The organism is Leptospira montravelensis (genome assembly GCF_004770045.1).
GTDB classification, from domain to species: Bacteria; Spirochaetota; Leptospiria; order Leptospirales; family Leptospiraceae; genus Leptospira_A; species Leptospira_A montravelensis.
On sequence record NZ_RQFO01000004.1, the window covers coordinates 114440 to 229782 of the forward strand.

Genomic DNA, 115343 nt, shown 5'->3' on the forward strand with positions numbered 1-115343 from the left:
GAGAAAACTTCGAAGTCACGGAACAAAAATTTTTTGAACTCACTCACAAAGATGATTTGGAGTTATTGGGGAAAGAAACTTCACTTCTTATGGAAGATTTGAGTCGTACTGCTTATCGTTTGCGAAACAGAATTAATCATCCTGATGGTAAACTACATTGGATTGAAGCCCTTGGAAAAATTACTAGATCTAAAGATGGTAAACCTATTAATATGCGGGGGACAGTACTCGACATAACCGAAATCAAATTGAGCGAAGAAGCACTTAGAATTTCTGATGAAAGATTTGAAGCTTTTTATCAATTTTCGACGGAAGCATTTTTGATTTTTGATGAAAACGGGTTAACTGCTAAAGATTCCAATTTTGCATTTCAAAAATTATTTGGATATGATTTGGATGATACTTCTAAATTAAAAATACGGAATTTATTGTCCACATCTTCTCTTCGTAAAATTCGCGAAATGATTGCAGCCAATCAAACCGGATCGATTGAAATTGTTTGTCGAAAAAAAAATGGTGATTTTTTCCCAGCTCTAGTTTCTATCAAACGTTTCATATATAAAAATAGTAATTCAATTGCATATAGTATTTTTGATTTAAGTCCACTGAAAGAGGTGGAGGAACTGCGCCTCATCAATTCAGAAATACGTGATAAAAACAAACTAATCGAAAAACAAAAACTAGAATTAGAATCTGCTTTTGAAAATTTAAAAAGAACTCAAGAACAACTCATCCAATCAGAAAAATTGGCTGCTCTAGGCCAGCTCATTGCAGGTATTGCTCATGAGATCAACAATCCCATAGGAGCGGTAAAAGCATCTAACCAGAGTATGTTGGATTGGCAAAAACGTTACGGAATTGCCTCACAACTGTTTCGTGAAGCCATTCTATCGGTTCCAGTTCCAGAGCAAAAAATTGTAAAAACCATTTTAGGAAATTTAGACCAACCCATTGAGTTTTATACGGGAAAAGAAGACCGATTACGCAAAAAACGAAACAAAGAGATATTTTTGGCTGATGGTTTTGATTTGGGATGTGCCGAAGAATTTGCTGAGGTTTGGGTAGACCTTGGAATTGGTGAAATTGATCCAAGTTATTTACCTTTGTTTCGATCTCATTATATAAAAGTATTTTTAGATTATTTATCTTTAGAAATTCAATTTCGAAGGAACACTCGGTCCATCCAATTGGCAGTGGATCGAATTTCCAAAATTATGTATGCTTTAAAGAATTTTTCACATTTTGATGCGACGGGAAAAAAGAATTTAGCATCGATACCGGATACTATTGAAACCGTACTCACCATATACCAAAACCAGTTAAAACGTGGGATCAATTTAGTGAAAGATTTTGATCCAGTAGGACCTATCGATTGTTATCCGGATGATTTGTTGCATGTTTGGACCAATTTGATTTATAATGCCTTACAAGCCATGTCCTTTACTGGTAATTTAGAGATTGCTGTGAAAGACCTTGGGTCGGAAATTCTTGTATCATTAAAGGATTCGGGACCAGGAATTCCAAAAGAAATCCAATCAAAAATTTTTGAACCGTTTTTTACTACGAAAGCACCTGGAGAAGGAAGTGGACTTGGACTTGATATCGTAAATAAAATTGTAAAACGACATGGAGGTAGGATTGAACTAAGTTCTATCCCTGGTGAAACAATTTTTTATATTTATCTTCCTAAACAGAGTTAGTTTTGCATAGCTTTCGAAATGATCGAAATTAACTCTACTTCATCCCAAGGTTTTTTTAAACAAGAAATAGGACCTATTTCCTGATTCAGTTCTTCAAGGGACTTTTGGTCTGCAAATCCAGTAATGATTACTTTTTGAATTTGCGGATAGGATTTGTGTACTTTTCTTAAAAACTCATCACCATTCATCCCAGGCATGGACCAGTCTGAAATAATAATGGAAACTGAATTACCTTCACCTTCTAATTCTTGAAGAATGTCCCAACCTTCTTTGGCATTGTCCGCGGTAAGATATTTGTATTTTTCTCCAAAATGTTGTTTTACTTGTGATTTCATACTCAGCAATATTATTGATTCGTCATCTACAAAAAGAATCGTATTTTTTTTGCTTTTAGTTTCAGTCTCAATCACCACAGGGGATTGTTATACCGGTTCTTCTTTGAATTGCAAGTAAATCTTGCCAAAATCTTCCATTTTCTATTTTTGTAGGATATGACATCTTATCCTAATCTTTTGTCCCCTCTCTCCCTTGGATTTACTACCTTACGCAATAGAACCATTATGGGCTCTATGCACACGGGCCTTGAAGAAGCTCCCAATGGTTACGAACGAATGGCTGCTTTTTATGGTGAAAGAGCAAAGGGAGGAGTGGCTTTGATTGTCACTGGTGGGATTGCACCCAATGCAGCAGGCCGAGTTTCCCGTGCCGGCGGGGTCATGGATACAGAAGAAGAAGCAAAACACCATAAAGTAGTGACTGAGGCAGTGCACAAAGAAGGTGGCAAAATTGCCATGCAGATCCTCCACACCGGTCGCTACGGATACCATGATAAAATTGTAGGTGCCTCTAATCTGAGAGCTCCCATCAATATGTTCAAACCTCACCCTTTGACAGAAGAGGAAATTTTTCAAACCATAGAGGATTTTGCTCGATGTTCCGAATTAGCGAAGTTAGCTGGTTATGATGGAGTTGAGATAATGGGTAGCGAGGGATATCTCATCAACCAATTCATAGCTAAACGTACCAATAACCGTACTGATGAATGGGGAGGAAGTTTTGAAAACCGGATCAAATTTCCCATCGAAATCATTAAAGCAGTCCGTAAACGTGTAGGGACAGATTTTATCATCATTTATCGTTTGTCTATGTTAGATTTGGTGGAAGAGGGCGGAAATATAGACGAAGTTTTAATTTTAGCTAAGGAAATCGAAAAAGCTGGAGCAACGATTATTAACACAGGTATTGGTTGGCATGAAGCCCGAATTCCTACAATAGCGATGATGGTTCCAAGAGCTGCCTTTACCTGGGTGACGGCTAAAGTAAAAGGTCATGTGAACATTCCTTTGGTAACTTCAAACCGTATCAATACACCAGACATTGCGGAATCTGTTCTTTCTCGTGGTGACGCGGATTTGGTTTCTATGGCAAGACCATTCCTTGCAGATTCATTTTTTGTGAATAAAGCTGCGGCTGGAAAAGCGGCAGAAATTAATACTTGTATAGCATGTAACCAAGCCTGTCTCGATCATATTTTCCAAGGAAAAATTTGCAGTTGTTTGGTGAACCCGAGAGCTTGTCATGAAACAGAGCTTGTTATTGGGAAAACCAATTCCCCAAAAAAAGTTGCGGTAGTGGGAGCAGGGCCTGGTGGAATGGCTTGTTCTACAACTTTGGCAGAACGTGGACATTCTGTAACTTTGTTTGATGCAGGTGAGGAACTTGGTGGTCAATTGAACATTGCACGCCGCATTCCTGGCAAAGAAGAATTCAAAGAAACCATTCGATATTTCGGTGAAATGGTAAAAAAACATGGTGTCCAACTAAAACTAAACACCTATGTTTCTGCTGAAGATCTCATCAAACAAGGATTTGACGAGGTAGTGCTTGCGACAGGTGTGATTCCTCGAACTCCTGAAATTCCGGGAATTAAAGGTGAAAATGTTTTAAGTTACGTTGATGTTGTTCTTAAAGGAAAATCAGTTGGAAAACGAGCAGTCGTTATGGGTGCTGGAGGTATTGGTTACGATGTTAGTTTATTACTGACAGATGCAGGACATGCATTCACCAAAGAAAATTATTTAAAAGAATGGGGCATTAACCAAGAGATTACAAAGGATGGTGGATTAGGAATCAAAAACACACCTAGTTCTGACAGAGAAGTGACTATGTTGAAAAGGTCTAATAGTAAATTTGGAGCCACTCTTGGAAAAACTACCGGTTGGATTCATAAAACTACATTAGAAGATCGTAAAGTAACTCAAATATCTGGTGTCAGTTATAAATCAATAGAAGCGGATGGAATTGTTATCGAAGTGAAGGGTGAAACCAAAAAAATTCCATGTGATACTGTTGTGGTTTGTGCCGGTCAAGATCCAAATCGTACCCTTTTGGAACCATTACAAAAGGCAAATATACCTGTGCATTTAATTGGCGGCGCGGATTTAGCTTCCGAACTCGATGCAAAACGTTCGATCGACCAAGGAACAAGGCTTGCCGTAACGATTTAACGATAGTGATGAAAGGTAAACGGCCTTACAAAATCAGTGTCAAAAATGCTGAATTTCAAGTTCTATCAGCTTTACGAACCAATCGTTCCAAACGTAGCCAAGAAAAGGAAGTATTCGTTGAGGGAACGGAAGGCATTAAGCAGCTGATAGAGGCCGGTTGGGAGATCACTCGAATTTTATTTAGAGAGGAGGGGAATTTATCTCATTGGGGGGAATCTGTTTTACATAAATTTCCCACTGCCAAACAATTCGAAATTTCACCTAATTTGTATGGTGAACTTTCGGAAAAAGAAAACCCGTCTGAGTTAATGGTGACGGCAAAAATTCGCCAATATGATTTTTCGGATTTAGAATTAACAAAAAAAGAGAAACCATTTTACTTACTTTTTGATAGGCCGAGTGATTTAGGAAATTTTGGTTCTATACTACGTTCTGCAGATGCCTTCGGTGTAGATACTGTTTTTGTTTTAGGACATTCTATCGATGTTTATGATCCTAAGGTAATCCGAGCAAGTTTAGGAAGTGTGTTTCATACAAAATTGATTTTTATAGAATCGCACTCTCAGTGGGAAACCTTCCTTAAATCGGAAAAAGAAAGATGTGGCATTCAAATTGTTGGTACAGATTCCTTGGGTTCGCAGCCTTTAAGGAACCTAAAATTGAAACCACCGATTTTAATCATCCTTGGTAATGAAGCCAAAGGGATGAGTGTTCATTTAAAATCTTTATGTGACAGAATAGTCAACATACCTATGTTTGGTGTTGTAAATTCATTGAATGTATCTTGCGCTGGATCGATTTTACTTTGGGAAGTCGTAAAAAATATAACCGACCCTGATTGAGCATTCGGAAAGTAAATTTATAAATTTATCGGCAAGTGGCAATCGTTCCATCGGGATTGTATTTTACGCTGGCACCCGAAGTAAATTGGATATATTTGACGCCATCTACGCAAACTTCGTCATACCCGAAATATTTGGCGCAGCCTCGCGAAATTGTCCCACATCCAACAAAAAACAAACTAAAAAATAAAACAATACGTATAGGTTTAATTGATTTCACTTGTGGCTCCTTGGTTAGCAAAAATTCCATTCCATACCTGTTCTAAATGATTTAAATGGGCAGTCAGTTGGTTTCTGTGATACATTACAATATTTGATTTTTTTAAATTATGTATGGATTTTGGAAGGTGATATAAAATTTCTTTTGTTAGCACCGTATCTTCTTCCGATTCGATTAGTTTGAATTGTTTTAGTTTGTTAAATAAAGATTCAAGTTGTGAATGGAAATTTTCTTTTTTTAATTCCGAAGCAACGGTTATCTCTGGAAACCTAGATTCGATCTGTTTTTTAATTTTAATTAGTATTTCGATCAATTGATCTTTTCTGATTTTTGTTTCTTTGCCGAATTTAAGTAATACAAATGAAGTTAGGTTTCCCAATGTAACTGTATAGTTATTCCCAAGTTTTTCTCCCACAAGCCGAATCACTTGGTCTGGTGTCTGGTCGGATTCAATATAAAAGGGTTTCCCATATTTAATGTATAATTTTGTTTTTTGGTAGGAAAGGTGGTCATAAGTCAGCGTAAAACTATTAAAATGCAAACTACCAATTTTGGATTTAATATAGTATGCTCCCCGTTTGATTTGGTTTAGAAAACCATCGTGACTAAACGTTCCTTCAGGAAACATAAACAAATTGCGGCCCCTTTTGATATTGGCAACAAGGTCAGTCCATTCGCTGTCTACTTTATCCCTTAGTTCACCGGCTTTTAAAAGTGCTCTGGCGTTGTCACGAAACGGACGTTTGATGGGGGATGCTCCAATGTAACGTAGTAAAATAGGTATGATCCTGGTCGCATCAATGAAACGAAAGAACCATTTAATTATACCTTTTGATCGGAACTCTTTTTGTAAAAACCTGGGTTGCAACATGTCTTCTCTGATTGGAATGATCATTTTGATTTTTGGTTGGAGTCTGCGATAAACCATTGCAAGGGACACAACATCTGCTTCAGAAACGTGATTAGAGAGTAAGGCAGAAGGATAGGGGGTTTCAAAATAGTCTACTTTGTCTGAAAAATTTTCTTCCACGGAATGGAAAACCACTCCTTTGCCCAAACTAACTAATCTGATTAGTAAGTCATAAGCTACCGTATGTTTTTTTGGTTTCATTGCAAATGGTTTCTCTTTTCCAGACCGGGAAGTCAATAGCAAACTGAAGGTGAAGCCATGAATTATCAATGCAAGCTCACTGTGTTTTCTTTAGTTTTTTGTTCCTGGGGTTTGATATTTTGTTTGGTTCCTTTTTGTTGGAAAAATAAATTTCTTGGGAATTTTGCCTGGTGGGGAAGGGAAATCATTTTTTTTGTTCAAATTCTGAACTAAAAATTTCTTTACTTTGTTCAAATACTGAACACATTTTGACAAAGTATGGGACTCAGGGGGCGAAGCTATGCCTAGGGTTTCCATTTCGTAAGTGCTCAACAATCCTTAGGGAACCACAAAGGCACAAAGCAACTTCCATGAAAGAAAATTACGAATACAGTGACCACCATCTCAAGTTACTCCAGTTGCTTGAGGAAAACCCTCATTTGTCCCAAAGGGATGCATCAGATGAGTTAGGTCTTAGTTTAGGTAAGGTGAACTATATTCTAAAGGCCTTTTTAGATAAGGGCCTAATTAAAATGAATAATTTCCGGAATAATAAAAATAAACTTTCTTATACTTACTTACTCACTCCGCGAGGAATTGAAGAAAAAGCTCGTATGACTCTTCATTTTTATGAAATTAAAAAAAGAGAGTATGAAGCACTTCGAACCGAAGTGGAAAAGTTAGGTGATACTTTGGAAAGTTTGGAAGCTTAAATGAAAATTAGAGCTATTGTTTTTTAGGTAGGAGCCAATTGAATCAGGATTCAAAAATATATATAGCTGGGCATAAAGGTTTAGTCGGATCAGCACTGGTTCGACTTCTCAATCAACAGGGTTTTACAAATATCATTGGTAGGACCCATGCTGAGATGGATCTTGCAGACCAAAAGCAAGTTTACGATTTTTTTGAAAAAGAAAAACCGGAATATGTTTTTTTAGCAGCTGCTAAAGTGGGAGGAATACACGCTAATAACACCTATCCTGCCGAATTCATATTTTCAAACCTACAAATTCAGAATAATATTATTGATGCCGCCTATAGAAACGGTGTGAAAAAATTATGTTTTTTAGGTTCTTCCTGTATTTATCCTAAATTTGCAAAACAACCTATGGACGAAGGGCAATTATTGGAAGGAAAATTAGAGTCGACTAATGAACCTTATGCGGTTGCAAAAATTGCCGGTATTGTTATGTGCCAATCCTACAATCGTCAATATGGCACAAATTATATTTCTGTGATGCCCACTAATTTATACGGCCCTGGGGATAATTACCATCCAGAAAATTCCCATGTTTTACCGGCACTTCTCAGACGTTTTCACGAAGCAAAGATGCAAAACTTGCCGGAAGTGGTAATTTGGGGAACTGGCAAACCATTACGTGAGTTTTTGTATTCGGATGATATGGCCCGTGCCTGTATTTTTCTTATGCAATCATACGATGTTACGACAGATCCGAAAGGTGGCGAACATGTAAATGTTGGATCGGGAATTGAGGTCAGTATTAAGGAATTAGCCGAAACCGTTAAGGACGTTGTTGGGTTTGCTGGTAACCTTACCTTTGACCTAACAAAACCAGATGGAACTCCTAGAAAACTTTTAGATGTTTCCAAACTTCACAAAATGGGTTGGAAACATGAAGTGGAATTAAAGGACGGAGTCCGTGCCGCCTACAATGATTTTCTAGAAAACGGGAAATATAACATTGGCTAAAGTTTTTGTATCAACATTTCCTTTTTGTCGCACAAGTAAAGTGGCTCTTGATATTTTAGTATCCAAAGGTCATGAGGTTCTGATAAACCCGCTTGGCAGAAAGATGAAACCCATAGAAGTATCTGAGTCGGCCCGTGACTTTGATGCATTGATTGCTGGAACAGAAGACCTTACTGATCTAGTTAAAAACTCAAAATCATTAAAATTGATTTCTAGGGTCGGTGTAGGTCTCGATAGTGTCCCTCTTGATCTTTGTAAAGAAAAGGGAGTTTCCGTTGCATATACACCTGATGCAGTTTCTCCAGCAGTTTCGGAACTTGCCGTTTGTCTGATCGTTGATGCCATGCGGAAGGTTACGTATGCCGATCGGGAAATCCGAAGAGGTGAGTGGACAAGACCATATGGCGAGCGAATTGGTGGAGCCACTATTGGAATTTTAGGATTTGGTAGGATCGGCAAACGAGTCGCTTCTCATCTTTTAGGTTATTTACCAAAAGAAATCCTAGTTTGTGATTTAATCGAAAAGAAAGATTCGATTCGTATGCTTAGTGAAGTCGCTTCTAACCTTTATCAGGTGAACCGAGAATTAGGAAAAAATTGGGGCGCCACTACTATCAAACAAGTTGATCTAGATAGTTTGTTAAAATTGTCTGATGTGGTTACCATTCATGTGCCTTTGACTGCAGAAACAAAAAACCTAATCAATGAAAAGAATATGTCACTCATGAAGTCGAGTGCCGTTTTAATCAACACCGCAAGAGGTGGAATCGTAAATGAAGACGATTTATACAAGGTTTTAAAAGAGAACTTAATTTCAGCTGCGGCTATGGATGTATTTGAAGAAGAACCTTATAAAGGACCTTTATCTAATTTAGAAAATGTGATTTTGACAGAACATATGGGTTCTTGTTCAAACGATTGCAGAGAAGATATGGAAAGGGAAGCAGCGGAAAATGTAGTTGGGTTTTTTAATGGTGGGAAGTGGGAGAAGGTTGTTTAAGGGATGGTGATTGTTGTTGGTTCTGGAATCATTGGATCATGGATCGCTTATCTTTTTGCAAAAGCTGGTTTTGAAGTCTATGTATTCGAAAAATCGGAAAACGCAGGTGATGGCATAAGTGGTCGCAATTCTGGTGTTTTGCATTCTGGAATTTATTATGATGAGTCTTCATTAAAATCAAAATTATGTTTTCGGGGATATGAACTAGCGATTCCTTTTTTTGAAAAAAATAAAATACCTTTTTCCGTTTGTGGGAAAGTCATTACCACTGGAATATCAGATACAATCACAGAAGAGAAAGACAAACAAAATGAGATTGAAAAACTCTTTGCCAATGGAAAACACTTAGGAATTTCTGGGATCGAATTATTTTCAAATCCAGGAGAACACTGGAAACATGTGCTTGGTAATTCTGCACTTTGGATTCCGAAAACGGGCATTGTGGATGTTTCGTCTTACCTAAAAGTATTATGGCAATTGGGTGAAGAGGCCGGCGTTAAAATCCTGAAGAACAAGAAGGTGGTTCGGGAAAACGGTGGCGTATTTGCTTTGGACTTACAATCAAAAGTGAAAGAAGAGCTTGAGGCAGATGTATTTATTAATGCATGCGGCTTATATTCTGATGAATTATTTGTATCAGATGCAAAGGGTAACAACTTTGAAATTCGTCCCAATAAGGGTGAATACTTTCGACTTAACAAACAACTTCCTTATGAAACTTTAGTTTATCCACTACCTTTAAAAACATCCACGGCATTGGGAGTACATTATACTTTCCATTTGGGGGGAGATGCCTACGCAGGTCCTAATTCGAATTGGGCTTCTTCAAAAGAAGATTATTCGATCAATACGCAAAGAAGTGTTTATTATGAGTCTTTGCGAAAGATCATAGATTTTTATAAGGAAGAAGATCTGAGTGAGGGATATGTAGGTTTACGGCCTCGTTTGTTTTTGAATGGAGAAGCAGTCAAAGATTTTGTGATTCATAAAGAATCCAATTGGATCCATTTGTTAGGGATTGAAAGCCCTGGGCTTACCTCTTCTCCTGCGATTGCCGAGGAAGTAGTAAGGATGGCAGGTTAGGATAAATTAGTGAAATTCTCGATAATGGTTTTAGACGAACTATATCATAGTTTTTGGAATTCAATCAAGCCGCGAAGAAAACAACAATTGTTTTTGTTGTTTGTTTTAATCATATTCACATCCTTTGCAGAAATTTTTAGTATAGGGGCAGTCTTTCCATTTTTAGCGGCTCTTACCAATCCTATACAGATTTTTAAATGGGAAGAACTACAGTTTTTGTGGAAGATATTAGGAGTCAACGATCCTACTTCAGTATTAGTCTATGTGACTGCTGGGTTTATACTTGCTTCATTGGTTTCTGGCGCGATGAGGCTTTTGTTAATTTATGCCACCACTAGATTGTCTTTTGGGACCGGTGCGGACATCAGTTACGAAATATACAAAAGAACTCTTTTTCAACCTTATTATGTGCATATTAACCGGAATAGTGCAGAGGTGATCACAGGAATTACTTCAAAGGCCAGTAGCGTTGTCACTCAGATTGTCACTCCCATATTGACACTACTTTCTTCAGTAGTGATTTTAATATTTATCATTGTTGGATTGTTGCTTATTGATACAAAGACAACTTTGATTTCTTTTTCGTTTTTTATAATGCTTTATATTTTTGTTGCATTGTATTCAAAAACAAAACTCCAGAAAAATGGAGAAATTTTAACAAAAAATTTAACCACTGTTCAAAAATCTCTCCAAGAAGGTATGGGTGGGATTCGCGATATTTTGTTAGATGGAACTCAAAATTATTTTTTAAATACTTACCGTGTTTCTGATTCACTTTATAGAAAGGCTTCTGCAGAAAATTATTATTATGGAGCGAGTCCTCGGTATGTAGTGGAATCGCTGGGTATGGCATTGATTGGAATCTTTGCCTATCATTTCGGAAGATCAAATGATTCGCTAATGTCTGCACTTCCGATTTTGGGATCACTCGCGATTGCTGCGCAAAGAGTTTTGCCAATTTTACAACAAAGTTACTATTCTTGGTCAAATCTCAGAGCTGGTCGGGAAAATTTGTCGAATGTTGTAGAACTATTGAATCAACCGATTCATATAGAGAATGCAAATCGACCACTTGGAAAATTAACGTTTAACCATGATATAAAAATAGATAATCTATGTTTTAAGTATGAAGAATCCAAAAAAGAAGTAGTTTCAAGTGTGAGTTTAACAATTCCTAAAGGAAGTAGGGTTGGAATTGTTGGGCAGACAGGAAGTGGAAAAAGTACACTTATGGATTTACTGATGGGGCTTCTAACACCTACTAAAGGTATGATTTGTGTAGACGGAATTCGGTTGGATGAAGAAAATCTAAGACTTTGGCAAAACAACCTAGCACATGTTCCACAAAATATCTTTTTGTCAGATTCTTCCATTGCTGAAAACATCGCCTTTGGTTACAGAAAGGAAGAAATCGATTTTCAAAAATTAAAAATTGCAGCAAAGAAAGCGCAAATATCTGAACATATCGAGCAGTTACCAGATGGTTATGATACACTTGTCGGAGAGAGAGGTGTAAAACTATCCGGTGGACAGAGGCAACGAATCGGTATTGCACGGGCCTTATACAAAGATGCGGAAGTTATTTTTTTAGATGAAGCAACAAGTGCATTAGATAATGAAACTGAAAAAGCAGTAATGGAATCGATTGATTCTTTAGATAAATCGATTACGATATTCATAATAGCACATAGGTTGTCTACGATCGATGGATGCGACCAAAAAATTGAATTATCCGAAGGGAAAGTGATCCAACAAACATGAAAAACCAAATACCTTATGGAAGACATAGTATTGATCAGTCAGATATCGATGCAGTAGTATCGGTTCTAAAATCTGATTTTCTTACACAAGGACCACTTGTGCCGTTGTTTGAAAAGATGGTATGCGAATACGTAGGTGTAAAAAATGGAATTGCCGTTAATAGTGCCACCTCAGCCCTTCATCTAGCTTGTTTAGCCCTGAATGTTGGCCCTGGTGATATTGTATGGACTAGTCCCATTTCCTTTGTTGCCAGTTCCAACTGTGCCTTGTATTGCGGCGCAGATGTTGATTTTGTGGATATAGATCCTGTTTCTTATAATATGTCGGTAGATGCACTTTTATTGAAATTAGAAAGAGCAAAGTTAGAAAACAAACTACCTAAAGTGGTAATCCCTGTACATTTTTCTGGTCAGAGTTGTGACATGGAAAAAATCTTCGCATTAGGTAAAGAGTTCGGGTTTCGAATTATAGAAGATGCTTCCCATGCAATAGGTAGTACTTATAAAAATGATAAAGTAGGTTCCTGCAAGTATAGCGATATTACTGTGTTTAGTTTTCATCCTGTGAAAATTATTACCACTGGGGAAGGTGGAATGTGTACAACAAGTGATGACGAATTGGCAAATACCATTTACCGACTTAGAAGTCATGGAATCACAAGAAACCCGAAAGAAATGACTGAACCACCCGATGGTCCTTGGTATTACCAACAAATTGATTTGGGTTATAATTACCGAATGAATGACCTGCAAGCAGCTTTAGGTGTTTCGCAATTAAAAAGGTTAGATTCAATTGTTCAGAGAAGACAAGAGATCAAAAACTATTATGATAAGATATTAATTGATCTTCCTTTGATTCTACCAAAACAAATGGAATACAATCATTCCTCCTTACATTTATACGTGATTCAGGTAAAAGAAAAAGAAATGTTGGCTGATCGCAAAGTGGTGTTTGAACGATTGAGAGAAGGGGGAATCCTTGTAAACGTACATTACATTCCAATTTATCGCCAACCTTACTATCAGAAAAAATATTCGTTTTTGCCTTCTTCTTTCCCTAATGCAGAATCATATTATAATCAATGCATCAGTCTTCCCATATATCCGGAGTTAACGAATGAGGATATGGACCGAGTAAAAGAAACTTTGATTACTCCCATCGGACACCAGGTACTATTTTAATGAATACATGTATCATCCCTGCGCGTGGCGGTAGTAAAAGAATCCCTCGCAAAAATATCAAATTGTTTCATGGAAAACCCATGATTGCCTATTCGATAGAAACAGCCATTCAATCGAAGTTATTTGACCATGTGATTGTATCAACAGATGATTTGGAAATTGCAGAAGTATCTAGGCACTATGGTGCTGAAGTTCCATTTATGAGACCGAGTGAGTTGTCTGACGATCAGACAGCAACGATTCCTGTGATTGCTCATGGCATTCAATGGATGATAAGGGAAGGTATAGCCACCGATTGTGTAGCGTGTATTTATGCCACGGCTCCTTTTATTTTGAAAAATGATTTAATCAGTGCAGAAAAGAGTTTCCGCGAAGGGGGATGGGAGTATGTATTTTCTGCCACCTCCTTTGGATTTCCTATCTTTCGCGGATTTAAAAAAGATACCGATGGAAAAATAGAAATGTTTTTTCCAGAACATTTTGCTACTCGTTCCCAGGATTTGCCAGAAGCCTTCCATGATGCAGGTCAGTTTTATTTTGGAAAACCAAGTGCTTGGCTTGAAAGTAAGAGGATATTTGACAAGTGGTCGTCCATCATTGAACTTCCCAGATGGAGAGTTCAAGACATTGACACAGGGGACGACTGGGACAGGGCCGAAGTTCTATATAAGATGATTAGTACTATGAACTAACTTTTGCATTGATCATTCAAAATATACTACAATGTCAACATTGATTTTTACGGAAGCACTCCTTACCACTGGACTTGGACATTTGGGAAGATGCACAGCTCTTGCAGAAAAACTTTTGGAAGAGGGTGAGACTACCGTTCAAATGGTTCTTCATAGCGATCCTACCTCTTCACATTGGAGTTTTCCATGCCAGGTTCAGGCCATCAATTGGAAAGAAAAAAATCAGTTAAAAGAGTTCCTGGATGAGTATAACCAAACAACAGACCTAAGTGATTTCACCTTTTACGTGGATTCTTATTTAGCGGAATTAGAAATTTATAATACTTTAAAGCATTATTGCTCTGAACTGATTTGCATTGATGACGACAACCGTATTGAGTATCCCGCTTTTTCCACAATTTTAAATCCGGGTTATCCTGGCCTTTATTTAGAATACAATACTGAAAAATATAAAATTTTAACGGGTAAAGAAAGAGTTTTACTGAGAAAACCATTTCGAGAAAACTTTGAAATCCCCAAAAAAAACAATCCTCCCCTGAAGATTTTGGTGACACTTGGTGGGAGCGACCCGCATTTATTTTCCGAAGCGATTCTTTCTCTGTTAGTAAAAAACTTTCCCACAATAGAGAAACATTTGGTTGTTGGTCCTGGGTTTACGAACGAAGTTAAACTAAAAGAGTTATCTGATAAAAATACATTCTTTCATAAAAATCTTTCTGCCATTCAAATGCGAGACTTAATGATTCAAATGGATTTTGCGATCACTGCAGGTGGGCAAACCACTTATGAATTGGATCGATGTAAAGTTCCGATGGTGATGATTAAAACCGCAGAGAATCAAGAAGGTAATATTCGTGGTTTTGTGGAGTATCAAAAAGGCCAAGTCGTACGGGAACCAAAAGAACTCGTAGACATTTTGGAAAACAACTTCTTTCGCACAGCGGATCTCGATTAGGTATAAAAATTGGACCTTCACCTCCGACCTGTTTCCATTGCTGACTGCGAACTTCTGTTTGGTTGGGTAAATGAACCTGAAGTTAGAAAAAATTCGTTTGATTCGAAGCCGATCGAATGGAAGAATCATCTAGTTTGGTTTGAAAATAAAATTAGAGATAAAAATTCAATAATACTTATTTTAGAATTTGAAAATAAGCCAATCGGTCAGATCCGATTTGATAAAGAGAATGAAACAAAAACTTATAGAATTGACTTTTCAGTAGATGCAAGATACCGGGGCAAAGGATTGGGAAATCATATAATTAAATTAGGATGCGAGTATTTAGAAAACCAGTTATTGAAGAACAAAATCTCTTTAGTTGGAGAGGTTAAAACAGAGAATATTGCATCTCAAAAGAGCTTCCTTTCAAATGGTTTTAAAATTAACTCTAAAGGCTCGAATATGATAGTATTTGAAAAAAATATTTAAAGCGGAAGAATACAGATATGAAGAAGACTATACTTACAATAGCCGCACACCCTGATGATGAGATTTTGGGCTGCGGTGGTACAATGGCTAGGCTTTCGGAGGAAGGTCACAACGTTCATATTTTAATTTTGGCAGAAGGATTGACTAGTAGGCAAGTAATTCGTGATAGAAATTCCAAAGTTACGGAGTTAGGTGATTTAGCTATTTCAGCAAAAAAATCTGCGGAATTCGTAGGAGCAAAATCAATTGAATTGTTGGATTTTCCCGATAATCGAATGGATTCAATTGATAGATTGGATGTTATAAAGGTTATCGAAGAAAAATTAGATGAATTGAATCCATCGCTCATTTTCACCCACTTTGGAAATGACTTAAATATTGATCATAGAGTTGTTAACGAAGCTGTCGTTACAGCCTGCAGACCAATTCCAGGTCATTCGGTAAAAGAACTCTATTTTTTTGAAGTTCCTTCTAGTACTGAGTGGCAAATTCAGAATGGTATATATTTTCAACCTAATGTATTTTTTGAGCTAGGAAATTCACATATCAAAAAGAAAAAAGAGGCACTTTTGTCTTACGATTCCGAAATGCGGAATTTTCCACATGCTCGTTCAATTGAAGCTGTTGAGGCTCTTGCAAAGTGGCGAGGAGCTTCAATTGGAGCTAATTTTGCTGAAGCGTTTATTGCCGGAAGAGTTATTAGGTAAACTATGTCATCATATTTGGTAGCAAGCGTTGGGAGCTGGAACAGGGAGCTTTACGAAAAATATTCCTCTAACATAGATGGAAATTGGCGATTTGTAGACACACCAGATAAATTAGTAACCGAACTTAAGGATTTCAGTCCAAAATTCATTTTCTTTCCCCATTGGCGCTGGATTGTCCCTGAGGATATTATAAATAATTATGAATGTGTTTGTTTCCATATGACTGATGTTCCATACGGTAGAGGAGGTTCTCCTCTTCAAAATTTGATCTTAGCAGGAAATCAAAATACTGTTTTAACAGCATTGAGGATGGAGAAAGGCTTAGATTCAGGACCAGTGTATCTCAAACTGCCACTGAATCTAGATGGTTCTGCTCGGCAAATATACTTAAGAGCATCAGAGTTAAGTTGGGAAATTATTAAAAAGTTAGTGACAGAATCACATCAACCTTTTCCGCAAAAAGGTGAACCTACGTTTTTTAAGAGAAGAAAGCCAGAAGAAAGCGAGTTACCAAGTGACTTAGATATTGGTAGACTTTATAACTTTATCAGAATGCTCGATGCAGATGATTATCCTTATGCATTTATTAATTATGGTAATTATAAGTTGTGCTTTAATGAAGCCGACTTTTCGAATGGTAAACTAACCGCAAAAGTAGAATTTGTTTTAAAAGGTAGTAACGATAAATGAGTCAAATTTCAATAGGGAATCATATCATTGGAAGTAACGTAAAACCATTCGTCATTGCAGAAATGTCGGGAAACCATAATCATTCAATTGAACGAGCATTTGAAATCGTTGATGCTGCCGCAGATGCTGGTGCCCATGCATTAAAAATTCAAACTTATACATCTGATACTATGACGATCGAGAAATCGGATGGAGAATTTTTTATTTCTGATCCAAAGAGCTTATGGAGGGGAAGTTCGCTATATGATTTATATAAAATAGCATATACTCCGTGGGAATGGCACAAGCCGATTATGGATAGATGTAAAGAGAAAGGAATTCTCTGTTTTAGTAGTCCCTTTGATTTTACTGCAGTTGATTTTTTGGAAGATTTAAATGTGCCTGCTTACAAAATTGCTTCTTTCGAAAACGTAGATCTTCCTCTCATTAAAAAGGTAGCAAACACTGGTAAACCGATTATCGTTTCTACTGGAATGGCAACTGTGCAGGAAATTGCTGATGCAGTGGAAACTATTAGAAGCACTGGGAACGAACAAATTATTCTTTTAAAGTGTACGAGTACGTATCCTGCAACACCTGAGACTACGAATATACTTACAATTCCACATATGCGTGAACTATTCGGATGTGAAGTTGGTCTTTCGGATCATACAATGGGGATAGGAGTTTCTGTGGCAAGTGTTGCCTTAGGTGCGGTTGTGATCGAAAAACATTTCACTCTGAATCGGGAAGATGGAGGAGTCGATTCTACATTTTCAATGGAACCAAAAGAAATGAAAGCTCTAGTCATTGAGACAGAAAGAGCATGGCAGGCAATGGGTAAAATTAATTACGGACCTACCGAAAAAGAGAAAGCATCGTTAGTGTTTCGAAGGTCTTTGTATGTCGTGGAAGATATGAAAGTTGGCGATATGATCACTGAAAAAAATGTGAGGAGAATACGTCCAGGATATGGATTGCCACCGAAATTTTTTGATGTCGTGATGGGTAAGAGAGTGAACCAAGATGTGAAGAGGGGAACTGGTTTAAGTTGGGAGATGTTGGGGTGACAAGAATTTTATTGAATGCGAGCTTAAACTAATATGAAGAAAAAGATTCTAAATTTTATAGATAACTACTTTCGAAATAAGGATCTAAACCTTTTTTATGGAGATTTTTTAGCGGGTGCTGGAAATAAACTGGAAATCTTTCTTTTGGATTTACTAAAGAAAGAATTCTATAAAATCCATCTAAAATATTCCAGAAGAAAAGCCTTTAAGAAAGTTGCACCAAATTCTAAACTTTCTAGGAAAGAATACGATTCCTATTTAAATGAATTTAAAGCTAACGGTATTGTCGTTATAAATTCATATTTTTCACAGGAGGCCGAAGAAATCCTGAAAAACTATGATTATTTCTTCAAAAAGATTGAAAAAGACGATAAGGACTATAAAAGGATCTTTTCACTTTCAATTAAGGAACCTTTATTTCAAAGTGTGCTTGATTCAAATATTTTGCAAATGTTATGTGAATATACTGGCACCCAACAGTATCTTAGGGCATCACCAGCATTAAATATTACTTATCCAGGGTTTTCTGACATTACATCTAAAAATATTGGAGAAACTAAATATAAAGATGGAGGTTTTGCAAACTTTTATCATCTAGATACTCCAAACTTAAGACAGTATCATATTTTGCTAAAAGATGTGGGTATGGATGATCCACACATGTTATTTGCAAGAAAGTCCAACAAAAAATATTTTGGACTTCACTACCGAATTGCTAGTGAAGAGTATGTGAATGCAAATTATGAGATAACACATTGTATCGGTCCCAAGGGAACTGTTTATGTTTTTGATGGTGGAAGTGGGCTTCATCGAATGTATGCAACTGAAAAGAACTATAGAATGACTATGGATATAATGTTTACACCAGGTAATTCTATATTAAAGGAATCCTGCCCGATTGTCAATCTTGGTGAAATGAAGTTTGAAGGCTTCGATGATTTACAGAAAGAATCTCTTAGGTATCTAAAATAAGTTTTGTGAAATTAGTTTTTTTTGATACAGAATTTACCGGGGAGAGAGCCGATACTACTTTGGTTTCTATTGGATTGGTCACTCTTTCGGGAGAAAGTGCATACTTTACTCTGAATGATTATGACCAATCCCAGGTTAGTGATTGGCTAAAAGAAAATGTCCTCTCGATGATCGATAGTTCCAAAAGCGTATCAAGTAAAGAGGCGGCGGAAGGGATTCGTGTATGGTTAGAGAAACAAGCTGGCGATGATAAAATCTCCCTAGTTTCTTTCGGTAAAACAAACGATATTATTTTATTGTTTAATCTTTGGAAAAATTTCAAAGAGGATCCTTCTCAATTTCATTTCCTTTATGATCTCCCGCCTTATCTAAATCATGCTGAACATATCGATTTTTGTACTCTACTTGTGACAGCCGGAGTATCTTTGTCATCCTTTGATAAGGAAAAATATGCAATGTTAGATAAAGTAGGGAAAAAGCATAATGCGTTATATGACGCAGAATTGTTGAGAAGTTGTTTTTTAAGATTAGTTTTAGAGAGCGATATTCTTTATCAATTTAGAAAACGAATCGGATTTGCGTTGTTTGATGGAATTGTTTTTTCTGAAGAAACTAACTTAAATTTCACTACAAGTCACGTTGAGAATGGATCGCAGTTTTCAAATGCCATAGAAAACTTTTTATCGAATGATCTATTTTCTGTTAAACAAATTTCCAAACAGAATCAACAAAGCTCAATTTATATTGTAGAGCAGAAAAATAAAAAATACATTCTTAGGTCATTTCCTTTAGCTGAATCAAGAATAGTAGAAGATCAATCGGAATTGTTGAATTTACTTCCAGAAGATGTAATGATTCGGCCAATGTATGTAGCAGATAAGAATCATTATGTATTTAATACTTCTGATCTTAGTTTTATAATGTATCCATATCTGGACGGTGAGCCATTTAATGGAAGGCCTGAAAAATTAACAAATATAATCGATTCAGCGATGAATCTATTTGAGTTACTAAATAGTAAGCAAGTGAATTCCAAATTAGTTTCCTTAGACTATTCGGTATGGAATGTAGATGTTCTTAAGCTCTGGAAAGATAAGGACTTTTTTCTAGATAAGATTGTAAATGAAGTATCAGCTCCCATCGGAAATTATATAAAAACCTATTATGATGAAATCATTCAAGATTTGGAAAATGTAATTGAAAATAGAGATAAATTCTTTTCGAACGCATTTGTTCATGCTGACTTAAACCATTCTAATGTGGTCGTTGATGATGAAAAAGTTAGATTTATTGATCTTGAAGATCTTTGTTTTTCGAATTTAGGGATTTCTGTAATTCACTGTGTTTTTAAAATTAGTCGTCACAGTATTTTTACAAAACAAATGAAATTAAGTGAATTTAAGCGAAAGTTTGAAATTGAGATTCGACCAATATTAGAAAAAAGGAAAATATCGCAAGATACTCTGCTTGATTTTAATCTCTATGGTATAGCTAGAATATATTTTGATTTATTTACAATTACCGAATATTTTTTCCTTAGAAAAGATAGAAGATATATGTATGATTTGAATAAAAAATTTTCGAATCTAATTGAGTTTAAAAGGATGTTTAATTAATGGATCTCGGTTTGAAAAATAAAAAGTGTTTTGTAATGTCCTCAAGTAAGGGAATTGGGAAGGGGATTGCAACCGCTTTAGCAGCGGAAGGTGCTATTGTTACAATTTCTTCTTCCAATAAGGCAAATTTAGAAATTGCATCTAGTGAAATTTATTCCAAAACAAATATAAGACCAAATCTTCTGGAAGCTGATGCTAAAAATATAAATGAATATTTAAAGAAAGTATCTGAGTTGTTTAATTCCTTAGACGGAGTAGATATCCTGATCACCAATTCACCGGGTCCTTCTCCGATTCCTTGTGAACTAATGACTGAGGCAAACTTGCAAGGCTCGTTGGATGTAAATTTGAAGGTACAGATTTTGACTTCTCAATTGGCCTTACCCTTTATGGTAAAAAGAAAATGGGGTAGGTTGATACACTTAACTTCTACTACCGCGAGAGAACCAGAAGAAGGTATGATTCTTTCCAATTTAACTAGGGCTGCTGTTGGTGCGTATAGTAAGACAGTTTCTCGGGAGTATGGAAAACACGGAATCACCAGTAATTCTATACTAACTGGTGGAGTTTTAACTGATCGCACATATGAATTATCAAAGAAGGAAGCAATTGAAAAGAATGTATCAGTTGAAGAAATTATCAATAATTCAAATCAGCTTTTCCCAACGGGTTATTTCCCAAAGCCACTAGAGTTTGGAGAAATTATTGCATTTTTATGTTCACCGAATGCCGGCTTTTTGAATGGTTTAAGTCTTCCAGTTGATGGAGGGCTTTTGAGAAGCCACTGATGATGTCTATGTTCGATCAAAGAAATAGCTTTTTCCAATTTCGTCCTTTTGATGAAGAAATCGAATATAAATTTCATTCTGCTGGTTTTGATACGCAAGAGTATTTTGGGACACTGAAAAACGAAATAGCTCGCTTCGGGTTAACACAAGTAGTTTCTTTAGATGAATTGATTCTTTCCATTGAAAGCAAGCTAACCAACGAACCATACCAGAATTATATGAATCATCCGATTCGTGTTACAATGTCTTATGTTTCTCTAATATCAGAGCCTACGATTCAAGACGTCTTGTTTGGGTTAAGTCATAATGTCATTGAGTTACAAATCCAAGATGGCCTAAACATTAATTCAGAAAATTTGAAAAAAATTCAAACTATTTCAATAGATAGGAAAAGGGAAAAAGATAAAGTATATCGAAAAGAATTCTACGATCAAATTGAGTTTTATTCCCCTGAACTACTATTATTTAAAGCACTCGATAAATTAGATAACACATTGAGTTGGGTTTTCCTCGATCTTGAGCAATATCATATAGATGTAGTGATAGAAGAAGTCTGTCCAAGGTTACGTAAGTATAATGAAAATGTTTCAAGTTACTTAGAAAATCTTGTGTATTATACAATTGATGAGAAAATTAAAAAAAGGTTTAGATTGAAGTATGATAAATAATAAATCAGTTGTTTGTATCATCACCGCTAGAGGTGGGTCGAAGGAAGTTCCAGGTAAAAATATAAAATCGATACAAGGAAAACCTTTAATTGCTTGGACAATACAGGCCGCTAAAAAATCGAAATACATTGATAGAGTGGTTGTAACTACGGATTCTGAAGAAATTATTAATGTTTCTCGGGAGTTTGGTGCTGATGTACCTTTTAAACGTCCTGATAATATTTCCGGTGATAAAGCAAAGCAAGAAGATGCAATTTTCCATGCAATGGAATATTTCGAAAAAAAAGAGGGGATTAAATACGATTATATAGTTATTCTCACACCTACCCATCCATTACGTGATGAAATCGAAATTGATTTAGTGATAGAGGCATTAGTTAATGATCCTAATGCAAAAGCCTATGTAACAATGATAGAAGCAAAAGCAAATCCCCTTCATTGCAACACGATTCCTGAGAATAATTCTTTGGCTGATTTTTTATCCGAGGACGTAAAGTTAAAAAACCGTCAAGAATTGCCGACATATTATCAACCTAGTGGGTCAACGTCGGTGATTGAATGGGATTGTTTTGCAAAGAATGGATCTATTTTTACAGATGATTCCTATGCTTATCTTACAGATTCTATTTCGGGACATGATATTAATTCGGTAATTGATTTCAAAGTTGCTGAAGTTCTTATGAAAGAAAAATTTCACACATTATGAAATTTTGTAAATCTTGCCTACAACCTGATACAAGACCAAATTCTGTCTTTCATAGTGACGGGATTTGTCCTGCTTGTAAATACCACGACTCGTTAAAGAACGTAGATTGGGAAGATCGAAAAAGTGAGCTGGAAGCGATTGTCAGTTTTGGTAAGGCAAATAATCATTCTGGATATGATTGTATCATTGGTGTTAGTGGTGGGAAAGATAGTCTAAGACAAGCACTCTTTGTTAAAGAAACCTTAAAAATGAAGCCACTTCTAGTTTCGCTTGGTTATCCTCCGGAACAGGTCACACAGCGAGGTGTCGAAAATATTTCCAATATGATTTCTCATGGTTTTGATTGTGTTACGATTAATCCTGCACCAGGAATTTGGCGAGATTTAAAACGAAAAGGGTTCAGGCAATATACGAATAGTTTTCGTTCCACTGAGTTGGCTTTATTTAGCAGTGTTCCCAAATTTGCGATAGCTTACCAGATCCCACTTATCTGGTGGGGGGAAAATTCTGCCTTACAATTGGGCGAAACAGCAATCTTAGGAAAAAGCGGAAGTGATGGTAACAACCTTCGGAAAATGAATACATTGAATGGCGGTGATATAACTTGGATTATTTCAGAGGAAATTAAAAAAAATCAAATCCTCCAGTATTGTTATCCGAGTCCAGAAGAAATGGAACAAGCAAACTTACGAATTACTTTTCTAGGTTATTTTTGGAAGGATTGGTCACTTGTCAATAACGGTATATTTTCAATGTTACGTGGTTTAGAAATTAGAGATGATAAACCGTGGGAAATTGGAGATCCGTATGGAGTGACCGCTTTAGATGACGATTTTGTGACTTTTAACCAAATGATTAAATATCTAAAATATGGTTTTGGTAGAGTGACTGATTACGTGAACGAAGAAGTACGAAATGGTCTAATGACTCGTGAAGAAGGGATACAATTGGTCCAAAAATATGACGGAACCTGTTCTCCCTATTATATTGAAAAATTTGCAAATTACATTGGTATTACTGTTAGGGAATTTTGGGAACAGGTGGATCAATCAGTGAATACGGATTTATTTGAAAAAGTATCACTGGGTGAATATAAACCTAAATTTACAGTAGGAGTTGGACTTTGAATACCAAAATTAAAATTGGTATCATTGACTACGGAGTAGGCAATACTTACTCCATTTTCAATGCACTTTCTTACTTAAGTTATTCGAAAGTATCAATCACAGACAAGGAAAGAGAAATTGAGACAATGGATGCGCTCATCTTTCCTGGAGTCGGTGCTTTTGATGAAGCATGTAAGCAGCTTGCAAAAAGACAATTAGCACCGGTTTTAAATGAACAAGTTCTAGTGAAGAAAAAACCAATCCTTGGAATTTGTCTCGGTATGCAACTCTTTGCAACAAGTTCAGAAGAAAATGGACATCATGAGGGGCTAAACTGGATTCCTGGACAAGTGAAAAAAATTGAGACAAACAATCAATTTCCCGTACCACATGTAGGTTGGAACGATATAAATATAGAAAAGGACGAACCATTATTTAAAAAAAATTCCGATCATGTTCACTTTTATTTTGATCACAGTTATCATTTCGAATGCGATTCAAAATTTATCTCTTCTTGGTGTGATTATGGAACCAAGATCACTGCCTCTGTCCAGAAGGATAATATATTTGGTGTTCAATTCCATCCTGAAAAAAGCCATATTAGTGGTTTAAAACTTTTTAGAAGTTTCTTATCTTCCATATAGAACATGCTTAAAAAAAGAATCATTGCAGTCGTCATCGTAAAAGATGATATCGTTGTACAAAGTATTGGTTTTCGTAGGTATTTACCAATTGGCAAACCAGAAATCACATTAGAATTTCTTACCTCATGGGGAATTGATGAAATTGTCTATTTAGATATTTCTGCAACAAAGAATCAAAAACAACCTAACTACGATTTGATTCGAAAGGCAGCAAAAAAATGTTACGTTCCCCTTACTGTTGGCGGTGGGATCAGGCGAATGGACCAAGTCCATGAATTGATGAGTGCTGGTGCCGATAAAGTTTCCTTAAATCATATTGCTTACAATGAATTCTCCTTCGTTAAAGAAGTTGCTTTAGCTTACGGGAATCAATGCGTTGTTACTTCCATTGATGTTATTAAAACCGCAAGTGGTTATCAGGTTTACGATTACATAAAAAAACAAGGAATTGAACTGAATCCTGCTGATTATGCAAAGAGACTTGCAGACAGTGGTGCTGGTGAGATTTTTTTGAACTCTGTGGATCGAGATGGATCATATTTAGGATATGATTTGGATTTGATTCAGTCAGTAACTAATTCAGTGTCTATACCTGTGATTTGTTGCGGTGGTGCGAAGAATGCATCGGATATGGTTCACGTTTTTTCGAATACTAAAGTTTCTGCAGCAGCTGCTTCAAACTTTTTCCAATTTACCGAGCACAGTGTTAATGTTTCAAAATCCTTTGTTCGCAAAACGGAAAATATTCGTTTAGAAACTCATGCAAATTATAATGAAAATGAATTTGATTCTGAAATGAGACTCACTAAAAAAGATGATAAGATTCTCGAAGAAATGCTCTTTCTTCGCATTGAAAAAGAGACTATATGAAGATTTGCAATCGTTGTTTATATTCTGAACTTCATCCACTCAATATTACATTTGATGAAGAAGGAGTCTGCAGTGGATGTCGAATCCATGAAGAAAAAGATTTAATTGATTGGAATTCGAGATTTCAAAAATTAAAGCAGATAACAGAAAATTACCGTAACCAATCTGGAAATAACTACGATTGTATTGTGCCAGTTAGTGGGGCAAGGGATTCTTATTTTATCGTTCACACGGTAAAAAATGTATTAGGTCTTAATCCTTTATTAGTCACTTACAACAAACACTACAATACGGATCTGGGAATTCGCAATTTAGCCAACCTTCGAATCAAATTTAACATTGATATCATGACACTGACTGTAAGTCCAGATACGGTAAAAAAAATTACTCGTGGCACGTTTCGAAAAATGGGTAGTATCTACTGGCATTGTATTGCAGGACAAACCGTATATCCAGTGCAAGTGGCGGTAAAATTTAAAATACCATTAATCATTTGGGGTGCTCACCAAGGTGTTGATCAAGTCGGAATGTTTTCTCATCTTAATGAAGTAGAGATGACTCGAAAATACCGAAAAGAGCATGATTTGATGGGTTTCGAAGCAGAAGATCTAATTGATGAATTTGATGGAATTGAAGAAACTGATATTGTACAGTTTAGATATCCACATGATAAAGAAATAGAGCGAATTGGGGTTCGTGGAATTTATCTAAACAATTATATCCGATGGGATAGCAAAGCACAACATGAGAAAATGCTTGCGCTTTATGATTATGAAACCGGCGAACAAACACGAACCTTCGATACGTACAATGATGTTGATTGTTTTAATTATTCTGATGTTCACGATTATATAAAGTTTATCAAACATGGATATGGAAAGGTGACAGACCATGTTTGCCGTGAAATACGACTTCGCAGGCTAAGCAGGGAAGACGGAATTCAGTTAATAAAAGATTACTCAATGAAAGAACCTAAAAATCTGAACCAATTTTTAAATTGGATTGGAATGACTAAAAACGGTTTTAAATTCATTTTAGACCAACACCGAAATCCAAAAATATGGTTTAGAAATGAAAATTGGGAATGGGAACTAAAGAATCCAGATCCGTTTCAAAATGAAAGTGTTCAAAAATCTGAAGTAGATCGGGTTAGGTTGTCTCTCGTTGAAAACGAATGTAAGTTCCGGTATACTCCTAATAAAAGACCAGATTTACAAGATGAAAATTACATTCTTATTGGAAAAGGATTCTATCAGTAATTGTTCCATTTTTCACTAGATATTATTTTTTCAGAACTGACCTATGTTAGTTCTTTCTTTGCAATACTAATCAGATTTTTTTTTCGAAAGGTCTACTATGTAAAACTTACTAGTGGAAAAAGTGAAACCTTTGCAATTTTTTTAGGAAATCTTGGAATAAATCCCTTACCCATCGCAGATTTAAAAACGATTTCAACTTTCGCAGATGCAGATAGTGACCCCAAAGGATACTCCTGGACCTGGTTAGATAAAAAAATAAAACACTTTCAATTTGATAAGTTAGGAAATTTATTTCCAAATGTCACGAATCTAGATAAAAAAATATCCATATATCTTTTGGATTTTGTTGCATTAAAACTAACTTCTTTAGGTAGTAAGTTGATTTTTTGGCATGAAAACTTTCCCGATAGAAAAATTCTTTTTGTTAGTTTCTCTTTTGATGACCTATCGATTCCAAAACTACCTAATAACTGTTTGAGGATAGTGATACCAATACCAGGTATTCTCGATTTTTTTCGTTTTGTTTTTAAAGTTGTCTTTCGTATTTTTTTAAAAGTGCGCAGTTTGGTTTCTTTTAAACCAAACTTACAAGAAGAATTTCGTTCGAAACCTCATTTCGACTGGGGAAAATATCAACATGCTTATGTAACTCATTCAGGCTTAAAATATGGAAGTTTGTATGAAAAGAGTTTGTATTATAGTGAAACAGATTCCTTTTTTGAACCAAAGAACTTAGTTCATTTTGACTATTCTGGATATAATTCACCTTCGGAAGAACTTCCTTGGTTTTCGCTGACACCTGCAAAGAAGTTAGGTATAAAAGATGTGCTTTCTATCAGTATTCAGTTAGTATTCGCACTAAATTTTATATCAATAAAATTTTCTTCTCTTCCTTTAAAGATTCGAATATTGATCCTTACTTTAAAATTTCATGCGCATAGAAAAGATCTCTCCCGTTTTAAACAACTAAAAAGAGCTTATATTGATTATGATATTATTTGTCCGAAATCATTGATTTTGGCTTTTGAGTCGTATGGTGTTCTTACGATCGGAGTACAGGAAAGGTTTGTTTATACATATTATAAGTCAGCGACTGTTGTTTTAGACCATTATCTCGTATCCTCTAACGAGAGTCGAATGGTCATGGAACAATCAAGGAATTATTGGTTCACAAACTCCATTCCGGTTGGGCAATACAGAACTGATGAGTTTTTTAGAAAATTTCCTAAAATTGAGAGCGAAGATTCTGTAGGTGTTTATAATAAAAGAATTTTAGTGTTAGGTTATCATAGCGACATGTCTTGGGTAGAAAGCCAAGTTAACCCACTTTTGAACTGGCAAGCCCAGGAGCATTTTTTAAATGAAATTATGGAACTTGCAAAGGAATTTAAGGATTCGCTTTTTACTTTAAGATATAAAATGATAGATTGGTTGGAGTTGCCATATTTTTTTCAGGTAAAACATCGACTAAAGGAATTTAAAAATATTATATTTTCCTATGAATATGGAATCTCATTCTATAGTTACTACTTAGCGCAGAATTCAGATATTATCATAGGGAAACACACTTCACTTATGGATGAAGCGATTTCTATTGGAAAACCCGTATTAGTTCATGACTATACTCATAATATCAAATCGATTATTGGTGATACCTTTGATTATTTCGGATCGCGAGTAATTTGTAAAAACTTTGATAGTTTTAAAGAGCGGTTTAAGCTTTTGGTAGAAGGTGACTTGGATCTAAAACGAGAGATCAAGGAAGTATCCACAAAACTTTACGGTGACTTATCTGACGGTAAAGTGAAAGAGCGGGTTCATTCCGCCATCAAATCTATAAATTAACCAAACTATGAATATTTTAGCTTTTATACCAGCAAGAGGTGGATCCAAGGGGATACCTGGAAAGAACTTATACCCAATAGCAGGGAATCCATTACTTTTTTATACCATTGATTTGGCAAAAAAATTAGATAAAAATGTCATTCCGTTTTTATCAACGGATGATATTGATATCAAAGCTTACGGAATATCCTTAGGTTTGAACGACGATTATCTAAGACCAAAGGAATTAGCAAGTGATTCCTCGGCTACGATTGATGCAGTAATGCATGCTTTAGAGTGGTTTCAGAAGTCGAACGATGTGCAAATTGACTCTGTCTTACTATTGCAGCCTACCTCACCCATTCGAATTATATCAGAAGTACAGAACGCTATCCATAGTTTCAAAGAAAAAAAAATGGAAAGTCTTGTGAGTGTGACTCACATGAGAGAACATCCATTTGAGTGTATTAAGTCTGTTGAGGATTCCTGGTCTTTTTTAGAGAAACCTAGTGAAAAAGTTACAGGAAGACAGGGCTATACAGGAAATTATTACTTTCTGGATGGATCTTTTTACTTAGCTACCGTTAAGTTTTTAAAAAACAATAGAGCTTTTGTTGTCGAAGGAAAAACGCATTTGTTCGAATCAAAGTTACGTTATTCGATTGATATTGATGAATTAGAAGATATGGAAATTGCCGAAAGCATTTTAGAAAGGAAACTAAAAATATGAAAAATATACTGTTAATTGGTGGAGCAGGGTACGTTGGATCAGTGATTACTGATTTTTTACTTAGAAATGGCTATAAGGTTACTTGCTTAGATGGTTTTCTGTATGAGAACCAACGAACTGTACTTCCTTACATATTGAATGAAAACTACAAATTTATTTGCGGCGATCTTTGTGACGAAGATGCAGTGAAAAAAGCATTAGTTGGTATCGATTCTGTTGTATTACTTGCTGGATTAGTTGGTGATCCAATAACAAAAAAATACCCCGATTTATCTAAAAAGATAAATGATGATGGAATCTTAAATCTGTTTCAAATTATGAATGGAAAGGGAATTGAAAGACTTATTTTCATTTCAACTTGTTCTAATTATGGACTGATTAAAAACGATGAGCTTGCAGATGAAAATTTTGAACTTTCGCCACTTTCTTTGTATGCAAAAGCTAAAGTTGCGGCTGAGAAAGAACTATTGAGTGAAAAAAATAATTTTGATTTCTCTACTGTAGTTTTGCGATTTGCAACTGCCTTTGGATTATCTCCAAGAATGAGATTTGATCTTACTGTTAGTGAATTTACAAAGGATTTAATTTTAGGAAAAGAATTACTTGTATATGATGCTCATACTTGGAGACCTTATTGCCACGTAAAAGATTTCGCAAGATTAATTGACATCGTTCTGAAATCCCCTAAAGAAAAAACACATAAAGAGGTTTTTAATGCAGGTGGTGAAATCAATAATTTTACAAAACAAGGAATTTTGGATATAATCTTAAAATATCTTCCCCATTCAAAAGTTAGTTTTAAAGAACATGGAACTGATCCGCGTAATTATAAAGTTAATTTTTCAAAAGTGAAGTCAGTACTCGGTTTTGAACCTAAATACACAGTGGAAGATGGTGTAAAAGAATTAATTGAAGCATTTCAATTGAACCTTTTTAAAAATTTAGAACAAGATATCAACTTTCATGGGAATTATACAATAAACTATCCATGATAAAATCGTTTTTAGATCTAGTCAGAGATCATTACAATTCAGCTGATGAATTCATTCCCCTCCATGCTCCTGTATTCCGTGGGAATGAAATCCATTATGTGACTGAAACTATTAAGTCCACCTTTGTTTCCTCTGTTGGGGCCTATGTAGATCAGTTTGAAGTAATGATGAAATCGATCACTGGTGCGAAATATGCCATTGCAACTGTAAATGGAACAGCCGCACTTCATATCGCGCTTCATAGTATAGGAGTCAGTTCGGGGGATGAGGTCATTACGCAAGCTTTGAGTTTTGTTGCGACTGCCAATGCCATCAGGTATACAGGAGCAGACCCTGTTTTTCTCGATGTGGATTTAGATTCGATGAGCCTATCACCAGTGGCTTTGTTAGCTTTTTTAGAATCAGAATGTGAATTTAAAAACCAAATTGTTACAAACAAACGAACAGGAAAACGAATCAAAGCCATTGTTCCTATGCACACATTTGGAAATCCTGGTAGGATCGAAGAGATATGTAAGGTGGCAAATCAGTTTCGATTAGATGTGGTTGAAGACTCTGCTGAATCTCTGGGAAGTTATGTGAATGGTAAACATACTGGATCTTTTGGTCGTTTAGGTGTTTTCAGTTTTAATGGCAATAAAACCGTTACTTGTGGTGGTGGTGGTGCTGTGGTTACGGATGACGATAATTTAGGAAAAAGATTAAAACATATTACCACAACAGCAAAAGTTCCGCATCCTTGGGAATATTCTCATGATGAATTGGGATTCAATTATAGGATGCCCAATCTAAATGCTGCACTTGCTTGTGCGCAGTTGGAGCAACTGGATGATTTTTTAAAAGAAAAAAGAGAACTTTCTATAAAGTACATTCAGTTTTTTGAAAATACAAAGGTTACTTTCAAAAAAGAAATTAAAAATTCTGTTTCAAACTACTGGTTAAATACAATTGAATTTCCATCAAAATCAGATAGAGACAAGTTCCTGGCAGAAACCAATGGGGCTAAAGTGATGACACGTCCTTCTTGGAATCCACTAAATACATTACCTATGTATCAAAATTGTTTTTCTGATTCATTAAAAAATACGAATCACATTGCTGATCGTTTAGTGAATATTCCCAGTGGAGTGAAATGGAAGGAATCATACTAATCGGAGGAGGCGGTCACTGCAAATCAGTGATTGATGTCATTCGAAAAGAAACTAAGTTTGAAATTTTAGGAATTATCGATTCCAATTTACCAGTAGGTCACTTGGTTTTGGATGTGATGGTATTGGGTAATGATTCCGATTTTAGTGCATTATCTAAAAAATGCAAAAACTTCCATATAACTGTGGGCCAAATCCAATCAAACATAGTCAGGAAAAAAATAGCCAATGAATTAATGGCATTGGGCGCAGAACTCCCTAATATTATCTCTCCCAGTGCTATCGTTTCCTCCTATTCAAAGTTAGGTCAAGGAATTACTGTTATGCACCAGGCGACGATCCAAGCAGATGCAATGATAGGAGATTTCTGTATTATCAATGATCATGCACTCATTGAACATGATGTTCATATCGGAAAGTTTTCGCATATTGCCACTGGGGCCATTGTCAACGGTAATGTTGAGATCGGTGAGAACGTCTTTATCGGAAGTGGGGCAGTCATTGTTCAAGGTTCGAAAATCCCGGATGGAACTTTTATAAAAGCAAACCAATTAGTCAAATGAAACAAAAAACGATAATTATAGCTGAAGCTGGTGTAAATCACAATGGTGATCTTAAAATTGCCGAAGAACTCATTCAAGTGGCCGCAAAAGCCGGTGCCGATTTTGTAAAATTTCAAACCTTCCAGTCAAATTCGATTTCTTCGAAACTTGCAGGCAGAGCGGAATACCAAAAGGCAAACATGAAAGAAGATGGATCACAAATCTCTATGTTAAAGAAACTAGAGTTGAATTTTGAGATGCACCAACATTTAATTCAAGTTTGCAAACAAAATAAGATTCAATTTTTATCGACTGCGTTTGATTTACCTAGCATAGATTTACTCATCCAACTAGGAATCAAACTTTGGAAAATTCCCAGTGGAGAAATCACAAATTATCCCTATTTAAAAAAAATCGGCTCACTTAACGGGGAAGTGATACTATCTACAGGAATGTCTAATCTCGGTGAAATTGAAGCGGCTCTATCGGTTTTAGAAAATGCAGGAACTAAAAGAGAAAACATTACTGTGTTACATTGTACCACCGAATATCCTGCTCCGATGCATGAGGTCAATTTACGTGCGATGCTTGCGATTCAAAACGCATTTGGAGTTAAGGTTGGATATTCAGATCACACAGTAGGAATTGAAATATCTTTAGCAGCAGTGGCTCTTGGGGCAAATATGATTGAAAAACATTTTACCCTCGATCGAAATTTACCAGGTCCAGACCACAAGGCAAGTTTAGAACCAAATGAATTGAATGCATTGGTTAGCGGTATCAGAAATATTGAGCTAGCGTTAGGTGACGGTGTGAAAAAACCTTTCCCTTCCGAAATAAGAAATATGACAATTGCCCGTAAATCACTCATTGCTAAAGAGAACATTCGGAAAGGTGAGATTTTTACTGAACAAAATGTAACAACCAAAAGACCTGGAAATGGAATTTCTCCCATGAGGTGGGATGAAGTAATGGGAAAAACAGCATCCAAAGATTTTTTAGAAGATGAATTGATTGAGATCTAAACTAAAGATTTTTTCCCATTTTAAAGTCTTCAATTTAAAGAGTCATCTGCAATGAATAAAAAAATTTGCTTTATCACTGGAACTAGAGCAGAGTACGGCTTACTCAAAAGATTAATGAAATTGGTTTATGATGCGCCGAATATTGAAATTCAAATCATTGCTACAGGTATGCATTTATCTCCGGAATTTGGACTTACCTTTAAGGAAATAGAAGGTGATGGTTTTCGAATTGATAGAAAGGTCGAAATTTTATTAAGCTCTGATTCTTCTGTAGCTATAGGAAAATCTATAGGTCTTGCTTTGATTTCTATAACGGAAGCATTAGAACAAATGAATCCAGACTTGGTATTTTTAGTTGGCGATAGATATGAAACCTTGGCATGTGCGATAGCAGCAATGGTAACAAGGATTCCAATTGCGCATATACATGGTGGCGAAAGAACGGAAGGTTTGATTGATGAGGCAATTCGTCATTCAGTGACGAAAATGTCCTATTTGCATTTTGTAGCAAATGAAGAATATCGTAGACGAGTCATTCAGCTTGGTGAAAGTCCGGAGCGAGTGTATGTATGCGGTGGTTTAGGTGTCGATATAATACAAAACACAAAATTATTCTCTCTTCAAGAGCTGGAAAATTCTCTAAAGTTTCAATTTAAAGATAAGAATTTGATGGTTACCTTTCATCCTACCACATTGGAACATGATACGTCTGAGGTTCAATTTAAAGAGCTTTTGGAAGTGTTAAAGGAGTATGTTGGAAAAGGACATGGGCTTATTTTTACAAAAGCTAACTCTGATACCAATGGTCGAATCATCAATCAACTGATAGATGATTTTGTAAGAGAGTATCCAGACCATGCGATTGCCCATGCTTCACTTGGCATTCAAAGGTATTTATCAGTTCTAAAATTTGTAGATGGTGTGATTGGAAATTCTTCGAGTGGTTTATTGGAAGTGCCAAGTTTTAAAATAGGCACTATCAACCTTGGTGATCGTCAAAGAGGAAGAATTATGGCGACAAGCGTAATCCAAGCAGATTGTGATTCTACATCGATTCGGTCAGCTTTGGAAAAATTGTATAGTAACGAATTTCAAGAAAGTTTAAAAAATACAATTAATCCATATGGAGAAGGTGGTGCTTCAGAAAAAATATTCGAATATCTCAAGGATTTAGATTTCGACAATTTAGATGTTAAAAAACCATTTTTTGATGTTAGTTACCAATTATGAGAATTCTTTTCATAGGCTGTGTCATTTTTTCTAAGAACATCTTGGAATTGTTAGTCGAAAGTAAATTTAACGTTGTTGGAGTGATTTCCAAGGATGATACAGGTTTCAATTCTGATTATTATGATACTTCTATTATTGCAAAGCAGTACAATATACCTTTTATTAAAACTAAAAATGTAAATGAATTACATATTCTCGAATGGGTTAGGGAACTGAAACCGGATATCGTCTATTGTTTTGGTTGGAATAGTTTGCTTGGGAATGAATTTCTTCAAATCCCTAAAAAAGGGGTTATTGGATATCATCCAGCTTCTCTTCCACAAAACAGAGGAAGGCATCCCGTTATCTGGGCATTAATATTAGGACTTACAGAAACTGCTTCAACATTCTTCTTTATGGGTGAGGGTGCAGATGATGGGGATATAGTTTCACAGAAAAAGATAATAATAGAGAAAGAAGATACTGCGAGCACGTTATATGATAAGTTGATCCAGGAATCTCGGACACAAGTGATTGAATTTACGAATCAACTAAACAATAACCAATTAATCGCAAAAAAACAAGATCATGAACTGGCAAATTCCTGGAGAAAACGTTCCAAAGTTGATGGGGTTATTGATTTTAGAATGTCCAGCGAAAGTATTTATAATTTAGTTAGAGCATTAACTAAACCTTACCCTGGTGCCTTAATCCTTTATAAAGGTGAGGAGTATCCTGTTTGGCAAACAAAGATAGCAGAAACTCCTTATTCTAATTTTGAACCAGGGAAAGTTTTAAAAATTTCTGAATCTTCTATTTTAGTAAAATGTGGTTTATCAACAGAAGCTATATTACTTGAAAAACATGAATTGCCAGAGACAATTCAAGAAGGTGATTATCTTTGAATAAAAAATCAATTATTGTTTTTACACCACATCCCGACGATGAAACGTTAGGTGCAGGTGGGTTCTTATTAGCGAAGAAAAAAGCTGGATATGATCTTATTTGGCTAATAATGACTCATATGAAAGAGGAGTTTGGTTGGACCAAAGACCAGATCAATCGACGTGAAGCGGAAATTCAAAAGGTATCACGAATGTACCCATTTGACTATGTGTATAACTTAGGTTTTGAGCCGACCGGGCTTGATAAGTATTCGTTTTCAGAATTAATTGGTCCAGTTGTAGATATTATTAAAAGACACCAGCCGGAAATCATATTATTACCATCAGCGCAGGATCCGCATACTGATCATAAAATTACTCATCAAATCGGAATTTCTGTTACCAAGAAATTTAGAAACTTAAATATAAAATCTATCCTTGAGATGGAGATACTTTCTGAAACAAATTTTGGTGAAATTGATTCTATCTCGGCAAATTTATATGTGGATATATCTGATTTTTTCGAAAGAAAAGTGGAGATTTTAAAAGAGTATGAAGGTGAACTCGGTGACCATCCCTTTCCTAGAAGTTTAGATTCTGTGAAAGCATTAGCAATCTTGCGAGGATCGCAGAGAGGCACAATGTATGCAGAAGCATTTCGAATTGTTAAATCTTACGAGTAAGAGTAATAAATAAATGTCCAACCCTTGGCAAAAAGCACTTCTGCGATCAAGCGATTCAATTGAAAAAGCGATACAGAATCTTGAGTTAACAGCACTACAGGTTGTATTGGTTGTTGATGAAGGAAATCATTTACTTGGAACCATCACCGATGGTGACATTCGCCGAGGCCTCTTAAAAGGAATGGATATGAATGCCACTGCTCATGGTATTTTAAATCCAAATTCTTTTGTCGTCACTCCTTCCATGAGCCGAGAATTGGTTTTGCAACTAATGAAAGCCAATAAAATTCATCAGATTCCCATAGTTGATGAAAATCGGAAAGTTTTAGGATTACATGTGTTAGATGAAATTCTTCTTCCTGAAAAGAAGGAGAATTTGTTTGTGATTATGGCTGGTGGGAAAGGTGTCAGACTACGCCCTTATACCGAAAATTGTCCCAAACCTTTATTGCCTGTAGCCGGGAAACCAATTTTGGAGCATATCATTGAAAGAGCAAAGGCAGATGGCTTTCAAAAATTTATTATTTCTGTTCATTATCTCGGACATATGATTGAAGAGTATTTTCAAGATGGGAAAAAATGGGATGTTGAAATTCAATATTTAAACGAGGATAAACCTTTAGGAACGGCAGGTGCACTGAGTCTTATTACAGAGAAGATTAAACATCCATTTTTAGTTTCCAATGGAGATGTATTAACCCATATTCGATATAGTGATTTATTAGAATTTCACCATGATCATAAAGCAGTGGCAACAATGGCGGTGCGTATGCATGAATGGCAACACCCTTTTGGAGTAGTTCATACCAAAGGTGTTGATATCATCGACTTTGAAGAAAAGCCAATCTATAAAACTCATGTCAATGCGGGAATCTACGCTCTTAATCCTGAGATATTTAGTTATTTGAATCAAGATGAATATACAGATATGCCAACTCTCTTTAGTAAGATAAAGGCAACCCAAAGGAAAACAATAGTATATCCGATGCATGAATCTTGGATTGATATTGGGCGACCAGATGATTATGAATCAGCTGATCAAGTTTTTCAGTAAAATTAGTAAGGATTATATGAATCAGAAAAAAGTCATCATCATTGGCGGAGGAACCGCAGGTATTGTTATTGCGAATCGACTTCAGGAGAAATTTGCGGTAACAGTCATTGATAAAAGTGAGTATAAAGCATATCCTTTGCTTTATCGAGTTCCATTAATGATCGGTATTTTATTCAGAAGAAAAAATTCGGAGTATATTCATAAGACAGAGTTTGATTTAGCCAATGGTCGTAAAATTCCATTTTATCAATCGAATTTGTTAGGTGGAGCCTCAGTAATGAACGGGGCTGTACATGTTTTTGGTTTTTTATCCAAATGGGTTCCGATCCTAAAGCGATTCGGATTTGAAGTGTCTGATTTAAATGAGAGTCACGAACTACTTTATTCTGAAAACAAAGTAGTGAATAATAAAATTACCATTAAAAAAGCTCCACTAAACTATATAGATAATTCATTTTTAGAAACTTTAAAAGGCCGAGGTGTACCTCTCGATAATATGAGTGTTTCTGAGAAGGAAGCATGTGGCCCAATTTATAATACAGTTCGCACATTCTTTAGAACTTCGGTTTTATCAGTATTGGGTAAAAAGAAGTTTAAGACAATATTAAATGAAAAAGTCGAACGGATTCTTTTTGATGAAAACGGAAACGCCAAAGGAGTAAAAACGAATCGTTCCACTTATGATTCGGATTTTGTGATTTTATCCGCAGGTGTTATGGGTAGTTGTTCTTTACTATTACAACAGCAGTTAGATCCAAATTCTTTGATTACTGATCTAAAAATCGGCAAAGAAATCCAAGACCATACAAACTTAAGAGTAAATGTATTTGCCAATCATCCACTGAATTCCCTTAACGAGGTATATGCTAGTTTTTGGAAAAAAATGTTTTTGGGAATCAAACATTTTTTAGGGATACCAACTGTAATGAGAGGAACAGGTGCCACTTCTGCGGCTTATCTAGACCTTGATAAAGATGGTGAAATTGATACGAGGATTCAAATCCTTCAATTTTCTGAATCGGGTAGGCACGGTAGTAAGGGTTCTGTTTTTAATACCTCTGAGCCAAGTTTTTCCATCTCGATCAATGCAATACATCCATTATCGAAAGGATATGTTTCTTTCCAAGATGGCAAATTAAAAGTGGATCCAAAGTTTTTATCTACGGAATCGGATGTAACTCTCTTAAAGCTTGCCATTAAATATTGTATTGAACTTTTAAAATCACCACCGATACGGGATCATGTGAAAGAAATTGATCAACTGGATTTGATGGAAAAAGATCCTGATAAATACATTCAGGACACAATGTATAGTGGTCACCATTTGATAGGCGGATTACAAAATTCGATTACTTCGGATTTTGAATTAAAAGACTGTAAAGGTTTATATGTTTGTGATGCGAGCGTATTTGATCGATTTGTCGCTAGTAATATACATTCGTCTGTCGTATTACTCGCAGACATGTTTGCTAAGAAATTTATAAATAAGCAAGGTTAGGGAATCATAAGTGCCTGGATTTGAATTAGTCGGAAAAGAAGAAAGAGAAGAGATCAATCAGCTTTTTGATGATGGTGGCATTTTATTTGCTCATGGATTTGATGCGATTCGAAATGGTAGATACCGAGTTCGTGAATTTGAAAAGGCTTTCGCGGAAAAAATTGGAGTAAAATATGCACAAGCAGTGTCATCAGGAACTGCTGCCATTAAAGTTGCACTTTTTGCTGCGGGAGTAAGACCTGGAGATGAAGTGATCACCCAAGCTTTTACATTCATCGCAACTGTGGAAGCAATTATTGATTTGGGTGCCAAGCCGATTTTAGTGAATGTAAATGACACATTAAATTTAGATCCAGTAGCGCTAAAAAAAGCCATTACTCCAAGAACAAAGGCAATTGTTCCTGTACACATGTTAGGTGTGGCATGTGAAATGGATAAGATCCAAGAAATTGCCACTGAATATAATCTAGCAATTATCGAAGATAATTGTGAATCGCTCGGTGCAAGATGGAATGGTAAATACTTAGGTACTGAATCTCTTGCTTGTGCCTGGAGTTTTGATGCAGGAAAAGTCATTATCACTGGCGAAGGTGGGATGGTGACCACCAATGATGAAGAGGTTTACAAACTAGCCAGAGAATATCATGATCATGGTCATGAATACAATGCGAAATTTCCGAGGGGAAGAGATACACATAGAATTCGTGGCTTCAATTATCGGATGAGTGAACTACAGGCTGCTATCGGCTTAGCCCAATTGAAGAAATTGGATTTCATTGTTTCAAAAAACATTGAAAACTTTAACATTTACTTTGAAGCGTTAAAGGAACTTCCCAATATTTCTTTTCGAAGAATTCCAAACAAATCGCAACCGTTATGCGATTGTTTGATCTTTCAATTGGAGACTGCCGAAAAGGCAAAATGGGTAGTAACAGAAATGAATAAAAGTGGATTGGGAACAAAAAACGTTCCTGATGCGATTGAATGGCATTTTGCTCGTTATTGGGATCATATGTTAGGCGAGCTAGGAATGTCAAAGAATGAATTGATAGATACTATGGAACCCTCTGAAAGAGAGTTAAGCAGAAGTGTTGCCATACCAATTCTTGTAAAGATGGATAAAACCACCATAACAACCAATGCGGCAAAATTGGTATCAATTTTAAAACAAGTAAATTAACGACTTCAGATGCCCAATTATGAATCCATTATTTTTTTTGTAGAAACTCCATTTACTGAAAGAGATGAAAAACGGTTTGGGATTAAAGAACTAAGCCAACTGGGATTTCAAGTTGAGGTTTATCAGTTAGAAGATATATTTCATAAACAAAAATACTTAGATTCAAGACAGGGGAACCAAAAAGAGTATATCAAATACTTCTCAACAATAAATGAATTAAAGAATGAGCTACAGAGGATTAAAAAAAGATTTTTGGTGATTCTGTTAACAGGCTACTATTTAGAATTATTGAAATTTTTTAAAAAACAATGCATTGACTATGCTTTGTATTGTACAAATCGAATTCCAACACCACAGGAAGTTTTAAATGATAGTATATACATTAAAATGAAACAAAAGCTTTTTGAAGAAGGTTTTGTATCGCTTTTGAAATCTATAGGGAGAACTTTAAAGAAATCTTTGGAAGTATTGAAGAGGAAAACTCCCTTGGCCCCAACATACGTGATTGCAGGTGGAAGTCGATCGATTGAACATTTAACAAAGGAAATTCTAGATTCTGCCAAAATAATTTGGGCTCATAGTTTGGATTTTGATTTGTTTTTGCAATCCAAACAATCTAGTTTCCAATTATCTCCATATCTTGATGTTTATGGAAATTTAGTGGAACAAAAAAACTTTGATAACCATATTGTGTTCTTGGATGAATATTCTCCCTACCATCCCGATAATGATTTTTTTAAGATTCCCCATGCGGACAAAAAAGAAACTTATTATCCAAGATTAGAAAGTTTCTTTCATTATCTCGAGAAAAAATACAATACGAAAGTGGTGATTGCTGCCCATCCAAGATCGGAATATCAATCTAAGGAACATTTTAAATCATTCATTATCATTAAAGATAGGACTCTAGACTTAATCAAAAACTGCCGCTTTGCATTGATTCATTCTAGTACAAGCATTAATTTCATAAATCTCTTCGAAAAAGATGCAGTATTTTTTTACACCTCAACCATGAGAAATATTTATAAAAATATGGTAGTTTCGTTTGCGAATCTACATGGAAAGAATCCAAAAGAAATAGATTTAGAAACGGATTATGATCGGCTTAACTTACTGGATGATAAAATAGACCATAGTAAATACCTGGAATACAGGAATGCGTTTATCAAAAGAAAAGATTCAAAAATGGAATTTTCCTGGGTTATCCTTGCCGATGAACTTCGAAATGCTTGAGTTAAGAGAGATTCCTTCGTCAGTCTGGGAAAAGGAAACCATACTCGAAATTTCCAGAATTTTAAATCCTTCCTTTTCTGCGAACCAGGTAAGTGAAACGAATTTTCATATATTGCTTTCTGGTGGAAATACACCTTTACCTATCTATCAAAATTTTCATCAGTTAAATCTAAATTGGTCAAATCTTCATATTTGGCTTGCAGATGAAAGATGTGTTGAGTTACAAAATTCCGAAAGATCAGAGACCATGATAAAAAAAACATTAGGTGAACCAATTCTCTGCCAAGCAAAATTTCACTCTCCTGGTATTGGAAATCCAACTCAAATGGCAAGTGAGTATAATCAGCAGCTAACCAATCAGTCTTTTTTTGATTTAGCGGTTCTTGGAATTGGTGAAGATGGTCATACAGCTAGTTTGTTTCCAGAAAATGATCTTGGGCAAAATTCATCATCTGCCGATGTATTACCAATATATAATTCTCCAAAATTTCCTAAGGAAAGAATTAGTTTATCCTTAAATAAAATCAATCAATCAAATCATGTATTATTTTTAGTTTCAGGTAATGGGAAAAAGGAAATCATTCAGAAAATTATGGCTGGCCATGTCTGCCCTGCATCGAAAGTGCGGGGTCGGTATAGCACTAAAATTTTCTATTGTATAGATTAAATGAAGATTCTTGTATTTGGTGGGTCAGGTTTTCTCGGATCTCATGTAGCAGACGCATTGAGCGATGCCGGTCATGAGGTAACTATTTTTGATTTAGTTAAGTCACCTTGGCTGCGTTCCGACCAGAAGTTTGTTTCTGGTGATCTTTTGGATGAAAAGATCGTTTCCGAAATTGTTTCAGGGTTTGATGTAGTTTATAATTTTGCCGCACTTGCCGATTTAAACCAGGCACTGGATAAGCCAGTAGATACTATTCGTATCAATATTCTCGGAAATACTTATATTCTAGAGGCTTGCAAAAAACATAAGGTAAAACGATTTATATACGCAAGTACTGTGTATGTATATAGCCGCGAAGGTGGTTTCTATAGGTGTAGTAAACAGGCCTCAGAAAGTTATATCGAGGAATATCAAAAATGTTTTGGTTTGGATTTTACCATTCTTAGATATGGCTCCTTATATGGACCTAGGTCTGATGAATCGAATGGACTCTTTCGCATAGTAAAATCAGCTTTGGAAACGGGTCGGATCACTTATGAAGGAAGTGCTGATAGTTTAAGAGAATACATCCATGTTGAGGATGCTGCCAGAGCAAGTGTTGTTGCAATGGGAGAAGAGTTTAAAAACCAAAGTGTTGTTTTAACAGGGCAAGAACCAATGCGGGTCATCGAGTTACTCAAGATGCTCGCAGAAATTCTAGGAAGGCCCGATTCAGTAGAATTTTTAGAAGGTGACCAAGTAGGGCATTACGTAAGAACTCCTTATGCATACCAACCTAAGTTAGGTAGAAAATACATTCCACCTATGCATGTGGATCTTGGTCAAGGGTTACTTCAGTTGATTGATGAAATGAAGTTTAATACAAATAGATAAAAGGTGAAAAGTGAAACGAATTCTATTAGAATATTTAAGAAAAGTCTTTAATTTAATCTATAAAGTATTAAGCCCGTTTAGATTTGGTCATGAGCTTATTGATAGTCTTATCCAAAATTCTTGGCAAGAGGTTATCCGTGTTAGGCATAATGACTACGATTTGCAATTTGTTGTTCCAAACTCATTGAATCGATTTCGTGCACTTACTTTTTCTACTAAAGAACCAGAAACATTAGAATGGATTGATGGTTTAACAAAAGGATCAGTACTTTGGGATATAGGCGCTAATGTGGGTCTTTATTCCTGTTACGCAGCAAAATCGCGAAATTGTAGAGTTTTCGCTTTTGAACCTTCTGTCTTTAACCTTGAGATATTATCAAGAAATATCTTTAATAATGATTTGTCTGATAAGATAGTTGTTTTGCCAATTCCGTTATCTGATAATTTATCGATAAGTAAATTAAATATGACAAATACCGATTGGGGTGGGGCTCTTTCAACATTTGGTAAAGAATATGGTCACGATGGAAAAACATTAAAGAAAACATTTGAGTACCAGCTGGTAGGATTATCTATTGATGAGGTAGTCAAATTACTAAAAATTCCAGCTCCTGATTACATAAAAATGGATGTAGATGGGATTGAACAATTAATTCTAGCTGGTGCTAAAAATACATTGAAAAAAGTAAATAGTGTAAGCATCGAAATAAATGAAGATTTTACTGAGCAAAGACTTAATTGTGAAAAAATCTTAACTTCCGCTGGATTGAAGTTTAAACAAAAACGTCATTCTGAAATGTTCGATAACGGTATGTTTAAAAATACATACAACCAGATTTGGGTTAGATAGATTATAAATTCATTAAGACATTTCGATCTTATCTTTTGGGATTTTGATGGAGTCATTAAAGATTCCGTTGAAGTGAAAACGGATGCTTATCTTTCTTTATTTCCGAATGTATCGAAGGAAGTTTTAGCGAAAATTAAATCCCATCATTTGGATTACGGTGGAATCTCCAGGTTGGAGAAAATTCCACTTTATTTGGAATGGGTTGGTGTACAACCTACAAACCAGGTGGTCAGCGAGTATCTAGATCAATTTGCCAACTTAGTCGTTCAAAAAGTAATTTCTTCTCCTTGGGTTCCTGGCGTGGAACAAACGTTAAAACAAAAACAGATTCATCAGAAGTTTGTCATTGTGACAGGTACGCCACAAACAGAAATCGAAGAAATTTTAGTCCAATTGCGAATCGATTCCACTTTCGACCGTATTTTTGGCGCACCGACACAAAAATCGAAAGCAATAAAGTGGGCTTTACAAAACTACAATATCAAAAAGGAAGATTCCATTTTGATAGGAGATAGCAAAACAGATTGGTTGGCTGCAAAAGAAACAGGGATTCAGTTTCTTCTTCGTGAAACAGACAATAGTGATTTTTCAATACATTACTCGGGAAATAAAATAAAGGATTTTATAGGTTTTATATGATAGTAGCACTCCTTCTGGGAAGAAAAGGTAGTATTGGTTTTCCAGGCAAAAACACATTCCCAATTATGGGAAAACCATTGGCCTGGTATCCAATGAATATTGCAAAACGAACAAGAGAGATTGACAAAGTTTATCTTTCTACTGATGACCCTGAGCTAAAGAGTTTGGCAATCGCAGAAGGTGTTGAGGTAATTGATCGTCCTCCCCATCTGGCCACCAAGGAAGCGTTAGGTGAACATGCGTATCAACATGGTTTTTCAGTGATTCAGGAAAGAAATCCAGGAGAGACCATTGAATTAGTGGTATTACTTTTTTGTAATGCAGCGACTCTAACATCTGATACAATTTCCAATGGTATCAAACAACTAAGAGAAAATAAAGACGCAGATTCTGCAGTGACTGTATCCAAATACAATATGTGGTCACCTCTTAGGGCGCGGAAAAAAGATTCCGATGGTTTTCTTCAGCCCTTTGTTCCTTTTGAAACTTTTGGGGATCCTAAAACATTAAATTGTGATCGGGATTCGCAAGGTGATGTTTTATTTGCCGATATGGGTGTGTCCATAGTACGTCCGAACAACTTACTTCATTTGGAAGAGGGAATGCTACCTCAAAAATGGATGGGACAGAAAATTTTGCCTCTTTATCAAGAAGCCGGCTGTGATGTTGACTATGAATGGCAAATCCCGGTGGTTGAGTGGTGGTTAAAAAAATACGGTGAGTTTAGGTAACTAGTATGAAAGAGATTGATCCAAAAGTTTATAAGAAACATCACAGTTTTCAAGATTTTAAAAGCCATAAAACTGGAATTATCGAATACCAAAAAGGTAGAGCCGTTCGTGTTTTAAATGAATGGTCTATGGGAACTCTTGTTACCACCCATCCTATTCACCTTAAAGAAAATTTTAAAGAAACCCTAACGCAAGTTTTAGCAGATTTAACATCTACTTCAGAAGAGGTTTTATTTAAAATCACTCCGTTTATTGCAGAGGAGATGTATACATATAACGACGAAGAACTTCTTCGTTTCTTTTATCATAGATACAGATATGATGTATTTCCCCAGTTAGAGAAGTTAGACGAGTATCCTCCCTATTTACAAATTGAACCATCTTCCATTTGTAATTATCGTTGTGTGTTCTGTTATCAAACAGATACAAACTTCTTTAAAAAAACAACGCCTGGTATGGGCCAGATGAGTTTGGAGCTTTTCAAAGAGATAGTTGACCAAGCTTCAAATAATATTGAATTTCTTTCGCTTGCTTCTAGAGGAGAACCGTTACTTGCAAAAGAGATTGAAGGGATGTTAGTTTATGCGAAAGGCAAATTTTTAAACCTAAAGGTGAATACTAATGCCTCTTTGTTAACAGAATCTAAAGTTCATGCCCTTCTTGCTGGAGGTGTAAAAACGGTAGTATTTTCTGCTGACGCAGCGGAAGAGCCTCTATATAGTCAGTTGCGAGTTAATGGGAAACTAGATAAGGTTCTGAAAAATATAGAAATGTTTCAGAATATTAGGCAAAAGGAATATTCATCTGTTCCCATCATAACACGAGTATCTGGAGTAAAGGTAACTGAGAAACAGGATATGGATTCTATGGAGAAAGTTTGGGGAAACCTTGTGGACCAAGTAGCGTTTGTTAACTACAACCCTTGGGAAAATATTTATGAGGCAAAACCCAACGGTCAAACGAAAGTTTGTTCTGATTTGTTTCGTAGAATGTTTATTTGGCAAGATGGATTAACGAATCCATGTGATAGTGATTACAGGTCCACTTTACAAATGGGAAAATTTCCTGAAAATTCCATTTCGGAATTATGGAGAATGGAAAGATACGAAGGTTTACGTGCCGCACACAAATCGGGTAATAGGCAAATTGTTAATCCATGTAAAGGATGTGCGGTAGTTTAATCGAGATGGAAAAAATTGCAATTGTTACCGGAGGTAGTTCTGACATTGGAGTTGCAATTGTTAAAAAATTAATCGAAGAGGGGAATAAAGTTTATTCTCAATATAATTCAAACCCGATCAATTTAGAAAATCCAAATCTATTTCAAGTTAAATCTGATTTTCTAAAGTTCGAAGAAGTTGATAGTCTTATTAATTATGTTTTGAAAAATGAATCGAAAGTAGATTATCTTGTAAATGCTGCAGGAACTATTGAAGAGCAAAATTTCCTTATATGTAGCCCTGAAAAAGTTGAAAATTTATTTCAGGTAAATCTCTTCTCGCATATTTATCTAATGCAAAAAATATTTCCTATGATGTTGGAAAATAAGTTTGGTAGAATTATTTCGCTAAGCAGTATCGGAGTGAAGTATAGCGGATCAACTAACTCTACTTATTATAGCGCATCGAAAAGTGCCTTGGAATCTGTTACAAAATCTTATGCAAAATTTGGTGCCGAATCGAATGTCCTTTGCAATAATATCAGAGTTGGTGTAGTAGATACCAAGATACATAAGAATAAAGATCTTTCTGCTCGCACCCAATTGATTCCTGTAAAAAGATTAGGCAGGCCTGAGGACATAGCTGGAATCGTTTTGTTTTTATGTTCGGAAAAAGGTGATTTTATCACTGGGCAGGATATTGCTATTAGCGGAGGTGAATGAATTTTGCAATTGGAAAAGCTTCCTTCACATTTAAAGAGGTATTTTGATCAGCTAAGTAATGTTATTTCATATTCCAGTGAGTCTTGGTATTATTCGACTAGTCAATTTTTTTCAAAAGTCGGTGCCTATGAGGCTGTAATTGAATTTCGGAACGGTTCCAGGGTTAATGTTTGGTTAATATTTAGCCAGCTTTGTCGTTATACGTTTAAGGTTAGTTTTTTATTTCTGTTTTATATATTCTCAAAATTGATTTATAAGATTTTTGGTTCCAAAGCAATAGCAGCACGAAAAGAAACAATTTTTTTAGATTCGTATTTGTTGGTAAAGAACGCTGTGGAGGGTAAGGGGATTGTTGAAAATTACTTTCCTGGCTTAGTTGAGTTTCTAGACCATAGGAATTATAATTGTATTATTTTGCCTAGACTTTATGGCTCACATAACCCAAAGGAAATTTATCAGCTTTTTCGTGTTTTTAAAAATAGTAAGGCTACAATTTTAACAGAATTTCAACTATTGGATTATCAAGATTTCTTTAGATTGATAATTTATTTAATTGTTTATCCAGTTAAAATGATGGAGTTTTATTTTAAAAAAATTCAAACACAACCAGAAAATGGTTTTTTAAAGTATTATTTTTGGTTAGATATGAATGGTTCTAATTTTTATGGCGCAGTGCGTTACCTTTATGCGGAGAAATTGGCTAAAATCTTCCAAGAAGGTGATCGGATAGTTCAATGGTTTGAGAATCAACCGTATGAGAAATGTCTCAACCGCGCTTTGAATTCTAGTGATAAAAATATCAGAATTTTTGGTTGTCAGCTTTTTTTATACCCACAAGAGCTTTTTAACGCATATATTGATCCTAATGAGTTGGAGTTTCATAAGCCAGGAAAGATTTTGGTTAATGGCGAATTCTATTTAGAAAAGAGCGGCACTGGAAATGCAGTTGGACCTTCATTAAGATATAAAAAATTGTTTGAAACGGTAGTTCACAGGAATTTAACTACGGCTAGGCTAATTTTGTTATCTTACTTTGATAATGCTAATCAGTCGATAATAAAGTTAATTAATTCATTGAATCAATCGAGTATCCATCTGGTAAAGTTGCACCCTTCTGTTTCAGAGTCTAAATTAAAAGATTTGGTTAATGTTAATTATAGTATTGCCCTTGAAGATATTTATTCACTTTTTAATGAAGTGAGTATTGTTGTTGGAGCAGCCTCTGGTTCATTAATCGAGGCTATTGCTTGTGGAATTCCAGCCATTATAGTATCTGAAACTGGCGGAACTGAATATAATTATCTCCCAGATTTTTGTAAAGGTATCTTATGGGATGTTGCATTTGATAAAGATAGCTTTTTAATAGTTGAGGATATGTTGCTTAATAAAGTTAGAGCTAACGATCCTTTACGATTAAACATGATTCAAAGAGTAAGAAGCGAATTGTTTACTGAACCTACCGAAGAAAGAATTTTAGAAGCATTTGAGTTAAGTTGAATTTTTAATAACATCTAATTGATATTTTCATTGAATATTCCAAAGCTATATTAAGGAACCAGATATAATTATAAAAATGAGCATTTCAAAACATTATAAAAACAAAAAAGTTTTAATCACTGGCCATACAGGATTTAAAGGTGCTTGGCTTACTGCATGGCTTAAAATGATGGGAGCTGAAATTTGTGGGATTTCATTAGATCCCTTAACTAGCCCGAATCATTTTGAAGTAGCCAACCTAAAGGCGGGTATCATTGATCATAGAATTGACATTCGAGACCGTTCCTTTTTAGAAAAGGCAATTCTTGATTTCCAACCTGATTATGTTTTTCACCTCGCAGCACAAGCCCTTGTTCGAAAATCCTATAATGATCCTTTGGACACTTGGAATACCAATGTTATGGGAACTTTGCATGTATTGGAAGCACTAAGAAAATTAGACAAACCTTGTTCTGCAGTTCTTATCACAAGTGACAAATGTTACGATAATGTTGAATGGATTTGGGGTTACCGTGAGAATGATGCCTTGGGAGGACCTGATCCTTATAGTGCCTCCAAAGGTGCGGCAGAACTTGCTATCAAATCACATATAAAGTCTTACTTCCCCAAGGATACGAGTAAGGTGAGAATTGCCTCTGCTAGAGCAGGAAATGTAATTGGTGGTGGTGATTGGTCTGAAGACCGTATCGTACCTGATTGTGTGAAAGCCTGGGCAGACCATGAAACGGTTGAACTTAGAAATCCAATGGCTACTAGGCCTTGGCAACATGTACTAGAGCCTTTGAGTGGATATCTTACTTTAGGTGTTCATTTATACCAAAATAAAGATCTACACGGTGAACCTTTTAATTTTGGACCTTTAGCAAACCAAAACCATAGTGTTCTGGAGCTGGTTAAACAAATGTCTATACATTGGAATCAAGTAAAATGGAAAGATATATCTGGGGAAACAAAAGGTCCCTATGAGTCAGGTTTATTAAAGTTAAACTGTGATAAGGCGCTTGCTCATTTAAAATGGGTGGCAGTTATGGGATTTGAAGAAACAGTGCAGTTTACTTCTGAATGGTATAACGCATATTATAGTAATCCATCGGAAATTCAAAAAATGACAGATAAACAAATTGGACAATACCAAGAAAAAGCAAAGTCCAAAGGTTTGGCTTGGGCAAATGACTAGTAAAGACATTCTTGTAACTCCATTAAAGGAGATAGAGACGCCGGGCGGAAATGTATTACATGCTATTAAATCTGTGGAATCAACTTTTAAGGGTTTAGGGGAAGTATACTTTTCTTGGATCGAATTTAATTTTATAAAGGCTTGGAAAAGACATAATCGAATGTTTATGAATTTAGTGGTTCCTGTGGGAAATGTGAAGTTTGTTTTTTTTAACGAATCAACAAATGAATTTCGAGTAGAAACTATCGGCGAGAAAAACTATTGCCGTATCTCTGTTCCACCTGGCATTTGGTTTGGGTTTCAAGGGATAGATTCACCAAAAAGTTTAGTGGTAAACATTTCCGACATTCTTCATGAACCTACCGAGTCTGACAGGTTAGATTTAAAAAGTATCAACTATAATTGGGAGTCTTTTTGATGAAAGCAATCATTTTGGCAGGTGGGTTTGGGACTAGGCTTTCCGAATACACCGATGTAATTCCGAAACCAATGGTTCCCATTGGTGGAAAGCCAATCCTATGGCATATCATGAATCACTTCGCAAGGTTTAATCACAATGATTTTTACATTGCTCTTGGTTACAAAGCAGAAGTTGTGAAAGAGTATTTTTTAAACTACCGATCTTTAAATTCTGATTTTTCTGTGAATTTAGAAACAGGTAAAATCACCCATTATAATTCTCCTAAAGTAGATTGGAACGTTACCTTAGTCAATACAGGAGCTAACACCATGACAGGTGGTCGACTTCTGCGAATGAAGGAAATTATTGGAAACGAGACCTTCTTACTCACCTATGGTGATGGACTATCGAATGTTGATATTGATAAATTAATTCAATTTCATAAATCTCATAAAAAAATGATTACAGTGACTGCTGTGCATCCAGGTGCAAGGTTTGGTGAATTGGAAATCGAAACAGGTAGAGTGATTAGCTTTCAAGAAAAACCTCAAACTACTCAAGGATGGATTAATGGTGGTTTTTTTGTGATTGAACCTAGTTTTTTTGATCTTCTCGAAAACGACCAAACAATACTTGAAAAGTCTCCACTGGAAACAGCTTCTAAAAATGGCGAACTTATGGCATACCAACATGAAGGTTTTTGGCAATGTATGGATACTAAGAGGGACAAAGATCATCTTGAAGAATTATTTCAATCCGGAAGGGCTCCCTGGCTAAATTAAAACTACTAGTCATTGGGGGAACCGGTTTTATTGGGTCTCATATAGTTCAAAAAGGGATTGATAGTGGACTTGAGGTTACTTCCCTTTCAATAAAGAAAAACCCAAATACTGATAAGATAATTTCGATACAAGCGGATCTATCGGATCGTACATCGCTACAGACTGTCCTATCTAAGGAAAAGTATGACTATGTGATTCATTGCGGTGGTTACATCGACCATACATTGTTTCAAAATGGTGGTCAAAAAGTAATTTCCGATCACTTAACTTCTCTTTTCGATTTAGTTTCCGTTCTAGATAGATCAAACTTAAAAAAGTTTTTATATCTGGGAAGTAGTGATGAGTATGGTAATTCTCCTTCGCCTCAAAAGGAAACCTTTCGTGAAAATCCAATTTCGCCATATTCCTTTGCCAAAGCTTCCGCTTCTCATTTTTTACAAATGCTTTGGAGAACTGAAAAATTTCCAGCTTCGGTTGCTAGATTGTTTTTAACTTATGGTCCAGGGCAAGATGATAAAAGGTTTTTACCACAAATCATCAAAGGTTGTTTAAATGATTCTGTGTTTCCGTCCTCTCTTGGGGAACAAAATAGAGACTTTTGTTATATCAGTGATACTGTGGAAGGATGTTTTAAAATATTAGAAACAAATGATGCCAATGGTGAAATTTTTAATATTGCTTCTGGTGAAAAAATAACGATACGGCAAATCATTGAAAAAGTAGTATCGATCATCGGAAAAGGTAAACCTGATTTTGGAAAAGTTCCTTACCGCATTGGTGAAAATATGTCTTTGGTAGCAGACATTTCAAAAGCAAAGCGAATGCTTCATTGGAATCCTAATACAAATCTAGACCTGGGTCTTAAAAAAACAATCGAATACTATCAGTGAAAATTACAAATACCGAAACAACGAAACCATTAGTCAGTATACTGATGAATTGTTACAATGGCGCTGAATTTTTAAGGGAAGCCATTGACAGTGTAATCAGTCAGACCTATCAAAATTGGGAATTGGTATTTTGGGACAACCAATCAACAGATAAAAGTGCAGAAATTGTTCGCTTTTACAATGATCCAAGAATTAAATATTATTACGCACCTGAACATACTAAACTATATAAAGGTAGGAATTTAGCAATAGAGAAGGTTAATGGTAAGTACATTGCATTTCTTGATACAGACGATGTTTGGAAAAAAAATAAACTAGAATTGCAAATGTCAGCTTTTGCTAACTCCGATTATGATTTGGTCTGTTCAAATTACGATTTAATTGATCCAAAATCAAGATTTATCAAGAGAGCGAATCGGTTTAATAAACCTTCTGGGTTTATAACTAAAGATTTGATAGATGAATATTATATTGGGATCTTAACCGTAGTATTTGAAGCCAAACTATTAAAAGAAAATAACTTAAACTTTAATCATTCTTATAATCACATTGGCGATTTTGATCTATTTTTAAAAATATCAGAGAATCATAAAATTCTATATATGAGTCACTCACTGGCCAGTTATAGAATCCATGATAATAATTTATCTTCTAAAAAGGAATTGGAACTTTTACGAGAAATCAAAAAAATGATTAGAGAAATTTCTGAAAGAGAATTCTATTTTCGTAATTCGGCTTTAATTTCAAAACTCAAGTTAGTCCGACAATTCATGTTGCTAAAGTTAGTGATTAGAAAAGGAAAACCAGTTAAAATAGGTAATCTCTTTCGGTTTGTGAGTTATGATTTGGTAAAATTTACAAAACTCCTAATATTGTTTTTTGTATATAAAGTAAAAAAATAACCATGCTTCGAAAAACGGATATGCCTGTTTACCTAAAGGATACTTAGTGAATGAGATAAAAGTTTTACTCCTCTCTCCTTTGCCGCCGCCATCTGGTGGAGATTCGACATGGACCGTAATGTTTATGGAAAATGCTCCAAAACTTGGAGTATCTGTATCTTTGGTAAATACTTCCTTAATTGGCCAAAGGTCTGAATCTGCAGGATATACTTACTCTTTATTTGATGAATTGAAGAGAGCATTTTATATATGGACCAATTTGTTGAAAATTCTAATTCAATTGAAAAAAACGAATATAGTCCATTTTAACTCAAATTGTTCGCCTAAAGGTTTAGTCAGAGATTATTTGAGTGTTTTATTGATAAAACTATTTTCTATACCAATCGTTTTTCATTGTCATTGCAATGTGCCTGATCAACTAAAAGAAAGTAGGATTGGATTTTATTTTTTAAAAAGAATCATACGATTAGTGGATAAAGTTATCGTACTCAATTCAATATCTAAAAACTTTATTTCTACAAATTTTCATATTGCAGCAGATATAGTTCCCAACTTTATCAATTTAAATTTGGTTGGTTGGAACCGGAATCGAGTAGTTAGGAAACTTAAAAAAATTACTTTTACAGGTCATATTCGGCGATCAAAAGGAATTTTGGAAATTTTTAAAGTAGCGAAGGATTTCCCCGAATTGACATTCTATTTGATTGGTCCGAAGACTGAAAGTCTGGATACGGAAGAACCGATTGGCTCCAATGTAAAATTGCTAGGGAGTATGGAACATGACCAAGTATTAGAATTCTTAATAAATTCAGATCTTTTTGTTTTTCCTTCTCATACAGAAGGTTTTTCTGTTTCAATGCTCGAGGCTATGGCTTCTGCTCTTCCTATTGTTGCTACTAATGTTGGAGCTAACGAAGATATGATCGAAGCTAAAGGTGGAATAATCATACCGACGAACGATTCGTTAGCCCTTAAAAATGCAATTGAAAGAATGAAAGACACCAATTTGCGAAAGAAAATGTCTGATTTCAATATCGCAAAAGTTAAAAATCATTATACATCTGATATAGTTCTTAATGAATACATAAATATCTATAAGTTGTTAGTATAATAATTGAATACATTTTATTAATTTGGAAAAATTTTCATGAACAAAGCATACCAAATCTGTACAAAAACTGTAATTGATTCAACCCTTCCTGATGTAACATTTGATAAAGATGGAATTTCCAGTGTATATTGGGACTTTCAAAACAATGTGAAACCAAATTGGTTCCCAAATGAGAAAGGACACAAAATTTTACAGACTTACGTAGATCAAATCAAGAAGTCTTCAAAGAATAAAGATTTTGATTGTATCTTAGGACTAAGTGGTGGAGTCGATAGTTCCTATATGTTGCACACGATGGTTAAAGAATATGGTCTTAGACCACTTGTGTTTCACGTTGATGGGGGATGGAATTCCGAAATGGCTGTGAATAATATAAGTAAACTTGTAGATAAGTTAAACTTGGATCTATTTACAGAAGTTATCAATTGGAATGAAATGAGAGATTTTCAATTAGCATGGTTTAAGTCGGGAGTGCCTCATATAGATATTCCGCAGGATCATGCTTTTGGAGCAGTGCTTTATAAATTTTCAGACAAATATAATATCAAATATATACTCAATGGCGGTAATATCGCAACAGAATGCGTCATTATGCCGTATAAGTATTATTACTGGGGTACTGATTTAGTTCATATACGCGATATTATCAAAAAATTTGGAACAATCCCAATGAAGACTTATCCTTTCAGTTCGGTCTATAGACATAAAATCTATCAGAAGTATATTAAAGGGATGAAAGTACTAAAACCATTAAATTTTATGCCTTATTCCAAGAATTTGGCAATTGAAACTTTGGAGAAGGAATACGGATGGAAATCATACGGACAGAAACATTTTGAATCTAGATTTACGCGGTTTTATGAAGGATACTGGTTACCTACAAGATTTAATTTTGATGTAAGAAGGAACCAACTATCAAGTCTGATCTTAACGGGTCAAACAACGCGAGAGGAATCACTAGAGACATTAAAAAAACCATCGTATGATCCTGAATTACTCAAACAAGATTTTGAATTCATTGCTACAAAGCTTGGGATTAGTGCAGATGAATTAGATCATTACCACAAGATGGATTTAAAATTTTACTGGGATTATAAAAATGATCATAAAAAACTTAAATTTTTGGAAAATGTTATTACATTTCTCAACTTAGGTAGAAGGGGTGGAGCTTTTTAGCTATAACTCATATTTATGCTTACAATTATTGATTATGGTTTAGGAAATATACTTTCATTTCAAAATGTTTACAAGAGGATAAATGTTGAAACCCGGATTGCAAAATCTGTAGATGATTTAGAAAACGCAACTAAACTAATCCTTCCAGGGGTCGGTGCATTTGACCATGCAATAGACCTTTTAAATGCTTCTGGTATGCGAAGTAAAATAGAGGAATTGGTATTTCAAAAAAATACACCTATCATTGGAATCTGCGTAGGTATGCAGATTTTGGCCAATTCAAGCGAAGAAGGCGTTAAACCGGGGTTAGGTTGGATCTCCGGTTCTGTTAAAAAATTTAATTTTAATAAATTAGAAAATAAAATCCCAATGCCACATATGGGATGGAACGATGTACTACCAAACAAAGAGGGAACTGAATTGTTTCGCGGGTTAGAGTCGGATTCCCGATTTTATTTTTTACATTCCTATTACTTTGAATGCACCGATAAACAAAACGAAATTTCGCGAACAGACTATGGAACTGGTTTTTCTAGTGCTATCAAAAAGAATAATATCTATGGTGTGCAATTCCATCCAGAAAAGAGTCATCACTATGGCCAAATACTATTAAAAAATTTTGCAGAGATATAAATGCTAAGGCCAAGAATTATTCCTTGTTTACTAGTGAAAGATGGCGGTCTTGTGAAAACGCAAAAGTTTTCAGAGCCGAAATATGTAGGTGATCCGATTAATGCTGTCAAAATCTTTAATGAAAAAGAAGCTGATGAGTTGATCGTAATTGATATTGATGCAACTCGATATGCAAAAGAACCTGATTTAAAACTTCTACAGAACCTTGCGAATGAAAGTCGGATGCCTTTGTGCTATGGAGGCGGTGTAAAAACTGTCAGTCAGGCTAAGGCCGTTGTTTCTATGGGTATTGAAAAGGTGGCATTAAGTTCTATAGTAGTGGAGAATCCAAATATCATTTCAAATATTGCAGATGAAATAGGAAGTCAAAGTGTTGTCGCTGTGCTTGATATAAAGAAAAAAAAGTTAAGCTCTAATTATGAAATTTGGACGCATAACGGAACAAAAAATTCTAAATTAGATCCAGTTGATTTTTCACTTAAACTTCAAAGTTTGGGCGCAGGAGAAATAGTCATAAACTCAATCGATCATGATGGTATGATGAATGGTTTAGATTTTCCTATCCTTGAAAAAATTTACAATCAACTATCAATTCCCATGACAATTATTGGAGGAGTTGGCAGCCTAAAAGATATTGAAGATGCAGTGCGAAAATTTAAGTATATTGGTGTTGGTGTTGGTAGTTTCTTTGTTTTTAAAGGGAAATATCGTGCAGTGATGATAAATTACCCTTCAATAGAAGAACGAGATAATCTTTCTAAAGACCAATAGAGTTTTCGGAATGATACAATAACGAAATGCAAAAATCGAAAAGTTTTTTTTATCCTAGATTTAATTTGCCACTAGTGATATCCTTTTTTGGTTTATGTTTCATCTTATTTAAACTCCTATACAAATTTGAGAATGTATGGGAATTCATGTCATATGATGAGGCCTATCATATACACTATACGATAGTTGGTCATCTCGGAAGCGATGGGATTTTTTATCGATTTTATTTAACCATATTGAATCAGTTCAGCACTAATCCAATAGCTCTTTATAGAACCAATTTTGCACTGGTAACAATCATTTTTGGTTTTTCTTCGTTTGTTTTTACATACAAGGTAACTAAGTCAGCATTTTTAGCTTTTTTGTTTTCCTATTTTTTTCTAATAGTAAATCCAACTTTTTCAATGTCACCTTCCTATATAACGCATTTTAATGCCTCGGTGATGATGTTGGTTTTTACTTTCGCTTTAGGTAGAAAAAAAGATCAAATGCTTATTATTTTGCTCATTGGTGCAGTAATTCTGACATTCATCAGACCTGAATATTCACTTACCTTACTATTAAGTATAATAGTAGTGAGTTTCTATGTTTTATACCAATACCTTACATACCAACATTTTAAATATCCTATCATCATAACATTGTTAATTGCTTCGTTTCTACTCATCAAATACAATCCAACTGATGGACAAAGGAGTTCTATAGCGTTTTGTCAGCATTATGCTTATTCGTTATTCCAATTTGATTTGTGGAAAGAAGATCCTTGGTCTTATTGTGAATTGGCTATGAGTAAAGACTTCGGCTCTGCTAAAACTATCTCTGAGGCATTAATTGCAAATCCTAGTAAATTCTTGGGCCATGTTGTACGTAATATTCTAATACTCCCGAAGGAGTTAGGAAGTTTACTGATTCCCTTTTTTATTGGTGAGCCTGGAAACAATACGGTTCCTGTGCAAGTGGCAGCATACTCTGTAATTTTAATTGTTTTATTTTGGTTTATTGGATTCTTTTTTAGTTTGTATCAGGGACAAAGGAATTTGCTCCAAAAGTGTTTCGTATTGATCTATGCGATGCCAGTATTAGTTTCAACAATTCTAATTTATCCAAGACCTCACTATCTTTTGATGGTTGTACCATTTTTACTTATTTTCGGGATACAGAATTTACGGGAAAAATTTGGATTACTTCGGTATAAAGCAAAATTCTCTTTTCCAATAAAGACCATTCTCGTAGCTTCAATTTTAATTTATGTCACGCCTTGGAGACTGAGTGGAAAGTCAGGACTAACAATTCCGGAAGGTCAGGCTGGGATTCATGGGAAGGGCCTTTGTACAAGTGTTGATAACTTGAATTTTTTAAACCACTTAAACTTTGAGAATAGAGAAATGGTTCTTCTGAGTAATCTTGGTTTTATTTCGACGTTTTTGCCAAAAGATATGCGTGTATATCACCATTTTGATAAAAATTCCAATTTTGATGAATTTATTTTAAGAAATAAAATAAATTTAGTATGGATAAATTCAGCATTATTAAATGATTTAAATTTCAGAAACGATAGCGAATTTAAAAAATTGGTTATTGGTAAGAGCAAGGGATGGAAGAGAATGAATATTCCAAACTGCCCGAATGATTTTTTACTTTTTAACTTTTAATAACAAATAACAAACATGTTTAAAAATAATACACTACTCATTACAGGTGGAACTGGTTCTTTCGGGAAGGCAGTTCTGAATCGTTTTTTAAGTTCAGAAATTAAAGAGATCAGAATCTTTAGTCGCGATGAAAAAAAACAAGATGACCTTAGAAAAAAATATAACAATCCCAAAATTAAATTCTTTTTGGGAGATGTGAGGGATGCTTCCTCTTTAACAGGTGCGTTTTCGGGAGTGGATTATATTTTTCACGCCGCAGCATTGAAGCAGGTTCCCTCTTGTGAATTTTTTCCTATGGAAGCATTTAAAACCAATGTGATTGGAACAGAAAATGTTTTGCAGGTTGCATACGAACTTGGTGTAAAAAAAGTCATTTGTCTAAGCACAGATAAGGCAGTTTACCCCATCAATGCGATGGGTATTTCGAAAGCCATGATGGAAAAAGTTATGGTGGCTAAAACAAGAAATTTTGATGAATCACGTATGATTGTATGTGGGACCAGGTATGGAAATGTAATGGCATCCAGAGGTTCAGTAATTCCACTTTTTGTCGAGCAACTCTTAAAGAAACAACCCTTTACCATTACCGATCCAAATATGACTCGTTTTATGATGACATTGGATGATGCAGTGGAACTCGTGTTATATGCATTTGAATATGGAAACAATGGTGATATATTTGTTCAAAAATCTCCTGCAGCGACGATAGAGATTCTAGCAAAAGCAATTCTAGATCTTTTTAACAAAAAGGATCATCCAATTAAAACAATTGGGACTAGACACGGCGAAAAATTGTATGAGACTCTTTTGAGTAGGGAAGAAATTACTTCTGCAGAAGATAGGGGAGATTATTTCCGAATCCCTCCCGATTTACGAGATTTGAACTACGATAAATTTGTAGAACAAGGCGAAGGAAAAATTTCGATTACAGAAGATTATAATTCTCACAATACAAAAAGACTCAATTTGGAAGAGATGAAAGCTCTGCTATTAAAACTTTCATTTATTCGAGACATTTTGGATGGAAAAGAAGCAGAAACTTGGGATTAAGGTCCTTTGTATTATAATTCTGAAAAGATCAGTCGCTAAATTTCCTTAGGATCAGTCATTTAAATGAAGATACTCATAACAGGAGCAGATGGATTTGTTGCATCAAACCTCCGAATCCATATTTCTCAAAACAAAAATCATGAACTGCTTTTGCACAATAAACAAACAACAGAAAGTGAGTTATTCCAATTTTTAGAAACTGCTGACTTTATCTTTCATTTAGCGGGTGTGAATCGACCCTTATCGGAGAATGAATTTTTTATCGGAAACTCTGATTTAACAAAAAAGATTGTTAGTCATTTAGAGAGTTTAAATAAAAAAACACCAATTGTTTTTTCATCTTCAATACAGGCACTACTTACAAACCCTTATGGAATTTCAAAGAAACAAGGTGAAGATTGTATCATAGAGTACGGTAAAAAGACGGGAGCTTCCACTTTTATTTATAGGTTACCAAACGTATTTGGTAAATTTTCCAAACCAAATTATAACTCTGTAGTTGCCACTTTCTGCCACAATATTGCAAGGTCTTTACCAATTGTTGTGAATGACAGAGAAAAAGAATTAAATCTATGTTATATTGATGATTTGGTGACTAGTTTTTTAGAGACTCTGGAAGGAAAGATGTCATCCGGTTATATAAATGTAACACCCGTTTATTCAATAACACTTGGAGAATTAGCAGATTTAATTACAAGTTTCAGGGACAATAGGGAAAAAATATGGATTGAAAACGTAGGCCAAGGTTTCCTTCGAGCAATCTATTCTACATACATTAGCTTTTTACCAATCACTTCCTGTAATTATTCCATTCCCAAATATGAAGATCCAAGAGGTTCCTTTGTTGAGATGTTAAAAACAAAGGAAGCAGGGCAGTTTTCATTCTTTTCTGCACTTCCAGGTGTGACACGAGGAAGACATTATCATCATACTAAAACTGAAAAGTTTTTAATTATAAGGGGCAAAGCACAGTTTCGATTCCAACATTTAATCACAAAGGAATATTATGAGTTAGTAGTAACTGATGAGAACCCAACGATAGTTGATACGATTCCTGGTTGGACTCATGATATAACAAATATTGGCGAAAATGAATTGATAGTTATGCTTTGGGCAAACGAAGTTTTTAATCGAGAATTACCTGATACTATTGCGGCTGAAATTACAAAATGAAAAAGTTAAAAGTATTTACTGTAATTGGAACACGACCGGAAATCATTCGACTTTCACGAGTAATGATTGCACTGGATGAAGCATGTGATCACAGAATCATTCATACTGGTCAAAATTATGATTTTGAGTTGAACGAAATTTTTTTCCAGGATTTGGGAATCAGAAAACCTGATTACTTTTTAGAGGCAGCAGGGGGAACTGGGGCCGAGACAATTGGAAAAATCATAATTGGTTTTGATGAATTGTTGTCGAAAGAGGTTCCTGATGCACTCCTCGTGTTAGGTGATACGAATAGCTGTTTAGCGGTGATTCCTGCAAAACGACGTAAAATTCCCATTTTTCATATGGAAGCAGGAAACCGTTGTTTTGACTTACGAGTCCCTGAGGAAATTAACCGGCGGATTGTAGATCATACATCTGATATCAACTTAACTTACAGCTCTATTGCTAGGGAGTATTTGTTACGCGAAGGTTTGCCTCCAGACCAAATCATTAAAACGGGAAGTCCCATGTATGAAGTTTTAAATCATTATAAAAATAGAATCCAATCTTCAAAAATTTTAGAACAACTTAATTTGAAAAGTAATGAATACTTTTTGGTCTCCGCTCACAGAGAAGAAAATATTGACTCCGAACAAAACTTCCGTTCGTTAGTAGATACTCTTAATACCATTGCTGAGAATTATAATCTCCCTGTGGTGGTATCAACTCACCCAAGAACGCAGAAAAAAATAGATCACTATAAGATTCAATTTCATAAAAATATTTTGTTATTAAAACCATTGGGATTTATGGATTATAATAAACTTCAAATTGAGTCGAAGGTAGTACTTTCTGATAGTGGAACTATCACAGAGGAATCGTCCATTTTAAAATTTTCCGCTTTAAACATAAGAGAAGCACATGAAAGACCGGAAGGAATGGAAGAGGCTGCTGTTATGATGGTGGGACTTAACAAAGATCGAATCCTACAAGCACTGGCATTATTGGAAACAGAAGGGAAAGATTTTTTAAATCAATCACGACTAGTAGGAGATTATTCCATGCCCAATGTTTCTTCAAAGGTTGTTCGGATTATATTAAGTTATACCGATTATGTGAACAGAATCGTTTGGAAACGATACTGATATATTTTAAAATTTAATGAAAGTTCTCATCATTGTAGACGACTATTTACCCAAAAGCATTAAGGTAGCTGGCAAAATGATGCATGAACTTGCATTAGAGTTTCTACATTTAGGTCATGTTGTCACTGTTGTGACTCCTGATCCGGACTTAAAAGATTCTTATATATTGGATGAATTAGATGGAATTAAAATACTTCGTTTCCGATCAGGTAGAATTAAAAACGTATCAAAACCCATTCGACTCATCAATGAAATTTTATTATCTTTTCGCGCGGTAAAGGCTTTATCACATTGGTTCAACTCAAATCATCATGATTTGATTGTATTTTATTCTCCTACAATTTTTTGGTCGGGGTTAGTCAGATATTTAAAGAAAATTTGGAAAACTCCATCCTACCTAATCCTCCGAGATTTTTTTCCACAATGGGTCATAGACAATGGAATCATAGGCAAACACTCAATCCTTGCTTATTTATTTCGTTTTTACGAAAGAAAGTTGTATGCATCTGCTGACGTAGTTGGTATTCAATCCCCTGCCAATTTGAAATGGTTTTCAGAAACCAATCCAAACTTACTGAATACGCAGCTATTATACAATTGGGCCTCTCCTTTCGGAGATAACAAAAAAATGGTTCCAATTGACATTAGAAAGAAATACAATCTGAGTGATCGTATCATTTTCTTTTATGGTGGAAACATCGGTCATGCACAGGATATGAAAAATCTTTTGATTCTTGCGGAACGAATGTTAACCGTTCAGAAAGTTCAATTTATATTCCTTGGGGCAGGGGATGAATTTCAATTAGTTCAAGATATGATTAAGAAGAAGAACTTATCGAATTGCCTATTGTTAGAATCTGTTTCGCAGGATGTTTTTACTTCTATACTGACTCAAATCGATATAGGACTTTTTACTTTACATCCAGACCACAAAACACATAACTTCCCAGGAAAAATTCTTGGATATATGCAAGTCGGTGTTCCGATTCTTGGTGCAGTGAATCAGGGAAATGATTTAAGAATTGTGATCGAAGAAGGAAAAGCTGGGTTTGTTTCCATTGCTGGAGATCACGAAACTTTATATCAGAATGCAGTGACCTTACTTGATACTAAACTTCGTAAAACAATGGGACAAAATGCTATAAAACTTTTGGATACAACATTCTCTGTAAATACAACTGTAAAAAAAATAATTCATTCCTTAACTAAGGAAAAGGTATTACCTTAAATGAATGAAATTACTCGCCGCCATTCAAGATGGTTTGAGCGTATTTTGTTAAGTTATTTGTTTCAGTTTATATCCGGTGGGATAGTCTTAATAGTAGCTTCAGCGATTCCCATTTGGGGAGTTAAATTTTGGAAATCTAATGATCCAAATTTATACACCTCATTAGCTACTAGCTTATTTTCTTTTTTGATTGCTACCTTTAGTTTGCGAAAGTTATTTAGATTACCCGCTTCTGAATCTGTTTCGTATGTTTTACCAATATCATTAATTTGTTTTGCATTTCCTATATGTATTATTCTTTTTTTACGTACTTCTTATTCGATTCAAATTTATGTGATTGGATTCCTAGTAACTTTGTTATGGTGTTTTGCCGGTTTTTTCTTGGGGAGAAGGTATCGATTAATCCGGTATGCGATTTTACCATCTAAGTCAAGTGCTGACTTGGTTAGTTCACATGGGGCATTATTTTCTGTTTTGAATTCTCCAGATTTAAATGGACAAAGATATAATGCGATTGTGGCCGATTTCAATAGTCCCATGTTATCTCCTGAATGGGAGAAATTTTTAGCAAAATGCACATTAGCTAGGATCCCTGTTTATTCTGAGAAAAAGATTCGGGAGTTTGTTACCGGTAGAGTAAAAGTCGATCACCTATCCGAGAATGTATTTGGATCACTTTTACCATCTGAGTTTTATGAAACGGTAAAACGATGGATTGATTTTTTTACAGCCTTAGCTTTAATTCCGATTTTTTTACCATTGTTTCTAGTGATTGCTATATTGATTAAACTTGAATCTAAAGGTCCTGCTTTTTTTATTCAACCGCGAATGGGGTTTCGTGGAAAAGTATTTCCAATGTTAAAGTTTCGAAGTATGTATATAGACAAAAAAGGAAGTGGATTTACGAATCCGATTGATGATCCTCGAATCACAAAGATTGGTAAATTGATTAGAAAATACCGAATTGATGAATTACCACAATTATTTAATATTTTAATCGGACAAATGTCTTTTATAGGACCTAGACCTGAATCATTTGAACTTTCTACTTGGTATGAAAAGGATGTTCCATTTTTTGCGTACCGCCACGTTGTGCGACCTGGTATCAGTGGCTGGGCACAGGTGGAACAAGGTTATGCGGCAGAAGTAGAGGGAATGAAGGTAAAGTTAGAATATGATTTTTATTATATTAAAAATTTTTCCTTTTGGCTGGATTTGTTAATTACTTTTAAGACAATCAAAACAGTTTTTACAGGATTTGGAGCAAGATAGTTAGTTGAACAAAATATTCTTTTCCCAACTATCATAGTTTCTCTAATTTAATGATATAATGTTTATGATACGGTTGATTGTATGTTTCACTTCAATTAGATTCTGGCAGTAGTATGAAATTCAATTTAACATTTATTGATTTTTTGATGAATAAAATTTAATTATCCTGGAGAATAAATCCCTTTTATTAATAAACTTATGATTACAAGTCTATCGATTCAAATATTGTTCGTTTGGTTTTTTATTGTTTACTTTTTGCGTGAAAAGCTTCGGAAGCGAGGATTGTTGTTAATATTTGCGATTTCATGGTTTTTCTTTTGGAATTTATTATCAACATTTTCAATTAGTGGGATCAATTCGCCAAAACAATCTACGCAATTTATTTATTTCCTCTTTTACTTATCACTTCTGTTAGGTGTATACTTGGATCGTGGTAGTGAAAATAATAAAAGCGCAATCCATCCTGATAGTTCAGAGTCTGTAGAAATCATTGAACAGAAATATTTTCAATTACTAAAATACTTTGTAGTTCCTGTTATGGTTTCGTTTTTAATCCGCACAATTTATCTTCTTAAAACCAAGTATTCAATCGCACAAATGAGAGCAGAAGTGTTTGGATTGAATACAGGCACCTCCGATTTATTTTACCGCTCCATTTCGGTAACAAACTTTTACTGGTTGGTGATGCACCCAATTTTATGGGCAAGTTTACTTATCGGTTTTGTAAGATTTATTCGAACAGGGAAATTGAATATTCTCATGTGGGCGATAGTTTTATTTGTTGTGGATAGTCTTACCACGATAGGTAGGTTTGGGATTCATTATGCTATTATCTCACTTGTCACAATGTATGGATTGTATTTGATAAAAGATAGCATTTCGAGCAAACGAAAAATCTATGTTGGTCTCTTATCAAGTGTTCTGATTTTTATATTGATATTTATAATGATACAAATTAGAAAAGGAAATAGTTTGGAATATATCTTTGGATATTTTCTATTAGGGTATCATACAAATTCATTTGCTTTATTCGATATGGAATTACATAATCCCAATTCACTTTTATACGATTATACTTTTGGTTTGTCCTTTTTTTCAGGCTTATTTGAATTACCGATTTTTTTGTTAAACTCTTTTTTGGGTTTTTCAATCCAAAGTATTTCTGGTGAAATTGGTAGTTATCTAAATGCAGATCGACTAGTTGGGCATAGTGAAATTTTGGGAGATTTATATTATAACGCTTTTGGATCCAATTTCTTTGTAATGTTTCGGGACGGAGGGCCTTTGTTTGTAGGAATATATGGTCTTTTGTTTGGTTTTCTATATTCGAAATTTTCTTCTTCGCTAAAAGAATCTAATCCTTTATATTCTACATTTTTAATCGGTATGTATTATATATTAATTTATGGAATATTTAAGCCTTTTACAACGGGCGAGATTCTTCCAGGAATCCTGATAGCATTTTTGATTTATAAGATACCTGAAATCTTCATTTTTCGTAAAAAGTGAAAAGAGTATAGGGCAGCTATATGAAGGTAATTGTTTATAATTTCCTTTGGATGTTCGGCGATCGAATATTCAAAATGTTACTGGCGTTATTCGTAGGAGTTTGGATTGTCAGATACTTTGGTCCTGCCTATTACGGAAAGTTTAATTATGTAACTGCTTGGTTATCAATTTTTTCGATATTGATTCCACTTGGAACGGAAAGTATTCTTGTAAGTGAATTCGTAAAATACGAATCAGAACGAGACAGTCTCCTTGCATCTGGATTTTTGATGTATTTAATATCTAGTATTTTCTTTTCGCTTTTAGCATTAGTATTTATCTATTTTGCGCGTAGCGACGATTATGAATCTTTAAGTATTTGTTTGGTACTGTTGATACCAAATTTTTTGAGAAGTTTTACGATTCCGAAATATTATTTTGAATCTGTATTGAAGGTAAAGAAAATTGTTATTATAGAGAATTCCTATTTAATCCTCTTTTCAGTTATTAAAATTCTTTTTTTGTATTTTAAGGTAAAACCAATAATATTTATTTGGATGTTCGCTCTTGAAGGGATTTTTATTTCTTTAACTATCTTTATTTATTACAATCTTAGTCATTCTTTGTTTCGAATTGCTGGATATTCTATTTTAAGAATCAAAGATTTGATCAGAAAATCCTTTCCTTTGTTACTTGCGAATTTGTCCGTTATTGCTTATATGAAGATGGATCAAATTATGGTGGGGAATTTAGTTGGAGATAGAAATTTAGGAATTTACAGTGTAGCTGTACGTATCAGTGAAATGTGGTATTTTATTCCAATGGCAATTGCCTCTTCATTTTATCCAATGCTTATCAAAACTTTTGCTGATAATTCAGTAAAATATTATAAGATTTTACAAACATTACATTGTTATTTGTTTTTGCTATCGTTGTGTTTGGCAATTTTTATTCATTTTTTTGGAACTACGATCGTACATATACTTTACGGCGAACAGTTCCGAATGTCCGCTGAAATTCTCAAAGTGCATATATGGACTGGTGTTTTTGTATTTTTGGGAGTTGCTGGTAGTAATGATTTAATTATAAGGGAACTACAAAAACATTCTCTATACAAAAGTCTATTTGGACTAACAATTAATTTAATTTTAAACTGGTTGTTAATTCCTGGATATGGAATTTTTGGCGCTGCTATCGCTACATTAATTTCTCAGGTAGCTTCTAGTACTTTGTATTATTTGATACCGTCAGATACCAGAGTTTTATTTAATATCCAATTCAATTGTTTGAAAATTTGGAAGTATCCGGCTATGTTGCGAGTGTCATGATGTGTTAGCACCAATTATTTTATTCGTTTATAATCGGCCAATACATACGCAGAAAGTGATAGAAGCACTTGCATCGAATCCTGAATCAAAAAGTTCAAAGCTCTTTATTTTTTCAGACGGTCCTCGAAGAAATGTTGATATCGAAAAAGTCAATGAGGTTCGAGCTATTTGTAGAAAAGTTGAGGGATTTGAATCATTCGAGTTAGAATGTAGTGAAAGTAATTCCGGTCTTTCTGCTTCTATCATTCGTGGTGTTAGTAAAATAATAGCGAAATATGGTTCGGCGATTATTTTAGAAGATGATCTCTTAGTAAATGTTAATTTTTTAGAGTATATGAATCACTCTTTACAGAAATATCAAAATGAAAGTAATGTAGCTAGTATTCATGCTTATCAATATCCGATAAATAATAAGAACTTACCTGATACTTTCTTTATTAAAGGAGCAGATTGTTGGGGATGGGCAACTTGGGAACGGGCATGGAATTTGTTCCAAGAAGATGGTTGTTTGCTCAGAGATCAGCTGGTAGAAAGAAAATTAGTTCGCGAATTTGATTTTAATCATTCTTATCCATACTTCCAAATGTTAGAGGACCAGATAGCTGGAAAGAATAATAGTTGGGCTATTCGTTGGTATGCATCTGCTTTTTTAGCTGACAAATACACATTGTATCCGAAAATTTCATTGGTGAAAAATATTGGTTTAGATGGAACTGGAACACATTCAGGGTTTTCTGATTATCTAACGGGGAACCTAAATGATTTTAAACCAAAACAGTATCCCACAGAAATTCATGAAGATCCTGCTGCAAGAAAGGAAATGGAAAATTTCTTTAGGAGAGGTAAAGGATTCAATCGAATTAAATCGATAATTTTAAAGTGTTTAAGGTTATTTTTTTAGTGATGTTAAGATTATTTTTTACAAGAATCCTTAACATAGTTAAGTTATTATTAAATGATAAATCAATCTTTTGGTTTCAAGGTCAATATGAATCTTGGGATGACGCAGTCGCGAATTCTTCTGGATATTCTGATGCAACGATATTTGAAAAAGTAAAGGAATCTGCTCTTAAAGTAAAAAAAGGTGAAGCTCTCTTTGAAAGAGATTCTTGTTGTTTTGATTTAGATGAATTTTCATTTCCTCTATCTACCTATTTGTTGTATTTAGCTTCTAGGTTCCAGAGCAGTCTTTCGATAATTGACGTAGGTGGATCATTAGGTAGTACATATTTCCAACATAAGAGGCTCTTTCAATATTTGACTGACTTAAAATGGCATATTATAGAGCAGAAACATTATGTTGAATTCGGTAAAATAGAATTAGAAAATAAGGTTTTAAAATTTTCTGAAAATTTATCTGATAGTTTGAAAAATACAAAGTTCAATGCAGTTCTTTTTTCTGCTTCGCTTCAGTATCTTGAGCATTGGAAAACATTTATCAATAACGTAGTAAATGCAGAGGCTGAATTTATTATTCTCGATAGAATCCCTATTTTGCAGTCCAATCATAAAAGTTTTGTTACGATCCAACACGTTCCTGCTTATATCTATGATGCAAGTTATCCTTGTCATTTATTTAGCCAAAAAGATTTGGATGAAAGTTTATTAAACAAATATGAAATAGTTTTTGAACTACCTGGGATGGATCACCTTCGTTTAAAAGGTGTGCCCTTGGAGTATAAATCGATTCTATTTAGGAGAAAGTTCTGAAAAGCATTCAACTTTATGTAAAAAATTCTAGTATAATTACTTTGCCGAAAATTAAAGATAATAGGGATGGTAATTTAATCATCGCTAATTCCTTAAAGGAAATTCCCTTTGAAATCAAAAGAGTTTACTACATCAACCAATTAGAGAATTCGGTAAGTGTAAGAGGAAAACATGCTCACAAAGAATGCGAGCAGGTAATCTTTTGTATCAATGGAAGTTTTTTACTAGGTCTGGATGATGGTAAAACCCAACAAAAAATACTGATGAACCAAGATAATGTTGGGGTATTGTTAGGAAAGATGCTTTGGCATACAATGGAGGATTTTTCACCAGGATGTGTTTTGTTAGTTTTAGCCTCAGACTATTATGATGAATCCGATTACATTCGTGATTATAACGAATTTATTAAAGTATACAGCAAAAAATGATAGATTATGAAAATTTGAAGAAATTAAATGCGCCGTTTGAAGAAGAATTTCAAAAGGAATTTATCGAATTTTTAAATTCAGGCTGGTACATTTTAGGTGATAGAACAAAACTTTTTGAGCAAGAATTTGCAAGATATTTGGATGTTCCTTTTTGTATTGGGGTAGGTAACGGACTTGATGCAATGATCATTGCATTAAATTCACTTGAGTTGCCAAGTGGTTCAGAGGTGCTTGTCCCATCTAATACGTACATTGCATCTATTCTGGCTATTTTAAAAGCAGGTTATAAACCTGTTTTAGTTGAGCCGGATATTGCAACATATAATATTGATCCTCTTCGGATAGAGGAGTTCATCACAGAAAAGACAAAAGCCATTCTAGTCGTACATTTGTATGGAAAATCATGTCAGATGGATAGTATTTCTGAAATAGCTTCAAAAAATAATTTGTATATTATTGAAGACTGTGCGCAGTCTCATGGTTCTGAATTTAAAGGAAAAAAAACTGGAACTTTTGGCGTTGGTTGTTTTAGTTTTTATCCTACGAAGAACCTGGGAGCATTAGGCGATGGTGGCGCAATAGTAACGCAGGATGAATCATTATCATTAAAATTTAAAACAATTCGTAATTATGGATCGCAGCGTAAGTATGAAAATGAATTGATCGGAGTAAATTCTCGATTAGATGAAATTCAATCTTGTTTTTTACGTGTAAAATTAAAATATTTAAATTTAATTAATAACCATAAACGAAAATTGGCCAATATATACTTGAATCAGTTGACTTCTGATGTCATTAAACCCGTGACACACAAAGATTATTTCGATGTATTTCATATTTTCAATATCAGAACAAAGAAAAGAGATGAATTGAAAGAATTTCTATTAAAGAATGATATTAAAACAGAAATCCATTACCCAATCCCTCCCCATAAACAAAAAGCAATGATAGGCGTTTTAGAAGGAAGTTACCCCATTGCTGAAGAAATTCACCAAACAACCCTTAGTCTGCCAATTTCGTATTTTCATACTGAGTCTGATGTATTAAAAGTTTGTGAAACTATAAATTCATTTTTCCAATGAACCAATACTGTACATTATTCAATTCCTTTTACCTTTTGCGCGGTTCAACTATGATTTCTTCATTATTGGAGAACGACAAGAATGCTCATATATATGTTCTTTGTATGGATGAAAACGTAAAAGTTGCTATTGAGAAAATGTTTACTGAAAGAGTTACCGCAATTGCTTTGGCTGTTCTTGAAAATCAAACATTGCTTGATATTAAACCGAGTAGAACATTGGGCGAATATTGTTGGACTTTGACACCTTGGATTATCAAATACTGTATTGAAAATTACCAACTTACAAGTTGTACTTATGTTGATGCTGATTTATTCTTTTTTTCAAATCCAGAATTGTTATTTCCGAAAGATGTGGATAAATCTGTTTTTTTAACTCCTCATAACTACCATCCCAAATATGATCAATCGAGCACTTCTGGCATTTTTTGTGTACAGTTTATAAAATTTAAAAAGGATGAAAAAGGACTACGTGCTCTAAATTGGTGGGCTGACCGATGTATCGAATGGTGCTATAATCGCATTGAAGATGGAAAATTCGGCGATCAAAAATATTTAGATGATTGGCCGTCAAGGTTTGATGGTGTGTATGTTCAGGAAAATTTAAAAGCAACGTTAGCTCCTTGGAATTCAGAAAAGTATGAAGTTTCTCCTGCTGATAATGGAATAGTTGTGAGTGATATTGAAAATCAAAAGAAGACAAAGTTAATTTTTTACCATTTTCATGAAATTAAATTATCAAATGGATTTTTAACTTATTCCTCTGATTATACGATTCAATCTGGATTAATTGATGTTGTATTCGAAATCTATTTTAAGCAATTAAGATACTCTGCAGACTTACTGTATAAATTAAATATTTATAAATTAGAGAAATTACCTTCCTTAGCGGTTCTTTTCTATAATGCCTTGTTAGTGGAAAAGGAAGAAAAAAAACGAATTATTTCAGAATATTCAATTAAAGCAAGATTTAGGAAGTTATTTAGATTTTGAAAGTAGCTTCTATTATTTTATTAGTTCTATTATCGATCTTGAATGTTCTACCTCATCTTTCACAGGATTTATCACCATATGATACTGGTCTTTATCATCAACATATTGTGGAAATCATAAAACAAGAAGGGTTAATTATTGGTTCGGCGAATCTTCATGATCGAATTGGATTTAATAATTCAAATTTTTATCTAGTTGCAGTTTTAGAAAAGCTGATTCCTTTTGTGCCTGGTCATTATCTTCTAAACCCACTTATATATTTCGGAACTATCGCCTATCTGATTAGTTTAATCTTTTACCTTCCGCGTCATAAAATTGCATATAAAATAATTGCTTTAGGAGTCATTGTTTCGATAAGTTTACATCCGCTATTCATAGTGAGTATATCGCCCGACACAATAGCCTATTGTTTATCGATTGTGTTTGTTTTTAAGATTCTTCTAAAAGCTCCTGGAAGTTCGCTTTTTTCAGAGTTTCTTTTATTTGCCTTACTAGTAACCATAAAATTTTCATCTATATTTTTAGCATTTATGTTTGTTCCTTTTTTTTTAGGAAGAAACAGAAGGTTATATTTTAATAAATTTTACGAATATATACTTATCTGTCTGGTTGTTATTGCTCCTTGGATACTTTCGAATTATTTAATTTCAGGATATATTGTATATCCCGTTCTCCAGTTCGATTTTTTAAGTCCAGAGTGGAAGTTGCCTCTTTCTCTTGCTCAGTCTCATATGGAGACTATTAAATCTTGGGCTTTGTCGCAGGGTTTAGGTAATTCAAATTATAATAATGTATGGCAGTATTGTTTAACCTGGTATGAAACATATAGTGTCAATAATATTCATGCATCGTTTTATTTAATTGATTTATATAAAATTACATTCCCGATTTTAATCTTTTATCTTCTAGGCCTTTTGAAGAGTGCTGAAAGAAACCTTAGGTTGTATGAATTTGTTTTGGCTCTCTTTTTAATCAATATTACTTGGTTTTTTTCTGCACCGGATCCACGTTTTTCTTATGCAACTTTAATGATTTTCCCTTTTATGGTTTTTTCTTTTTCTTTTCTTAATTTTTTTAAAAGAAAATCAGCAGCCTTAAATAAAATAATCATTTTTCTTTCGATTCTGTTTTCCATTGTTAGAATTTTTCATATTGATTTTCAATTTATTGATAAAATAAAAATTCCTAAAATTCAAACGGAAGGAAATTGGGTTCCAACTAAGTATGGGTTTGTGACTTTTGAACCAAAGGCTGAGCAGTGTTGGGATGTTTCTATCTTTTGTAATCCTTATAAGAATCGAAATTTAAAATTGATCGATGGTGATTGGAAAGTGATTATTGAGAAATAATGAAATTAGTAACTAATCGATTGATCTGATTTACAAATTTTTTTAAGATTCAAAGATTTAAGTGATTCTAGTTTAATACCGCCTCCGAAATAGATACATAGTCTGGATTTTATAATGCCTCAACCATATTTTTCTGTAATAACTATCAATAAGAATAATCTAATTGGATTAATAAAGACTTTTGAATCAGTTCAAAAGCAGACTTGTCGAGATTTCGAATTTATAGTAATCGATGGAATTTCTAACGATGGTAGTGTCGAATTTCTTCGAGAGAAAGAAGTTTATATCTCAAAATTAAAGATTGAAACTGATAAAGGAATTTATGATGCACAAAATAAAGGGATTCTATTAAGTGAAGGTGAATTTCTTATTTTTTTAAATTCTGGCGATGTCTTTTCAACAGAAAATGTTTTAGAGAATGTTAAAACACTTAACTCACATGCTGATCTTATTTATGGTGATGTTACAGTTTTGAATCAAAATCACTCAACATTGATTCAATATCCAAACGATATTAATCTTAAATTTTGGATAGATAATGTTATATGCCACCAAGCTGTATTCTTTAGAAGAACTTTGTTCCAAATTTTAGGTCTATACGATTTGAATTATAAATTTTGTAGTGATCAAAAATTTCTGATAACAGTATGGGTAAACGAAAAGCTAAAAAAAGATTATTTTTCAGCCTCGATTGCGGATTATGATGAAACTGGTGTGTCTTCAAATATAAAAAACAGAAGGAAGATTATTTTCGAACTTTTTAAGATACGTTTTTTACTTCTGCCTTGGGAGTTAAAGGTTATGTTATTGTTTTTGTCTGCTAAGTTAAAAGTGAAGCAGATAGTTAGGAACATATTTTTTAAATTATAAAATGGTAAGAAATTTTTGATTCCTATATTGTTTGTAAATCATAGTTACGGTGGCGGTACCGAGAAAAATGTAAATGATTTAGCTAACGCACTAGTAAAAAATTATGAATGGATATCTGTAGTTGTCGCTACTGTTGGAACAGATGAGGTAGGGATCAGTGTTTATAAGCGAAATAAGGTTTTAAAGAAGTATTCATTTTTGATCTTTGAGAAGAATCAATATTTAAATTCGAGTGAAAACATTAAATCTGTTCTTTTGGATATCATTAAGTTGTTTAGTATCAAGTTGATTCATTTTCATCATTTTGTTTTTTTAAAAGATTTTTCCTTAGATCTAAATGAAATTTCTCTTCCGTATTTTGTGACTCTGCATGATTATTTTTTTGTATGTCCAACGGTAAATTTAATTAACACGAAAGGGCGATTTTGTAGCGGTTGTATTCCCGAAGAAGATAGTAGTTACGAATTTAGATCATGTATGATGCAATTAAACAAAGAGCCTGAATATTTGAGTAAACATCGTATTTTTTTTGAGAATATTTTGTCGAACGCTTCAAAGGTTATTTTACCGAATGAATCTATGCTTCCCATACTTTTAAAAATATTTAGTAATTTTAGAAACTATTCTGTAATTGAACATGGAGTAGATATAAAAGAGGGAAGCACATTAAATCGTTTGCAAAGATTTGTTAAAAAAATAAAAATTCTTTTGATAGGTGACCTTTCAAATCATAAGGGATTTGAGATTATTAAGGAAATTTGTTCTGATAATAATGTTCTCCGGTTTTGCGAATTTGAACTCTGGGGAAAAACATTTCATAGATTACCGAATGTAAAATACCGAGGAGTTTACGATTCAAAGACATTGACCAATATATTCGAGGCGAATGATTATGATTTATCCTTACAATTATCAATCACTGCGGAATCTTATTCCTATACCATTAGTGAACTGATTGCTAACCGCATTCCTATAATATGTTTTAATTTGGGGGCCCAAGCCGAAAGGGTAACTCGTTTCAATGCTGGTTGGGTTGTTAGTGAAATAGATTCAAAGCAAGTGATTCGACTTTTACTTAAACTAGCTGAAGATCGCTCGTTGATAAAGTTAAAAAAAGAAAGTATTAAGAGCGAAGATTTAATTTCTGTTTCTGAAATGGCCAAGAAATATATGGAAATTTACGTGGGATTTATTGATAGAAAGACAACTTTTAGAAATAAGAAACTTTTGATTAATGAGAAAAAGCAAATATTAAAAAAGTATAAAGATAGAAAGAGAAAGTTATTTGATCTAAATTTTATTTTTTTTAAAAAGATTTTAAAAAGATGGTTGGTTAGAGTATATTTAGTATGGTCGAACAGGTAGGTATCATATTTTGTTAGCAATAGATTCAGATCCTAGTGTAGGTGTAGTTATTGTCTGTTTTAATCCAGATTTAAATGAAGTTGAGAATTTATTAATAAAAATTTCAAATAAAAATGTTTTTCCTGTTTTAGTAGATAACTTCTCTTCAAACACGGATAGAGTTATGTTAGAGAAACTGGCAAAAAAATATTCTGCCAAGATTATTTTTTTACCTGAAAATTATGGAATAGCAAAAGCACAGAATTTAGGTATTATTGAATGCAAAAAAGAAAATTTTGATTTTATTCTCTTTTTTGATCAAGATAGTGATCCAGATAAAAGTTTAATTTTAAAATTAATCGAAGCCTATAAAAAATTATCACAAGATGTAAAGGTTAAGATTGGAATATTAGGTTCTAGGTATAATGATCCGAGACAAAATAACCCGCCACCATTTCTTAGGTTTGTTGGATTGCGAATGATAAGGTGTAATTGTAAATATGAGGACTCTTTAGTGCCCGTAGATTATGTGATTGCATCTGGTTCAATGGTTTCTATGCCGGCTTTAAACGAGATTGGGGATATGAGGGAAGATCTTTTCATAGATTATGTTGATATTGAATGGGGTTTGAGAGCAAAAAATAAAGGATTTCAAAATTATGGCGTATGTAATGCCCTCATGAATCATTCGTTAGGCGACAAACCACGAAAATTTTTAAATAAAAATATTCCTATCCATTCACCTCTACGCCATTATTACCATTTTAGAAATGCGATTCTTTTGTACAAAGTAGACTGGATTCCTCTAAATTGGAAACTCGTAGATTGTTATAGATTGATTTTAAAGTTTGTTTTTTATTCCATATTTACTGAAAAACCTTTGGAACATTTCAAAATGATGATTAGAGGGATAATTCATGGAATTTTTGGACGATCCGGTAAATTTTAACATTATGGATTTTGTTTAAGTAATTTTAATCATACTATGAGATTTAATTTTGCTCCTTTACTTGAGGTCCTAATATTCTTTGCCTTGATATGGACTTATATACTCCAAGAAAATTCTTTTTTTCTATCGGATAATGCATATTTAAAAGCCATTTATTTTTTTGTCGTGTTAAGCATTATTTTTTGGTATATTGGGAATAAGAGAAACTCTTTTCAATATTTTATTGAGTTAGGAACAATATCCAAAATATTTATTTTGTTTTTGATTCTTTTTATTGTTAACATACCACATTTCCGCCAAGATTTAGTTAGTGATCAATTTCACCATGCATATATGGCAATTTTACCTTGGGTAATATATGCAAAGAAAATTTGTGTTTTAGAAATTGGGTGCACCGAAAAGCCATTTGATCAGGTATTAATTCATGAAATGTTAAAAAGTTTTGTTTTTTTATTACTAGTAATTTTAATTGTTTTGAAATCACTAAAAAAAAATAGCCTGATTGTCATTGTCTTATTCTGTATTCTGTTTTTTTTACCGATCAATGAATATCGTATAAATGATATTCATCCTCCATTCCGTTTATTTCCATTAGCTTTATCTGCAAGTGTTATGGGTTTATCAAATTTCTCATTTAGAATTCCTGGATTTGTTGCATTATTTCTTTTCACTTTGATTATTTTTCCAATTCTAAGATTTCATTTTAAAAAGAATATTGCAGTGTTGTTAGTTGGTTGTGTTGCTACTATACCTATTTTAGTTCATGTTGCCTATATAGTGGAGCCATCTATTTGGACAGCTATTTCCTGGTCAGGGATTTTGTTATTTTTGTTTTATGGGAAAAAAGATAATAGATCATTTTTCCTTTCTTTTCTCTTTATATCCTTTGCTTCTTTGATGAGAGCTTCTGCTTTTTTGGGATTTTTTCCTTTAGTTATGCATTGGTTCTTTAATAGAAGACTAGATCGAATTTTTTCGAAAAATGAAATCAATAAAACAATTCTTGTATTTTCCCCAAGTTTAATTGCTTTGCCTTATGTTTTTAGTTCTATACTTCAAGGTTCACCCGCGACTGGTACAGGCCTTTCTATAATAGAGTCATTGCGAATGTCTTTTTCTGATTTTGCATCGATGAAGTTTGCTTACCAATCCATATTCATACCTTGGATATTTTTATTTCCATTTGCCTTTTGTATTCGTGTTAAAAAGTTCAGCCTATACTCATTTTTGGTAATTTTATTTTTCACTCTAGCTTATATTATGTTTTATTCCATCAAGCCTGGTTTATGGGGTCTTGGTAGGTACCAAGCTGAATTTATAATGCCATTTTGTATTTTGGGTTTAGTTAATTTAGGAATGTTCTTATATAAATTTAACCAGTTCATTTTAAAATTAGTTTTTCTTTGTTTATTTTTTTATGGAATATTCATTTCAGTAAATTTTCATTTCTATAGTCAGTTCCTTGATGAGTCAATATTCAGCGGGATTAAAACTGGAAAGATTCGGGGGGCGTCTGAAATAGTTTACGATACGACAAAACCTCTTGAGCGAATAAAAACGTTAGGTTTAACCAAAAATTCTTACCTAGATGGGATAATATATGGAGAAATGCCTTTTATATTAGCCGGTTTTACATTAAATGAAATTACATCAATTTCACGATTTGGATATCCTTGGGGTGGGATGGAAAGTGCGGATATAAATAAAAATAAAGAAATTCTAGCTGTGATTATTTCTGATTGGACTCCCTCTTTAGAAAAGGTAAATCATCTTTTGAGTTTAGGTTGGAAAGTTGATTCTACCTATGAAAACGAACTTTATAGATCGAAAACATATTTATTATTAAGATGAAATTTAAAAACAGCAAGGAAATTTTTTTAATATAATTTTTGGAATAATTCTTTCTTTATCCGCATATCATTCTGTAGAAAGAAAATTGGATGGAAATTCTTTTGTAATTACAGGATTAAGATATGTAGATAAGGATTTTTTATCAATATATAATCCGCTAGGTACAGCACCCTATACATATTCTCCTCAAATATCGCAGTTTTTTTCGTTATTTTTGATGTTTGGTGAAAAGTATGCCTATAGTTTACTTATTTTTGCCAATGGATTTGGTATTTATTTATCATTGTTAATATTTTTTGGTATTTTTAGTAAACGGCAAAGAAATAAATATATATATATATATATATTCGTGCCATTGTTTCTGATGCTCTCTTCATTCTTTTTTATCATCAATGAAAGTTTTTTTATTGCTCAAATCGATTTGTTATTGTTATTCCCTTTGTCATTATTTTTATATTGCATTATAAATGGAAACTTGTTAAGCGCTTCAATCTTACTGGCTTTTTTAATTCAGTTTAAACCTTTTTTTCTGATATTATTATTACCAGTATTGTTTGAGTTTCTAAAAAACAAAAAATATAAAAAATTGATTCACTTTTGTCTTCCATTTATAATGTTTTTGTTATTTTCGCCTTTATTCCATATTGTTGAAACAGGTATTTCCTTAGAAAATTATTATAATCTTTTTAAAGAATATATTAACACTTCAATTGGTATCTCCAATGGTTTTTGTTGTGGTTCGGTTTCCAATAGTTTGAAATCAATACTTTACAATTTGTTTTCAGGAGTACCTCAGTCTCAGGTAGGTGGTACCCATATGATTACGCAGATATTCCCAATACTCATTTCTTTAAAATTAATTTGTTAGATACCCGATTTATTGATTTGATTTATGTTGTTCTTTGTCTTTTGCTTTTATTTTTACTTATATTTTTGTTGCTCAAATCCGATTCGATAATCGTATCAATTCTAATTACACTTTCTTTTGTCCCAACCTTTTCGCCAGTATTTTGGTTTGCACATTTAGTGTATTTTATTCCCGTTATGTTCTATTTATTGATCGTTAATTTGTCTTGGGATCAAGTGTTAAAGAATTCAGTTTCCGCCATTCTTTTATTGATATATGTTTTGATTTTTATTTTAGTTCAACCAAATATTTTGGGTGGTTATTTGGTTGATCAATTGATTATATATGGTTTTTATTATGGCTTTTCTATTGTTTGTATTGTAAATTTTCTTTTTAATGATGATAGAAAATTTGGTTTTATTGAATAGATGAGATAGGGTAGTTTCATTTTGGAAAGAAATGTTTTACGTTAAATCAACTGTAGGTTTGTTGAGTTCTTATCCTAATTTCTAAATTTACTAGAAGCTTAATATTAACTAAGATCTAAATTTGGAAAATGGTTTTTTGATAAACTAAAGATTGGCTTTAAAAGAAACCTAGATGGAAGGAAAAGACAACAATTCTTATGTTAGTTCGTAGGTCAGAATGATATTTTATATAATTTTAATTATAAAAACTTGTGCGTTGTTTTTATTTTCTTCTGATTATCAAAATGAGCTTTTTTTGCCATTTTTAAAATCTGCGATTGTAAATTTTCCTGCTAATCCTTGGTCGATAGCATTGAAAGAAAACCATTTTGATGCGTTCCCTTATCATCCATTAATGTTATATGTATTGGGTTTTTTTCAAATTCTGCCAGTTTATTTTGGTTTTAGTGGTTTTGTTCAAAGAGTATTTCTTGTGCTACCTAATTTGTTTGCCGATGTTTTAATTTATTATATATTGAAGTTTTTATTTCCAAGTAGAGAAAGGGCAATTCAAACAATCTATTTTTCCTCACCAATTGTATTTTACGTGGTTTATTTACATGGACAATTAGATCTTTTGCCTACATCGTTTTTGTTTTTAGCTCTCTTTCTTTTAATCAAAGAAAAATTTGTTCATTCTGGTTGTATTTTTGGATTAGCAATCTCTTTTAAGTTGAATGTAATTGCTGCTCTTCCAATGTTTTTGTTTTATCTGTATCGAAAAAATAAAGATAAATTCTTCAGCTTTTCGTATCCATTGGTTTTTACTTTCTTTCTTTTTTCGTTGCCTTGGTATTTTAGTGAATCCTTTCGTAAAATTGTTTTATCAAATCCTAAGCAGGATTTAATTTTTTCCACAATATATAAAATAGGGGATTATCAGCTAATTATTCCTATATTCTCAACTTCGTTAATATATTTTAAGTTTTTTTCTTATAAAAAAATGAATCCAGACTTATTGGTAACTTGGTTAGCAATTTTATTTTCAGTCTTTGTGCTTACAATTCCACCAGCGCCAGGATGGTATGTTTGGACGATTCCTTTCTTAGTTTATTTTTATCTTAAATTTGTAAAGAAGGACCGTCATATAATTTATTTATCGAGTGCATTAAATTTAACTTACCTTATATTTTTTCTTTTTTCTTGGGAAGGTGATTATGTAGATTTGCGTTTTCTTGGAAATGAGTTTTTACCAAAGGTAAACATCGATAGATTGAATGGTATTTTTTTTACTGGGCTAAGTGTTTCATTAATTGCTAATCTTTATGCAATTTATGGTTTGGGAGTTCGTTCTAATCGTATATATCATAAACCTTCTGGTATTCTAATTGGAATTGGAGGTGATAGCGGTGCAGGAAAATCAACTTTATTGCAAAGTTTAGCAAAACTTTTGGGTCATTCTGTTACGCTTTTAGAAGGTGATGGCGATCATAGATGGGAAAGAGGAAATCAAAATTATGAAAAATTTACTCATTTAAATCCAAGGGCCAATTATTTAGAAAGACAGGCCGAGAATTTATTTCTTCTGAAGAAAGGAGAGATTATTTATCGTCCTGATTATGATCATCATACTGGTCAGTTTACGAAACCAGAACCAATCCAACCTGCAGAGTATATCATTTTAAGTGGTCTGCATAGTTTTTATCTTCCTAAAATGCGTAAGGTAATGGATATCAAAATATTTTTAGATACTGAGGAACCTTTACGTAAACATTGGAAGATCATTCGTGATACGCAAAAAAGGGGATACAAGAAAGATAATATATTGAAACAAATTTTTGATAGGGAAGAAGATTCGCGAAAATTTATTCAACCTCAAAAGGGATTTGCGGATATTTGTATAGAGTATTTCTCTCGTCATCCATTTGAAATAGGGGATGAAAATGCTGAGATTAAAGTTGGATTGAAACTCACTATGCTTTCCGAATTTTCTATTGAGTCGATAGCAGTTGATTTAGAAGAAAAAGGCTACCTTTTTGAGTGGAATTATATGGAAGATCTTCAAAGACAATATTTAATTTTCTTTGATCCAATACCTACTGATTATTTGAGTTCACTTGTAGAATTATCAATTTCAAACCGGGAGGATTTAGTGCCTGGAGAGATAAATTGGGATAATGGTTATTATGGAACCATTCAGTATTTTACTTTATTGCTAATTTTTAAAAGGCTTAGTGAATCTAGGGAAATTATATCTTGAAAGCCGTACTCTTTGATTTGGACGATACTCTATATGCTTACAATCCGTGTCATGAGGAAGGCATTAATCAGTTGGTCTCTTATTTGACTTTAGCATGGGGACTTAAAAAAGAAGATGTTCTAGCTAAATACGAAAGTTCAAGAAGAATTGTTCATGATCAACTGAAAGAAACCGCCGCCTCTCATCATCGCTTATTGTATATGACAAAACTTTGTGAAAGTTTTGATAAAAATCCAATTACTTACGCAAAATATTTGGAAGAAGTTTATTGGAAAGGTTATTTTTCAAGAATGGAATTAAATGAAAACGTAATTCCTATATTCGATGATTTAGTAAAACGTAACGTAAAAATTGCTATTGTTACTGACCTTGTTGCTGAGATACAGTATCGCAAAATACTTTATTTAGGTTTGGAAGATTATATTAATGTTATTGTTACAAGTGAAGAGGCAGGTGCTGATAAACCGAATCCAGCGATTTTTAATTTGGCCCTGAACAAACTAAATTTGAATTCGCCAGACAATGTTGTCTTTGTAGGTGACAGTTATTCTAAAGATATTTTCGGAGCAAATTCAGTCGGTATAAAAGCATTTTGGATTTCTAATGATACAGATCCACAAAAATCTAATCCGATGATGATTCGGGTAAGTGATTTAAAGACACTAAGGGGTGTAATTTTTGATCATGTTTAATCAACTTGCATTTTATTCCAGACGTATAGGGGAAAGATTTGATCTTGTGCAAGCCGGTGGAGGAAATACATCAATAAAGGATGAGGATGGACACCTTTATGTTAAAGCATCCGGAGTAAGGCTATCAGATATTGTTACAATTACTAACTTTGCAAAATTAGATAATCGAAAGTTGACGGAACTGTTTTTTACTGTCGACTGGGAATCTTTAGATCGAGAAAAAAGAGAATCTAAAGCAAATGAGATTGTTACTACTTGTAACTTAACTTTGGATAAAAGACCTTCAATAGAAACTTTGCTTCATGCAATTTGTCCTGGTACAGTATTTCATACACATCCCTTGATCGTATTAGAATTTTTTAGTGGTGGAAAGAATAGAGAACAGTTTAATGATATTTTCGCATTTGTTTCTTATGCGACTCCAGGTATCGAACTTACGTTAGCACTAAATAAGTCTAGAAATGAATTTATTATAAGAACTGGACATGAACCAAAAGCAATCATATTAGAAAATCATGGAATGGTTGTTTATGATGATAATCCAGAATTGACTTGGAACAAAACTTTGTTAGTATTAGAAAAAATTGATTCTACAATTGGTAATTCAATTTCGATAGAAACAAAGTATGCAACCGCAAATAAAATTAGCATGGTTATGGAAAATTTGTTTCATTTGCCATGCGTGACGATTCCACTAAAAAAAGTAAATGATACAATGAAGGTAAGCCAAAGACCTTTTTTTCCTGATGGAGTTGTATTTTTTGGTGGAGGTGCTTTAGTAACTAGGGAAGTTGATTTAACAACCGATATTCAAAAATATTTGAAAGAATTTACTATTCCACCTAAAATATTTATTATTGAATCTATTGCTTATGCAAACGGATCGAACTTTACAAAAGCGAATGAAATCGCTGAAGTTTGGGAACTTCATTCCACTATTGCTGAAGCAAATGCCAATCATATTGTTTCACTAGAGAAAGAGGAGATTCTATATCTTTCACACTGGGAAGCCGAGAAATACAGGAAAGAATTATAAAATGCATATTATTATTCCAATGTCTGGTATAGGAAAACGTTTTCTAGATGCAGGTTATACCCAACCTAAGCCGCTTATTGAAGTCGATGGTAAACCTATTATTGCTCATGTGATCGATATGTTTCCTGGAGAAACAAAATTTACATTTATCTGTAATGAAGAACATCTAAAAACTACAGATATGCGTTCGGTGCTACTAGGACTAATTCCTGGAGCAAGTATACGTTCGATTCCTCCTCATAAATTAGGTCCAGTATTTGCCGTGATGCAGATATTTAATGAAATTGATGATGAGGAAGAAGTAATCGTTAATTATTGTGATTTTGGAAAAGATTGGAATTATAAAGAGTTTTTAGCCGATCTAAGGGAACATCTTGCTGACGGAGGTATTTCTGCTTATAAAGGATTTCATCCACATATGTTAGGTAAAATCAATTATGCATTTATGAAAGAAAAAGACCGTTGGATGATTGCAATTCAGGAAAAAAAACCATTTACTGAATTTCGAATGAATGAATTTGCAAGTGATGGTACCTATTACTTTCGAACAGGAAAGATTTGTAAATATTACTTTCAGAAGACATTCGATAAGGGAATTGATCTAAACGGTGAATTTTATGTAAGTGTAGTTTACAATCTTTTAGTAGAAGATGGTCTTAAAGTTAGAATATTTGAAATAGACCATATGTTGCAATGGGGAACTCCAGGAGAACTAGAAGAATATCTCTACTGGTCAAATATTTTTAAAGGTTTGTCGAAAGTTAGAATTTCGCAACCAGCAATTCCAAAGCAGATTAACGTAATTCCAATGGCGGGAATGGGTTCTCGTTTTTCGAAAGAAGGGTATACGATACCTAAACCAATATTACCAATTGATGGTATTCCTATGGTTGTACATGCAGCAAATAGTTTACCTAATGCCGAAACAGTATTGTTTGTTGCACAGAGTGTTCATTGTCAAAATTATCCGATTGAAAGTGAAATTCAAAAACATCTTTCTAGCGCAAAAGTTAAGAAAATTCCAAATTTAACAGAAGGTCAAGCTATTACCGTCAATTTAGGACTAAACGGATTACCTGATTCGTCATCATTGATGATTGCAGCAAGTGATAATGGTATGTTGTATGATTTGGACAAATTACACAAATTAATGCAAGATGATAGGATAGATGGTATTGTGTTTACCTTTTCTGGTAATCCGACGTCAGAAATACATCCGGAGATGTATGGCTGGGTGAAACAAGAAAATAATATAGTTCAGTCAGTTTCTGTTAAGAAGCCGATTTCCGATACTCCTATAAAAGACCAAGCAATTGTAGGTGCTTTTTATTTTAGGTCAATTGGAATCTTTAAAGCTATTCTAGCTCAATTAATTCAAAGAGATATTAGAGTTAATAATGAGTTTTATATTGATTCAATGGTTGGGCTTGGTGTTGAAATGGGTTACAAATTTGTTTCCTTCCCCATTGACCATTACATATGCTGGGGTACTCCTGATGATTACAAAACGTTTCTATACTGGCAAGAATTGTTTGATAAAGTAGATTGGCATCCATATAAAAAACCATGAAGAGAGAAATCATTTGGTTTTTAGTAGCTGGTATTTGTGCAGTTGGAACTGATTTATCTACTTATTATGTTTTAAGAGAATTTATACCTGTAACATTTTCGAAAGGAATTTCATTTGTATTAGGTTCTATAATTGCTTTTATCATAAATAAATATATGACTTTCGGAAAAAAAGAATTTTCGCCAATAGAAATTCTAAAATTTGCAGGTTTGTATCTATCTACATTGATTGCCAATGTTTTAGTAAACAATTTGTCCTTGAAAGTGTTACCGGGTTTTGTTTTTTTCGCATTTCTTTGTGCTACAGGAACTTCTACAATTTTAAATTATTTAGGCCAGAAATTTTGGGTATTTAGAAAATGAAACTGCAAGTAACGATTCCCTGTTATAACGAATCAAAAAATATTCCTTTGCTTTTAGAAAGATTCCGTAAGATTTTAAATCGTAATGATGTTGGTATACTACTTGTTGACAATGGATCAACTGACAACTCTCCGGCAATCATTCGGGAGTTAGTCCCTAACTATCCATTTGCAGAATCAATTCGCGTAGAACGAAACCAAGGGTATGGTTTTGGAATTTTATCAGGGCTCAGGCACTCAAAGTCTGAATATTTAGGGTGGACACACGCTGATATGCAAACCGATCCCTTCGATATTCTGCGAGGAATTGAAATATTGGAATCTGCAAATCAACCACAGAATGTATATGTGAAAGGACTTAGGCGTGGACGACCATTTTTTGATGAATTCTTCACCTTCGGAATGAGTATTTTTGAAAGTATTTATTTAGGTGCTTCCTTGTGGGATATTAATGGCCAACCCAATCTTTTTCATCGCTCCTTTTTTGAAGTATGGGAAAAACCTCCTAGTGATTTTTCACTAGATTTATATGCAATATATACAGCTAAAGTTAAGGATATGGAAGTTATAAGATTTCCAGTAGAATTTCCTCCTCGAGTTCATGGCGAATCTAGCTGGAATAATGGTTTCGCTTCTAAATGGAAGTTTATTAAACGAACTATTGATTTCAGTTTAAAATTGAAGAAAGGTCTTTGATTATCGTTATGAGTAATATTAAGTTTATTGCACATAGGGTTAACACTTCTAGTGGATTAACGCAATTATCTGCAGATGTAGGAGTGGAGATTGACATTCGTGACTTTGGAGATAAGCTCATTTTAGCCCATGATCCATTTATTGAAGGTGAAGATTTTGATCATTATTTATCTCAATATAAACAAACTGGAATTTTGATTTTAAATGTAAAATCAGAACGGATTGAACATAAAATTTTAGAGCTCTTAAGAAAATACAATATTAAGAACTATTTCTTTTTAGATTCTTCTTTCCCAATGATTTACAAACTCTCAAATGAAGGAGAATCAAATATTGCATTACGGTTTTCTGAATTCGAGGGAATGGATACAATTAGAATAATGAAGGGCAAGGTTAAGTGGGTATGGGTGGATTGTTTTTCTAACTTTCCATTGAATAAGGAGATAGAAGTTGAAATTCACTCTCTTGGTTATTCTTTGTGTTTAGTGAGTCCTGAATTACAAGGTAGGGACCACGATATCGAAAATTATAGCGATTATATTAGACAAAATAATATAAAAATAGATGCGATTTGTAGTAAGATTTACAATCGAGAACGATGGAATCAGGTAATCTTAGGAAAAAAATGATAAATCTATGAATAAGGTATCTGTATAATTTCCAACTTTCTTTTATAATATTTATTCGGATACATTCGTAAATGTTTTGCAGATTCTAGAAACAGGTTATCTCCTTTTGTTACATTAGAATTCATCAGTATTGTGTTTCAATATAGGCAGTTTTTATCCTTCTATTTTTCCAAATTTAGTTCATTTAAATATTCTCCAGCCCCATTTATTGAAATATTGGACCATACTCCTTAAAAAGTAAAATAAATGTTTGGAAGATTTGTGAGCACCCCGTGTCCATAAATGTATGATTTCTACTTGAGGAGTGTAAAAGATTTTTTTATTGATCGAACGAACTTTGCGACAGATATCAAAATCTTCGAAATATAAAAAATATCGTTCGTCGAAACCTCCTATTTGATCCCAAACATTTCTTGAAATAATAAAAAAACATCCGCTAACAATTGGGATTTCTCCTTCAATGTCATACATTTCGTTTTTTATTTCGTAATTTAAAAGCGCTTTTCTAAATAAATGTAAATGAGAAAGAATTGGTAGTCTTCTTGTGATCAGTGCAAATAAATTTGGATCATTTTTTAAAAGTTTCTGAACACTACCATCGGGATTCATTACTTTACATGTGATTAAACCGATTTGAGGATCTGCTTCCATCTTTTCGATAAGTGTTTGTATGCATCCAGGAGAAACAAAGACATCTGGATTTTGAATCACAATATATTTTTCAATTTCATTTGCTTTAGTGTTATTTCTATGTGCAAAATTGTGACCAGCTCCAAATCCAGGGTTGTCTGGATTATGATGATAGGAAATGTTGGATTTGGTGACTAAAGATGATAATGTTGGACTTGGTGAATGATCAACAAGTACGATTTGTCTTTTGGGGTCTTGTTCTAAAAAAGAATCTATTGATTTTTGAACAATTTCTTTTGAATTTTTAAATAAAACAATCGATGAAACTAGGTTCATCGTTCAATCATTTTGAATTTCGAAACTCTTTCAATATATTTTTATATAAACTATCTTTAAGGTTGGGTTACTTTTGAAAACTATACTCGTAACAGGTTCCAATGGGCAATTAGGGCAAGAATTGCAGATTCTTGCTAAATCAAAGCAGGGATTTGAATTTATATTTGCAGATCGTTCCATTTTGGATATTTCCTCAACCGAGAGCTTTCGACTTTTTGAAAAATCATTTTTAGATTCAAAATCCTTATATGGAATCATAAATGGTGCAGCATACACTCATGTAGACAAAGCAGAGACAGAGCCTGATGTTGCTAGAAATGGGAATATAATTGGAACTAAAAATTTAGCGCAATTCGCCAAACAGAAAGATGCGAAATTGATCCATGTATCAACAGACTTTGTTTTTGATGGAATGAAGTCGCGTCCATATCTCGAAGATGATAAAAAAAATCCTTTATCGGTTTATGGAAATACCAAGTCTGAAGGAGAAAATGTGGCATTAAATGAAAATACTAATTCATTAATTTTTCGAACTTCGTGGGTTTATTCAGCTTATGGAAAGAATTTCTTTAAAACAATTCATCGATTCTCTCAAGAGAGAGAGACTCTAAAAGTGATTTCTGATCAAGTGGGAACTCCAACTTGGGCTAGGGATCTTGCTGAAATTTGTTTGGAAGGTATAGAATCGGACAGAACTGGTATTTACCATTTTTCCAATGAAGGAGTTGCCAGTTGGTATGATTTTGCTTGTGAGATTGTAGATACATTTGGTTTTAATTGTAATGTAATTCCTATTACTACTGAGGAATATCCAACGGATGCGACTAGGCCATCGTATTCTGTATTAAATAAATCAAAATTCCACAAGGATTTTAAATTTCAAAATTCTCACTGGCGCAAACAAGTTCGAAAACTTGCTTCACAATTTTCCTTGTCTGAAGAGCCGATTTCAAAAAACTAATCTCAATGGAAGTCATTACTTTTCCCATAAAAGGTCCAATTCTATTGATCCCTTCGGTCTTTCCTGATCCAAGAGGTTTTTTCTTAGAATCTTATAAAGCCTCACGTTTTAAAGACTTAGGTATACCAACAGAATTTAAACAAGACAATCACTCTCGTTCTTCCAAAGGTGTGATCAGGGGATTACACTTTCAGGCACCCCCTATGGATCAAGGAAAACTCGTGCGAGTCACAAGAGGTAGTGCTCTTGATGTAGCAGTTGACATACGGAAGGAATCGCCTACTTATGGAAATTCTGTGCAAGTTGTTCTATCGGAAGAAAATAAACATATCTTTTGGGTTCCACCAGGATTTGCACATGGTTTTTTGACTTTAGAAGACAACACGGACTTTCTTTACAAGGTGACGAATGAATATTCAAAAACTCACGAGGGTGGAATTCGTTTCAACGATCCTACTTTAGGTATAAATTGGGGGATGTCGATTGATGAAATGATCGCATCCGAAAAGGATTTGATTTTACCTGGTTGGAGTGACTTTGTTTCCCCGTTTTAATCACAAAAGGCATTACATTCATGAATACTAAAAAACTTCTAATAACCGGCGGAGCTGGTTTTATCGGATCTAATTTTGTCCACCATGTAATGGAATCGTTTAACGATGTAAATGTGATCGTTATCGATAAATTGACGTACGCTGGCAATTTGAAAAATCTAAGCAAATGGAAGGAAGATCCAAGATTTCAATTTTTCAAAGTGGATATTGCAGACAAAGAATCTCTTTTTGAAACTTGTGGTGGCTTGGATTTTACGGACATTGTCCATTTCGCAGCTGAGTCACACGTTGACCGATCCATACTAGGCCCAGAAGAATTTGTAAGGACAAATGTATTCGGAACATTTTATTTATTGGAACTTGCCAAGGAAAGGTTTAAGAAATTCATATTCAATCGTTTCCTTCATGTTTCCACAGATGAAGTTTACGGAACTTTAGGTGAAGATGGATTTTTTACAGAAACCACCTCGTATGCACCAAACTCGCCTTATTCCGCAACAAAAGCAGGATCGGATCATCTGGTACGTTCCTATTTTCATACATATGGACTTCCAACTATAACAACTAATTGTTCAAACAATTATGGCCCTTTTCATTTTCCAGAAAAGCTAATTCCGTTGATGATTCTAAATTGTTTCCAAGGAAAACCTTTACCAGTGTATGGAAAAGGGGATAATATTCGTGACTGGTTATACGTAAAAGATCATTGTTCTGCAATTTTCACTGCACTGGAAAAAGGAATTCCAGGTGAGACATATGTCGTAGGCACAAGAAATGAAAAAACTAATTTGGATATAGTGAACCGTATCTGTGAACTTATGGATGAAAAACATCCAGAAGGTGCCCCACACAAAAATCTCATTCAATATGTAAAAGACCGCGCTGGTCACGATTTTCGTTATGCAATTGACCCTTCAAAAATTGAAACCGAATTAGGTTGGAAACCGAAATATAATTTTGAAAGTGCATTAGAAGAAACTGTCGATTGGTTTCTAACAAATCAAGTTTGGTGGAAAGATATCCTATCAGGTGATTACCAAAACTATTATAATCAACAATACCAGGAACTAAAACAAAAATGAAAGGAATCATTCTAGCTGGCGGATCTGGGACTAGGTTATACCCAGTAACAAAAGTGATAAGCAAACAGTTGTTACCTGTCTATGACAAACCTATGATTTATTATCCATTAAGTACTTTAATGTTAGCAGGGATTAAAGAGATTCTGATAATTTCCACACCTGAATCGATTCCATTATTTAAAGAATTGTTGGGGGATGGATCGAGTTGGGGAATATCCATTGAGTATGAAGTTCAACCGTCTCCGGACGGACTTGCTCAAGCATTTATTATTGGCGAAAGGTTTTTGAATGGAGGAGAGCCGTGTTCCTTAATTTTAGGGGATAATATTTTTTTTGGACATGGAATGGAAGAAATTCTCAGTGATGCACTTTTAAGTAAGAGTGGTGCTACCGTGTTTGCATATCATGTGATGGATCCTGAACGTTACGGAGTCATCGAGTTTGATCAAAACAAACGAGCCATTTCCATCGAAGAAAAACCTAAAGTTCCAAAATCAAACTACGCAGTAACTGGATTATATTTTTATGATGGAAATGTAGTTGAATATGCTAAGCAAGTTAAGCCTTCTAAGCGAGGGGAGCTTGAAATTACTGATTTAAATAGAATTTACCTGGAAAAAGGTGAGTTAGATGTTCAACTAATGGGCAGAGGATTTGCATGGCTCGATACAGGAACTCACGAGTCGTTATTAGAGGCTTCGGCATTTGTTGAAACTGTAGAGAGGAGACAAGGCTTAAAGATAGCTTGCCCAGAAGAGATAGCATATCGGAAAGGTTATATCAATAAACGGGATTTAGAGTTATTGGCAGAGCCACTAAAGAAAAATGGATACGGTCAATACTTGCTCAGAATTCTAACAGAAACAGTTTTTTAGAACTGACACTTGCTTGGTATTTTGTATGAGTAGAAAGCAATAAATTTCGAATTTTTATCAATAAATCTCTTTCCTGGAAGGCATTAATGAATGTTAGTTTTGATAACATTTATTGATTTAAAATTTGCTAATTGATTTTGTTTTGTACTGAATTGGTCAGTTTTTATCACATGTTAATCGTAACCCAAATTCCAGGGAAAGCACCTTCCAGATTTTTTTACCAATCTGTTAGTGTGTAGATCATCTGAGCATTTTTAAACTTTGATACAATATCGAAACAAATTTAATCAAATTGTATTTAATTGAATTTTAAGTAATCTAACTAAAGCAATGCGTTGCAACAAAATCGTGTCAGCTCTAAAGGGAACGATTTTTTCCCGCTTGACTTCTCGAAATTGCAAGAATTCTTAGAGGTTATTATGGTCGAAAAGAGAAAAGCAAAAGATTCTAAAAAATCTGCTAAAACTTCCCTCATTATCCCTATCTACAATGAGTCATCCCATCTAGAGGAATTTTTAGTAAAAGTGGATGCTCTAAAACTTCCAACTTTAAAAGAGTTGGTTTTCATAGATGATGCATCTAAAGATAATTCTCTTTCCATTCTCCAAAATTTTAAATTTCGATCAGAACATAAAATTTTGATCCAAGATAAAAACCAAGGAAAAGGTGCTGCTCTGCATCGCGGGATTTCCGAAGCAACGGGTGATATCACTATCGTGCAAGATGCAGATTTTGAATACGATATGGACGAAATTCCACTTTTGATCGAACCAATATTGCTAGGAAAGGCAGATGTTGTTTTTGGTTCACGTTTTAAAAAAGATGGCCGGCAAGTACATCGAACTTTCCATTATTTGATCAACAGAGTTTTGACTATTCTATCTAATTTTCTTAGCGGCTTGTATTTGACAGACATGGAGACATGTTATAAAGCATTTAAGACTGAGATTATCCAGAATGTAAATCTTGAATCAAAACGTTTCGGTTTTGAGCCAGAAATTACCGCCAAACTTGCAAGACTAAAGATTAGAGTTCAGGAATTTCCAATATCTTACTACCCAAGGAATTATCTGGAAGGAAAGAAAATCACTTGGAAGGATGGAGTCGCAGCTTTAAGACACATTTTATATTTTAATTTGATAGTTTCTAAAAATGATTTTTTCCTTAAAGGAATGCCTGAGAAGTATATACCTAAAACCGCCAATTGGCTGTAAGATGAAATCAAAGTTTTCTATTTTTTTTGATATCTTTTATATAGTTTTATTTTTCCTACAATTTTTTGGTGAAACTAATCAAAGATTTTTCCGAAATGACGCCATTGGTATCGGATGTTTTTTTGTTGTCGTTTACGCTATTTGGAGTCGTAGAAAAAGGGAGTTTAGTTTTTATTCTTTAAGTCATCTATTTCTTATCATTCTTTTGAGTAATTTTGTCTTTTTCAAAATTGCTGAGTACGATCCCATTCAATTATTTCCAGAGAAATTGGTTATTAAATTAACGATGATCATTTGGAATTTCATAATTCTATTCCAACATTATCGTTCGAATGAAACCGAGTTTAATATGTTCGGTCCATTGTTGGCTATCTTGCCATGTTTTGCCAGTATCAATTTTATGTTATATCCGGTTGTTCCAATAGGTTTTGCAATCGGCCTTATGATTCGAAATAGTGATATCAAAGAAGTTCAATTTTCTAAATCATTTATCTTATTTTTTCTCATAGTATTACTTTGGATTTTTAGAGATTGGAGTGATGACTTTGCTTTGGTTCGTATCTTGTTATTTTCCGAAGTGGTTATTATTCTTTCTTTAGTTAATTCATTAGGTCGTGAATTCAGACAAAAGTTAATAGATCATATTCTAATTATTTTTCTGATAAATTCAGTTATACTTGTAAGTAAAATGTATCTAGATAGCGAATTTAAGATAAATTCTTATCGTGAGGACCTTTTTTTAATTCCTGTTAGTCTATTAGGTTCTAATTCTTTTTTAATTCTTGGATTATTAGCATTAAGTTTTTATAAAAGTAACTGGCGTATTAGAGTTTTTTATCTAATGGTTTTGTTAGTCTCGTGTTTTTTTCTTTTGTTGTCGCTTTCAAGGATTTCTATTATTTCTACGGGTTTGCTTTTTCTCTATATTGTTTGGGAGCAACAAAAAGAAAAAATCAATTTAAAGTTTGTAGCCTTCGCATTCGTTTCTTTACTGCTAGCCTTTGTATTTTTGTTACTCTCTGAAAAATCATTGCTAAATGTCGAAACTATTGGAGTCCGTTTTTCCATTTGGAAGTTACATATGCTTTCAACTATTTACAATAAGCCAATATTTGGTTTTGGATTTAATTCGGAAAAGTTAATTCCCTTTGTTGAAAATCTTAAAATATCTACTTTGGATTTTGCATTAGTGGAAGACTACATGTCGCATTTTAAAACATTTCCACTAGCACATAATTTGTATTTCCAGATTTTCAGTTCTACTGGAATCTTTGGATTTTCTGTTTTTTTGATTTGGATATTTAGTTTTTTAAAATATTCAAACAAAAGTATAGCAGCTATTAATTTGAGGAAAAATTTACCTAAGGCAATTTTGTTAATTTGGTTAATACATGAAATATTGGATTTTAGTAGTCTAGAAATTGCAAATATATTAATTTTAGGTTTATTAGCCCTTGATGTAAAGAATTCAGAAAAAAGTAATGTGAAAGATAAAGAATCTTTACAGGTTTCCAAGACCATTATGGTTTTTCTGGGTTTTTATTTTTTTCTTTTTCTGTTTTTTTCCTATCGATTTAGTAAAATTGAACAACAGATTTTTAAGAATCATAAAAATATTCACCTTTCTACTTTTTTGGAATTTACTCCTACTGGTATCATTCCGAAAGGATACAATTTGGATTCAAATTCCAGTGGATTAAGTAAATTTGAAATACTTATGTATGGAGAAAGATATTTTTTTCTTCAGTTGGCTTTGGCGCATTCAACTGCAAACGAGCCAATAATTTTGCAGCAATGTTTCGATTTTATTTCTAGGAAAGAAATTTGTTATGCGAAACTTATGAATTATATTGTAAATGAGGAACCGTTAGTCCATTATTCTGATCCGATAAAAATTTTGCTTTCGATAAGCGACCCTTTTGGAATATACCTACGTAATTTTTTATGAAGAAACCCAACGTTAGTTTTGTAATACCCTGTTTGAACGAAGAAAAAACCCTTCCTTATGTATTGGAAAAATTGGTTAGAATTAAGGATGAATACTCCAAGAAAATGGATATAGAAATTTTAGTTTCTGATAACGGAAGCACAGATAAATCTATTTCAATTGCAAAAAAGTTTGGTGTAAGAGTTGCTCCCGCAAAGGAACGCGGGTATGGTGCAGCCTTGGATTCTGGAATTAGAAATGCGAAAGGGGATATAATTGTCTTTGCGGATGCTGATGATACATATGATTTTTTAGAAGCTCCCGCTTTAATTTTAAAACTTGTTGAAGGCAATTACGACATGGTAATTGGTTCCCGTCTCGATGGGGAGATACATAAGGGCGCAATGCCATTTTTGCACCGGTATTTAGGAACTCCCGTTATTAATTGGATTATTAATTTATTATATTCTAAAAAATTTAAAATTCGGGATAGTAACTCGGGTTTTCGATGTTTTCGGAAAGATAAATATCTGTCATGGGATATAAAAAGTAAGGGAATGGAGTTCGCATCCGAGTTACTCATAAAAGCATTGTTACATGAATCTAAAATGGAACATGTACCAGTTTCACTATATCCGGATAAAGAGGGTAGAATTCCTCATTTGAAAACTTGGCGAGATGGAATGCGCCACCTTTTGCGAATTCTTTTTTATGCACCACATTTGTTTGAAAGATGTGGACTTGTTTTGTTTACTTTTTTTTGGTTACAGTTGTTAGTCGGCTTTTTTGTTGGAAAAGTCATTTCCATTGCTGGAATGAATTTATATGGAATCCATTCTATGGTATTCTTCTCCTTTTTATCAATTCTTGGATTAAGCCTTTGGGGAACTGGTTTGTTAATCGCTACGAAACAACCGAGAATCAGTAAAATGTATCAAAGTATTCTATCAATGGAAGAAGATCGTTTGTTTTTTGTGTTACTGAGTGGCCTTGGAATTATTGCATTAGCCATTGTATTAGTTTTTTTACAATGGCAAAAAAGTGGATTTATTTTTATTAATTTAGAACGTGAGTTTATAGTTGCAACAAACTTGAGTTTAACATTATTCATTTTTGCACTTCAGGCGGTAACAGCTCATATTATAAAACGAGATTAGAAATGAATTTTTCTAAAAGACTTGGCATTTATTTTCTAATTGTTCTCGTTCCTTGTTTTTATCGTTGGAAATGGAACGAAAATTCAGTATTTATCGCAAGTGATCCAGAGATAAAATACTATCAAGTCATCAATAGTATAAACGGCGGTAAAGCTGAAGATTGTTATTTTCCTGCAAAGGAATTGGGTTTTGATTTTTCAATGGTTCCCTTTGGATATCCTTGGGCCTTTGAATTAAAAAATGGTCGATGTGTTTTTCAATATCCGGTTCTTTTTACTTGGCTACAGAAAATTATTTTAACAGCTGTTTCCATCAAATGGATTACATTTTTTCCGGTTTTATTTTTCTTCCTAAATTTTATTCTTTTAGATCGAATATTTTCTTTTTTTCATTTAGATAGGAAAATTATTTTTTTGTCGGTAGTATTGACTCAGTGTTTTACTCCAATTTTTTTGTCTTCACTTGATTATTCTGAACTTACATTAACTAATTTCTTTTTTTTAGCCTCGATTCTTTCCTATCATTTGTTTTCTCAGCACAAACAATTTAGGTTTGGACTTCTTCTTGCTGTTTCCATTATTTTTAATTTTCAACTTAGACCAGAATCTACGATTGCATTGATTCTTTATTTTAGTATTGTTTTCTTTTTTGAAAAAGAAAAAGTATATCGTTTAAAAATCCTTTTGCCTTATGTCCTACTAAGCATTTTGCTTTTGATGGTTTTTTCTTTATGGAATCAATCTGTGTATGGTCACTATCTTGGTATGCGCGGTTTAAATACAATGACCGATATGGAAAGTGGCCTTTTCCGTAATTTACTGGGAGAATGGATAGCAGATCTATGGGGGAATGAGTTTAAAATCGGTATATTTTACGGATATCCCATTTTATTTTTGGGAATTCTTGGTTTAGGTTTAAAAAAAGACAAACAGACCATTGCCTTTTTGACAGCCGGGCTTTTGTTTGTTCTATTACTTCCAATCCTCTCTCCATATCGTGCTGGCGTTGATATTTTTGGAATGCGATATTTTGAAAGTGGAATATATCTACTTATGATTGGAGTCTTTTTAACTTTTGGAATTCAGAACTCTAAATTGAAATATTTCTTACTTGTTTTACCTTTTCTTTATTTTTGCTATAAATCAGATTTACGTGCGATTAAACAATGGTCCTCATCTGCGAAATTGTATCATCAAGTGATGAATTCATTTAATCAGTTAAAACCAGATTTAATTGTTCATAGAGGTTTATCATTGTCATATCTGATTGGAATAAGCTATGTTACATATCCTCAGATTGCCATTTATTCGAATGATGATTGGTTAAAGGTTGAAACCATTTTAAAAAACCAATATAAGAGGATTCTTTACTTGGAGTGGGAAGGTAATAGGCTCGTAAATAATGAATTTCCTGAAAAAATTTGGAAACAAAAATTCGATATTAATTTCAAACTCGAACCTAAAGTCTATGTAATTCAATCAGAACAGAACATCGCGCATTTTAAAGGTTACCTATTGGAAAGGCCAAAATGAAAAAAGTAAAAGTTTGGTTATTTCAAGGTTTAAACTGGTTCACAAGAAAACATATTCTTATTATTTTCTTAGCGGCTTTAGTTTCTTTTTTCATTTATAAGAGAGTGGTTTGGGATTCTGGAATTAGTCCACTCATACAATCCGATTCACAAATCAAATTGTATCAAACTATCCAATACAAAGAAAATGGATTGCAAAAACATGCGTGTTATTCAAAACAAATTGAAATAGACCCGGAATTCCGCTTTTATCCTTTTCGATATCCTTGGGTTTATTTCATTCAAAAGGAAAATGAACGTAAGGAATGTGTTTTTCAGTATCCAACATTCTTTGCACAATTTTTTTCACTGCTTCCTATACCGTATCAGTTTTTCAACGCAGTTATATTATTTCTATATTTTATACTTACCGCAGGTTTAGTTTTATTTCTTAGATTTCTTTTTGATGTTCATAGAACAGAGATTCTATATTTAGCCTCATTACTTTTTTTAGTTGGTTATGGGATTTCCAGTGCAATTGAGTTCTCGGAAAGTATTCCTTCTCATATTTTTTTACTCTGCTTTTTTTATGGCGTTTTGGCATTAGAGAATCAGAAAAAAACCTTTGGATGGTTCGCTTTTATATCCGGAATTTCTGGTGGCATATCAATATTTCTGAGATCGGAATCTGTAATCTATATAGGAATTTTAGGTATTCTAATTTTCATTTTCAATCTAAGAAACATTTTTTCTCTAATTAGAAGGTATTCGTTACTTTTGTTGGGATTTTTTTTCGCAGTGATATTGTTAGGTGGTTATAATTTATATGAATTTGGTGAGATACTTGGTGTTAGAAGTAAAGTAAGCTTAAATGATTTTGGTCGCCTTCAATTAAGTGACCGATTTTATTTTTTTAAAGAGTTTTTGATTGGAAATACTTATCGAACTGGCTTTATATCTTACTGTTTTCCGTTAATTATTTTAATTAGTATTTCATTCATCCGTTTTAAATTATCTTATTCACAGAAACTTGTTGGATGGGTTGGCATTTTATCTTTACTTTTTGTTGTTTTACTTAGTCCGTATTCCCAAGGTGGGTTATATCTTGGGTTGCGTTATACAGAATTTTCCTATTTGTTATTTTCTATATTTGTAATTTCCTTATATTCAAAAGAAGAAAATTTGGATCGAAAACAATGGATACTGCTTCTGATAGTTTTTCAAATTGTTTTAGGTTTTTATCATGTAAAACGGAATTTCAAAACAATAGATTTTGTAAAAAAATACCATGAAATTCTGCAGACTGAATGGGTGAAATATTCTGATGCTCCAGTGATTCATTTAAGTACATTCGACTTGTTACTTATATCAGATTCTTTTTTGAAAAAACCTCATTTGATTGCAAATAAACAAAGTGAGTTTTCAATACTTGAGACTAGGTTACACAATTTAGGAATTCCCAAATTTCAAGTATTTGTCTACGACTTTAAGCCACCAAAAGATGACAATATTTCTGATGAGTTTTATGATGAATGGGTAAACTCAAAATACGAGATTCAGTCAAAATATTATAAGATATTATCAGATTCGAATACTGCTGGCTATCGTTATATGGTTTGGGAAAAAAAGCAGTAATTTAGATAGCTTTGTTTTAAATACTTATTTTGTAATCCTTTTCCAAATATTCTGAGTATGATTTTCGATCAAAGTTAGAAATTCGGATATTTTTTCCTCGTTATCTTTTCCAAATTTCCAAAAAATAACAAAGGGAATTAAGTAAAGTTGAAAATGAATTCGGTCGTATGCCTGTTCCAAATGTATTTGTGGATCAAGTGATGTAAGTAGAAAGATTGCTGTATAAATAGATATAGCTGCAAAATAGAATAATACGCTTACTCTAAGATTAAAACTTCCCCAAATGAGGACAAGAATTAGTAGGGAAAAAGATATTCCTTTTGTCAGTGAAATATAAAATTTAATAAAAAACTTTAATACTAAAATCCATAGATTTCCACTAAGAAGTCTTTCAACTATAAAATTTGTTTGCGCGGAAGATTGGTTTACCGATTTAAAATCAGAAGATAAAAAACTACCTTTCGCAAATAGATACCAGGTGGGAATACCAAACACAAGTAGTAGGAAGAAAGCAGAAATTACAAACTGTTTTGTGATTCGTTTTTCGGTGTAACTGTAAAAGAAATGAAATACAAGTATCAATCCAGATAGCAACAAGGCTTCACTTTTTAAATTGATTAAGAGTGAAATAGTTAATATTAAGAGGTAATTTGCATTTTCTTTTTCTCTTTGAATTAAAAAATAAGTAGCGATGGCTAATGTTACTGAAACAGGGAAGTCAGCACATAAATCGGAAATCACTAGTAAAAAATTTGGATGAAATAAGAATGTACCCGTCAAAACTAAGAACCCCCATCTTAATTTTGTTTGTTTGAGTTCAAGTGATCTTTCAATGACAAAAAAGAATAGCAGGATTAGATATAGATAGTTGGGAATCTTAACAGTATGAAAAAAAAGATTCAAACTGGAAAAACTTAGGGATAAATCTGCATGGAGTAGTGGTAATCCTATTGGATAATTTGGCATTCTCCAATAGCTATTCCAGAGTGGAATAGGATTCCCATCTAGTATGGAAAGTGCAAGCATACGACCCTTTCCAATCCACATAGCATATGCATCTAACATTCCAAATGGATTTAAACTCCAACGTATTTCCGATAGATAGGTTACCACCAGAAAAAGGAATAAATATCCAATTATATGTAATAGACTTTGTTTTTTGTTTTTGTATCTAAGGATGTTTTTTGCGATTTGAAAAAAAACGAAAAACAATAAGCTCAGAAGAAACAATAGGAGGCCTAGATAAAGTTTTGGATAAAAACCAAGGATAATAAAAGAAGCTAAATTTGCGATTAAAAGTGCGAGTAATAAAGCCGTCATTGTTTCTCCCAAAAGCAGATAGTATATAATTCTCCAATTAAACTTGTTTTACATTTTTCGAATTGATCTCTTCCCTGATTTTCTATTTTTGAATTAGCATTTGCTAAGACAATATATGCTGAGCTTGGGAGGGTTTTTTCAAACGAATTTAGTTTTGTCGGAGCTGCTGCCATTTGTAAGACATCAAATTGAAAAACTTGATTGTCTATATAAAATAACTCTTCTTTGTTATGAAGTTGTCTGAATCTTTCAGACAGTGTTGTGATGTCTTTAAAATGATTTGGGTAAAACAAATGTGGGTAAGCATGGACAAGTTGTTTCATAGAATCCATACTTCGTTTAGTAGACCGAATTTGTTTTGTTAGTTCGCCCCAGATTTGTAATGAGACTAAAAGAATATTAATACTAAGGATAATTGTTAAAACAGTTTTTGTTTTTTCTTTCATACGGAGTATTGATTTTGGCGAGGAAGATTATCCAATATTTCTTTTTGATTAAAAACTGGAAAGTTATTTCTCATTCAATTCCCAATCGCACCTATTTTTTTTAGAGAAGGCATCTGAAATTTAGAATCGCTTGACTAAAATGTTCCTAATTATAGCATTTATGAGTTAACTCGCATTATTTTTGCTCCCAAAAGTTAAATGAAAAAATTATTAAATATTGTATTATTTTCTTCTCTTCCGATTCGCAAAGGATTGGTATTTATACTTTTCCTTTTGTTAGCCTTATTTTTGAGATATCCATCTTTTGGTTATACAGCCATTGACTGGGACGAGATCACCTATTCTTTGATAGGAGAGGGTTGGTTACAAGGAAAACTTCCTTTTCGTGATCTTTGGGATATCAAGCCGATTGGTATATATTTAATTTATGCAATCATTCATGGTATTTTTGGGTTTTCAGTTTTTGCAATTCGGGTCTCTACATTACTTGTAGTAGTATTTTCTGCATTTGTGATTTGGCTTTTATTAAGAAGGGTCAATCGCTCCTTCGCATTTACTGCAGGTTTTGGATTTTTAATTCTTTTTAGTTATTTTTTAAACGGTTTATCCGGAAACACTGAATTATTTTATTTATGCCTTGAGACGATTGGGGTTTGGTTTTTATTCTACGGAAAAAAACAATACCGTATCCTAAGTCCTTTAGCATTTGGTTTTGCATTTATCATCAAATACAATACTGCTTTTGATATTGTAGGTTTTTATTTTCTGCATTTATATTTGAATCGCAGAAAAATTCTTAAAAATCCTACGTCAATTTTTAGTTATGGAATTCTATATTCCATTGCAATATTACCTTTTATTCTTAGTACTATTTGGATTTTTTATGCAGGTCTAGGGGATTCATTTTTAGAAACTCACAAAATTCTTTTTTCTAATTATGCTAAGAAAGTAACATTTATTGAAAAGATATTCTCACTTCAAACTTACCCGCTTCTTGCTGTTCTTCTTTTGTTTCAGTTAATTACATTTTTATTATATTCTGCGAAAAGGAAAGTTCCTAAGATTTTAATCCTAAGTTTAATTTGGTCAATGACGGCTTTTTTAGCGGCAACATGGACAGGTTATTTCTTTGAACATTATTACCTACCTATGATTGTTCCAGCAGTGATTGGTTCATCCTTTCTTTTTAGGTTGGCTAAAAGAAAGTTTTTTTCAAAATATAAACAAGAATTAACCATAGTAATCGCATTTTTAATTTTGATTCCTTTTGCTGTTTTAGTTCGTAAAAGGGTGATTAAACTTTCTAAAGTATATCCAGATATTGCAAAGGAAATTTATGTAGATATTGAAGAAAAGAAAGTGGATCCTCGTCCCGTGTTTGTAGCAAAAGGGACACATGGAATTTATTCTTTATTTAAACAAATTCCTATCAACCGTGTTATACAACCTGGTAACTTTACAGACCAAACCAATGCGAAAGCTATGTTTATCGATAATGAAGAAATCAAACAGAAAGTAATACAACACAAACCTGGTTTGATCTTATTTTGTGATTTAGATGTTTTTCAAAATCCGGTCAGTAGTTATGATTCTTCTTGGAATAGGGATTTACTTATTTTTTATTATGACTATATTCGAAAGGACTACAGGTATTTTAAGACTTACTTTCCGAATTGCCACGTTTATTTGAAGATCGGGATTCTTTCGCCTTAAATCCAAAAGTTTCTTTTGCGATATAAACCGGTCTTCCTTTTACTTCGATAAAAATTCGAGCAATGTATTCGCCGAGAACTCCAATTCCAATCAATTGGATTCCTCCAAGAAAAAGTATTATGACTAAAGTTGAGTCATATCCAGGTACATCTACACCTCTAAAAATGACTCGAATGATTCTATAAATAAGATAAACAAAAGCACTAAAAGATACAAAAAATCCAAAATAACTCCATATTTTTAATGGCATTGTACTAAACATCAATATCCCATCTAATGCAAAGTTCCAAAGTTTCCAATAATTCCACTTGGAAGAACCTTGAAATCTAGCCTGCCTTTCGTATTCCACATCGATTTGTTTAAATCCCACCCAAGCAAACATTCCCTTTAAAAATCGATTTTTTTCTTTCATAGTAGAAAGTGCTTCGACAACCTTTTTGTCCATGAGTCGAAAATCCCCAACATCGACGGGAATTTCTACTTCACTCATGTAACGAATGACTCGGTAGAAATGTTTTGCGGTAAATTTTTTTAAAAACGATTCACCTTGTCTACTGGATCGTTTGGCTGTTACTACATCGTAACCTTCTTTCCATTTTTCAATGAGTATGGGTATGAGTTCTGGTGGGTCTTGTAAGTCTGAATCAATTGGAATTACGACATCCCCAGTGGCGTATTCTAAACCAGCAGAAACTGCGGCTTCCTTACCAAAATTTCTAGAGAAATCTACAATCTTAATATTGGGATTTTTTTTATGATGAAACACTAGTTTCTCAATGGTGCGATCTCTACTGCCATCATTTACACAAATAATTTCGTAAGTTGTTTTTAATGATAACAGGTGAGGGACAATTCTTTCAAAGAACTTATCTGCTCCCGATTCTTCGTTGTAAAAAGGAGTAATAATAGAGATCTTATTTGGCTTACGATTCATTGTTTCTCGTCAACGATCCTCCAAAATATGCGCAAGGCAACTTTTTTTACTGGTTTTTTTGTGGTCATTTCGTTTATTTCCTTTTAGATTCACTTAGGTCCTTTTAATTAAATATTTGTTATGCACTATTATCTTGTACCCCGAAAAAATCCAAAACTATTGTCTATTATTATACCATGTTATAACGAAGAATCTTCACTTCCTTTTTTAAAAGAAAGACTTAACAGCTTAATTAAAATTTTACCCACCAAAGTGGAAGTTATCTTTGTCAATGATGGAAGTTCAGATCAAACGATTTTTCAGTTGGTTTCTTGGGCTGACAGAGATCCGCAAATTCAGGTGGTTAGCCTTTCTCGAAATTTTGGTCACCAATTGGCTGTTACAGCAGGAATGGATTACGCCAAAGGTGATGCAGTTGTTGTGATGGATGCCGATCTACAGGATCCACCAGAAGTGATTCTTGAGATGCTTACAAAATACAGAGAAGGTTACGATGTTGTTTATGGTCAAAGATTGGCCCGATCAGGTGAATCTTTTTTTAAAAAAATAACAGCTTGGGCATTTTATCGAATAATGAAAATTTTAGTTCATAAGGATCTACCATTGGATTCTGGTGATTTTCGCCTAATTTCAAGAAGGTGTTTGAATGCTCTCAATGGACTACGAGAAAACCACCGTTTCCTTCGAGGGATGAATGCTTGGATTGGATTTCCGCAAACTCCAGTATTTTACAAACGAGATCCAAGAGTAGCCGGGGAGACAAAATATCCATTACGGAAAATGTTAAAGCTTGCAATGAATGCAGCTGTTTCTTTTTCTCCGCTTCCTTTACGATTTAGCTTAGCACTTGGCATTATTGTCGCACTGATGGGATTTGCTGTAGGCGCTTATGCTTTATTTCGAGCTTTCCAACATTTTATTTTGGAAATGCCAATTGTATATAATCCTGGTTGGGCTACCATAGTCACTCTGATTTGTTTGATCGGAGGATCCATTCTCATATCCATCGGAATTTTAGGGGAGTATATTGCTCGCATTTTTGAAGAGTCAAAAGGTCGTCCTCTCTATGTGGTTGAATTCGTAAAAGGCAATTCGGTAACCGAAAAAGTTAAAAACATACGTCATGAGTAAATCATTAGGTAAAATTGTACCTTTCTTATTTTTGGTAATCGCACTTGCGATTGCTAGTTTTACTCGTCCAAATTTTAGTTTTGCTAGTGATAGCCTGACGAAAGTTTTGCAGTCGGTTTTTTGGATTGAAAATGGATTTAGTGACCAGGGGATATATTATCCGGGGAAAGATATTGACCCTAACTACAATTTTTTTTATTTCAAACACTCTTATAACCTTCAAATCAATAAAAACGGAAGTTTGATTGCGCCTTTTCCTTTTCTAAATACAATACTTATAACTCCCTTCGTTTATCTTCACTGGCAGTCTGGCATCGTTTATTTAGGTGCTTTTTTGTTTTGGCTGAATAGTTTTCTGATTTATCGAATCACTAAAAGATGGTGGATTTTTTTAGTGATTCTGTTTTTCACTCCACTGTTACAACATTACCTTGCTTTTTCTGATATTGCTTTTGCTTCTATTTTTTTAAGTTTTTTTCTAACGACTTTCTTTAAAAAACCTGATTTTAGTTTTTTATCAGCAGTTTCGGTTCTGTTTGCAATTTTTTCTTTGTTTTTGCGTACGGAAGTTCTATTACTTTATATACTTTTGTTTATGATCCAACTTTATCTTCTCTTTAGGAATAAAGCGAAGGTTAAACGATATGTTGGAAATGTGCATCGGCTTTACGTAATTTCTTTGATTCTATTTGTTTATGTGGCAACTAACTATTTAGTTTATGATTCGATCCTTGGACCTCGGTTTGATAACAATAAAACCGGAATTTTTCGCCTTGAATTAGATGTAATTCAAAAGTGGAAAAGTCTTCTCTTTTGGGGAAATGCAAGGCTTGGACTTTTGGGTTATTCACCTTGGCTTATCATTCTTTGTGTTTTATATTTTTTCTTCCACCCTGAACGAAAGACTTCGATAGAGAAAAAACTGTTTTTAATTTGGCTCGTTCTTGTAGTTATAGTGACTTTCCTTTCACCTAACGATTCCAATATTGATTGGGGAACTCGGTATTATACATGTTTCAGTATTTTCCCCATTTTACTACTTTCACATTTTAAATGGAAAAGGATTGTCGGAATCAAAAAATCGATTCTTTTGTTTTTTCTTTGTATTGGTTTATTGTATTCTGCTTATATTAACTTTAAAGTTTGGAAAGAAATGAAAAATATTTCGGTTCAGATAGGGGAGTTGGTAAACAATCTGGGAGAAGACCCGGCAGATGTTTATGTAGTGGAAGATCCGGCAATAGCAAATTCTTTAGGAATTTTGCATATCCGAAGTTCAATTTTTTATGGAAATCCAACTGAGGTCGTCAGTAAATTAAGTGATCAATTGAAAGGAAAACGGGTTCGTTTTTTACTCTTTCCAATGGCAAACTTAGCAAAGGAATCAGATCCTTTTTGGAAGGAAATTTCAAAAGATGCAAATTGTATTTTCCCCCCATTAAATTTAAAAAAAATATCTATGTTTTCTGCTCTGTGTAAACTGTAATAACTAATAAAAATTAAGATTGGAAAGCTGCAATGAGGCCTTCCTTTAATTTCAGTCTCGTACCTTCTGCTGACTTTGGTAAGGTCAAATCTTCCAAAAATTTTAATAAGAATCCTTCATCCACTAATTTTCCTTCCAATACTTTCCCAATCATTCCCGCCACAATTGCTAAAATCTGCTCCAGATTTAGGTATCCTTCGTTTTCTAAAATCATAGCCATTCCTAAAGCCCCTTCAGTTCCGTAGAATGCCTGTTTGGTTCCAAAAACAGTCTCATACATTCCTGCGGGAAGTGCCTCCCTTACTTTTTCCCTCATTTCTGATTCACTTGGGCCGTGACCTGTTCTGTTGATGAGACTAATTGTCACGGGATTGATGGTTCCATGAATTCTATGAATTTCTTCTGCAAGGAGTCTGATTTTTTTCGCGGCGTCTCTTGTGATAGCATCACGACCTAGGAAATTGAGTTTATATAGATATTCTTCTAATTCATCTCCACCCAGTTTACCCATACAAATGATTTGGTAGAGAGTAAAGATCATATAATCCGATTCTGTATTGTCACCAAGCAGAATCTCTTTAGCTTCCGTGGGAAGATACACTCTATCATAGAGTAAGATGGAAAGTTTATAAGACATTTGGTCAAATAAACTCTGGTAGGAAGCTCCTAAGAATTTTTTAGTCCGTGACCATGCTGGTTTAAATCCATTTTGTAAAAATTCGATTGGATTAAAAATTGTCCCAAGAACTTTATCAAAGACTCCTTTGATGGTTCCTTCTAAATATTTTAAATGTAAGGATTCAATTTGGATTCCATCTTTTGCGATGGTAGCAAGCATGGTGCGACGAAAAAAATGGGGACTGGCAGAAATAAAGGCTAGGGGAGCATTATTCAAAGAACTACGTAGTTCTCTGTAAAGTTCTGGCATTCCCGGTAGCGCCTGTTTTTGGTTAGGTGTTTCAAATACTGCTGTAAACTTTCCTTTTCCGGAATGGATGTCTGTGGCAAGGTAAGTTTGGTCGATGTCGGAAGTCACCACCATTCCTTTGTAGTCTTCGGCAAGGATCCGGAGTTTTCCTTTTCCTACAATGGTTGTTTTTCCCAAAATAGAATCTTCTGTATTGTTTAGATGGGCTAGGTCCTTGGAGTATTGGCGAAAACTATCCAGGCCTTCTAAAACCACTTGGAAATCATGGAAACCTACGGGAAGTTTGTCTCGAATCTCGCAGGAGAAAAATCCGTCCTCATCCGCTTTGATTTTTCCTGAAGTGTAGATTTTATTTCCGCTAGAATCAAAGACTTCTAATTTTAAAACGGGCTTTCGCACTGGAGCCAAAGAGAAATCTAGGAAAGGTGTGATTTTTGTTTCTTCCCCAATAAAAAGACCTGTCATCAAATCCCAAAGGCCTTCTGCCTTCATGAGATCGGTAATCCCCACATCCACCACTTGGCCTCGTACATAAGAGCGCCTCTCTCTTCCTAAAGATCCGCCGCAGACAGCAATTCTTTTGATATCGGTAATGATTGGTTGTGTAGTATTTGGTTCTTGGGACATAGAATTTATGCCCTTAAGAGTCTAAGAAAACAAGGAGCCGTCCATTCCTTTTTATGGTTTCACTACGATCTACTAATGATTTTGTCCGACTTTTGCAAAGAGAGGGAGAACTCCATGTGATTTCTGATCTCGTGGACCCAAATCTGGAACTAGCAGAAATCCAGAGACGAGTCGTGGCCAAAAAAGGCCCAGCCCTGCTTTTTACCAATGTCAAAGGGACCAAGTTTCCCGTTGCCACAAATCTATACGGCTCTGAAAAACGAATTCATTTGGCCTTTGGCCCAAAACCTGTGGCAACCATCCAGCGCCTTGCCAAACTCGCAAAAGAAATTTTCCCCCCTAGCTTTTCTAAACTTTGGAAAGAACGGTCCTTGGGACTGCTTCCCTTCCAAGTAGGCTTAAAACAGGTGAGAAGGACCCCAGTTCTCTCTGGTAGCGTTTTATCCACGCAAGAGTTACCCCAAGTGGTTTCTTGGCCGAAAGACGGAGGAGCCTTTGTTACACTTCCTTTGGTATATACCCAACATCCTGAATCGGGAAATGGAAATTTAGGCATGTACCGGGTGCAACTTTTCAAAGACAAAACCGTAGGGATGCATATCCAAATCCACAGGGGTGGAGGATTCCATTATTATGAAGCAGAAAAAAAAGGAGAATCTCTTCCGGCTCACGTTTACATTGGTGGACCCCCTGCCTTAACCATCGCCGCTGTGGCACCTCTGCCAGAAGAGATCCCGGAACTTGTTTTTGCCTCCTTTCTTATGGGAGAAAAACTTCGAATGAAAAAAGACAAAACGGTTTCTCCTTATCCAATTGTGGCCGATGCCGATTTTGCTCTCATTGGTTCTATCCCACCTTATGTTAGAAAACCAGAAGGTCCTTTCGGTGATCATTATGGATACTATTCTTTGTTACACGACTATCCTTACTTAGACCTAAAACATATTTTGCATAGAAAAGATGCGATCTGGGCCGCCACAGTGGTAGGAAGGCCTCCTCAAGAAGACCATTATATCGCTGAGTTTTTACAAGATTTACTTTCGCCCATGTTCCCACTCGTCATGCCACAAGTACTTGGTGTTTGGGCCTACGAAGAATCAGGAGTGCATTCCCTTGCGGCCGCAGTGGTGAAGGAAAGGTATTTTCGAGAAGCCTTTATGGGAGCACTTCGTATTTTAGGTGAAGGGCAACTCTCGCTTACAAAATGTTTACTTGTCACAAATGAAAAAGTGAATTTAAAAAACTTTTCCGAAACTTTCAAAGTCATCACAGAAAGATCAGATCCAAAAACTGACTTTTTTATCTTTAGTCATATCAGCCAAGACACACTTGATTATACAAGTGGAACGGTAAACAAAGGGAGTAAACTATTATGGATGGGAATCACCGATGCCAATGCACCGGTAAAGTTTCCAAACCTACCAAAAGAGTTTACCGGAAATCTAAAAGACAAACGTTTCTCGAAACCAAAAGTTTTTTTACCAGGAGTTCTTGTGGTAGAAGGTTCTCCTTACACTACCAATGATCAATTGGCAAAAACCTTACTTGAGGAAGACCTGGGTCGTTTTCATTATGTATTTCTTGTGGATGATTCCGAAGATGCAGTAAAAACGGATTCTGATTTTATTTGGACTATGTTTACGAGAATGGAACCTGCCTCCGATGTTTATGCAAGAACGGAAACAAGAGCAAATCATATTGCTTACCAAGTTCCTATCGTTTTTGACTGCAGGATGAAACCTTGGATCCCTGAAGTCCTAATTCCTCTTCCAGAAACGGTAAAACAAGTAGATACAAAATTTGGACGGATCATCGATTCTATCTGAGATAGTCTCTGATGGAATTGGCAATCCTCTCATCTAATTCCATTAGGAATGGATTTGTTTTTCTTCGTGTTTGTAAAAAAGTGTATAGAAAGAAACCCTAGATATAAAAAACTAAAACGAAACCAATGGCAAAAAAAATCACTCTCGTCACTGGAGGCGCAGGCCTCATCGGATCACAAATCATTGAAGATCTAAATCACAATGGGAACACTGATATCTTAGTTGTGGACCATTTAGGGACCACTGAGAAATGGAAAAACCTACAAAGAAATTTTTTCCTAGATTATTATGAAAAAGATAAATTCGAATCCATGTTAGATTCGGGAAATTCCATCTTAAATGAAATTTCGGAAATTTACCATTTAGGTGCTTGTTCTGCTACGACAGAAAAAGATGCCACTTACTTAATGCAGAATAACTTTCGTTATACGAAGAAATTGGCAGAGTTTGCTGTCAGTAAAAAAATACCTTTTCTTTATGCTTCCAGTGCCGCTACTTACGGAGAAGGTGAGTATGGTTATGACGACAAGGCTCCTATCGAAAATCTAAAACCACTGAATATGTATGGGTATTCCAAACAACTATTTGATCTGTATGCTAAAAAAGTAGGGATCGCCGATAGACTTGTGGGACTTAAATATTTTAATGTTTTTGGTTATGGGGAAGCCCATAAGGGTGATATGCGTAGCCTTGTTTTAAAAGGGTATGAACAAATCCGTGACACAGGGAAGTTAAAATTATTCAAATCCTATAAACCCGAATACAAAGATGGGGAACAAAAACGGGATTTTCTTTATGTAAAGGATGCCAGTAAAATCAGTATTTATCTTCTTTCTGAACGAAAGTATGGATTGTACAATGTGGGGCGGGGAGTTGCGGAAACATGGAACGATTTAGCGAATGCTTTGTTCGCAGCGATGAACCAACCTGTTCAAATTGAATACGTTGAGATGCCTGAATCATTAAAGGGTAAATACCAATACTTTACCTGCGCAGCAATGGAAAAAATTGGCGAAACAGGGTATCCCTTTGGTTACACGAACCTCAGGGATGCAGTGGGTGAGTATATCAGTCTTTTATTAAAAGACTTACCCTAAACTTGTTTATTTTTTATACACTTTGACAATCGTTTGAATCAATTCTTTAAACTTAGGATCTTTTAGGCTATAAAACACTTGGTTTGAAGACTTACGTGATTCTAAGATTCCATTGTTTTTCATCTTACTTAGGTGTTGGGAAGCTGCTGATTGACTTGTTCCAAGGAGTTCGACAAGTTGGCCTACAGTTTTTTCCTCTTTAGCAAGGGTATATAAAATCAATAAACGAATAGGGTGGGCAATACCTTGTATTCCTTTAATGGCTTGTTCCAATTGTTGTTTTGAGAGTTCTGTTTTTATTTTCATCACTAAGGATTCCGTTATATCCTTATGACGAATGTATACTGATTTTACCTACGAAATTTTTTTCGTTTGAAAAAAAAATGACAAAACCTAAGTGGCTTATAATGATTTAGCCTTCAGTTAAAATCTAAGGGCTAAATCATTAATCAAAGTTAGATTCGAACACCGCCGGAAATTTCTAATACAACACCGGTCACTAAATCATTCGAAATAATAAACTCAGCAGTGGACGCAATTTCATCTGGTTCACCCAGTCTTCCCACAGGAATGATGGATTTCCATTTTTCCAATGCTTCTGGGTTCATATCTTTTAGAACCATTTCAGTTCCAATAAATCCTGGGGCAATTCCTGCAACGCGGATTCCAAACTTTGCTAGTTCTTTCGACCAAGTCACAGTCATTGCGGCAACTCCCGCTTTGGCAGCACTGTAGTTAGTTTGGCCTGAGTTTCCATGCATAGCGATGGAAGCAATGGGAATGATCACTCCCTTCTTTTGTTCTACCATTTTTGAAGCTGCTTCTCTTGCGGTAAGGAATACACCTGTCAGATTCACATCAATGACAGATTGCCATTGGTCGAGTCCCATTTTTCCTTTGACCTTACCTGTTTCTTTGTCCACTCGGATGAGTAAACCATCACGCAAAATTCCTGCGTTCAAAATGGCAACGTCCAGACTTCCCTGAAAAGCCGCTGCTTCTTCAATCAGTCGAATGCTGTCTTCTTCTTTTGCTACATTGGCAATGACACCAGTAGTTTTGATCCCTTCTTTTTGAAAGAAGGCGACTGTTTCGTCCAACTTGTCTTTTTGGATGTCTGAGAGAATGATATTGGCTCCGGCCTTACCTAATCGGTAAGCCATTGCCTTTCCGAGTCCACCGGCAGATCCGGTGACGAGAATATTTGCGCCTTTTAATTCCATGACCGCCAGTTTCGAAAATGCCGGACAGGTGGTCGATACAATTAAGGGGTTTGTTTTCCTAGATTTCGGCTAGTTCCGCACTGCGAAACGACACATAATTGTCGTTAAATGGAATTTCGACTCGTGCGACAGTTCGATCGGGGTGGGTGATGATTCGAAATAAATTGGGGTCAACCCCTTCGTTTTTAAGTAAAATCATAATCAGAGCAATTCCAAGTCCTGCCCCTTCCGTGTTGTCCATATTGTCCATATAGAATTCGGCAATGTCATTGTAATTCATTGACTTTTTCATTTTTTCCCGCATCCGAGCTTCTTCGGTTTTGATTACCGGAGTGTTGTTTGTGACTTCGACAAGAAGTCCATCCAAACAGTAGTGGAATTTAATTTGCACATAGACACCACGTGCCAAACAACGTTTTCCATATTCGTCAGCCATCTTCTCAGAAAACTTTTTGGAATAATCTTTGATGCCTTGGAGGTAGTCATTTTCATCAGTGATATCGAGGCCTTCGTCTTCAAAAAACACTCGTTTCTGATTGGCTTTGATGCCATTGATAGTGAGTTCTTTGGCAATGGTATACAACATCTCCACAAAATGAGTTTGGTTGACCTCTGCTAGAATATTAGTGATAAGTCCAAGAACGTATTGCTCTAGTTGGCGATTCATCCGAGAAGACCTTACGACAATTTTGGATTTTGCCTTTACTAAATCGGGAATTTGTGTTTCTAATTCTACAAAAGGTTTCGCCACGAATCATTCCTTAAAGTGGGGGACTATTCCCACATGGTTCTATTATCGAACCGGGAAATCCACAACTAAAATCTCAAGGGAAATTCACTGTTTTTCCTGTTTTTTTACCATTTCCAGGAAATAAACGCATTTTCCATTGACCAAAGAGCCTCATTTAAAATAGTGTAAAAAACCTAGCCTCGCTTGGATACCCGCGCTTGGGTGGGAAACGTTTGCCCTCTTAGCTCAGTGGTAGAGCACTTCCATGGTAAGGAAGGGGTCACCAGTTCAAGCCTGGTAGAGGGCTTGTTTAGGGCTGTAGTTTAATGGTAGAACTAGGATCTCCAAAGTCCTTGGTGGGAGTTCGATTCTCTCCAGCCCTGCCAGACTACAGAATATAGAATTAGAGAACAGGACAAGGATCAATGAAAGCTACGAGTTTCATTCAGGAATGTAAAGCAGAACTTGAAAAAGTACATTGGCCTACGCGCCAGGAAGTAGTGAGTTCTACCGTTGTAGTCCTAGTTACAGTATTTATCTTTTCCCTATTTTTATCAGCTTCGGATTTTGTTTTCTTGAAACTGTTAAAGTGGTTCTGGGCATTAGGAACATAGGTAGGGAAGTGGGCGATTCTTTAGATAAAAAATGGTATGTGCTTCAAACTTATTCCGGTCACGAGAATAAGGTGAAGACAAACATTGAGAAGATGGTCCAACAACAAAAGCTGGAAGACCAAATCTTCGCGGTTAAAATTCCTTCAATGGAAGTTGCCGAAATGAAAAACGGCAAGAAGAAGGTCACAAAGAAAAAACTCATGCCGGGTTACGTTCTCGTTGAGATGAACATGACCGATGACCTTCGATTTAAAATCCAGAACTTACCTTCTGTGTCTACGTTTGTAGGCGGAAAAGGAAAGGGTCCGGAGCCACTTTCACTGGATGAGATCAAAAACCTCTTCAGCGATGTGGGAAGTGTGGAATCGGAAGAAGTTTCGAGACCTCGTTTCCTATTCAAAGTGGGTGAAACATTGAAAATCATAGATGGTCCGTTTGCAAATTTCACGGGACTGGTGGATGAAATTTTTCCTGATAAGGGAAGACTCCGCGTTCGTGTAGAAATTTTTGGAAGATCCACTCCAGTCGAGTTGGATTATCTCCAAGTAAAATCGGAACAGTAGAACTGATAGATTGACTTTTAGTAAGGAACTTGAAACGAGATGGCTGCAAAGAAAGTAGTAAAACAAATTAAACTCCAAGTGGAAGCAGGGAAAGCAAACCCGGCTCCTCCAGTAGGTCCCGCTCTTGGTCAAGCTGGACTCAATATTATGGAATTTTGTAAACAGTTTAACGAAAGATCAAAAAACCAAATGGGACTCAAACTCCCTGTGGTCATTACTGTATATTCCGATAGAAGTTTTACATTCGTAACGAAATCTCCTCCGGCGGCTCTTCTTGTGATGAAGGCCCTAGGACTTCAAGGTGGTTCTGCCACTCCTCACACTGTAAAAGTGGGAACAATCAAACGAGCTCAACTAGAAGAAATTGCAAAAACTAAGATGGAAGACCTAAACGCGAACGATATGGATGCAGCAATCAACATCATTGCTGGAACTTGTCGTTCGATGGGTGTAAACGTCGAGTAATCATTAGGAAACGGGAACCGAAGTCATGAAACGCGGCAAAAAATATATCCAACTCAAAGAGAAAGTCGATCGCACAAAGGTTTATACCCTTGGTGAAGCAGTCGGTTTGGCAAAAGCTACTAGTTTTTCCAAATTTGATGGAACTTTAGAGATTTCGACTAAAATCAATTATAAATCTCTCCAAAACGTAAGAGGGACAATCTCTCTTCCACACGGAACTGGAAAAACAATCAAAGTTTTGGTTTTCTGCAAAGGAGACAAACAAAACGAAGCGAAGGAAGCTGGTGCTGATTTCGTAGGAGATATGGATCTCATTGAAAAAGTTTCTGGTGGATGGACTGATTTCGACGCTTGTGTGGCGACTCCTGATATGATGAAGGAAGTTGGTAAACTTGGTCCAGTTCTTGGTCGTAAAGGTCTTATGCCAAAACCAAAAGCGGGAACAGTAACCACTGACGTATCCAAAGCAGTGAAAGAACTCAAAGCAGGTCGAATTGAATACCGCCCTGACAAAGGGGGAGTGGTTCACTTAGGAGTAGGAAAATGTTCCTTCTCTGATGACAAACTTTCTGACAATATCAATGCTGTTGTTGCAGCCCTTATGAAAGACAAACCTTCCGATGCGAAGGGTGATTATCTCAAGTCTTTCTCAGTAGCAGCAACTATGGGAATCGGCGTAAAAGTCGATGTGAAAGAACTAGTAAACGCGAACATATAACGAGTAAGAATCATGGCAAATCCATCTAAAATTGAAGCAGTAGCAGAACTAAAGACCCGTTTGGAAAAACGACCTAACTTTATTTTAGCATCTTACAGCGGTTTAACTGTTGAAGATATGTCCAACCTTCGTGCGAAACTTCGCAAAGAAGGATCGGAGATGAAGGTGATTAAAAACAACCTATTCCTCCGTGCATTAAAAGAGTCTTCTGAACATAAAAACAACTCCATTGACTTTGGGGATGTTTACAAAGGCCCACTTGCAGCTATTTTCTCTCTGGATGCACTTCCAGCAGTAGCAAAAGTTTGTAAGGACTTTGCAAAAGATAAGAAGGAACTCGAAATTAGAACCGGCTATATGGACGGGGAAGTTTTGGGTAAATCTGGAGTAGAGGCGATTGCTGGACTTCCGTCCAAACAAGAACTTCTTGCGCAAGTGGCTCGTGGGATCAATGCTCCTGCAACGCAAATTGCTTCTGGAATCAATCAAATCATGGCATCACTGGCACGCGCCATCAATGCTGTAGCCGAGAAAAACGGCAATTAGTAATCATAGTGATTAGTAGGATAAGGAGAATATAGGATGTCTGTTGACGCGCTATTAGAACAAATTGGAAGTCTTACACTGGTTCAGGCAGCTGATCTAGTGAAAAAGATGGAGGACAAATTCGGGATTTCTGCTGCTGCACCGGTTGCGGTAGCGGCTGTTGCGGGTGCAGGTGGTGGCGCAGCTGCTGCTGAAGAGCCTGCAACTTTCAATGTAATCTTGAAAGCACACGGTGACAAAAAGATCGACGTTATTAAACTCGTTCGCGAAATCACTGGTCTTGGATTGGCAGATGCGAAAACGCTTGTTGAAGCTGGTGGAAAATCAGTGAAAGAAGGCGTTTCTAAAGACGAAGCTGCTGATATTAAGAAAAAACTCGAAGGTGTTGGGGCTCAAGTAGAAGTTGCTGCTGCCGGTTAATCGGTTGCCAATTTTTAAACCCAGTCTTCAAAAACTTAGAGGCAGGGAGGCCGTAGGCGTCCCCACCTCTATTTTTTCGTTTATCATACCATCTACTATTTTCATGTCTCTAGGGAGAGTATTCCATGCATACCCGAATGCAAATTAGAAACCGGGTAAATTTCGGTAAAATTACCGACCTCAATTTACTTCCTAATCTTATCTACGTACAGAAAAAATCCTTTGATTGGTTTCTCCAGTCGGAAGTGAAAGATCCGACGAAACGTTTGAACCAAGGGTTGGAAGCGGTATTTCGCGAATCCTTCCCAATCGAATCGCCAAACAACGATATGGTCATGGAATATGGCCATTATATCTTGGGAGAGCCAAAACGCGATCCACAAGAGTGCAAAGACACTGATTCCTCCTTTGCAGTTCCCTTAAAAGCAGTCATTCGACTCATCATCAAAGACACCGGAGAGATCCGGGAACAAGTTGTCTACATGGGAGACCTTCCTGTAATGACAGACCACGGAACTTTCATCATCAATGGTGCGGAAAGGGTAGTGGTGAGCCAGTTGCATAGATCGCCTGGTATTTTCTTTTCTTATGACCAAGTTCGTGATACTTTCTCCGCTCGTGTGATTCCTTACAGAGGTTCTTGGTTGGAATTCGAGATGGACAACAAGGGAATCCTCGTTGCCAAAATCGACCGTAAGAAAAAATTCCCGGCCACCCTTCTTGTGAAAGCTATGGGAATGGGAACAAACGAAGAAGTATTACGTTTGTTCTACGGATCTTCCAAAATGAAGATTGCTGGTGCCAATCCAAAAGACCTCAAACGTCTGATTGGTCGCCGAACCATTGCTGATATCATCAACATGGAAACAGGCGAGGTCATGCTCGATGCTGGTTCCAAAATCAATGAAGACAATATCTCCATCCTTCGTGAAATGAAGGTAAAAGATGTGGATGTCATTGAATTTCCGAAAGGAAAAGACAACCCAGTTCTTATCAACTGCCTTGAAAAAGATGGTGTGAATGACTACGAAGACGCAGTCAAAAAATTCCACACCATTATGCGTCCGGGCGAACCTTCTACGATTGAAAACGCAGAAGCAGAACTAAAACGTCTCTTTTTCTCTCCTAAAACTTTTGATTTAGGAATCGTGGGTCGTTACAAAATCAACAGTAAGTTTGAATTTAATAATCCAAAAGAATTCTCTAAAGCAGAAGACCGAGTTTTAAGAAAACAAGATATTATCGAAACTGTTCGTTACCTTGTGATGCTTATGTCGGAAGCGGAAAACTATTATCCAGACGATATTGACCACTTAGGAAATAGAAGGATTCGTTCTGTTGGTGAGCTTATCGCTAACCAATTGAAACTTGGATTCTCACGTGTGGAACGTGTGATCAAAGAAAGGATGACAGTACAGGAGCCGGAACAACAAACTCCGCAGCTTCTCATTTCCATCAAACCAATCACTGCGGTGATCAATGAGTTTTTTGGATCTTCGCAACTTTCTCAGTTTATGGACCAAACCAATCCACTAGCAGAACTTACGCACAAACGTAGGTTAAACGCTCTTGGACCAGGGGGTCTTTCTCGTGATAGAGCCGGTTTCGAAGTTCGTGACGTTCATTATTCTCACTATGGTCGTATGTGCCCAATTGAAACACCGGAAGGTCCAAACATTGGTCTCATCCTTTCCATGTCTAGTTTTGCACGAGTGAACGATTATGGATTCATTGAAACTCCATACCGCCTTGTGAAAAACGGAAAAGTTCAAAAACAAGTAGAATACCTCACTGCTGACAAAGAAGAATACCACTACATGGCACAGTCGAATTCGACTGTGGATGATAAGGGAGAATTTACTTCTAAACTTATCTCTACTCGCCATAGAGGGGATTTCCCTTTCCGTAGCCCATCTGAGATCCAATATATGGATCTTGCTCCTTTGCAAGTTGTGTCTGTATCCACAGCACTCATTCCATTTCTCGAACATGATGATGCGAACCGCGCTCTCA

Annotated in this window: 112 protein-coding genes and 2 tRNA genes (2 of these 114 running past the window's edge); 103 read left to right on the forward strand and 11 right to left on the reverse strand. The window is 34.6% G+C overall.

From position 1 onward, the window contains the following. On the forward strand, positions 1 to 1700 hold the 3' portion of the coding sequence (locus EHQ31_RS01345) for a PAS domain-containing protein (RefSeq protein WP_420844102.1). Its footprint begins 880 nt before the window's first position; only the last 1700 of its 2580 coding nucleotides appear in the window; its start codon lies beyond the left edge, outside the window; the stop codon is at positions 1698 to 1700. On the opposite strand, the gene EHQ31_RS01350 is transcribed toward EHQ31_RS01345, so the two are convergent. Then, positions 1697 to 2074 (reverse strand): response regulator, encoded by a 378-nt coding sequence (locus tag EHQ31_RS01350; protein ID WP_420844103.1) that lies wholly within the window; start codon positions 2072 to 2074, stop codon positions 1697 to 1699. The genes EHQ31_RS01345 and EHQ31_RS01350 overlap by 4 nt on opposite strands. A gap of 117 nt (positions 2075 to 2191) precedes the next feature. Between EHQ31_RS01350 and EHQ31_RS01355 the strand changes: the two genes are divergently transcribed. Beyond that, on the forward strand, positions 2192 to 4207 hold the full coding sequence (locus EHQ31_RS01355) for an oxidoreductase (protein WP_135568901.1): 2016 nt from the start codon (positions 2192 to 2194) through the stop codon (positions 4205 to 4207). A gap of 8 nt (positions 4208 to 4215) precedes the next feature. Further along, positions 4216 to 5049, forward strand: coding sequence for a TrmH family RNA methyltransferase (locus EHQ31_RS01360; protein WP_135568903.1), 834 nt, complete (start codon positions 4216 to 4218; stop codon positions 5047 to 5049). 25 nt (positions 5050 to 5074) lie between these two features. Here EHQ31_RS01360 and EHQ31_RS01365 read toward each other — a convergent pair whose 3' ends face one another. Together EHQ31_RS01365 and EHQ31_RS01370 are read right to left on the reverse strand one after the other, a co-directional pair. Then, complete coding sequence (locus EHQ31_RS01365; protein ID WP_135568904.1) at positions 5075 to 5269, reverse strand: hypothetical protein; 195 nt, start codon at positions 5267 to 5269, stop codon at positions 5075 to 5077. Continuing rightward, positions 5256 to 6380 carry a lysophospholipid acyltransferase family protein gene (locus EHQ31_RS01370; protein ID WP_135568906.1) on the reverse strand — a complete coding sequence of 375 codons (1125 nt, stop codon included), beginning with the start codon at positions 6378 to 6380 and terminating at the stop codon, positions 5256 to 5258. The genes EHQ31_RS01365 and EHQ31_RS01370 overlap by 14 nt, the downstream gene beginning before the upstream one ends. 350 nt (positions 6381 to 6730) lie before the next feature. On the opposite strand from EHQ31_RS01370, the gene EHQ31_RS01375 reads away from it, so the two are divergent. The 77 genes from EHQ31_RS01375 (at position 6731) to EHQ31_RS01755 (ending at position 84662) form a co-directional block, all read left to right on the forward strand. Beyond that, complete coding sequence (locus EHQ31_RS01375) at positions 6731 to 7072, forward strand: MarR family EPS-associated transcriptional regulator (protein WP_135568908.1); 342 nt, start codon at positions 6731 to 6733, stop codon at positions 7070 to 7072. Positions 7073 to 7110: 38 nt separating this feature from the next. Continuing rightward, the gene (gene fcl, locus EHQ31_RS01380; RefSeq protein WP_135568910.1) at positions 7111 to 8070 is read left to right on the forward strand and encodes a GDP-L-fucose synthase; all 960 of its coding nucleotides are present in this window, start codon (positions 7111 to 7113) and stop codon (positions 8068 to 8070) included. Continuing rightward, positions 8057 to 9070 (forward strand): phosphoglycerate dehydrogenase, encoded by a 1014-nt coding sequence (locus tag EHQ31_RS01385; protein ID WP_167481639.1) that lies wholly within the window; start codon positions 8057 to 8059, stop codon positions 9068 to 9070. The genes fcl and EHQ31_RS01385 overlap by 14 nt, the downstream gene beginning before the upstream one ends. Before the next feature lie 3 nt (positions 9071 to 9073). Beyond that, positions 9074 to 10153, forward strand: coding sequence for an NAD(P)/FAD-dependent oxidoreductase (locus EHQ31_RS01390; RefSeq protein ID WP_135568914.1), 1080 nt, complete (start codon positions 9074 to 9076; stop codon positions 10151 to 10153). Positions 10154 to 10246: 93 nt separating this feature from the next. Continuing rightward, positions 10247 to 11914: an ABC transporter ATP-binding protein gene (locus tag EHQ31_RS01395; protein ID WP_420844093.1), complete on the forward strand. Its 1668-nt coding sequence runs from the start codon at positions 10247 to 10249 to the stop codon at positions 11912 to 11914. After that, on the forward strand, positions 11911 to 13095 hold the full coding sequence (gene pseC / locus EHQ31_RS01400) for a UDP-4-amino-4,6-dideoxy-N-acetyl-beta-L-altrosamine transaminase (protein ID WP_135568916.1): 1185 nt from the start codon (positions 11911 to 11913) through the stop codon (positions 13093 to 13095). The genes EHQ31_RS01395 and pseC overlap by 4 nt, the downstream gene beginning before the upstream one ends. Continuing rightward, on the forward strand, positions 13095 to 13787 hold the full coding sequence (gene pseF, locus EHQ31_RS01405; RefSeq protein WP_135568918.1) for a pseudaminic acid cytidylyltransferase: 693 nt from the start codon (positions 13095 to 13097) through the stop codon (positions 13785 to 13787). Before pseC ends, pseF begins: the two co-directional genes overlap by 1 nt. Before the next feature lie 31 nt (positions 13788 to 13818). Then, positions 13819 to 14742, forward strand: coding sequence for a glycosyl transferase (locus EHQ31_RS01410; RefSeq protein ID WP_135568920.1), 924 nt, complete (start codon positions 13819 to 13821; stop codon positions 14740 to 14742). 9 nt (positions 14743 to 14751) lie between these two features. Next, the gene (locus tag EHQ31_RS01415) at positions 14752 to 15213 is read left to right on the forward strand and encodes a GNAT family N-acetyltransferase (RefSeq protein WP_135568922.1); all 462 of its coding nucleotides are present in this window, start codon (positions 14752 to 14754) and stop codon (positions 15211 to 15213) included. A 17-nt stretch (positions 15214 to 15230) separates the two neighbouring features. Further along, entirely contained in the window at positions 15231 to 15920 is a 690-nt protein-coding gene (locus EHQ31_RS01420; protein ID WP_135568924.1) for a PIG-L deacetylase family protein, read from the forward strand. 3 nt (positions 15921 to 15923) lie between these two features. Then, complete coding sequence (locus tag EHQ31_RS01425) at positions 15924 to 16610, forward strand: formyl transferase (RefSeq protein WP_135568926.1); 687 nt, start codon at positions 15924 to 15926, stop codon at positions 16608 to 16610. Then, entirely contained in the window at positions 16607 to 17659 is a 1053-nt protein-coding gene (gene pseI, locus EHQ31_RS01430; RefSeq protein WP_135568928.1) for a pseudaminic acid synthase, read from the forward strand. Before EHQ31_RS01425 ends, pseI begins: the two co-directional genes overlap by 4 nt. A gap of 33 nt (positions 17660 to 17692) precedes the next feature. Then, positions 17693 to 18631, forward strand: a complete 939-nt coding sequence (locus EHQ31_RS01435; protein WP_135568929.1) for a hypothetical protein — start codon at positions 17693 to 17695, stop codon at positions 18629 to 18631. Positions 18632 to 18636: 5 nt separating this feature from the next. Next, on the forward strand, positions 18637 to 20247 hold the full coding sequence (locus EHQ31_RS01440; RefSeq protein ID WP_167481619.1) for a 3'-5' exoribonuclease domain-containing protein: 1611 nt from the start codon (positions 18637 to 18639) through the stop codon (positions 20245 to 20247). An 11-nt stretch (positions 20248 to 20258) separates the two neighbouring features. Further along, positions 20259 to 21035, forward strand: a complete 777-nt coding sequence (locus EHQ31_RS01445) for an SDR family oxidoreductase (RefSeq protein WP_167481620.1) — start codon at positions 20259 to 20261, stop codon at positions 21033 to 21035. An 8-nt stretch (positions 21036 to 21043) separates the two neighbouring features. After that, positions 21044 to 21703 carry a hypothetical protein gene (locus EHQ31_RS01450; RefSeq protein ID WP_135568935.1) on the forward strand — a complete coding sequence of 220 codons (660 nt, stop codon included), beginning with the start codon at positions 21044 to 21046 and terminating at the stop codon, positions 21701 to 21703. After that, positions 21693 to 22409 carry an acylneuraminate cytidylyltransferase family protein gene (locus EHQ31_RS01455; RefSeq protein ID WP_135568937.1) on the forward strand — a complete coding sequence of 239 codons (717 nt, stop codon included), beginning with the start codon at positions 21693 to 21695 and terminating at the stop codon, positions 22407 to 22409. The genes EHQ31_RS01450 and EHQ31_RS01455 overlap by 11 nt, the downstream gene beginning before the upstream one ends. Then, the gene (locus tag EHQ31_RS01460) at positions 22406 to 23536 is read left to right on the forward strand and encodes an N-acetyl sugar amidotransferase (RefSeq protein WP_135568940.1); all 1131 of its coding nucleotides are present in this window, start codon (positions 22406 to 22408) and stop codon (positions 23534 to 23536) included. Before EHQ31_RS01455 ends, EHQ31_RS01460 begins: the two co-directional genes overlap by 4 nt. Beyond that, complete coding sequence (gene hisH / locus EHQ31_RS01465) at positions 23533 to 24159, forward strand: imidazole glycerol phosphate synthase subunit HisH (RefSeq protein WP_135568942.1); 627 nt, start codon at positions 23533 to 23535, stop codon at positions 24157 to 24159. Before EHQ31_RS01460 ends, hisH (EHQ31_RS01465) begins: the two co-directional genes overlap by 4 nt. 3 nt (positions 24160 to 24162) lie before the next feature. Then, the gene (gene hisF / locus EHQ31_RS01470; protein ID WP_135568945.1) at positions 24163 to 25029 is read left to right on the forward strand and encodes an imidazole glycerol phosphate synthase subunit HisF; all 867 of its coding nucleotides are present in this window, start codon (positions 24163 to 24165) and stop codon (positions 25027 to 25029) included. Then, entirely contained in the window at positions 25026 to 26288 is a 1263-nt protein-coding gene (locus EHQ31_RS01475) for an N-acetyl sugar amidotransferase (RefSeq protein ID WP_135568947.1), read from the forward strand. Before hisF ends, EHQ31_RS01475 begins: the two co-directional genes overlap by 4 nt. Continuing rightward, positions 26289 to 28133, forward strand: coding sequence for a hypothetical protein (locus EHQ31_RS01480; protein WP_135568949.1), 1845 nt, complete (start codon positions 26289 to 26291; stop codon positions 28131 to 28133). A 7-nt stretch (positions 28134 to 28140) separates the two neighbouring features. After that, positions 28141 to 28842: an acylneuraminate cytidylyltransferase family protein gene (locus EHQ31_RS01485; RefSeq protein WP_135568951.1), complete on the forward strand. Its 702-nt coding sequence runs from the start codon at positions 28141 to 28143 to the stop codon at positions 28840 to 28842. Next, the gene (locus EHQ31_RS01490; RefSeq protein ID WP_135568953.1) at positions 28839 to 29834 is read left to right on the forward strand and encodes an NAD-dependent epimerase/dehydratase family protein; all 996 of its coding nucleotides are present in this window, start codon (positions 28839 to 28841) and stop codon (positions 29832 to 29834) included. Before EHQ31_RS01485 ends, EHQ31_RS01490 begins: the two co-directional genes overlap by 4 nt. Next, the gene (locus EHQ31_RS01495) at positions 29831 to 30985 is read left to right on the forward strand and encodes a LegC family aminotransferase (protein ID WP_135568955.1); all 1155 of its coding nucleotides are present in this window, start codon (positions 29831 to 29833) and stop codon (positions 30983 to 30985) included. Before EHQ31_RS01490 ends, EHQ31_RS01495 begins: the two co-directional genes overlap by 4 nt. Next, positions 30967 to 31545, forward strand: coding sequence for a NeuD/PglB/VioB family sugar acetyltransferase (locus EHQ31_RS01500; RefSeq protein WP_135568957.1), 579 nt, complete (start codon positions 30967 to 30969; stop codon positions 31543 to 31545). Before EHQ31_RS01495 ends, EHQ31_RS01500 begins: the two co-directional genes overlap by 19 nt. Continuing rightward, a complete protein-coding gene (gene neuB, locus EHQ31_RS01505; protein WP_135568959.1) occupies positions 31542 to 32549 on the forward strand; it encodes an N-acetylneuraminate synthase in 1008 nt (335 codons plus the stop codon). Before EHQ31_RS01500 ends, neuB begins: the two co-directional genes overlap by 4 nt. Positions 32550 to 32600: 51 nt before the next feature. Next, positions 32601 to 33779 (forward strand): UDP-N-acetylglucosamine 2-epimerase, encoded by a 1179-nt coding sequence (neuC, locus tag EHQ31_RS01510; RefSeq protein WP_135568961.1) that lies wholly within the window; start codon positions 32601 to 32603, stop codon positions 33777 to 33779. Beyond that, positions 33776 to 34663 carry a formyltransferase family protein gene (locus EHQ31_RS01515; protein ID WP_135568963.1) on the forward strand — a complete coding sequence of 296 codons (888 nt, stop codon included), beginning with the start codon at positions 33776 to 33778 and terminating at the stop codon, positions 34661 to 34663. Before neuC ends, EHQ31_RS01515 begins: the two co-directional genes overlap by 4 nt. Then, a complete protein-coding gene (locus EHQ31_RS01520; RefSeq protein WP_135568965.1) occupies positions 34660 to 35325 on the forward strand; it encodes a PIG-L deacetylase family protein in 666 nt (221 codons plus the stop codon). The genes EHQ31_RS01515 and EHQ31_RS01520 overlap by 4 nt, the downstream gene beginning before the upstream one ends. Positions 35326 to 35338: 13 nt before the next feature. Beyond that, a complete protein-coding gene (locus EHQ31_RS01525; RefSeq protein ID WP_135568967.1) occupies positions 35339 to 36379 on the forward strand; it encodes a nucleotidyltransferase family protein in 1041 nt (346 codons plus the stop codon). Between the two features lie 16 nt (positions 36380 to 36395). Further along, entirely contained in the window at positions 36396 to 37877 is a 1482-nt protein-coding gene (locus EHQ31_RS01530) for a GMC oxidoreductase (protein WP_167481621.1), read from the forward strand. A 10-nt stretch (positions 37878 to 37887) separates the two neighbouring features. Continuing rightward, positions 37888 to 39057: a DegT/DnrJ/EryC1/StrS family aminotransferase gene (locus tag EHQ31_RS01535; RefSeq protein WP_135568971.1), complete on the forward strand. Its 1170-nt coding sequence runs from the start codon at positions 37888 to 37890 to the stop codon at positions 39055 to 39057. A 9-nt stretch (positions 39058 to 39066) separates the two neighbouring features. Continuing rightward, on the forward strand, positions 39067 to 40290 hold the full coding sequence (locus EHQ31_RS01540) for a hypothetical protein (RefSeq protein ID WP_135568973.1): 1224 nt from the start codon (positions 39067 to 39069) through the stop codon (positions 40288 to 40290). Then, positions 40271 to 40957, forward strand: a complete 687-nt coding sequence (gene pgl / locus EHQ31_RS01545) for a 6-phosphogluconolactonase (RefSeq protein WP_244247233.1) — start codon at positions 40271 to 40273, stop codon at positions 40955 to 40957. Before EHQ31_RS01540 ends, pgl begins: the two co-directional genes overlap by 20 nt. After that, complete coding sequence (locus EHQ31_RS01550; protein ID WP_135568977.1) at positions 40958 to 41830, forward strand: NAD-dependent epimerase/dehydratase family protein; 873 nt, start codon at positions 40958 to 40960, stop codon at positions 41828 to 41830. Between the two features lie 10 nt (positions 41831 to 41840). Continuing rightward, complete coding sequence (locus EHQ31_RS01555) at positions 41841 to 42680, forward strand: FkbM family methyltransferase (RefSeq protein WP_135568979.1); 840 nt, start codon at positions 41841 to 41843, stop codon at positions 42678 to 42680. A gap of 30 nt (positions 42681 to 42710) precedes the next feature. After that, the gene (locus tag EHQ31_RS01560) at positions 42711 to 43319 is read left to right on the forward strand and encodes an HAD family hydrolase (protein WP_276401045.1); all 609 of its coding nucleotides are present in this window, start codon (positions 42711 to 42713) and stop codon (positions 43317 to 43319) included. Beyond that, positions 43316 to 44050, forward strand: a complete 735-nt coding sequence (locus tag EHQ31_RS01565) for an acylneuraminate cytidylyltransferase family protein (RefSeq protein ID WP_135568983.1) — start codon at positions 43316 to 43318, stop codon at positions 44048 to 44050. The genes EHQ31_RS01560 and EHQ31_RS01565 overlap by 4 nt, the downstream gene beginning before the upstream one ends. A 5-nt stretch (positions 44051 to 44055) precedes the next feature. Next, complete coding sequence (locus EHQ31_RS01570; RefSeq protein WP_135568984.1) at positions 44056 to 45231, forward strand: radical SAM/SPASM domain-containing protein; 1176 nt, start codon at positions 44056 to 44058, stop codon at positions 45229 to 45231. Between the two features lie 5 nt (positions 45232 to 45236). Beyond that, positions 45237 to 45932 (forward strand): SDR family oxidoreductase, encoded by a 696-nt coding sequence (locus EHQ31_RS01575; protein WP_167481622.1) that lies wholly within the window; start codon positions 45237 to 45239, stop codon positions 45930 to 45932. 3 nt (positions 45933 to 45935) lie between these two features. After that, entirely contained in the window at positions 45936 to 47429 is a 1494-nt protein-coding gene (locus EHQ31_RS01580; protein ID WP_135582919.1) for a glycosyltransferase family protein, read from the forward strand. Positions 47430 to 47505: 76 nt separating this feature from the next. Next, positions 47506 to 48606, forward strand: a complete 1101-nt coding sequence (rfbG, locus tag EHQ31_RS01585) for a CDP-glucose 4,6-dehydratase (RefSeq protein ID WP_135568990.1) — start codon at positions 47506 to 47508, stop codon at positions 48604 to 48606. After that, complete coding sequence (locus EHQ31_RS01590; protein ID WP_135568992.1) at positions 48599 to 49024, forward strand: dTDP-4-dehydrorhamnose 3,5-epimerase; 426 nt, start codon at positions 48599 to 48601, stop codon at positions 49022 to 49024. The genes rfbG and EHQ31_RS01590 overlap by 8 nt, the downstream gene beginning before the upstream one ends. Next, positions 49024 to 49788: a glucose-1-phosphate cytidylyltransferase gene (rfbF, locus tag EHQ31_RS01595; RefSeq protein WP_135568994.1), complete on the forward strand. Its 765-nt coding sequence runs from the start codon at positions 49024 to 49026 to the stop codon at positions 49786 to 49788. The genes EHQ31_RS01590 and rfbF overlap by 1 nt, the downstream gene beginning before the upstream one ends. Before the next feature lie 11 nt (positions 49789 to 49799). Continuing rightward, positions 49800 to 50678 (forward strand): NAD-dependent epimerase/dehydratase family protein, encoded by an 879-nt coding sequence (locus EHQ31_RS01600; RefSeq protein ID WP_261637304.1) that lies wholly within the window; start codon positions 49800 to 49802, stop codon positions 50676 to 50678. After that, positions 50675 to 51580 (forward strand): glycosyltransferase family 2 protein, encoded by a 906-nt coding sequence (locus tag EHQ31_RS01605; protein WP_135568998.1) that lies wholly within the window; start codon positions 50675 to 50677, stop codon positions 51578 to 51580. Before EHQ31_RS01600 ends, EHQ31_RS01605 begins: the two co-directional genes overlap by 4 nt. 46 nt (positions 51581 to 51626) lie before the next feature. Further along, the gene (locus tag EHQ31_RS01610) at positions 51627 to 52691 is read left to right on the forward strand and encodes a glycosyltransferase family 4 protein (protein WP_135569000.1); all 1065 of its coding nucleotides are present in this window, start codon (positions 51627 to 51629) and stop codon (positions 52689 to 52691) included. A 36-nt stretch (positions 52692 to 52727) separates the two neighbouring features. Further along, positions 52728 to 53867, forward strand: a complete 1140-nt coding sequence (locus tag EHQ31_RS01615) for an N-acetyl sugar amidotransferase (protein WP_135569002.1) — start codon at positions 52728 to 52730, stop codon at positions 53865 to 53867. A 15-nt stretch (positions 53868 to 53882) separates the two neighbouring features. Continuing rightward, positions 53883 to 54500, forward strand: a complete 618-nt coding sequence (gene hisH, locus EHQ31_RS01620) for an imidazole glycerol phosphate synthase subunit HisH (RefSeq protein WP_135569003.1) — start codon at positions 53883 to 53885, stop codon at positions 54498 to 54500. Then, entirely contained in the window at positions 54501 to 55271 is a 771-nt protein-coding gene (locus EHQ31_RS01625) for an AglZ/HisF2 family acetamidino modification protein (protein ID WP_135569005.1), read from the forward strand. It begins immediately after the preceding gene. Positions 55272 to 55714: 443 nt separating this feature from the next. Beyond that, complete coding sequence (locus EHQ31_RS01630) at positions 55715 to 56923, forward strand: hypothetical protein (protein ID WP_135582920.1); 1209 nt, start codon at positions 55715 to 55717, stop codon at positions 56921 to 56923. 15 nt (positions 56924 to 56938) lie between these two features. Next, complete coding sequence (locus EHQ31_RS01635) at positions 56939 to 57973, forward strand: polysaccharide biosynthesis protein (protein ID WP_135569009.1); 1035 nt, start codon at positions 56939 to 56941, stop codon at positions 57971 to 57973. A 63-nt stretch (positions 57974 to 58036) separates the two neighbouring features. Beyond that, on the forward strand, positions 58037 to 59146 hold the full coding sequence (gene wbjC, locus EHQ31_RS01640) for a UDP-2-acetamido-2,6-beta-L-arabino-hexul-4-ose reductase (protein ID WP_135569011.1): 1110 nt from the start codon (positions 58037 to 58039) through the stop codon (positions 59144 to 59146). Further along, positions 59143 to 60273, forward strand: a complete 1131-nt coding sequence (gene wecB, locus EHQ31_RS01645) for a non-hydrolyzing UDP-N-acetylglucosamine 2-epimerase (protein WP_135569013.1) — start codon at positions 59143 to 59145, stop codon at positions 60271 to 60273. The genes wbjC and wecB overlap by 4 nt, the downstream gene beginning before the upstream one ends. A 16-nt stretch (positions 60274 to 60289) precedes the next feature. Beyond that, positions 60290 to 61501 (forward strand): glycosyltransferase family 4 protein, encoded by a 1212-nt coding sequence (locus EHQ31_RS01650; protein ID WP_135569015.1) that lies wholly within the window; start codon positions 60290 to 60292, stop codon positions 61499 to 61501. Further along, positions 61502 to 62773 carry an exopolysaccharide biosynthesis polyprenyl glycosylphosphotransferase gene (locus EHQ31_RS01655; RefSeq protein WP_135569017.1) on the forward strand — a complete coding sequence of 424 codons (1272 nt, stop codon included), beginning with the start codon at positions 61502 to 61504 and terminating at the stop codon, positions 62771 to 62773. A gap of 282 nt (positions 62774 to 63055) precedes the next feature. After that, the gene (locus EHQ31_RS01660) at positions 63056 to 64282 is read left to right on the forward strand and encodes an O-antigen polymerase (RefSeq protein WP_167481623.1); all 1227 of its coding nucleotides are present in this window, start codon (positions 63056 to 63058) and stop codon (positions 64280 to 64282) included. Between the two features lie 20 nt (positions 64283 to 64302). Further along, entirely contained in the window at positions 64303 to 65589 is a 1287-nt protein-coding gene (locus EHQ31_RS01665) for a flippase (protein WP_135569021.1), read from the forward strand. Position 65590: 1 nt separating this feature from the next. Next, positions 65591 to 66490: a glycosyltransferase family 2 protein gene (locus EHQ31_RS01670; RefSeq protein ID WP_135569023.1), complete on the forward strand. Its 900-nt coding sequence runs from the start codon at positions 65591 to 65593 to the stop codon at positions 66488 to 66490. Between the two features lie 2 nt (positions 66491 to 66492). Continuing rightward, positions 66493 to 67299, forward strand: coding sequence for a methyltransferase, TIGR04325 family (locus EHQ31_RS01675; RefSeq protein ID WP_135569025.1), 807 nt, complete (start codon positions 66493 to 66495; stop codon positions 67297 to 67299). A 5-nt stretch (positions 67300 to 67304) separates the two neighbouring features. Further along, positions 67305 to 67727, forward strand: a complete 423-nt coding sequence (locus EHQ31_RS01680; protein ID WP_135569027.1) for a sugar 3,4-ketoisomerase — start codon at positions 67305 to 67307, stop codon at positions 67725 to 67727. Beyond that, positions 67724 to 68809 carry a DegT/DnrJ/EryC1/StrS family aminotransferase gene (locus EHQ31_RS01685; RefSeq protein WP_135569029.1) on the forward strand — a complete coding sequence of 362 codons (1086 nt, stop codon included), beginning with the start codon at positions 67724 to 67726 and terminating at the stop codon, positions 68807 to 68809. Before EHQ31_RS01680 ends, EHQ31_RS01685 begins: the two co-directional genes overlap by 4 nt. 50 nt (positions 68810 to 68859) lie before the next feature. Beyond that, the gene (locus tag EHQ31_RS01690; RefSeq protein WP_167882028.1) at positions 68860 to 69801 is read left to right on the forward strand and encodes a glycosyl transferase; all 942 of its coding nucleotides are present in this window, start codon (positions 68860 to 68862) and stop codon (positions 69799 to 69801) included. Further along, positions 69798 to 71150, forward strand: coding sequence for a DUF8201 family protein (locus EHQ31_RS01695; protein WP_135569033.1), 1353 nt, complete (start codon positions 69798 to 69800; stop codon positions 71148 to 71150). The genes EHQ31_RS01690 and EHQ31_RS01695 overlap by 4 nt, the downstream gene beginning before the upstream one ends. Positions 71151 to 71264: 114 nt before the next feature. Next, positions 71265 to 72020 (forward strand): glycosyltransferase family 2 protein, encoded by a 756-nt coding sequence (locus EHQ31_RS01700; RefSeq protein ID WP_135569035.1) that lies wholly within the window; start codon positions 71265 to 71267, stop codon positions 72018 to 72020. A 15-nt stretch (positions 72021 to 72035) separates the two neighbouring features. Beyond that, the gene (locus EHQ31_RS01705) at positions 72036 to 73385 is read left to right on the forward strand and encodes a glycosyltransferase family protein (protein ID WP_135569037.1); all 1350 of its coding nucleotides are present in this window, start codon (positions 72036 to 72038) and stop codon (positions 73383 to 73385) included. Between the two features lie 10 nt (positions 73386 to 73395). Further along, positions 73396 to 74313: a glycosyltransferase family 2 protein gene (locus tag EHQ31_RS01710; protein WP_167481624.1), complete on the forward strand. Its 918-nt coding sequence runs from the start codon at positions 73396 to 73398 to the stop codon at positions 74311 to 74313. 36 nt (positions 74314 to 74349) lie between these two features. After that, positions 74350 to 76164, forward strand: coding sequence for a glycosyltransferase family 39 protein (locus tag EHQ31_RS01715; protein ID WP_135569041.1), 1815 nt, complete (start codon positions 74350 to 74352; stop codon positions 76162 to 76164). A gap of 85 nt (positions 76165 to 76249) precedes the next feature. Beyond that, positions 76250 to 77032 carry a hypothetical protein gene (locus EHQ31_RS01720; protein WP_135569043.1) on the forward strand — a complete coding sequence of 261 codons (783 nt, stop codon included), beginning with the start codon at positions 76250 to 76252 and terminating at the stop codon, positions 77030 to 77032. A 1119-nt stretch (positions 77033 to 78151) separates the two neighbouring features. Continuing rightward, entirely contained in the window at positions 78152 to 79678 is a 1527-nt protein-coding gene (locus tag EHQ31_RS01725) for a hypothetical protein (RefSeq protein WP_244247235.1), read from the forward strand. Then, positions 79675 to 80370 carry an HAD family hydrolase gene (locus EHQ31_RS01730; RefSeq protein WP_167481625.1) on the forward strand — a complete coding sequence of 232 codons (696 nt, stop codon included), beginning with the start codon at positions 79675 to 79677 and terminating at the stop codon, positions 80368 to 80370. The genes EHQ31_RS01725 and EHQ31_RS01730 overlap by 4 nt, the downstream gene beginning before the upstream one ends. After that, the gene (locus tag EHQ31_RS01735; RefSeq protein ID WP_135569050.1) at positions 80363 to 81406 is read left to right on the forward strand and encodes a class II aldolase/adducin family protein; all 1044 of its coding nucleotides are present in this window, start codon (positions 80363 to 80365) and stop codon (positions 81404 to 81406) included. Before EHQ31_RS01730 ends, EHQ31_RS01735 begins: the two co-directional genes overlap by 8 nt. Before the next feature lies 1 nt (position 81407). Continuing rightward, a complete protein-coding gene (locus EHQ31_RS01740; protein ID WP_135569052.1) occupies positions 81408 to 82976 on the forward strand; it encodes an NTP transferase domain-containing protein in 1569 nt (522 codons plus the stop codon). Continuing rightward, positions 82973 to 83338 carry a GtrA family protein gene (locus EHQ31_RS01745; protein ID WP_135569054.1) on the forward strand — a complete coding sequence of 122 codons (366 nt, stop codon included), beginning with the start codon at positions 82973 to 82975 and terminating at the stop codon, positions 83336 to 83338. The genes EHQ31_RS01740 and EHQ31_RS01745 overlap by 4 nt, the downstream gene beginning before the upstream one ends. After that, the gene (locus tag EHQ31_RS01750) at positions 83335 to 84033 is read left to right on the forward strand and encodes a glycosyltransferase family 2 protein (RefSeq protein ID WP_135569056.1); all 699 of its coding nucleotides are present in this window, start codon (positions 83335 to 83337) and stop codon (positions 84031 to 84033) included. Before EHQ31_RS01745 ends, EHQ31_RS01750 begins: the two co-directional genes overlap by 4 nt. Positions 84034 to 84041: 8 nt before the next feature. Next, the gene (locus EHQ31_RS01755; RefSeq protein WP_208652705.1) at positions 84042 to 84662 is read left to right on the forward strand and encodes a PI-PLC domain-containing protein; all 621 of its coding nucleotides are present in this window, start codon (positions 84042 to 84044) and stop codon (positions 84660 to 84662) included. 180 nt (positions 84663 to 84842) lie between these two features. Here EHQ31_RS01755 and EHQ31_RS01760 read toward each other — a convergent pair whose 3' ends face one another. Then, complete coding sequence (locus EHQ31_RS01760; RefSeq protein WP_135569059.1) at positions 84843 to 85628, reverse strand: glycosyltransferase family 2 protein; 786 nt, start codon at positions 85626 to 85628, stop codon at positions 84843 to 84845. A 73-nt stretch (positions 85629 to 85701) separates the two neighbouring features. On the opposite strand from EHQ31_RS01760, the gene rfbD reads away from it, so the two are divergent. The 9 genes from rfbD to EHQ31_RS01805 all read left to right on the forward strand — a co-directional run bounded on the left by rfbD (position 85702) and on the right by EHQ31_RS01805 (position 96543). Further along, the gene (gene rfbD / locus EHQ31_RS01765; protein WP_208652706.1) at positions 85702 to 86589 is read left to right on the forward strand and encodes a dTDP-4-dehydrorhamnose reductase; all 888 of its coding nucleotides are present in this window, start codon (positions 85702 to 85704) and stop codon (positions 86587 to 86589) included. A gap of 5 nt (positions 86590 to 86594) precedes the next feature. Further along, entirely contained in the window at positions 86595 to 87143 is a 549-nt protein-coding gene (gene rfbC / locus EHQ31_RS01770) for a dTDP-4-dehydrorhamnose 3,5-epimerase (RefSeq protein WP_135569061.1), read from the forward strand. 20 nt (positions 87144 to 87163) lie between these two features. Beyond that, complete coding sequence (gene rfbB, locus EHQ31_RS01775; RefSeq protein ID WP_135569063.1) at positions 87164 to 88225, forward strand: dTDP-glucose 4,6-dehydratase; 1062 nt, start codon at positions 87164 to 87166, stop codon at positions 88223 to 88225. Next, the gene (gene rfbA / locus EHQ31_RS01780) at positions 88222 to 89100 is read left to right on the forward strand and encodes a glucose-1-phosphate thymidylyltransferase RfbA (protein ID WP_135569065.1); all 879 of its coding nucleotides are present in this window, start codon (positions 88222 to 88224) and stop codon (positions 89098 to 89100) included. Before rfbB ends, rfbA begins: the two co-directional genes overlap by 4 nt. A 419-nt stretch (positions 89101 to 89519) precedes the next feature. After that, on the forward strand, positions 89520 to 90314 hold the full coding sequence (locus tag EHQ31_RS01785; RefSeq protein WP_135569067.1) for a glycosyltransferase family 2 protein: 795 nt from the start codon (positions 89520 to 89522) through the stop codon (positions 90312 to 90314). A 400-nt stretch (positions 90315 to 90714) separates the two neighbouring features. Beyond that, positions 90715 to 92262 carry an O-antigen ligase family protein gene (locus EHQ31_RS01790; protein ID WP_167481626.1) on the forward strand — a complete coding sequence of 516 codons (1548 nt, stop codon included), beginning with the start codon at positions 90715 to 90717 and terminating at the stop codon, positions 92260 to 92262. After that, positions 92259 to 93398, forward strand: a complete 1140-nt coding sequence (locus EHQ31_RS01795) for a glycosyltransferase family 2 protein (RefSeq protein WP_135569071.1) — start codon at positions 92259 to 92261, stop codon at positions 93396 to 93398. Before EHQ31_RS01790 ends, EHQ31_RS01795 begins: the two co-directional genes overlap by 4 nt. Positions 93399 to 93400: 2 nt before the next feature. Continuing rightward, a complete protein-coding gene (locus EHQ31_RS01800) occupies positions 93401 to 94930 on the forward strand; it encodes an LA_3751/LA_3752 family putative glycosyltransferase (protein ID WP_135569073.1) in 1530 nt (509 codons plus the stop codon). Then, positions 94927 to 96543, forward strand: coding sequence for an LA_3751/LA_3752 family putative glycosyltransferase (locus tag EHQ31_RS01805; RefSeq protein WP_135569075.1), 1617 nt, complete (start codon positions 94927 to 94929; stop codon positions 96541 to 96543). The genes EHQ31_RS01800 and EHQ31_RS01805 overlap by 4 nt, the downstream gene beginning before the upstream one ends. A 24-nt stretch (positions 96544 to 96567) precedes the next feature. Here EHQ31_RS01805 and EHQ31_RS01810 read toward each other — a convergent pair whose 3' ends face one another. Both EHQ31_RS01810 and EHQ31_RS01815 read right to left on the reverse strand, forming a co-directional pair. Further along, positions 96568 to 97863, reverse strand: a complete 1296-nt coding sequence (locus tag EHQ31_RS01810; protein WP_135569077.1) for a hypothetical protein — start codon at positions 97861 to 97863, stop codon at positions 96568 to 96570. Beyond that, positions 97860 to 98309 (reverse strand): hypothetical protein, encoded by a 450-nt coding sequence (locus EHQ31_RS01815; RefSeq protein ID WP_135569079.1) that lies wholly within the window; start codon positions 98307 to 98309, stop codon positions 97860 to 97862. The genes EHQ31_RS01810 and EHQ31_RS01815 overlap by 4 nt, the downstream gene beginning before the upstream one ends. A gap of 198 nt (positions 98310 to 98507) precedes the next feature. On the opposite strand from EHQ31_RS01815, the gene EHQ31_RS01820 reads away from it, so the two are divergent. After that, complete coding sequence (locus EHQ31_RS01820) at positions 98508 to 100022, forward strand: ArnT family glycosyltransferase (RefSeq protein ID WP_135569081.1); 1515 nt, start codon at positions 98508 to 98510, stop codon at positions 100020 to 100022. Here the strand turns inward: EHQ31_RS01820 and EHQ31_RS01825 are convergent. Continuing rightward, the gene (locus tag EHQ31_RS01825) at positions 99964 to 100956 is read right to left on the reverse strand and encodes a glycosyltransferase family 2 protein (RefSeq protein WP_135569083.1); all 993 of its coding nucleotides are present in this window, start codon (positions 100954 to 100956) and stop codon (positions 99964 to 99966) included. The genes EHQ31_RS01820 and EHQ31_RS01825 overlap by 59 nt on opposite strands. Before the next feature lie 120 nt (positions 100957 to 101076). Here EHQ31_RS01825 and EHQ31_RS01830 point away from each other — a divergent pair, with 120 nt between their 5' ends. Beyond that, positions 101077 to 102087 carry a glycosyltransferase family 2 protein gene (locus EHQ31_RS01830; RefSeq protein ID WP_135569085.1) on the forward strand — a complete coding sequence of 337 codons (1011 nt, stop codon included), beginning with the start codon at positions 101077 to 101079 and terminating at the stop codon, positions 102085 to 102087. Continuing rightward, positions 102080 to 103573, forward strand: coding sequence for an LA_3751/LA_3752 family putative glycosyltransferase (locus tag EHQ31_RS01835; protein WP_135569087.1), 1494 nt, complete (start codon positions 102080 to 102082; stop codon positions 103571 to 103573). Before EHQ31_RS01830 ends, EHQ31_RS01835 begins: the two co-directional genes overlap by 8 nt. A gap of 13 nt (positions 103574 to 103586) precedes the next feature. Here EHQ31_RS01835 and EHQ31_RS01840 read toward each other — a convergent pair whose 3' ends face one another. Next, positions 103587 to 105128: a phosphatase domain-containing protein gene (locus EHQ31_RS01840; RefSeq protein ID WP_135569089.1), complete on the reverse strand. Its 1542-nt coding sequence runs from the start codon at positions 105126 to 105128 to the stop codon at positions 103587 to 103589. Positions 105129 to 105181: 53 nt separating this feature from the next. Between EHQ31_RS01840 and EHQ31_RS01845 the strand changes: the two genes are divergently transcribed. Then, positions 105182 to 106954, forward strand: a complete 1773-nt coding sequence (locus tag EHQ31_RS01845) for a UbiD family decarboxylase (protein ID WP_135569091.1) — start codon at positions 105182 to 105184, stop codon at positions 106952 to 106954. Positions 106955 to 107079: 125 nt separating this feature from the next. Beyond that, positions 107080 to 108051 carry an ADP-glyceromanno-heptose 6-epimerase gene (gene rfaD, locus EHQ31_RS01850; protein ID WP_135569093.1) on the forward strand — a complete coding sequence of 324 codons (972 nt, stop codon included), beginning with the start codon at positions 107080 to 107082 and terminating at the stop codon, positions 108049 to 108051. Between the two features lie 6 nt (positions 108052 to 108057). Here the strand turns inward: rfaD and EHQ31_RS01855 are convergent, their stop codons facing one another. From EHQ31_RS01855 to EHQ31_RS01865, 3 genes are all read right to left on the reverse strand, one after another. Continuing rightward, a complete protein-coding gene (locus EHQ31_RS01855) occupies positions 108058 to 108357 on the reverse strand; it encodes an ArsR/SmtB family transcription factor (RefSeq protein ID WP_135569095.1) in 300 nt (99 codons plus the stop codon). 149 nt (positions 108358 to 108506) lie between these two features. Further along, the gene (locus EHQ31_RS01860) at positions 108507 to 109274 is read right to left on the reverse strand and encodes an SDR family NAD(P)-dependent oxidoreductase (RefSeq protein WP_135569097.1); all 768 of its coding nucleotides are present in this window, start codon (positions 109272 to 109274) and stop codon (positions 108507 to 108509) included. A 58-nt stretch (positions 109275 to 109332) separates the two neighbouring features. Continuing rightward, positions 109333 to 110025 (reverse strand): histidine kinase, encoded by a 693-nt coding sequence (locus EHQ31_RS01865; protein ID WP_135569099.1) that lies wholly within the window; start codon positions 110023 to 110025, stop codon positions 109333 to 109335. Positions 110026 to 110239: 214 nt separating this feature from the next. On the opposite strand from EHQ31_RS01865, the gene EHQ31_RS01870 reads away from it, so the two are divergent. From EHQ31_RS01870 to rpoB, 9 genes are all read left to right on the forward strand, one after another. Beyond that, positions 110240 to 110311: transfer RNA gene (locus EHQ31_RS01870), tRNA-Thr, on the forward strand. A 5-nt stretch (positions 110312 to 110316) separates the two neighbouring features. Continuing rightward, positions 110317 to 110390: transfer RNA gene (locus EHQ31_RS01875), tRNA-Trp, on the forward strand. Between the two features lie 39 nt (positions 110391 to 110429). Continuing rightward, entirely contained in the window at positions 110430 to 110618 is a 189-nt protein-coding gene (secE, locus tag EHQ31_RS01880; RefSeq protein ID WP_002973751.1) for a preprotein translocase subunit SecE, read from the forward strand. An 8-nt stretch (positions 110619 to 110626) separates the two neighbouring features. Next, positions 110627 to 111181: a transcription termination/antitermination protein NusG gene (nusG, locus tag EHQ31_RS01885; RefSeq protein WP_002973653.1), complete on the forward strand. Its 555-nt coding sequence runs from the start codon at positions 110627 to 110629 to the stop codon at positions 111179 to 111181. A gap of 39 nt (positions 111182 to 111220) precedes the next feature. Beyond that, positions 111221 to 111646: a 50S ribosomal protein L11 gene (gene rplK / locus EHQ31_RS01890; RefSeq protein WP_135569101.1), complete on the forward strand. Its 426-nt coding sequence runs from the start codon at positions 111221 to 111223 to the stop codon at positions 111644 to 111646. A 25-nt stretch (positions 111647 to 111671) separates the two neighbouring features. Further along, positions 111672 to 112364 carry a 50S ribosomal protein L1 gene (gene rplA / locus EHQ31_RS01895; RefSeq protein WP_100743132.1) on the forward strand — a complete coding sequence of 231 codons (693 nt, stop codon included), beginning with the start codon at positions 111672 to 111674 and terminating at the stop codon, positions 112362 to 112364. Positions 112365 to 112376: 12 nt separating this feature from the next. Then, positions 112377 to 112910: a 50S ribosomal protein L10 gene (rplJ, locus tag EHQ31_RS01900; RefSeq protein WP_100743131.1), complete on the forward strand. Its 534-nt coding sequence runs from the start codon at positions 112377 to 112379 to the stop codon at positions 112908 to 112910. Between the two features lie 36 nt (positions 112911 to 112946). After that, positions 112947 to 113330, forward strand: a complete 384-nt coding sequence (rplL, locus tag EHQ31_RS01905) for a 50S ribosomal protein L7/L12 (RefSeq protein ID WP_004783509.1) — start codon at positions 112947 to 112949, stop codon at positions 113328 to 113330. Positions 113331 to 113455: 125 nt separating this feature from the next. Continuing rightward, positions 113456 to 115343: the 5' portion of a DNA-directed RNA polymerase subunit beta gene (rpoB, locus tag EHQ31_RS01910; RefSeq protein WP_135569103.1), read on the forward strand. It continues 1799 nt past the right edge of the window; 1888 of the gene's 3687 nt are visible here — the first part of the coding sequence; it begins with the start codon at positions 113456 to 113458; its stop codon lies beyond the right edge, outside the window.

Coding starts and splice junctions, on each gene's coding strand:
- rplK (WP_135569101.1), top strand. CDS start 111,221: ATGGCTGCAAAGAAAGTAGTAAAACAAATTAAACTCCAAGTGGAAGCA.
- neuC (WP_135568961.1), top strand. CDS start 32,601: ATGAATAAAAAAATTTGCTTTATCACTGGAACTAGAGCAGAGTACGGC.
- EHQ31_RS01625 (WP_135569005.1), top strand. CDS start 54,501: ATGCTAAGGCCAAGAATTATTCCTTGTTTACTAGTGAAAGATGGCGGT.
- EHQ31_RS01500 (WP_135568957.1), top strand. CDS start 30,967: ATGGAAGGAATCATACTAATCGGAGGAGGCGGTCACTGCAAATCAGTG.
- EHQ31_RS01830 (WP_135569085.1), top strand. CDS start 101,077: ATGCACTATTATCTTGTACCCCGAAAAAATCCAAAACTATTGTCTATT.
- EHQ31_RS01860 (WP_135569097.1), bottom strand. CDS start 109,274: ATGGAATTAAAAGGCGCAAATATTCTCGTCACCGGATCTGCCGGTGGA.
- EHQ31_RS01565 (WP_135568983.1), top strand. CDS start 43,316: ATGATAGTAGCACTCCTTCTGGGAAGAAAAGGTAGTATTGGTTTTCCA.
- EHQ31_RS01815 (WP_135569079.1), bottom strand. CDS start 98,309: ATGAAAGAAAAAACAAAAACTGTTTTAACAATTATCCTTAGTATTAAT.
- EHQ31_RS01835 (WP_135569087.1), top strand. CDS start 102,080: ATGAGTAAATCATTAGGTAAAATTGTACCTTTCTTATTTTTGGTAATC.
- hisF (WP_135568945.1), top strand. CDS start 24,163: ATGCTTAAAAAAAGAATCATTGCAGTCGTCATCGTAAAAGATGATATC.
- hisH (WP_135569003.1), top strand. CDS start 53,883: ATGCTTACAATTATTGATTATGGTTTAGGAAATATACTTTCATTTCAA.
- EHQ31_RS01475 (WP_135568947.1), top strand. CDS start 25,026: ATGAAGATTTGCAATCGTTGTTTATATTCTGAACTTCATCCACTCAAT.
- EHQ31_RS01855 (WP_135569095.1), bottom strand. CDS start 108,357: ATGAAAATAAAAACAGAACTCTCAAAACAACAATTGGAACAAGCCATT.
- EHQ31_RS01370 (WP_135568906.1), bottom strand. CDS start 6,380: ATGAAACCAAAAAAACATACGGTAGCTTATGACTTACTAATCAGATTA.
- secE (WP_002973751.1), top strand. CDS start 110,430: ATGAAAGCTACGAGTTTCATTCAGGAATGTAAAGCAGAACTTGAAAAA.
- rfaD (WP_135569093.1), top strand. CDS start 107,080: ATGGCAAAAAAAATCACTCTCGTCACTGGAGGCGCAGGCCTCATCGGA.
- pseC (WP_135568916.1), top strand. CDS start 11,911: ATGAAAAACCAAATACCTTATGGAAGACATAGTATTGATCAGTCAGAT.
- EHQ31_RS01390 (WP_135568914.1), top strand. CDS start 9,074: ATGGTGATTGTTGTTGGTTCTGGAATCATTGGATCATGGATCGCTTAT.
- EHQ31_RS01375 (WP_135568908.1), top strand. CDS start 6,731: ATGAAAGAAAATTACGAATACAGTGACCACCATCTCAAGTTACTCCAG.
- EHQ31_RS01760 (WP_135569059.1), bottom strand. CDS start 85,628: ATGAACCTAGTTTCATCGATTGTTTTATTTAAAAATTCAAAAGAAATT.
- EHQ31_RS01615 (WP_135569002.1), top strand. CDS start 52,728: ATGAACAAAGCATACCAAATCTGTACAAAAACTGTAATTGATTCAACC.
- EHQ31_RS01550 (WP_135568977.1), top strand. CDS start 40,958: ATGAAGATTCTTGTATTTGGTGGGTCAGGTTTTCTCGGATCTCATGTA.
- EHQ31_RS01735 (WP_135569050.1), top strand. CDS start 80,363: ATGTTTAATCAACTTGCATTTTATTCCAGACGTATAGGGGAAAGATTT.
- pseI (WP_135568928.1), top strand. CDS start 16,607: ATGAGTCAAATTTCAATAGGGAATCATATCATTGGAAGTAACGTAAAA.
- EHQ31_RS01655 (WP_135569017.1), top strand. CDS start 61,502: ATGAATGAAATTACTCGCCGCCATTCAAGATGGTTTGAGCGTATTTTG.
- wecB (WP_135569013.1), top strand. CDS start 59,143: ATGAAAAAGTTAAAAGTATTTACTGTAATTGGAACACGACCGGAAATC.
- EHQ31_RS01820 (WP_135569081.1), top strand. CDS start 98,508: ATGAAAAAATTATTAAATATTGTATTATTTTCTTCTCTTCCGATTCGC.
- EHQ31_RS01435 (WP_135568929.1), top strand. CDS start 17,693: ATGAAGAAAAAGATTCTAAATTTTATAGATAACTACTTTCGAAATAAG.
- EHQ31_RS01805 (WP_135569075.1), top strand. CDS start 94,927: ATGAAAAAAGTAAAAGTTTGGTTATTTCAAGGTTTAAACTGGTTCACA.
- EHQ31_RS01800 (WP_135569073.1), top strand. CDS start 93,401: ATGAATTTTTCTAAAAGACTTGGCATTTATTTTCTAATTGTTCTCGTT.
- rfbF (WP_135568994.1), top strand. CDS start 49,024: ATGAAAGCAATCATTTTGGCAGGTGGGTTTGGGACTAGGCTTTCCGAA.
- EHQ31_RS01635 (WP_135569009.1), top strand. CDS start 56,939: ATGTTTAAAAATAATACACTACTCATTACAGGTGGAACTGGTTCTTTC.
- EHQ31_RS01790 (WP_167481626.1), top strand. CDS start 90,715: ATGTTATATCCGGTTGTTCCAATAGGTTTTGCAATCGGCCTTATGATT.
- neuB (WP_135568959.1), top strand. CDS start 31,542: ATGAAACAAAAAACGATAATTATAGCTGAAGCTGGTGTAAATCACAAT.
- EHQ31_RS01795 (WP_135569071.1), top strand. CDS start 92,259: ATGAAGAAACCCAACGTTAGTTTTGTAATACCCTGTTTGAACGAAGAA.
- rplA (WP_100743132.1), top strand. CDS start 111,672: ATGAAACGCGGCAAAAAATATATCCAACTCAAAGAGAAAGTCGATCGC.
- EHQ31_RS01525 (WP_135568967.1), top strand. CDS start 35,339: ATGTCCAACCCTTGGCAAAAAGCACTTCTGCGATCAAGCGATTCAATT.
- EHQ31_RS01630 (WP_135582920.1), top strand. CDS start 55,715: ATGATGTTGGTTTTTACTTTCGCTTTAGGTAGAAAAAAAGATCAAATG.
- EHQ31_RS01750 (WP_135569056.1), top strand. CDS start 83,335: ATGAAACTGCAAGTAACGATTCCCTGTTATAACGAATCAAAAAATATT.
- EHQ31_RS01740 (WP_135569052.1), top strand. CDS start 81,408: ATGCATATTATTATTCCAATGTCTGGTATAGGAAAACGTTTTCTAGAT.
- rfbB (WP_135569063.1), top strand. CDS start 87,164: ATGAATACTAAAAAACTTCTAATAACCGGCGGAGCTGGTTTTATCGGA.
- EHQ31_RS01490 (WP_135568953.1), top strand. CDS start 28,839: ATGAAAAATATACTGTTAATTGGTGGAGCAGGGTACGTTGGATCAGTG.
- EHQ31_RS01515 (WP_135568963.1), top strand. CDS start 33,776: ATGAGAATTCTTTTCATAGGCTGTGTCATTTTTTCTAAGAACATCTTG.
- EHQ31_RS01485 (WP_135568951.1), top strand. CDS start 28,141: ATGAATATTTTAGCTTTTATACCAGCAAGAGGTGGATCCAAGGGGATA.
- EHQ31_RS01455 (WP_135568937.1), top strand. CDS start 21,693: ATGATAAATAATAAATCAGTTGTTTGTATCATCACCGCTAGAGGTGGG.
- EHQ31_RS01410 (WP_135568920.1), top strand. CDS start 13,819: ATGTCAACATTGATTTTTACGGAAGCACTCCTTACCACTGGACTTGGA.
- EHQ31_RS01665 (WP_135569021.1), top strand. CDS start 64,303: ATGAAGGTAATTGTTTATAATTTCCTTTGGATGTTCGGCGATCGAATA.
- EHQ31_RS01700 (WP_135569035.1), top strand. CDS start 71,265: ATGCCTCAACCATATTTTTCTGTAATAACTATCAATAAGAATAATCTA.
- EHQ31_RS01450 (WP_135568935.1), top strand. CDS start 21,044: ATGTTCGATCAAAGAAATAGCTTTTTCCAATTTCGTCCTTTTGATGAA.
- EHQ31_RS01570 (WP_135568984.1), top strand. CDS start 44,056: ATGAAAGAGATTGATCCAAAAGTTTATAAGAAACATCACAGTTTTCAA.
- rfbC (WP_135569061.1), top strand. CDS start 86,595: ATGGAAGTCATTACTTTTCCCATAAAAGGTCCAATTCTATTGATCCCT.
- EHQ31_RS01650 (WP_135569015.1), top strand. CDS start 60,290: ATGAAAGTTCTCATCATTGTAGACGACTATTTACCCAAAAGCATTAAG.
- rplJ (WP_100743131.1), top strand. CDS start 112,377: ATGGCAAATCCATCTAAAATTGAAGCAGTAGCAGAACTAAAGACCCGT.
- EHQ31_RS01420 (WP_135568924.1), top strand. CDS start 15,231: ATGAAGAAGACTATACTTACAATAGCCGCACACCCTGATGATGAGATT.
- EHQ31_RS01785 (WP_135569067.1), top strand. CDS start 89,520: ATGGTCGAAAAGAGAAAAGCAAAAGATTCTAAAAAATCTGCTAAAACT.
- EHQ31_RS01715 (WP_135569041.1), top strand. CDS start 74,350: ATGAGATTTAATTTTGCTCCTTTACTTGAGGTCCTAATATTCTTTGCC.
- EHQ31_RS01460 (WP_135568940.1), top strand. CDS start 22,406: ATGAAATTTTGTAAATCTTGCCTACAACCTGATACAAGACCAAATTCT.
- EHQ31_RS01590 (WP_135568992.1), top strand. CDS start 48,599: ATGACTAGTAAAGACATTCTTGTAACTCCATTAAAGGAGATAGAGACG.
- EHQ31_RS01495 (WP_135568955.1), top strand. CDS start 29,831: ATGATAAAATCGTTTTTAGATCTAGTCAGAGATCATTACAATTCAGCT.
- EHQ31_RS01840 (WP_135569089.1), bottom strand. CDS start 105,128: ATGTCCCAAGAACCAAATACTACACAACCAATCATTACCGATATCAAA.
- EHQ31_RS01685 (WP_135569029.1), top strand. CDS start 67,724: ATGATAGATTATGAAAATTTGAAGAAATTAAATGCGCCGTTTGAAGAA.
- rplL (WP_004783509.1), top strand. CDS start 112,947: ATGTCTGTTGACGCGCTATTAGAACAAATTGGAAGTCTTACACTGGTT.
- rfbG (WP_135568990.1), top strand. CDS start 47,506: ATGAGCATTTCAAAACATTATAAAAACAAAAAAGTTTTAATCACTGGC.
- EHQ31_RS01355 (WP_135568901.1), top strand. CDS start 2,192: ATGACATCTTATCCTAATCTTTTGTCCCCTCTCTCCCTTGGATTTACT.
- pgl (WP_244247233.1), top strand. CDS start 40,271: ATGAACTTCGAAATGCTTGAGTTAAGAGAGATTCCTTCGTCAGTCTGG.
- EHQ31_RS01810 (WP_135569077.1), bottom strand. CDS start 97,863: ATGACGGCTTTATTACTCGCACTTTTAATCGCAAATTTAGCTTCTTTT.
- pseF (WP_135568918.1), top strand. CDS start 13,095: ATGAATACATGTATCATCCCTGCGCGTGGCGGTAGTAAAAGAATCCCT.
- EHQ31_RS01825 (WP_135569083.1), bottom strand. CDS start 100,956: ATGAATCGTAAGCCAAATAAGATCTCTATTATTACTCCTTTTTACAAC.
- EHQ31_RS01690 (WP_167882028.1), top strand. CDS start 68,860: ATGATTTCTTCATTATTGGAGAACGACAAGAATGCTCATATATATGTT.
- EHQ31_RS01745 (WP_135569054.1), top strand. CDS start 82,973: ATGAAGAGAGAAATCATTTGGTTTTTAGTAGCTGGTATTTGTGCAGTT.
- EHQ31_RS01755 (WP_208652705.1), top strand. CDS start 84,042: ATGAGTAATATTAAGTTTATTGCACATAGGGTTAACACTTCTAGTGGA.
- EHQ31_RS01425 (WP_135568926.1), top strand. CDS start 15,924: ATGTCATCATATTTGGTAGCAAGCGTTGGGAGCTGGAACAGGGAGCTT.
- wbjC (WP_135569011.1), top strand. CDS start 58,037: ATGAAGATACTCATAACAGGAGCAGATGGATTTGTTGCATCAAACCTC.
- EHQ31_RS01360 (WP_135568903.1), top strand. CDS start 4,216: ATGAAAGGTAAACGGCCTTACAAAATCAGTGTCAAAAATGCTGAATTT.
- EHQ31_RS01540 (WP_135568973.1), top strand. CDS start 39,067: ATGCCCAATTATGAATCCATTATTTTTTTTGTAGAAACTCCATTTACT.
- EHQ31_RS01530 (WP_167481621.1), top strand. CDS start 36,396: ATGAATCAGAAAAAAGTCATCATCATTGGCGGAGGAACCGCAGGTATT.
- EHQ31_RS01845 (WP_135569091.1), top strand. CDS start 105,182: ATGGTTTCACTACGATCTACTAATGATTTTGTCCGACTTTTGCAAAGA.
- rfbA (WP_135569065.1), top strand. CDS start 88,222: ATGAAAGGAATCATTCTAGCTGGCGGATCTGGGACTAGGTTATACCCA.
- EHQ31_RS01575 (WP_167481622.1), top strand. CDS start 45,237: ATGGAAAAAATTGCAATTGTTACCGGAGGTAGTTCTGACATTGGAGTT.
- EHQ31_RS01675 (WP_135569025.1), top strand. CDS start 66,493: ATGTTAAGATTATTTTTTACAAGAATCCTTAACATAGTTAAGTTATTA.